Raw genomic sequence first — 115343 nt, 5'->3', positions numbered from 1 at the left:
GGACTTTTTCACCTGGGACATATCAAACAACGCGTAGAGAATCAAATAGACAGCGCGCTTTATTTTTATTCACAGGCCATTAATAATCAGAAAGACTATGTAGAAGCGTATCACAACAGAGGTATGTGCTACGAGTTGAAAGGCAATATTACAAGTGCGAAGCAGGAATACCTGGAAGCCTTGAAATACGATGAAGAGTTTCAGCTTTCCATTGACGCGTTTAATCGATTAAACCGTTAGTATCATCCGGCTACACATGCAGGAAAGACAGCTATACATCCAGATCTTTTCCAATTTACTCATTCCCGTCTTAGGGTTTTGGTTATGGGGCTGGAGCCTGTATTTCATTGTGTTATTCTACATCCTGGACATTCTGTCTTCTGAAGTCGTTGTGTACCTCAAATCAAAAAAGATCAGGGAAGCCGGGAAAAAAGAAACGGTGAAAAGTCCTGTGAACACCTACAAAATCATCTCCGGGTTATTTCTCGTGGCAACAATTGCATTTATTCAACTGGGAATTATGCTGATTCATCCCGAAATACGTCTGCAGGATGAAATCCGATCGTTTTTAACGTATAAAGAAATGGGCATTCAACAAGGGTTTTTACTGATTCCACTTGTTGTTCTGATGGCTTTTTCTTCCTATAAAATAGAATTTCTTGTTCCGAAAGTATACCTGCGTGAGGAGCAAAGAAGCTTGTGGAAATTTCACCTGAAAGAACGGTTTTTACTGATCACATTTTGTGCGATTCTTACTTTTATCGCCACCGGATTTCAATTTCAGGAATGGGTTATCCTGACAGTCATTCTGGCGGTTACCAGCGGATATACGTATCTTCAGGGAAAGGAGCGTATCAGGCAATTTACTGCATGAACGCACAATTATTCGGATTCCCTAAACGGAACGTCAATGTGACTCCGAAAAACGCATACCAGTCTTTTGTAGCGGCTGTTCCCCGTTTTCCATAACGGGAACCATCCAGGCTTCTGTTGGAAAGTGTAGCGGCCAACGGTCCGCTTGTAGCTGCCAGTTCAACGGGATCTACGTACGCATCTGCCCCGACATCATCCAGGTAATCCGTAAATGTTTTTCGAATACCGTATTCCAATCCGATCGAAGCGCGTTTTCCCAAGGACAATTTCACACCTAACCCCAATGGAATTGCTACCTGGAATAAGTTGTAATGGCCTCTTGTTCCCAAAGCTGTCCCTTGCCCTTCCGTACCCAATGGCTGAAGAAAAATCCATTCTCCGTTGTGCTGCGTTTTAGGGTTCATCCGGAAAACGGCAAGTTCTGCCAGGAAATAAGCAGTTCCTCTGTATTTTTTACTCCCCAGTTGAAACGGCATGTAGTGAAATTCAACACCTGCCCCCAATTCAAAAATATCGGATTTAAAGTTCAGATTCCGGTTGGAAAGCAACGGATCTTTTGACCATTTGTCATCTCCGACTACATTTCCATATGAAAAATTAACCCTGAATGACAGTCGGGAATGAATATTGTACCGGTAAAACAAACTTCCTGCGGGTTGGGTTCCCTTAAAATGACCAAACCGGTTCAAATCGCCGATGTAGTAGGAACCTCCAAGCATCACACCGATTTCAGACCGCGACAATGCCGTGTGAAACTGAGCATTCAATCCCAGCGATGCACCGATAAAAACGAGTAATAAAAAGGTGTTTTTTAACTTCATTTCCTGAAAAAGAACGGAAAAATAGGGAAAATATTTCACACAACCTGAATGATTGCAGAATATAGGTTTAGTTGTAAAGGATGGTCGGTATGATTTTCTTCCCGTTCACTTTGAGAACGGGAGGAAAATCTGAATTACAATGAATATGTTCCGTCCGCAATCAGTTTCTGAGCAATCAATTGACGGTTTTCTTTCGGGTTAATGTTTTCCAACTTGGTAAAGCGTTTTAATCCCATCAGCATCATTTTTAACTCATCTCCTTCTGCAAAAGAATTCAGCACGTCTTTGGCCAGCTTATTGATTTTATCCGCCGCATCGTAGAAGTATGTTTTTACAATAGCAATCTGGATCGCTGCTGCATCCTCTCCTTTTGCTTCAATGAGTTTCTGAACACGCAACAACGCCGATTCCGCTTCGTATACAATAATCGCAATGTCTGCAATTCCCATCAATACTTCCTGTTCTTTTGACAGGGTATTCATCAGTTTCTGAACAGCCGAACCTGCCGCCATCAGGATCACTTTTTTAAATCCTTTCAATGCTGCTTGTTCTGCACCCAATGTCCCTTGTGGTGCTTCTTCGAATTCAGGAATGCTCATCAATTCGTTGGCAACCGCCATTGCAGGTCCCATTAAATCCAGTTCACCCTTCATTGCACGGCGCAGCACCATTTCTACAATCAACATCCGGTTGATTTCATTTGTTCCTTCAAAAATACGGTTGATGCGGGAATCCCGGTAAGCACGTTCTACACTTGATTCGGCAGAATATCCCATTCCTCCGAAGATTTGAACTGCTTCGTCCACCACATAATCCAGTGTTTCTGAGCCTGCCACCTTTAAAATGGCACATTCAGGAGCAAATAACTCAATTCCTTTCAATGTTGCTGTTCCTTTGTCCAACCCTTCCGCAACGTATGCTTCAATTGCATCATCAATGTTTTGTCCCGCACGGTACAATGCAGATTCTGTTACAAATGTACGGATTGCCTGTTCTGCAATTTTATAGCGGATTGCTCCATATTTTGAGATCGGTCTTCCGAATTGCTCCCGCTCATTGGCATAACGAATGGAGTCCCCGATCGCATCTTTCGCACCACCGACAACACCTGCTCCCAGCTTGATACGTCCGATGTTGAGAATGTTCAATGCGATTTTAAATCCGTTTTCACGCTCAGAGAGCATGTTTTCTACAGGAACTTTTACATTGTTAAAAAACACCTGACGTGTCGAAGAGCCTTTGATCCCCATTTTCTTTTCTTCCGGGTTCAGTGAAATCCCCTCGGAATCTGCCTCCACCAAAAAGGCTGTCAGCTTCGCATCATCGTCGATTTTAGCAAAAACGGTAAACAAATTGGCAAAACCACCGTTGGTAATCCACATTTTCTGGCCGTTGAGAATGTAATATTTCCCGTCCTCGCTCAATACAGCTTTTGTTTTCCCCGAATTGGCATCCGAACCGGATCCCGGCTCTGTCAAACAGTAAGCAGCTTTCCATTCCCCTGTTGCCAGCTTCCCACTGTATTTCGCCTTTTGTTCTTCTGTTCCGTAGTACAGTAAAGGTAACGAACCAATACCAGTATGTGCTCCGTAAGCTACCGAAAAGGAATACCCTTTCCCCAGGTGCTCCGTCGCCAGCAATGATGTTTTGAAGTCAACTCCCATTCCGTTGTACTGCTCAGGAACAGAAAGTCCCAACAATCCCAGTTCTCCTGCCTTTTCAAGCAAAGAAACCATCAGACCCTCTTCCATTTTGTCCACACGATCCAACACAGGTGTTACTTCCTGCGCAATGAAATCATCACACATCTGCGCGATCATTCGTTGCTCTTCCGTCCATTCTTCGGGAGTGAAAATTTCATGTGGCAGCGTGTCTTTAATGATAAACTCACCACCTTTAATTGCATTTTTTGTTGACATATATTTAGAATTTGTAATTATCGTTTGGATAAAGATAAAAAAATATTTTAACTATTATGCATGCATATCAATTTTTTATGAATTAATTTACTTTTATATTCCATGTATGTTCTTTGTCATTGATATACGGACAACTCAACGGGGATACAGTTGAACAGAATGGAAACGGATGATTGCAAAAACAGTATGGTAACTTGTTTCTGATAAAAAGTGTGTAAATGAAGTGGAAAAAGAGATGTTGTTTTTAATACGACGTTGCCAGCGACAGCAAATAAAAAAACCATCAAAAAAGCAGTAGTAAGTTAACTTGATTGATGGTTCTTAGACTGTAAGTATATGTTGCTGTTCACTACCTACATGATATAAAATCATAGCGATAATACAAAATTAAACGAAAACATACCTCAAAAAACGCAACTGATTGATTTTAACTCATTAAAAATCGCAACTCAAAATCAAACAAACAAAAACAACCTTAAAACCAGTAATTTAATAAAAAATATTTTTGATAAAAAAACAATAAATACCGTTGAAAATGGTCGTATGATCGACAAAAAGAGATGCATTCAATTTTAAAATTGCGATAATCACAACTAATCATTTTTATTTACTACCTGTTGACCATCAGTGTGTTTGATTTTCACTTTCAAAAACGACTTTTTTCCGGTAACGTTCAATCATCTGCATGATCTCTGTAAAGTAACGATCCCGCGTCTTGCTGTTTGTAAGGCTGATTTTTGAAGAGGCAGAGATCATCTGCCCCAGTAGCTTATATGTGTCTTTGACATAATACTGATTGGTCGTATGGATGGGGTTCAGGAAGTTTTGTGTGAGAAACAATCCTTCTCCTTTTTCCGTTGTGTAATAAAACATTGCCGTAGCATTCAGTATTTCGTTGTAATAAACTTCCAGTTGGTTTTCTTCCGAAGGCACCGGCTTTTTTCCATACTCATACTTGATCCCATTTCTGGCTTGTTCCTTCAGGTGTTTGACCAGGTGAATCATGTCGTTGTATAATTCCACCGCAACACTGTTGTCTATTTCATTGGATGTATAATAGTAGTAGATTTCCCGTACGAATCCTTTTAACATATCCGGGTCGTACAATTCTTTTGAGGGTACTTTATGGTACAGTTTGAGAATTTCATAGCTTGTTTGCATCAGGCGCATTGAAAAATAAAAATCTTCATAGTTTACATTCTTCAATGCATCCAATCGCATTTGTTTTTTGATCCAGAAAAACAGTTTTGCTTTCAGCAGATTGGGGAAATTGAATATCGGGAAAAACGGCGTATTGTTGACCGTCAGAATCATTCTCGGCGTCCCTTGCTTATGCAGCAGTTCCAGGTTTTGGCGGATACGGTCAAAGTAGGCTTCCAGGCTGAACCCTTCTTCCATGATCGGATTGTAATAAAACAAGGCAGCAGGCTCTTCTTTTCCCAGCAATGCGTCTATTGATATCCCCAACTGTTCTTTGATCTTGTGCAAATCATCCAGGGTCACATCCGTTTCCATACGGTATCTCCGATAAACGGCATCTTTACTGATTCCCAAAACCTCGGGCATAACACTTCCGATTGTCTGTCCTTTTCGCTCAAGTTCTTGCTGGATTTTTTGAAATAGTTTATGTTGTAATTCTCGTTTCTTCGACATTCGTTAGAGTTAATTCCTTGGCTAAAATACAAATCTTACTCCTACGGTTTTTTTACGTTTTTACACGTTTTTTTACCACATATGACAAAAATGCTGTTGTTTTTAATCGTTCGGTAAATCACACGCTGCTTTATTTACAACTGTTGGCGGAACAATTTTTTATATGAATCTTCGAATGAAGATGTATAATCGTAGTATAAAAAGCCACCGTGTATCATCAACCGGTTCGGAAATGAATTGTAATGTACCCTGATTGATTTTACAGGACTAAAATCTGTTTTCGACAGCTCTGTAACATACAAATGTCCATTGACCGAAAAGGTCGTGTAAAATGTTTCTGTGGCACCGTCATACAACAGCTCTTTTCTCCACCCCTGCTGTTTGTGATAGGAAATCGGCTGTGTGACAGGTTTGTCCAATGCATTTGAATTAAAATGAACCAGCAGGTCATTGTAATGATCAAAAATACAGACTTCATTTTCCCGTGTAAATAGCGGAATATAGTCCGGTCTGGAAATGACAAATGTATAAAACATCAGGTCCTGAAACTTATCCCTGCTTGCGGAGAGTTGCACAGTATTTATTTCCTGCATCTGGGCATTGAAGCTATACCCGTCCTGTTGGATTTGTTTCCTCCAGTCATCAGCAACCAGCACCTGGATGGAGTCTTCTGCACGGTAAACAATTGTTGGCGAATGATTTTGTTTATCAATCGCATTAAAGATGACGGTTTGATTGGAATTGGAAAAGAACTTGTAAAACAAGTGATTTTTTGTTTCTCCCAGACAATTCGCATAATAATCATAAAAGAAGGAAATCGGATTGGGTTCATAAACACCGATTCCATCTGCATGTTCATCTACCCTGTATATGCTGTCTGCTGATATAATTTGTAAATCACCCAGACAATCCCGGTGTAACCGTTCAGGTTTAAACGACAGCAAAACGGTCGATTCCATTTCTAATGCTTCATCCAGTCGCGAAAGAAAATATTTCTTTTGTCCTTTTAACAGTAAAAACGTTCCTTTTTCGTCAACATGAAAATCCAGTAAATGAATATTGGGCTGTTTAAAAACAGTCTGCCCCGTCGCATTGATGGTGACTTCCGGAATGTATCTGATTTCTTTTAAAAACGTAGAATCTTCCTGTGTAAAGGTATAATTCGTCAGCAAGCAGACGACAATAGTAATAGTAAATCGGTTCATAGGCATTGACTTTCATTGAAAGATACGATTTTAAATGATAATCATGAAACTATTATTTAAACTGCCGGATAAATTGATTGTCTGGTCTGTTTTTTGTTTCTTACTGCTTTTGATAACATTTTTGTGTTCGTTTCGTTAAATACTGTATATGCGCATTCTTTCATTTTTATTCGGATTTATCGGTTTGTCTTTTTCGGTTTCGGGACAAATGGTATTCAACACGCTCAAGCATAACTTCGGAGAACTGGAGAGTTATGACAACCGGTTTGTAGATATTACCATCACAAATCAAGGAGTCAGGGACGGGTATATTCTCAGCGTGCGGAAACCCAGTGAAGTAATTTACATTCAAAACCGTGCTTTTGTACAAAAAGACAGTTCCCTTACACTCCGTTTCCAGGTCAATCCGCAGGAAAAAGGAAAATTCTCCTATACTGTTGATATCTATACCAGCGACAAAGGGGATCCTCATAAACTGGTATTGAGCGGCAACTTACTGGAGATGGAAACAACCAGTCGCAGCAATTTAACCGCCTGCCCTGATTTTAACACGCATCCGGCCGGAAGAAAACCAAATCAATTTGATCTGACCGTTATTACAATTGATGCTTCTACGCGGGAAGAACTGGGGAAAAGTAAAGTCAGTATGATCCAGGACGGATTTGCAGTCTGGACGGATGTAACGGACAAGAGCGGACGCATCAAAAAACAGGGAACAATTGGTTTAGCATACTTTTATGCCCGGCATGACGGGTATCTGCCCGAAGAAAAAGGTGCATTTGTCAACAATGAACGCAATAAAGTGGTCATTGAATTGCAGAAAGATCCTTCCAATGTAATTGTACCTGAACCGGAAATCGTGCAACAGCCACCTGCACCCGAAATTGAAATTGATGTAACGGAAACAACACCACCTGTTGTGACGGAAACAACTCCTGTTCCCCCGTCTGATACGGAGACCGTTGTTTCTATAGAAGAACTGGACAATGACAACTTTGATCCTTCGTTCTTCGCACCGGTAAACCTGGTATTTGTCCTGGACATTTCTTCATCCATGAACCAGGGTGATAAAATGGAACTCATGAAGTACTCGCTGAATCAACTTTCTGAAATGATCCGCCAGCAAGATCACATTGCGATTGTAACCTATGCTTCCAGGGCAAATGTATTACTCGCACCGACTTCGGGACAGGATAAAGCAGCTGTACGGGAGCAGGTAAAAGGACTGAGACCTTCCGGTATGACTGCCGGAGGGGATGGGATCAAACTGGGGTTTGAACAAGCAGAAGCCGGGTTTATAACCGGTGGGATCAACCACGTTTTTGTCATCACGGACGGTGCATTCAATCACAATAACTATGATTACAAAAAACTCATCAAAAAGTACGCGAAGAAGAACATTCAGCTTTCTGTTGTCGGTGTACTCAACGACGCAAAATCGGAAGTATCAATGCGTGAAGTAGCCCAATTGGGAGAAGGTCAGTACATTCCTGTATTCAAATTGCTGGATGCCGAACAGAACATTCGACAGGCGGTACGAAAAATGGCATTTAAGAAATAAAACTACCGTTCGGTCACGGACATAAAAAAATCCCGTAAATTGTTCGTTTACGGGACTTAGCTATTAATCGAAAATAAACAAGAGTACCCCTACTCCTGCAAAATCTTAGTTCAATTTTGACTGCCGAAGCATTTTCTACTTGCAAATGTGTAGTTAAATCCTGAATTTTATAAACTAAAATAAAAAATCATTACGATATCCAATTTAATTTCATTGGCATAAATTTTGAATTTAACCGCTGGTTATCAATATTTTTTGTAAAACAAAAATACAATGTCCAAATCATCATCCGACCATTTAATTGAGCTGATTCACTCCCTTTCCAAGGCTGAAAAGCGCAATTTTAAGTTGTATGCAAAGCGCAATTCGTCCCAGGAAGACCTCAAATTTATTTTGTTGTTTGACTACATTGACAAGAGTTCCTGTTATTCTGACGCCGAAGCACTGGCTAAAATCCCGGAAATCAAAAAGGAACAGCTCTCCAATATAAAGGCACATTTGTACAAGCAACTTCTTGCCGGTCTGCGAATTTTGAATACCACCAAGTATACACAGATAGAAATCCGAGAATACATTGATTACGCGGTAATCCTGCTCAACAAAGGATTCTATCATCAGGCATTGAAACAATTAGAAAAAGCCGGTCAGCTGGCAAAAAACGGGGGGTACAACATCCTGGCATTGGAGGTCGTCGAGCTGGAAAAAATCATTGAATCTCAGTTTATCACCAAAACCCTCAGTCAACGGGCTGATTACCTGACCAATCAAAGTTCTTCCAAGGAAGAGCAGGTTTCATACTCGGTTTTTTTTTCCAACTTATCCCTGCAACTGCATGCACTGTACCTGAAAGTCGGGTTTGTTCGCGATGAAAAGGAAAACCTGTTTGTCCAGCAATTTTTCCAATCCAAGATGATTGCGTTTAAAATACAAGACCTGGGTTTTGAGGGAAGAATTTACTATTACAATGCAATGGTGAGTTACAATCATATCATACAGGATTTTGTAATGTGTTATAAATATGCCCGTCAATGGGTTGATTTGTTTTATGAAAATCCTGAATACATTGATTCCCGAAAAGAAATTTTCCTCCGGGCACAGCACAACCTGTTAGGTGCATTGTTTCATTTGAGGGATTACAAACGCTTCAAAGAGGTTTTTGCAAAATACGATTCTGAAAAGGACATCATGAAGGGGAAAGAAAACATCGAACAGGTGTATTTGCTGTACCTGCACATGAACCGTATCAACCAGTATTATTTCGAGGGAAATTTTGACGAAGGTATAAAAATCGTTCCGGAAATACTCTCATTCATTGAACGTTATCAATCTAAGATGGATGAGCACCAGATTGTTGTTCTCAATTACAAAATTGCATGTCTTTACTTCGGATCGGGCGATAATAAAACAACGATTCGCTACCTGAACAAGGTCATACAGTTCAAAGATTCCAGCTTGCGGGAGGATATTCAATGTTTTGCACGGATTCTCAATTTGATTTCACATTTTGAGCTGGGAAATAATGAGTTGGTGGAATACCAGGTAAAAAGCGTTTACCGGTTCCTGATCAAGATGGGAGAGCTGCACGGGGTGCAAAAAGAAATCTTTTTCTTCCTGCGTCAACTTCCGTTTTCTTCGCTCACGGATGTACGTAAAGCCTTTAAGGTATTGCATCGAAAATTGGTAAAACTGGCGCAGGATCCGTATGAAAAGCGTGCGTTTCTCTACCTGGATATCATTTCCTGGCTGGAGTGTAAATTAGGAAACCGAACGGTTCAGGAAGTGATTCGCGAAAAGTTTGAGAAAGAGATACAAACGGGAAGCAAGTTGTATTTCCCGAAAGAAGAAGGGGTCTGATTTCCGGTTACAGTTTTAAATTGGCCGACACACCGGCATAATTTACGATGGCTGTTTTCACTTCCTTCGATGCTTTACTTTGATTGGCCTTGATAAACGCCGCATCTTCTTTAATATTGGCTGTATATTTCAATATTTTCGGGGCGTTTTCCTGGATCATTAGTCGCAAAAAGCGGTACTCAACGTTAGCAGAATTGGACTGAATTGCTGCTTCCAGCAATGTTTTTCCTTCTTTAAATTTCTTCAGTTTATCTCCGGCTGTCTTTTGATACTCGGCACTCTTCATCATAATTGTTCCATAATAAGCCTGCTGATCTTCACTCGCCGTTGCCGCGGCTATTTTTTTCTCCAACGCAACGATGTTGGCCTGCTCTCCCGCTTCCAGTGTCTTGAAAAATTCCGCCTTGGAAAATGTTGTTGCCACAAGTGCCAGCAGTGATAAAAAGTGTATCATTTTTAATTGTTTAAATGGATAACAAACTACACGCCCAAATTTAATCTTCAAAAATCAGCTGAAACAATTGTTTTCGCTGCTCTTTCATCTCCAAAATTACTTCTTTCTTGTTCATCAACAGGAAAATATAGTTCAATTTGTAGGAAATATGTTGCATGTATTTGCTGAAACTGTATGCAAAGAATCCCAGAACCGGCATCAAAACACAATACACGACCAGCAGCCAGAGTTCCGGTTGAAACAGTTGATAGAACAGTATGGCAAAAAAAGCATAATTAAGCGGGTAAATAATCAAGCCGATAAGGATCGCAAGTGGTGCGTAAAACTCCTTGCTTTTGGTAATTTTCGGGATAATAAAGTCCGTGAATTTGAAAGGAAGTATGTTGTGAATCAATCCGAACAGGTACACTGGAAACCCGATAATCAACCCGATAAAGGAGGTAATGATTTGCCGGATAAACATCGAAGAACGCAATCCCCTGTCAAGAAAATCATTTTTTATTTCCAGTTTTTGTGTCTTCCAGTTCAGATTCCAGAGCAATTGTTGAATCTGCTCTACTTTTTTAGGCTTTTCAAGGGTAAGTACTTCGATTCTGTCACGGATTTTCTTCATGAAGCCGACTTCCGATTCCACATCAGAAGCATTGTGTAAATACCTGGACTTCAAAGCATCGCTCAATGCCGTAACCAGTGCTTCCTGTTCCTTATTTTGTGTTGTAACGAGTACTCCTTCCAGCAATTTTCGAAATTCCTCGGTTAATTTTCGTGCTGCAGAAGACTGATTTTCCCTGAACTCTTCCAGGTAGTGAGTAACTCCGATTCCGTTTCCGAAATTTACCATAATGGAACTTCTGAATTTTTCTCCCTGGGTGTACATGAGCCCCACGGGTACAACCTTCAGGTTTAATGTTCCGTTTCCTCTGAGTTCGGACTCCAGAGCAATTCTGGCAGCTCCTGATTTCAATTGTCTTAGCAATAACTCCATCTGGCTGTTTCCTTCCGGGAAAATAACCAGGGTTTTCCCTTCCGCCAATAAGCGGTAACACTCTTCCAGGGTGGAAGAATTATCAACGCCTTGCGTTTTAGCCTCCGTAGCGCGGTTAACAGGAATCATGTTCAACGATCTGAGAATCCGCATTTTTAACTTATTGTTGAAAAATGTGGCTTTTGTCATGTAATAGATCGGACGGGGAGAAATAATTCCGATCAACAGTGCATCCACAAGAGTATTGGGATGATTGGCAATGATAATCATCGGCCCCGTATGCTCCAGGTAGCGCTCATTCCTTACCTTAATCTCTGAGTAATAAAGATTAATCCCAATGCGCATTAATACTTTAAGAATGCGGTAAAGCATAGTGTTTTTTTAATTTCTTCAAAATTTTCCCGCTATCGCAATTTTATCTGCCCCGTTCTGTTCCCCAGGGAGTCAATCAAATAGCCTTGTGGTTCAATGTTATTATTTTTCCAGTACGATTCAATGATCTGTTTTTTATCCGGGGAAGTAATGATGAACTTCCCTTCGCGTTTTCCTTTTACCCAGGTACCTTCTGACAACTGTCCGTCTTTCATATAAAATCGTCCCTTTCCTTCGATGGTATCATTTATCCAGGTTCCCTCAAATTTCGAGCCATTTGCATACACATAGGTTCCTTCTCCTTGTTTCAAACCTTGCTCATAGTTTCCGAAATACCCATAATCCCTATGATACTTGTACAACCATGACCCGTCCTGTGTCTTTACTTTGTTTCCTTTTGCATCAACGGCATCTCTCGATCCCAACGAGTAGAGGAGTTCAAAACGATCTGGTTCTTTTACAAGCAACGGGTGCAGGTATTTTCCGGTTTGGCTGAACCCGAGTTGTTCAAAAACCACATGTGTTACTTTGTTTTCTTCAAAATCCTTTTTAAGCACATCCAAATCTTCCGTGTAGGGAAACGTTTTCGTTTTTGTATCGGCAATAAAATAAAATAACTCCGGTTTTCTGGTGACAACAACATCCGTACGCTTCAGTTTTTCCTTTGCCCATTCTGCCACAGATAAGAAATTCGTCCAGTTCGGTGCGTGCTTTGCTTCCGCTTTCTGGTGCAACAATTTAATCGTCGGGTAATTAAACAACAGGTACGGAATAACCAATAGCGGGTAGATCTTCCCGGATTGCACAAATTCGTTTTTCAGCATCATTCCCAGCAATCCCTTCATTCCAACAAAAAAGACGATTAAAATAAGGGGAGCAAGCGGAAGGATAAACCGAATTCCAAACCAGACATCGGGCCATAAAAGAAAGATTAAAAAATTGGCTCCGAAAAACGATAACAGCAACCATTTGTATTTTTTTATCTGCCAGATTCCCAATACAGAAAATGCAATGACAAAGATTCCCAGAAACCATTGTAATCCGCTTGCAGGAAGCGGATCTCCTGTTTTCGGGTCATTATAAGCAGTCGGTTTAACTGGAAACAAAAGACTTGGTATTTCTTTGGAGATATAACGCACGGTATTGTTCTTGATCCGCGTTCCCCAATCAGCCAGTTTCATATCTTCTCCGTCTGCTTCGTACGGGTTCACTTTAAAGAGTTGCTTCACATAAGAACTTCCCCCTAGCGAGGAACTTCTGATCTGCCAGGGAAGGTATCCCAGTATGAAACACAGTGTTAAAATCCCTGCAACCTTGTATTGTTTATTGATCAACAGGTAAAAAGCAAATGCTCCCAGTACAGCAATTCCCTGTGTACGAATATATACCACCGCAATTACCCCGAAAACCGTCAGGAGAAAAGACCATGATTTGAGCCGGTAACCGGTATCTGCAAATTTCACAAATGCAAGCAATGTCAACAAAAGAAAAAACACAAATGGCACTTCTGACATGGTGATACTGGCGTATTCCAGCAAATGCATATTCAACAACACAGCGAGTGCAACCAATCCCGAGAAAATGCGATTCTCTGTAAATCGAAATGAAAGAAGAAATGTAATGATTACACTTCCTAACAAAAACAGGCCACTCACAATTTTCAACCCCTTCAAGGATGTTACCCCCAGCTTAATTGCTACAGCAAGAATGAACGGATATCCCGGAGGATAGTGATTGGTTGGAAGCGGAATAGGACTGTTGGATGACACGTATTCAAACCCGGAAGCGATTCCCTGTGCAAGCGAGTAGTATGTGGCGTTATCTCCTCCTAAAAACAACTTTGCATTAAAAACGTATGGATAAACAAGAATAAAAATAAATGACAGTGCCAGAAAGTAGAACCAGTTGTATTTCAACATAACAGTAGAATTTATTTTACAGAGGTGTAATTGCATAAAAATCAACCTCACTTTGAGCAAAAATACTTAAAAATTAATTTTGAAAGGCTACCTTTGAATAAATTATAAGTCTTAGTTATACTAAGGTCTATGATAAAACGTTAAGGTTATTGATTGTGTTGAAAAAGCGAAACATACGACAGCTATTAATAGTACTTGTGATTTTTCTTTCAGGAGTTCACGCGAAAGCCTCTCACATTATGGGAGGAAGCATTAGCTATGAATGTTTAGGAAACGGAGATTATGTTTTTCAGCTGGTGTTTTACCGCGATTGCAATGGTGCCCAGGTAAATACAAATTCCCAGACAATCCGGGTATGGAATCACACTTCACTCACTTCCATTACGGTTCCCTATGTATCTACCGAAGATATTTCTCCACAGGGGATGCAGGTTGCCGGTGTTCAGTGTTTCAATTGTACCTCTCCCAACGGAAATATCGGAATCGGTTCGATTGAACGGATTACCTACCGGAGCAACCCGGTCAATATCTCCGGTATTCCACCTGCGCAGGGTTGGGTCTTTACCTTTGATGATTTTTCACGCAACGGAAACATCACAAACCTGCAAAATCCACTGAATTACGGTATCACACTAACAGCAAAAATCTTCAATGTCAACGCAGCCAATAATACCTGTCATGACAATTCTCCTCAATTTCTCCAAAATCCACATTTTGTAAGTTGTGTAGGGAAACCGTTTAAACTGAATCTGAACCCGGTAGATCCGGATCTGGATTCCATGTCTATTTCGTTTGACCAACCATTAAATAACCTCAATAATGCTCCTTATTCAGAAGGAGTAAATCCTTCAGCAGTTCCGTTTGTTGCAGGGTTTTCAGCTACAAGCCCTACACCCTCTGTCACCATGGCACCGGGAAGCCAAAGTGCACAAATCAATCCTGTATCCGGAGAAATTACATTTTTAAGTACCATCAGCGGGAATTTTAATGTGAAGATAAAAGTTACTTCTTTCCGTGGAGGGCAACGCATTTCCGAAGTTGTACATGAAATGCAGCTGGTTGTTACAACCTGTACCGGGACGAATAATCCACCCGTCGTAACACCTCCCTTTTCAGGTTCATTTGAAACAACAGTGATGGCCGGAGACCTTGTGAATTTCAATCTCCAGTCGACCGATGTAGAAATGCTGCAGGACGGAACACCCCAAACAAATTCTATTCTGCCAACCGGATTATTATTTGGGCCTAATCCTACGGTAAATACGGGGTGTCTGATTCCTCCCTGCCCGACAGTAAGTGCGCCCCCTCCCATAACAGGAACACATGGCGCCAATACGACTTTCAACTGGCAGACGGCTTGTGCTCATCTGGTGGATGCAAACGGGAATGAACTGGACATGGTTCCCTACCAGTTTGTTTTCCGCGTACAGGATAATTATTGCCCGATTCCGGAGGTTATTTATGAAACAGTCACAATTAATGTGGTAAATCCGGGTGTAATTCAAGCTCCCGATATCACATGTATACAAGGAAGCGGAACAGGAGATTTTACCATTAACTGGACGCCTGTTGCCGATCCGAATGGCACGTTTATCGAATACCAGGTGCATACCGTTCAAAACGGGTTAATTGCTTCCATTCCTGCTATTGGGACAACAAGTTATACACATACGGGAGTAACCACAGATCTGGACTACTTCATCCGTGTTGTTTCCGGGTGTAATGGTCTCGCTGTCAGGAATTCGGACACTGTTTCCAATATTTATCTCAATCTGAGCAACCTCAATCCGGGAATTGCAGTATTGGACTGGAACGCGCCGACAACTCCGGCTCAACCGTCCATGGGCAGCTATTTTTACATTCACCGGGAATATCCTGCAGGTGTATGGACCATCATTGATTCTGTCCCTTATAACACAACCTATTACGAACAGGTGATTGACATCTGCAATGCATTCCTGAATTACCAGGTTTCGTTGAACAACACTCCGTGTAATTATACATCGCAGCTCAACGGAGCTGTTTTTACAGACCAGACTCCTCCGGACATTCCGGTCATTGTGAACGTCACCATCGATACGCTGACCAATGAAACAAGTATTACCTGGAACCAGGTTCCGCAACCGGATACGTATGGATACATTGTCTACATGCAGGATCCGCAAACAGGTTTTTTAATTGAACTGGACACCATTTACGGGCAGAGCAATACAACATACACCTACCTGGAACCGTATATGGATGGTTCAGTTACGTATACCGTTGCAGCATTTGATTCCTGTCCGTCTCCGACAGGCGCTCCGTTTAACCTGTCAGCGCGGGATCCCAATTTCCATACAACGATCTTCCTGGAAAGCCAGCTTTCCGTTTGTGACGGAAACGTACAGTTGAGCTGGAATCCTTACGGAGGATGGGCAACTACATCGTATGACATTTTTGTAAAAACCGGTACTTCTGGCTGGCAACTTCTTCAATCGACAGGGGGGACTTCTTATTCGTTTATCGGAAACGATCTGCAAAATTACATGGTTGCAATACGTGCCAATAAGGGAGATGGAATTGTCTCTTTTTCCAACGTAGACTCCTTTATTGTTCGCCGGACGTTGCAGCCGGCATTCAGCTATGTTCGCTTTGCAACTGTTCAGTCGGACGATCAGGCGGTGCAGGTTGAATACATCTATGACATGACTGTATCCGTAACAAAAATTGCACTTCAACGATTAAAAAACGGTGTTTTTGAAACCATTGAAGAGGTTGTTTCTCCTACATCCCCGCACCTGTTTGTGGATGAAAATGTGTATGTGGATGATCTCAGTTATACGTATCGTGTTATTTATTATGACAGCTGTGGAAACGAAGGTACTACTTCCAACATCGGGAAGACGATCTTACTGACGACACAGATTGACAATACGGAGTTGATCTCTTACCTGAACTGGACGCCTTACACTCAATTTAACGGAAGTGTATTGGGGTATAACCTGTATCGCTCGATAGATGATATGAACAACTTCACCTACATCACAACACTGGCTCCCGACATTCTCAGTTATGAAGACAATGTATATGATGTTCTTACAGAAGGGAAAATCTGCTACCGCGTTGAAGCGCTGGAAGCACCAAATATTTTCAACAACCCGCTGTCCAGTTACTCCAACACTTCCTGTGTGCTGGTTGAACCATTGATTTATATTCCGAATGCATTCTATCCTGCCGGAATTAATTCCATTTTTATTCCTGTATTGCGGAATTATGATGTAGCATCATACCGGATGACTGTTTTCGATCGTTGGGGAGAAGTCGTTTTTCAAACGTCCAATCCACTTGAAGGATGGAACGGTAGGATCGGAAATGTAGGTGCCGAAGCGGAAACAGCAACGTACGTCTACATGGTTGAATTCAACAACGGCTTCGGCGAACAGGTCAGAACCAGGGGACATGTTACACTGTTGCGATAATTTTATTCCCGCAGATGCATTTAGGATTTGCAAAAATTGGAGATTAAAGCGAAAAACAGCAACTTTGTCTCCAATCATTTTTTAAACACACTATTGTGGCAGAAGCAACCATTCAACTATCGGGAACAAAAGCCGAACAATACGAGCAGCTTTTACCAATCATTCAGTCGTTAGCAGACGGCGAGGAAGACGTAATTGCCAACCTGGCAAATGTATCCGCAGCCTTAAAACAGGGCTTTGGTTTTTTTTGGGTCGGTTTTTATCTTGTAAAAGCGGATGAACTGGTGCTGGGACCATTCCAGGGGCCAATTGCCTGTACACGCATCAAAAAAGGTAGAGGTGTCTGTGGAACTGCCTGGCAGGAAAAAAGCGCTATTCTTGTTCCGAATGTGGACGAATTCCCGGGACACATTGCGTGTAGCTCTGCCTCAAAAAGTGAAATTGTTGTCCCGTTGATAAAAAACAATACGGTGATTGGTGTATTGGATGTCGATAGTGACCGGCTCAATGATTTTGATGAAACAGACATGCTGTTTTTAACCCAATTATGCACATGGTTATCCGGTATTTTATAGGCTTATTATTGCTCGCTTCCTGTGCACAGGTGCAAACACTATCCGGCGGACCGGAAGATGGAAACGCACCTGTTCCGTTGGGTATTGTTCCCGCCAATGAAACCGTGAATTTCTCCGGTAGAGCAATTGCGATTTCATTCGATGAATATGTCAAGCTGAACAATCCGAACCAGACAATCAGCATGATTCCCAATGACGCAAAGATCACAGCTGAGCTAAAAGATAAAACACTGTTGTTGTATTGGGAGGAGCAATTGCGTGAAAACACCACGTATTCTATTTTTCTGAACAAAACGGTGCGGGATATTACCGAATCCAATGATTCAATTATGCAGCTGGTATTCTCCACAGGACCTTATATTGATTCACTGAGTTACACTACGTATGTAGTCGATGCAAAAGACGGACTACCGAAAAAGAACATGGTTGTCGGTTTGTTTGATCATCCGGACTCACTGAAACCCATCTATTTTGCGCAAACAGATCATACGGGAAAGGCAAAATTAAATTATCTGAAGGAGGGTTCCTATTATCTGAGGGCTTTTGAAGATGGTTCGAAACAAGGAAAAATAGGAAAAACGGATGCGGTTGCGTTCAAAGAAGCAGTTGTACAACCGGATACCAATTTTGTAGATACGTTGCCGATGCGCATGTTCTCTCCGTTACCAAAACCCGATGTGACCACCTTCAAATATGAAGCTCCGGGAACCTTTGTTGTGGGTGCCAACCGCTCATTGAAAAATGCGGAAATCAAACTAAACGGGAATGAAATTCCGCAAAATCAAATTAAATACATCGAAAAAGATAGTTTATTACTCGTCATTCGTCCGGGAGAAGAGAACCCGGTTGTGCTGTCTGTTACCACCGATGAATGGACGGATACTGTCCGCACCCGCATCCCGCCGATCCGAACAAAAGTGCAGCGAATTACACATGCAAAAGCTGATTATTTTCCGGGCCAACCAATTGTGTTTACCGTGCAGGATTTGATTGACGGGGTGGATACATCCGGAATAACGGTGGTAAATCTGAAAGATTCTTCTGAACTGACCAATTATACATATCAAGTAGTTTCTTCTAACGAATTGCATTTATTCATTCCCGACTTTGATGGCGAAAAGTTGAAAATAAGTATGCAACCGGGGACTGTAAAAGCATCCGAAGACTGGACCTTTTCACCGTATGAGCAGGTTTTCACGAAGCGAACCAGTAAGGAATTTGGCATTCTGAATGTTAAAATAGACGGTTATTCCGAACCGGTTGTCGTAGAGATGTTATTTAAAAACGCTGTTTTGAACAGAAAAATAGTAACTGAAAGTACCACGTTACGCTTTGAACAATTGGAACCCGGAGAATATACTTTCCGGATCATTGCAGACAGCAATGGGAATGGTCAATGGGATACGGGAAATTTTGAAGAAAAAATACAACCGGAAGAAATTCACCTGTTTTCAACACCAACGAAAGTACGCGCAAACTGGGAAATAGAAGTAGAATTGGTCCCGTTGAGCACTGCTGGGAAATAAGCCGAAGCCGGTTTATTCGCAAATTCTGCCTTTGCTTTTTCCTTCTGCATGTTGGTGATCCAGTTCTTCCAACTCTTTTAACAACTCCGTACTGACCGGTCTCCCCCTCAGTTTTTCCAGGTCCGGCTGACCTGCATCCACCCATGCGGTGTACCAGATGGATCCGACAGAAATGATCGCCTTTCTCATACGGCGTTCCACCATACCATTCATTCGCGCATGATAGGCCTGAGAAAACTCATAGGAGTATACTTTCGTGGTAACGCGTCCCCGTTGTTCGTAGCTGTATTTTTTGTCTGAATCGAATGTCTGCGTCAACTCCCGTTCGATGCTTAAAACCGAATCCAGTGCCCGGTGTGATTCCATGACAGCATCCCATGCAAAATCCAACGGCTTTTCTATATATTTCGCTTTGCCGATAAAGTAGTCATAGCTATCTGCATTGATTTCCACCAACCGGCTTTCCCACAAGCCGTGAATTCCTTTCTGATTGGTCATCTGTCCGTTGTAATTTTCGGTGGTATGCAGCGGAACATGTGCGTCTCCGACATAGTGACCGATATCTGCACTGTACAACAAGATTTTGTCAATATCTCCTGCTTCAAAGGCTTTTTGAAGACGGTATTTCATCACCACAATATGCCAGGGAACAATTCCATATGCTTGCAAGGTGTCTTCGGTATATTTTGCAATCGCATCGTCCCATTTTTTGGGCATGGCTTCATCGGGGTCTTCTCCGGGTTTGTAGTAATGATCCAGGTCGATGTAATGCCGCTGCGCTTCTCCTTCAACGGCATATCTTCTTTTGTCAGGATTGACAGCATTTTCCGTTACATATTCAATGTGTTCTTTGTAGAACCCGAACATTTGGGGGGGCAGTGTAAATACCGCCATCCGGTTGATGCGTTTATGCCCGTAAAATCCCCAATTAGAGGTACCTACTTTCTCTGCTTTGTTGTTTGAAAGAGAAAGCATCAATAACGAAGTTACAGCAATCAGGTAATATTTATAGTTTAACCAGTTTACCATCTTTTAAAATCGGAATCACATCTGTCTGATTGGGTGTAAGACAGTACTTGACATCTTCATTCAAATTTAAGTTTTTTAACCGTCGTCTGTGCGAGCTCGACTTCAAATATCCGAAATAATTGTCTTTTGCGGATAAGTATAGGTATTTTGCAGCCACGGACGAATCTTCTTCGGATGTAAAATTGCCGGTAGCCAATAAGTAGTCTGAGATCGCTCCGGCACAGATTGTGTCTTCCAGGTTAAATTTATCCTGCCACCCGGAACACAGACACAATACATTTTTATCTTGTTCAGCCAAAAACCTGCACAACGCATCCAGATTAAGGAAGGAGCCAACGACAACCATTTCCGCATCCTTAGCAATATCAAGTGCTTTGGTTCCATTGGTAGTAGAAAGCACAACCTCCTGGTTTTTAAAATCTTCCCGCATATAGGAGAACGGAGAATTGCCAAAATCAAATCCCTCTACGATTTGTCCTTTTCGCTCTGCACCTGCCAGGTATCCTTTTTTCTTGTATTCCATTGCTTCTTCTACCGTCGGAACGGGAATAATGGAACGGATTCCATTGTCAAAAGCAGCACAGATAGCAGAAGTAGCACGCAACACGTCAATGACAACTACAATTTCATATCCGGGTTGAAAATAATTATACTCGCCCGGAGTATAGCAAACCTCAACGTGTTTCCGAGTATCACTCATTCAATTTAATTTTAGTTTCAAATCGCTAATGTACAATTTTTACAAAACTAAATGGTATGGTTCGGAGTCGTTTTACCGCGAAAGAGACAAATTACTTTCTGAAAGAAATCCTGTTTGCATACATTAACAGGCCCATAAAAAATCCGAACATGGTGACTCCTAATTGTGTTTCCAGTGTATCTTCAATGAGAAATGACCCGCAGATTACCATTAAAAAAATCAAGGAAAGCAAATCTTTATTTTTCCAGGCATAGTGAAATGCAACTCCCAGAATTACAAGAAATAACAAAATACCCAACACTCCGTAGCTCACCGCATATGCCAGGTACATGTTGTGGCTTCGCAACCTGTTTTCCGGGTTAAGCGGGCTGTTGAGTTGGTCGTACGCCCAATCAAATGCCTGTTGGTTTCCACCTGTCCCCACACCAGTTGCCCATTCATGCTGAATAATGAAGGTTGCTGCTTTCCAATGCTCGAGCCGTTGCAGCAGTGAATGCCCGTTGGGAAATTGATTGTTGAGAATCTGGTATTTTAGTCCATAGATTCGCGGAACGATCATGTCTGTTCGCTCGTTAGGATAGCTATAACCATCCTCTATGTTTTTAATGTCTTTTGGGGTAAGTTGTTTGATTCCTTCTGCATCTTTTGTCAGTCCCATTGCCGTCATGTACCGGGCAGCCGTCATCCGCAATAATTCTCCTTTTTTGTCCAACCCCATGAAGTCCATATCCGACACTTTTCTCCATTCTAAAAATAACTCTACTTCCGAATAATACGCCAGGATCGCTTTTCCGTTTATTTCTGAAAAAATGGTGCAATTGTGGTTATACAACTGCCCGTTGGCTGTATATTTCGGTAATTTATTACAATCAATTTTTTCATGTGTGGGGTTCAACAGGTACGACAAAATACATCCGGCCATAATGACCAGTAATCCCAGGGAAGCAAATGCCAGCATCTTTTTCCATTTGTAGAGCAGGTAAAAAACAATGGTAAAAGCAACCGATATGAGTGCCAATGTCCCTGATAATACCTGGGAATATATGGTATAAAATGCCAGCCATGCCGCAAGCAGAAAGTAAACAGGGATTATTTTTTTGTTTTGCAGCTGAAACCAGACGCAGATTCCAAAACCGAGCGCAATGAGTAATCCGTAACGAATGTGCGAAGCAAAACGCGACAGTCCGCGGATGTCCCCGGCAGACAACGTATCCACATTAAAATGAAAATAGAGAACATTAAAGAGGGAAGTCACAAAGAGAGTTGCCAGAAAAAGTTGGAGCAAACGGTGTACCTGTTTTACATCCATCGGAGTTTTTCCTGTAGCCATAATGAGTGGCAGGAACAGCATCGGAAGCCGGGATTTGATGTCTTTTAATCCTTGTACTGCGTCCCAGGACCAGGTCAGCCCGATAATCAACAGCAGGTAGAATACAATCAACAGTTGCAGAAGGCGATTGGAGCGGATCGTGTTCCATTTTTCTGAAAAACCACCTTCCAGCACCCAGTTAGCAATGGCAAAAACCAATCCGAATGACATCAATACTTTAGTACTGGGCATTCCGATTGCAATCAGCGCAAAAGAGAAAAATTGAATATTCGTGTGCGTTTGCCGGGGAAGGACACCGTTACCCATTCTTTACTGTTTAAGCAATTAAACGGTTATTTTTTTAAAATCGTATTATACTCCTGTGCATTTTTTAAAATTTCGATCCCTTTTGTCAGAATATCGTCGTGATTGAATGAATTCAGCACACGTCCCTTTTGATAATAGTAACGGGACACGATTTCGTTTTCCAGGAGCATCTTCACTTCGTCCTGGTATTTATCCAAATCTCTTTCTTTGGAAGGAGTTACCTTCGCCATTAGTGCATCGTATTCCGCTTTTGAGTCTTCATCCAATTTTTCCCGCTCAATGGTTGCCTTCATTTTCTTCAGTAATTCCTCTGAAGCCGTCGAATATGTAAAATCATCTTCCAGCACCTGTTTTTTGAACAATGCATAATCTTCATCTGATAATTTATATGCTCTCGCTTCTGCAATTTCAGGATGTGTCTTAACATAATCCGTTGCGAAATTAAACAGTAAATTATTGGCATAAATTGTTGCTGTCAATCGCGATAAGTCCGGAATTTCTACGGAAATATCCGGAACAATTCCCCTTCCGTCAATTACTTCTCTTCCGTTTTTCGTTTTAAAAGTGTGCAGCAATGAATCGGGAATATCTTCCGGCTTGGTGTCTTCATTTTTATCAAAATATTCCAGTCGCTGTACGCATCGTCCAGATGGTGTATAGTATTTGGAAATGGTCAGTTTCATTTTTGTTCCGTATTTCAGGTCAAAGGTCCGTTGTACCAATCCTTTTCCGAATGATGTTTCCCCGACAATGACAGCTCTGTCCAGATCTTGTAAGCTCCCGGCAACGATCTCACTGGCAGACGCAGAAGTACCGTCAATCAGCACAACGAGCGGTATGTTCAAGTCCAGCGGTTCATTCATGGTTTTGTACTCCCGGTTTTCCTCTACAATCCGTCCTTTTGTTTCCACCACTGTTTGTCCTTTCGGTACAAACATATTGACAATGTGAACGGCTTCAATGAGCAATCCTCCACCATTTCCACGCAAATCCAGCACAAACTTATTCATTCCTTTCTCTTTCAGTTCAAGGAAATTTTTCCGTACTTCCGCACTGGCGGTCGGGGTAAAACTTGTTAATTTTACGTATCCGACCTCGTTGTCCAGCATTCCGGCGTACGGAATATCCGGCAATTTAATTTCATCACGCGTAACCTGCACTGTTTCCTGTTTACCATTCGGTCGCTCAATTTTAATGGAAATGGTTGTTCCTTTCGGTCCTTTTAAATTGGTTGAAACGTCTTCCGTATTTTTATTTTCCATGCTTCTTCCGTCGATGGAAAGAATTTTATCTCCCGCACGCAAACCGGCATTGGAAGCTGGGCTGTTCTCGTAAGGTTCTGCAATGTATACATTCGCATCCATTTTCCGGATCATCGCACCGATTCCTCCGTATTGCCCGGTGGTCATCAAGCGGTAATCCTCGATGTCAGATTCAGGATAAAAAACGGTATACGGATCCAGGTCTTCCAGCATGGCATTGATTCCGGCAACAGACATACTTCCCGGTTTCGGATTTTCAACATAGTACTTATCCAGATGCTCATAAATGGCATCAATGAGTTCTAAATTCTTAATGACTTCAAAGCGATTGGATTGTCCAAATGAAAATTGAATTCCGATCAGTAAAACAGTTGTTGTACAAATACTGCGTATTGCTTTGTTATTTCTCATGCTTTTCAATTGATGTTGTCAATGTTAACAATAATTTTGACATTTTGCGCATTATTGTGTCGTAATCCAGTTCTTCGTTGAACCGGTACACCAAAAATAACGCCATTTGTCCGTTTTTGTTTGATTCTCCTTCCAAAAAATCTTCCAAGATGTATTTGTTCTTACGCAGGCACTCTTTCATCAATCGCTTGATGCGATTCCGGTCGTGCGCACGTTTAAAGTTTTTCTTCGGCACGGAAATGACAACCTGAAAAGGGATGGATTCATTGGGTAACGCTTCGTATCCATACGTCAACCCAAAAGGAAATGAATTCAGCCGTTTGCCTTCTTTGAACAACCGTTCGATTATTTTTTTGCTGCACAGTTTATATTCCTTTCCAAAACGCTGATCCATCGGGCAAAGATAGCTTATAATATTGATCTACAATAATCCATTGTATCTTCCGTTTCGGGAATGACTGCTTCATTTTTTATCATGGCGGAACGCCGTAATCAACATGAAATCAACCTTGAACAACTGAACATTGGCTCGTCCGGTTATTATGATGATGAAACGATCCTTCAGTCCGACCGTTCGTTGAATATGAGTCTGGTCTATAAATACTACTTTAATTTCATGAAACGGAAGACATCGGGGAGGATTCCTGCTGTCGGAAAGTGAAACATTACCATATTGAAAAAATGGGATTAGGTGTTAAATTTTAATGTACGCTGCTAAAAATTTCCGGCAATGTATTTTATCTCTAAAAATTTAGATTATTTTTACTCCGGTTATCAGTTACTGATAAACAAATTACCCTTTCTTTTATAGCTACTCTACAGTTGGTTGCTTAAACAGACGGGTCTTAAACAACCTAAAAAATGTGTTTATGAACAAACGATTTTTCCTACTACTTGTGTTAACATTGTTAACGACGCGATTATTTTCTCAGAATGAATACCTCAATTACAAGTATTCTATTTCTACCAATGCCCTTTTCAGATACAATTACAACAGCAATCCGTTTCTATTCAACCCGATACTTCCCCCGTTACCCCGAATCACTGCATCCCTTTTCGTGATGGACGGGGGACTCAATCAGCATGAGCTCAGTATAGAACAATTTAAATTTTCCGTATTACCTGACCAGTGGGGTAAGAATATCAGTCGTTTAAATCGCAGTGCTGCTGTCAGCATCGGTTATAAGTACCATTTTAATTTTATAAAAAAGAAAAATTCCCGGTGGATTCCATCCGTTGGAATCGGTGCGCACCTGGTATATAGGGGGAGTCATTCACAATCCATCAGCAATTGGCGCGACTCTGACCTATCAAACAGTCTCGGATTGGAACATTATGTCCAACCTGCGTTAACCTTTCACGCCAACAGACGATTGTATGTCAATTTAGCTCTTCCGTTTAATGTGTTTTCAACGACTTTTCAATTCAGCAAACGCAATGGGTCATCTTACAATCCGGGTGATTTGTCCAACTCTGCTAATTTCCGTTCCGGAACCGGTTTGAATTACTTCCAGGCGAAAATCGGAATCGGAATCAAGTTGTAGTATTTGTCCTCTTCTTTACGAAAGAAATATGGCTTCTTTTGTATTCAACTTTAACTGTTGACGTCTACATGGACCAGTTCAAAGTTCTTGACGTAAAACAGATAAGCTTCTACCCGGGGATAATTCATTTCCTGTAAAACAGAACAATATTGTTCTACCTGCTTTCGATGCTTTTTCAGCGGTTGCCCTGTTTTATAATCTAAAATGATGGTGCTATCAGATTTTAGGATGATCTTATCCGGTCGGATTTGTTCGTTCCGGGAAATGATGTAACGCTGTTCACTCAAAATTTCAATTGCATTCTCAAATAAACGGTTGTACGCAGACGTTTCAAACAATTGAATGAGGTCCGTTTTAAGTTGTTCTTCGAATGCCTGTTCCACCACCCCCGTCTGGACTAACTGATGAATGGTTTTTTCGATTTCGTTCTTACTGTGAATCGACGAAATGGCCAGGTGAAACTGGTTTCCGTAGCGTTGTTCTTCCGAAAGGAATGCTTCTGATGTCAGCTCTTCCGAATCCTGCAATGCAATATCGGGAAACCATAAGTTGTCTGTACTGGATTCAGGCAGAAAAAATCCTTGTGTTACCTTATCGGTAGTTTCATATCGTACTTCTTTTTTTCCGCGAACAAAGGAAAGTGACTCTCCTTCTCCGATTGCGTCCGGAAGCTGTTGTAATACCTGATGAATATCTGCACTCAAGCCGTTTTTTGCATAATCATTCTTAACATACAGGCGATCAACGGGACGTGTGTAGGCCACGTAATAGAGGTTCAATGTGTCGAGAAACAATTTTTGCTGCTCTTCCTCATTGGCTTCACGAATTTCCCGTACAGGTGATTCTTTCCCAAGTGTGTTGCGCAATAAATACGCATCTGTTTCGACAAAAAACTCTCCTTTTACCCGCACATCCATGTCATTGATCACAATCACAACGGGAAACTCCAATCCCTTTGATTTATGAATGGTCATTACTTTCAATGCGTCATCGCTTTCCGGAACCTGGAGTGCTTTTGCATCTTTGGGCATGGTATCGTAATCCTGTAAAAACTGGTTCAGATCGGGACCGTTTTTTGTTTCAAACAGGTGTACCAAATCAGCCAGGTGATGCAGGTACGGATTTTTCAATTCGTGCAGTCCGAACAGTCGAAATGTCTTTTGAATAAGGTCATATAAGGTTTCAAACGGCTCAAAAAAATGATTGGTATAATTTGGATTTTTCTGTAAAAATAAATCGATTGTTGCGATTTTAATTGTTTTTTGATCTTCTATCTCCATTGTTGTAAACAGAGAATTGTAATAATCCAACGGGTGTCTGAACAATTCACAATACAGGTAGGCGAACTGCCGGATGGTATTTTGATTGACCGGATTCAGCCGCAATTTAAAATAGCTGATTACAAAGCGAACGGTCAGCTCTGAATCAATGTTTAACGAATCTGCTGAAACGACGGTATAACCTTTGTGTGTGAGTGACGTCGCAATGAAGTTACAGAATTTATTTCCCCTGCCCAGCACACAGATATCACCTGGTCTGAACCCATCATTGAGCGCATCCTGCACGGATTGAAGAATAAAATTGAGCTGTTCTTCTTGTTTCTCCTGCTTATTTTCCCGACCGGCCGGTTTACTTTCAATGTACACATATCCTGCTTTATCCGATCGGGGTGTTTGCTGCACGGATGCGTAGAAATCCTTTTGTGTATCTGGTAATTGATGCCTGAGTGTTCCGAACAGCTCATTGTTGAATGCAACGATTCCTGATCCGGACCGCCAGTTGTCTTCCAGCACTTCAACGTGTCCCATTTCCCTGAAATAATCAGAAACTTCTGCAATTTTTGCATCTTTTTCAGGATTATAAACTCCCGGAAGCTCTACAAACTGCTCTGCCACCCCGTTTTTAAACCGGTAGATGGCTTGTTTCGGATCACCTACTATGAAGTTTTGCCGTCCATGTCCAAGTGATTCCCGGACGAGTGGAATCAGGTTCAACCATTGTAACCGGGATGTATCCTGGAATTCATCCAACATAAAATGGCGAAAACGCGTTCCCAGCTTTTCATAGATATACAGCGTATCTTCCTGCAATAATTCAGCAATCTTCGTATTGAATTCCGAAATACGGATCAGCCGTTCCTGTTTGTTAAGAGTCAGCAACGCCTTGTTCATGTATTTCAACAGTGCCATATTGAAGTAATTCTTCAGGTAAATCAACAGAATTCCCGCGTACTCATGATTGGACGTGTGCCATGCCACAAACCGTGTAACTGCTTCATTGAATCCTGCTGCCTGTCCGTTTGTTTCTGCTGCTTTCTCTATGTTCGCCAGGTTCGTTGGTGAAAACGGGAGTTTGTCTGTCAATTTTAGCGCTCCGTTGTTCAATTTAGCAATGGCATTCACAACATCTTTTCCCCGTGAAACATCTTTTTCGGTCAACCCCGATGCGGTAAACAAGCTGACCAGTTCCATTGATTTTAAGCGGTACTCTTCATTCATCTGTTTCAATTCCGTCTTATGTGCCTTGAAATCATCTGATGAAAAATCCATGTTCATCAACCGGTCTACGTACGGCAAATCTTGTTCGGAAGAGAGTACTTTTCCAAAATCAATCAATGACTGTCGCAGGTTCCAGGATTTTTCGTCTTCAATATTCGCATTGGCGTACTGCAACAAAATCGCAGAGAGTTCCTTGTCTTTCCCGATTTCCTCCAACAGGCCGTCCACTACCTGCTCAATGACGGGTGTTTCATTCAACACCACTTCAAAATCAGGAGGTAAATCCAGGTCTCTGCTGAATGAACGAATCAAGCGAAGGTTAAATTTATCGATCGTCATCACGTGAAAATCCTCATAGTGATGGAGGATTCCACTCAAAAAACGACCTGCTTTTTCCCGAATCAGTTCTTTTTTCAAACCGGTATCTGAAGCAATGATTTCCAGGTAACCGTACCCGTGAAGATCAGGATATGCCAGTTCATCCAATGCTTTTATGATCCGGGTTTTCATCTCCAGGGCTGCTTTGTTGGTAAACGTCATTGCCAGGATTTCCGCATACCTGCTGTCGGAACCGTCCTCGTTGTCCTGCAGCAACAGCTTGATATACGTTTTAACCAACGAATAGGTTTTACCACTTCCCGCAGAAGCGTTTACAATCTGAAGATATGACTGTGAATGGGACATTGCGTGTAAATTTAACTGAAAAAAGTTATCCTTCATAGCTGCAGGCAATTGTTTCCTTTCCGAAATCCATGATAAAACCCAACGTTTCTTCCTTGTATTTCGTTTTTTTCGTAACTTTAGTACTTGTTTTTGAATCTTTTTTCCAAAACGGACATGCGCATGAAACGTGTAGTAAATTATTTAGCAATAATCGGGCTGGGACTCACCATCGGGGCTTGTCGGGATAAAGACGAAGAAAACGAAGAGGAAACAGTAAAACCACAGGTAGAAATCACCATGGATCCGATGTATGATCAACAGTTTCTCTCTTCGGAAAATGTCATTTTCACCACAGAGGAAGGATACCGGGTGAAACTGCGGGAAATGAAGGTTATTCTCACCGATCTCCGGAACGGAAACCACCTGCTTTCCCCTGCGGCCATCTATGATTCGAAAAAGGGCCGAACACTGTTAAAAGTAAACGGTACTTCTTCTGATTTCGGAAGTCTGAGTTTCAACATCGGGGTAGATTCAGTTTTAAATCATTCTGATCCTGCCGCTTTCCCTAACGATCATGCGCTGAATATTGTTAATGCGAGCGACATGCACTGGAGCTGGAACCCGGGATATATTTTCTTTAAGGTTGAACTGATTGCAGATACACTGGATGACGGTATTGATAATTTTAATCATCCTGTAACGTATCACGTAGGAATGGACGAAACGTTCCGATCAACACAATTCACAGGGTTAAACTGGAACAATGCCGGCAATTCCGTTGAGCAACTCCGCCTGAAGGTAGACCTCAAACGCTTGTTGCAAAACGGCAATTCAACGGTGGATATTAAAACGGAGTTCATGACACATTCAGCACCAGCGCAACTTCCGTTAAGCATTAAACTGGCAGAGAATTTTAAAGCGGCTTTAACTTCTTACTGAAATGAAACTATTACCGGGATTTATTGGTGTGATTGTTCTTATCTCCGCCTGCAAGAAAGAGCCGAAGATTTATGAACCTACACCCTATTCGTTGGATATTCCTTCTCATTTCCCGGATATGCCGATTCCTGCGGACAACCCAATGACTGTAGAAGGCGTTGCACTCGGACGCAAGCTGTTTTATGAAACACGGTTGAGTCTTGACAACACCATTGCATGTGCAAGCTGTCATGCTCCTTCCAAAGGATTCTCCGATGACAGAACATTCTCGGTGGGTGTGAATGGCACGGTGGGCAGGCGACAATCCATGGCACTGGTCAACCTGGGATGGCAGCAATTTTTCTTCTGGGACGGGCGGGCAAAAACACTTGAAGAGCAGATTTTACAGCCTGTTCCCGACCCGACAGAGATGCATTTGCAATGGAAAGAAGCGCAAAAAAGACTGGAGAACGACCTGGAATACAAACGCTTATTTGTGAAAGCATTCGGAACACAGTTCATTGATTCCACATACGTCGCAAAGGCAATTGCCCAGTTTTTGCGCACCATGATTTCTGCGAATTCCAAGTATGATGTGATGTACAAGTATGCCAACAACATGCAACTGACTCCTTCAGAATACCAAATTTATCAAACCGTGAGCATCCAGGAATGGGCTGGTTACGACTTGTTCCAAAGTTTGAACGGAGCAGATTGTTTTCACTGTCACAACGGAGCATTGATGCAGGTTCAACGTTACAGCAACAACGGGCTGGACGCAACATTTTCTGATTTGGGGCGCGGTGCGGTAACAGGAAATACTTCCGACAACGGAACGTTTAAAATTCCTTCCCTGCGAAATATCGAATTTACTGCTCCATATATGCACGATGGTCGTTTTAGCACGCTCGATGAAGTCATCAATCATTATTCACACCAGATAAAAATCAGTCCGACAATTGACCCGATGATTGAATTTGCGTTCCAGGGAGGTGTACAACTGGATGCGAATGAAAAATCACTATTAAAAGCATTTTTACTAACCATGACGGATCATTCTTTTTTTACGAATCCGGCATTTTCTGACCCGAATTAAGCATCATGCCACACATCAAAAACACTTTATTTCGTCACCGAATTATTGACAAATGCCTGCGAAATCCCTACAAACCATTTCCTTCGAAGCAGGAGTTGAGAGTTGCATGTGAAGAAGGTTTGTTCGGAAGCGAAGACGGCAGTAATATCTGTGACTCGACGATTGAGAAAGACTTGTTTGCAATGCGGCAGGAGTATGATGCCCCCATCAGATACAGCAAACTCAACAAAGGGTATTACTATGAAGATCCGGAATTTACGATCAATGACGTTCCGTTGAATGAATCGGATTTAGATGCTGTGCGTTTTGCAGCGAACACGCTTTTACAGTTCAAGGATGTGGAATTGTTCCGTGAATTTGGAAATGCCATTGACAAAATCGTTGACCGGGTTGCCTTGTCAACACAAGCAAAGCAGCAACCGGAACTGAATGAGTTCGTACAGTTTGAAACAGCTGTTTCAATTGGCGGAGGCGAATTCCTTCCCGATCTGTTAAGTGCCATTCAAAAAAGCGTAGCTGTATATTTTGACTATGAGAACTTCAATTCCAAAACGGTTAAACCCCGAAAGGTATGCCCGTTGTTGTTGAAAGAATACCGCAACCGCTGGTACCTCATTTCTTATGACCTGGTAAAAGACAGAATCACAACGTATGCATTGGAACGCATGCGAAAACTGGAACTATCGGAGGAAAAAGTTGTTAAACCGCACACCTTCAATCCCACTGATTTTTTTCGTTATTCCGTGGGAATTTCTACCAGCGAATCTGCTCCGGAGATTGTTGAATTTACTGCATCGGAGATTGCATCAAAGTATTTAGAAACACAACCGTTGCATCATTCTCAGCAGGTAGTGAAATCAACACAAAAAGGGACGGTATTTCAACTGGAAGTTTTTGTTTCAGAAGAATTGATCCGTTCGATTTTATCGTTCGGAGGGGAGATTACGGTTCACCAACCACCTTCACTGGCAGAAGAAATCAAGACGCGTTTGGGAGAAATGGTGCGGAATTACAGGATGAAGCAATAAAATTCATAGCCCGCAGCTATCAGTTTGCGGGCTATGAGAGAAAATCACACCTAAACAATGATGAGTTTTCATTCATTTTCTTTTTCAGACACCTTTACTGTTTAACAAACTCTACTCTTCGGTTATTTGCTTTTCCGGTTGGTGAAGCATTGGAATCAACCGGTTCGGATTCCCCTTTTCCATCGGTTTCCATTCTGTCAGGGGAGATGTTGAATTCTTTTGTAAGTATGTGCTTCACTGCCAATGCACGCTTCTTGGATAATTCAAGGTTTAGCTTATCATCTCCGTCCGCATCTGTGTGACCAATAATTTTCACATTCACATCGGGCAATTCGTTCAGTGTTTTGGCAATATCCTGCAGTGCTCCGTACGATTCCGGTTTAATCTGATCCGAATTGACATCAAACAAGATTCCACGGATGACAATTTTCCCTTCTGTTACCAGTTTATTTCTGGTATCAGGTGCTCCTTCCGCCCAACGCAAATTGGAGACATATGCTTTTCCTTCCCATATATTGGCTCCGAAGAGCATGGAATAAACGATCGTTGGCTGAAATGCCCGTGGAATGTCCCACACTTTTCGTTCGTTCACATACACCCGCAATCGTGTTTTTTGCCGCCAAACCGAGATTCTGTTTACCTGCCCCGTTTTCCAGATCGTGTTCAGAGATGATTCATTGGACATGACTTTTTCATTGGATGTATCGTACACCCAGATACGGCTTCCTCCTCCTTGTCCATGCGGATGAACATCAATACCAACCTGCGGGCAAGTTGAAAAATGATAGTCAAACTGCAAATTGCGGGATTTCAGTTCCGGGAAGAACAGTACCAAACCACTTTGCATTTCGCTGAAGTCCTCCGAAACGACCATGTCCATTTCCATGGTGAAATTTTCAGGTAATCCATTGACAAATTCGGGATAGCAGATTCCTGAATTCGCAATGTTCATCCAGTGCCCTTCAACCGGAGCCAATGAAACAACTTCTCCCCCGGAATTGGTATTCCATTTTGCCGGGAAATCACCAATAGCATCCCGGGAGAAATCTTCATAAGCAATGACCTTTTCTCCTGCTACAAAATCAAACATTGAGTAAGCTTTGAATGGTGTTGAAGATACATTTGGAGAAGAAGTAACACCCTCATCTGTTCCGATTGTTTCTGAACCTGTTTGTTGCTTCTTCTCTTTTCCTTTCTGCTCTCCTTTTACAGAATTTTCGATTCCTTCTTCTGCTTTATCCAGTCCTTTATCAATTTGCTGTTCCACCCGATTTTCGGCACGCTGCTTAATTTTTTCTCTTGTTTTTTCAGCCTGACGCTCCAGCAACGTTTGTCCGAAAGAAAAAGAAGTACATAAGCAGGAGAAAACAATTATTTTCAATTTCATTGTATTGTTTGAGATGAATGATTTAAACCGATACTTTCGTTTTTGAACCACATAGATTATTAAGTATATAGCGTTGTGTGATGGCGTGGTACATCATGATTGAATGTTACTTTTTCAATCCGCAATTGTTTCCTCCAACTTGTACAAACCCTACAGACACTTTTCCTTCACATTGTTTTTTAGCACTTCTCTTTGTTTGATTCTTAATCGTATAAGAGGTGTAGTCATCAGAAGAGTAACCTCCACATTCACAGGTCCAATCTTTCTTGCAGGAGGCAAACAATACCGCTACACATGCAGCAACCATTACTTTTTTCATAATTCTCTGTTTTTTAACTATTATTACTTATTGTTTTATTCTACGATCAGTTTTACCGGTAATCCGGGAGTATTGTTGACTTCAACGGTGAGAAAGTAAATTCCCGAGCTGAACGTCGATAAGCCGTTCACAACAATTTGTTGTTGATTCAGTTGTGTGAAAGGCAGCCGGACACTATTTCCCGATGTGCTATAAAGAGAAACGCCGGTTATTTGTTCCGCACCTGAACCACAGGTAATTGTTACTTTATCGCTGCATGGATTGGGAAAAGCTGATAATTGAGTTCGTACTGTTTCGTCCAGTCCCAATGGTTGAGTATTCTGATTACACACCGTATAGATTTCTTCTCCTGCAGTTCCGTCATCACCGCGAACAAGCAGGCATTCATTAACCAGCCACAACGGTTGATTATTATTTGCGTTGAATGTTTGCGCCGTCAATAGTGTCATTTGATTCGGGTTTTCTGTTGTCCTGAAAACTCCTGCGTTAAAGTCTGTTTCAGACACTACGGCCGTAAAATACAGATAGTTGGTTGTTGCCAATAAATTCATGGGGTATGAGTAGATAGCATCCGGAGTATCGGGTAAAAAGTTTGTTCCGGCTGCCGTTCCGTCCGTATACCAGATATTGCTTCCCTGACCATTGTCCGCACTAAAAAACAATTTTCCTTTAAACGAAACAAAAGCATCTCCGGGAGCCGTAATCGGACCTCCGTTATCCGGTTGTCTGATTGCATTCGTCCCGGCAGCAGTTCCATTGGATTTATAAAGGGTATAGTTTTGATCCGGGTAGTAGGCTGAGAAATAAAGAGATCCGTTGTGTTCCATCAGGTTTGTCGGACTTCCGTCTCCTGCTGCAAGGTCTTTTACGAGCACTGTTCCTGCCGAAGTTCCGTCTGTCTTCCACAACTCTCTACCGTCTACAGGACGATATGCTGAAAAATAGACGGCATTGTTGTAGGTACAGAAATACGCAGGATTACTTCCCATTTGTGCAATTTGCGGAGTTGACGGATCTATGTTGGCAACCATTGTTGTCCCGGCCTCTGTTCCATCCGTTCTCCAAAGTTCGGCTCCGTTGACAGGTTCGGCTGCTCCGAAATAGATGTATCCGTTTAACTCAGTAAAAAATTGATTTTTTTCAGCTGTAAAAAGAATAGAAGATTCTATTCCCGGGTTGATGTCTTTTACCAGGTAAGTTCCGGCTGCTGTTCCGTCCGTTCGCCACAACTCATACCCCGTGTTCCCTTCCGCTCCATAAAAGTAGAGTACATTATCCATCACAATGTGCATCGGATAGGCAATTAAAAAGTCATTATTCTGATTGTAATCGATTACAAACTCTCCTGCTCCCGGATCTCCGGTTGTTTTGTACAAAGCCGGTTGTTCGCCGCTAAACGCATTTCCGGCGATGTATAGAATTTCATCTCCTAAAACACCCAGAATCATAGAAATGTACGCATTGCTCCCTCCTTCGAGCAAGATTGTGTTTCCCGTTGTACCATCCGTTTTATACAGGCCGGAAGATGTGGCATCCGATTGTGCAACGAAATAGATATCCCCGCCTTTTTGAACGGCATTATCGAAACCCGGTTCACTTCCGTCCAGGCCCGGACGAATATCAGACAACAAGGTTTGTGAATAACCACTGAAAAACTGATTGATTGTCAGCAGGCTTAGTAAAAGAATCTTTTTCATAACAATTAATTTTGAGCAAAGTTCAGCAAGTACTCAACATCAATTGTTGGGGAAAACCCTAATTCTGCTTCTTTAACTGTAAAATCCTAATAGAATTGCTTTTTTGACCAGTCCGGAAACATTTTTCACATCAAACTTAACAAACAGACTGGCTCTGTAATGTTCCACTGTTTTTTCAGACACAAAGATGGATTCGGCAATTTCTTTGGTCGATTTTTCGTCTAAAACTCCCTTTAACACTTCTTTTTCGCGTTCAGAAAGTCGTACTTCCGGTAAATAGTCATTTCTCCCCAGCAAGATTGTTTGTACTTCTTTACTCAAGTAGATTTTCCCGGACTGAATGGCATCGATGGCTTCCAGAATCGAGTTTGTCGGTTCCGATTTAATCACATATCCGTGGACATCGATCGCCAGTACCGATTGAATCGTTGCCTGATCATCCAGACTTGTGAGGGCTAAAATTTTAAGATCAGGGTGGTGTTCACGAATTGTTGGAATGAGTGTCCGGGCATCCGTTTTACCAAACCGAATATCCTGGATGAGGATGTCTGCAGAATGGCCTCTCAGCAGTTGACCTAACGACTCTGCATCCGGTGCGTGTAGAATGGAGTGCCCCTGTGACTCCAGTAATGTTTTCAATCCGTCTACAATCAAATGATGGTCTTCAGCTATGATGATTTTCATAGGACAATTTTAAATTTTGGTAACGAAAGGTCTATCTTAAATCCACCCAACGGATTTTCCGGAAACGCGATTGTTCCTTCAATGGCTGCCAATCGGGTACAAATGGATTGCCAACCGTTTCCTTTTTCCAGTTCTGCCTGTGTGGTTCCTTTTCCGTTATCCGAGTACTGGATATATATCCGGTTGTCTTCTTCGGTCATCATCAATTCACATTCAGAAGCATTGGCATGCTTAAGGGTATTCTGGATCAATTCCTGGAGGATCCGGTAAACAACGATTCCGCGTTGGTTATTCAATTGTGACTCATTAAAGTCTGCTATGAAAAACACTGTAAAAACAGGTGACTGAACGGTTTCAATAAAACGTTGAAAGGAAGTTTTCCAGCCTTCTTCTTTCAAATTAAACGGCAGAATATTTTTAGAAATTAACCGGACTTCATTTCTTGCTGCTTGCAGGTTTTGTATCACTGTTTCCAGTTCTTCTAATGATTTCAGTTGTTGCATCTGCAGAGACAGACCCGTCAACGTGCCCGCAATACCATCGTGAATATCTGCTGCCAAACGTTCGCGCTCCCGCTCTTCTCCTTCCACGAATGCACGTAGTTGGTTGCGTTCCGATTCCAGCTGAATGGTTTTTAACCGGTTACTGGTACGTTTTCTCAACCAGAGAATACCTACTATCAACAGCGCTAAAATGAATGCCAATACCAAAATCCAGATAATGGCACGTGAAAGCTCTAATTCCTTTTGCGATAAATCCTTCTCTCTTTTTTCCGCTTCATACCTGGCAAGCAGTTCCTGGATTATTTTCTTGTTTTCCACACTGCTGTATTCCCGGTACATCACATTTGCTTTCCGCAGGTACAGAAACGCCTTTTCATTCTTGCCAACCGCATTATAAGCTTCCGACAACTGTTGATAGACCGTATAATCCGCAAAATGCATGTTCAACCGGTCGTTGAGTTCAAGAACTTGTTCTCCCTCCTCAATCGCGCTGTCAAACAATTGTAAAGCCACATTGCAGGACAGCAAGCCAATCCTTCCGTATATCTCGTACTGAACCAATCTTAATTGTTCTGAACGTGTTACGACTTCCGCATAGTAATTCCTGGCTTTTTCCCATTCCTTTTTCTGGGAATGGATATCACCCAGGGCATATTTTCCAATGATAACAGCAAGTGGTACCCGGTATTTAGTGCCGTCAGAAATGGCTAATTCCGCATGTTTCTCCGCTGAATCAAGTTGATTGGTTTTGGCTTCAGAAATAGCAAGAATCGCAGCTATTTGTGGATAATAGACGGTATCGTTTAACCGGTACACTTCTTCAAATGACGCTTTTGCATAACCATAAGCGGATTCAAAGTCATTGAGGTTAAAAAAGATATTGGCAATATTGTTTTTAACGTATGCGGCATCTCTTTTCATACCATAGGCATCGTATTTACGCAACGCCGTTCGATAGCTGTTGATTGCCTGGTCAAATTCTTTCCGAACAGCATAAATACTTCCTTCCAAACTGTAAAAATAACTCTGAAGCTGCGGATGTTCTTTGAATTTTATTTTCCCTGCGGCGACCCATTTTGACGCTTCATCGGGATTTCCTCTTCTCAATTCATACTTTGCCCGCAACACCCAGATAGCAGAAAGCGTGGGTAGCTTCTGTTTATTTTTTTGCTCGATCTGTTCAACTTTGTCGAGGTAATAACTGCTCTTGTCTGCATACATCAAAGCACTATCCAGTAATTGAGCTGTTTTCAGCGAGTCTGATTGCGAGAACATACAGGTTCCGGACAACAGAAAAAGAAGCAGAATATGGTAGCGATTGGCTGGCATACCTGCAAAAATAGAAAAACGTGCGAGACAAGTTGTTCTTTATCAACAAAAAAGAGGATCCGTAATGATCCTCTTTCATTTATTTTATGCTCTGCTGTGTACCAACTAATCTTTTACTTTGTTCAACCCCATTGCTCCGAGCATCCATTTCGGGAGGTGTTTTTCCGGGTTGCGTTTTTTCAGGTTGATGTACCAGCCTAATTTTTTCATGACCGGAACTTTGTGTGTTTCCACAAATTCAATCCATGTTCCGTCCGGGTCTTCAATGTAGGAGAAACGCCCTCCTGCTTCACCCATGTCAAAGGTTTCACCACTATCTACTGTGAACGGGAATCCTGCTGCTTCGCATTCTTTTTTCAATCCCTCCATGTTGTTGATATCAAAGCACAAGTGAATGAATCCCCAGTCTCCCCAGAATCGGTTTTCAAAAATCTGGCGGCAATCTGTTCTGTCCAGTGATTGTACCAACTCAATTTCTGTCGGTCCCAACAACGGCGCAAACGGTCCTTTCCGATCATTTTTATGCGTCAGCAATACCCGTCGGAATTTTCCTGTTCCTCCCGGAAGTTGTGCAAAGTCTTCAAATTCTCCTGTCACATCGTATTCTACAGTCGAATATTCCAGCACATCCCGGTACAATGGCAATGCCTTCTCCATGTCGCTCACTCCGATGATCGTTCCCCCAACACCACCACATTTGCTCGGGTGACCGGTATTCTTAAACCATCCGCGTCCGTCTGCAATTGTGAAAATGTTTCCGTTCGGATCCTGAACAAAAAATGATTTCTTTCCATTCGGACGTGTCGTAACGGGTCCTAAAACGGTTGCTCCTTTGCTTTTCTGGTAATTGTACGTTGCTTCAACATCTCTTGATTTGATAAAGCAGGAATACAATCCATAGTCACCCAATTGGATATCAAATGTTGCTTTTTCGGTATTGCGGGATTTGTACTGCCAGATTTCAAATCCACCTCCTCCGTCCATACTCAAGGCGAGTGTGGCGGTACGGTTTTGGACTTTTCCTCCTGTATATCTTGTCATCAAAGGAGCTTCGGCTGCATCCTCAAAAATTTTAACGTTCACACCAAAGAATGTACGGTACCATTTCCAGATTTCGGGAACATTCGGAACTCCGATTCCCATTTGCTGAATTCCACTGATGATTTTTGCCATATTGTTTAGTTTGAATAAAACGATTGGGAGCAAATATAAAGATTTATTAATTGAATTGGCAGGTGTGGGGAACAGAAGGTCATTTCTGTTTGTTTGTTCAAAGAATTGGAAAACTGAAGTTATTGATACACCTCACTCCTTCCCCGGAAGAGGAGGTGAAAATAACAAAGCCCGACGTTAATATCGGGCTTGTTTCAGTAGTAGCAGTTAGTTGCGTAGTTTACGCAATGAATTGAAAATCTTTCAACCAATTATTACTGATGCTTCACAAATTTCACATGTTCTCTTCCTGTTTTGGACTGAATAAAATATACTCCGGGAGCAAAGTTGTTTACATCGATGATATTGTGACCTGTTTTCAGTTGTTCTACTGTCACAACTTTACCTGATACATCCGTTATCTGTATCATTTCTGCCCGTTCAGTCGTCACATTGAGTTGCTCACTTACCGGATTCGGATATACGTTCCAGTTATTCTGATCCAGCTTCTCAATGCCGACGGTAGTTACAAGGATACAGTCTGATGTTTCAGTACAACCATTGCGTGTGATTACCACGGCGTATGTTCCATTCACTGCCGGGGTGAAGGTTTGCGCAGTTGCGCCGGAAATTGGTGCATTACCATTCCCGCAATCAATCCATTGATAGGTTGCTCCTGTTTGAACAGCTGTCAGTGTATTTCCGGAAACAGTAACAGTACCATCAACCGAAATGACCTCCATCACAATTCCGTTGCTGACTACCGTCGCCGGCACAACGCATCCGAGCGAAGAAGTCATCAGGCATGTAACTGTTGCTCCATCCGTCAGTACGGAACTTGTAAACGTATTACTATTGGTTCCCACGTTCGAACCGTTAACCTGCCACTGATAATCCGGTGTTCCGCCATTTGTTGGGACAGCTGTAAAAACAACTGCTGTTCCTGAACAGATATTCGTAGCAGACGAACTGACGAAAACGCTTGAAGATACTCCCGGAGTAACAGTCATTGTAATGATATTACTAGTTGCCGTAAGTGTCGTCGGGCAAAGTGCGTTGCTGGTCAGAACGCAACTTACTACATCATTATCTGTTAATGTTGAATTGGTATAAACAGCACTGTTCGTTCCCACCGGCGCACCGTTGAGCATCCACTGGTAAACCGGCAAAGAACCCCCGTTGGTTGATGTAGCTGTAAATGTCACATTTGTTCCATTACAAATACTGTTGCCTTCACTGGAAATGATGGATACCGTTGGTGTAGAACTGCTGTTTACAGTCATCACAATACTATTGCTCGTTGCCACTGCCGGACTTGGACAAGTAAGACTGCTGATCATTTCACAGGTTACCACATCACCATTGTTCAGTGAAGAAATGGTATAATTGCTGCTATTTGTTCCCACCGGAGAACCGTTTCGTTTCCATTGGTAAACAGGTGTTCCACCATTCGTCGGAACAGCAGTGAACGTTACGCTGGTACCTGCACAGATCGTTGACCCTGAATCACTGCTGATATTTACCGAAGTTGTAACAACCGGATTCACTTCGATCGTAATGTTGTTACTGACAACCGAAGAAGTGGTAACACAATTCAGCGAAGAAGTGAGTGTACAAGAAACAATATCTCCGTTGTTGAGTGTTGTTGAACTGAATGTGTTGCTGTTCGTTCCGGCATTGCTTCCATTTACTCTCCACTGATAAGTTGGTGTCGTACCTTCATTCGTTGCCGTTGCTGAGAATGTTATTGCTGTTCCTGCGCAGATTGTTGTTGCAGAAGCAATGACAGAAACTGCAGGAGTTACATGATTCGAAACATTCATCGTGATCGTATTGCTTGTAGCCACAGCCCCATTCACACAAGGTGAATTGCTGGTGATTAAACAACTTATCATATTGCCATTGGTCAAACTTGCATTACTATACGTCGGGCTGTTTGTTCCTACCGGAGAACCATTGAGCATCCACTGATAGACCGGAGTTGATCCTCCATTGGTTACCGAAGCAGTGAAAATGACGCTTGTTGCTTCACAAATAGTACTTCCCTGGTCTGCAACAATAGAAGCCGTTGGTGCGGCACCGTTGTTTACTGTCATTGTGATACTGTTACTATTTGCAACAGCCGGAACAGGACATGTCAAACTACTCGTCATATTGCACGTTACAATATCTCCATTGTTCAGCGTTGATGTACTGTACGTTGAATTATTTGTACCTACCGCTGAACCATTGAGCATCCATTGATAAACAGGAGTACCACCATTGACCGGAACAGCTGTGAAATCAACACTTGTTCCTGAACAGATTGTTGATCCTGCACTGCTTGTAATGGTTACCGCTGTTGAAACGGTTGGACTTACTGTCATCGTGATACTGTTGCTCGTAGCATTAATAGCAGTGACACAGTTGAGTGACGAAGTAAGTTCACAGGTTACCACATCTCCATCGTTCAACGTTGCGGAACTAAAGACATTCGCATTGGTTCCAACATTGTTTCCGTTTATTTTCCACTGATAGACAGGTGCGTTACCACCACCATTGGAATTGGCCGTAAATGTGATGGTTGAGCCAGCACAAACTGCTGTTGAAGAAGTTGCTATAGAAATCGTCGGTGTTATAATGGTTGAAACATTCATGGTAATTCCCGTGCTTGCTACAACAGCAGGAACGGCACACGTTTCATTACTGGTTAGTTCGCACAGAACAACATCTCCGTTTTGTAAAGCAGATGACGCATAAGCAGGGTTGTTTGATCCAACCACACTGCCGTTTACTTTCCACACATATACAGGCGAGCTGCCACCATTTGTAATACCTGCGTTGAAGGTCACAGGTGTTCCTAAGCAAATCGGTCCTGAAGGAGAAGCTGTAATACTTACTGTCGGAACAACTGAAGGTGTCAATGAAACGGTAAGGCTATTGCTGGTAACACTGGTCGTTCCTGCACACGTTGAATTACTGACAAGATCGCAGGTTAAAATATCCCCGTTTACCAGTGTTGAAGAAGTGAAAACCGGGGAATTCGGTCCGGTAGCCGTTCCATTTACCTTCCACGTATATGTCGGTGCCGTTCCTCCGTTGACTACCGTAGCTGTATACTGAACCGGTGTTCCGGAACAGCTATTCGTTCCGCCTGGTGCAATTGTTACTGTAGGAACAGTAGGTGAAGAACATTCTACAAAAACTGTTTGTTTAAACAACGGACTCCAGCTGCCATCTACTCCCCGGACACGTACTGCGAACGAATGCGGTCCTAAACTTAGTGCAGAAAGATCGATGTTATTTTTCATCAGGTTTTCCAGTACGGAGTCGAAATTTCCATCTGTTGCCAGTAATGGAGTCGCATTTCCCTGACCGGGATCACTGTCCCAGAAATATTCACCTTGTGTGATACGAAACGGGCGGGTGATCGTAATCAATGGACCATCAATGTAAATTGTTTGACGGAAATCATTGCTCCAGGTGCCGTCTGAGCCTTTAACACGGACACTGAAACTATGCACTCCCAAACTGAGAGAAGAAACATCAATACCGGTTTGAAATAACTGCTCCAGCACCTGATTGAAATTACCATCAGTAGCTAACAATGCTGTTCCGTTTCCCTGACCGGGATCACCATCCCAGAAGTACTCTCCTTGGGTGATACGAAACGGACGGGTAATTGCAACCAACGGACCGTCAATGTAAATCGTTTGTCGGAAATCATTGCTCCAGGTACCATCTGAGCCTTTGATGCGGACACTGAAACTATGCGCTCCCAAACTAAGGGAAGAAACATCAATACCCGTTTGAAACAGGTGTTCCAATACCTGATTAAAGTTACCGTCAGCAGCTAACAATGCTGTTCCGTTTCCCTGACCGGGGTCACCATCCCAGAAGTACTCTCCTTGGGTGATATTGAACGGACGGGTGATTGCGACCAACGGACCGTCAATATAAATGGTTTGCCGGAAGGTATTACTCCAGGTACCATCTGAACCTTTGATGCGAACACTGAAACTGTGCGCTCCCTGACTAAGAGAGGAAACATCGATTCCGGTTTGAAACAGGTGCTCCAACGTCTGATTGAAATTACCATCAGCAGCTAACAATACTGTTCCGTTTCCCTGACCGGGATCACCATCCCAGAAATATTCTCCTTGCGTGATACTGAATGGGCGGGTGAGGGCAACCAGCGGACCATCAATGTGAATCGTTTGACGGAAGGTATTGCTCCAATTTCCGTCTGAACCTTTGATGCGAACACTAAAACTGTGTGCTCCCTGGCTAAGAGAGGAAACATCGATTCCGGTTTGAAACAACCGCTCCAACGCTTGATCGAAATTACCATCGGTAGCTAACAGTGCTGTTCCGTTTCCCTGACCAGGATCACCATCCCAAAAGTACTCCCCTTGTATTACTCTACTCTGCGCAGATCCCAAAAGAGTTACGACACAGAATACAAGCAAACACATTATTCTTTGTAACATCATATTTGTGATATTAACACGTAAATTACTTATCGTATCCGATCGCCTGAACGCTCATGGTCGTTCCCTGGTTTACAATACGCGGTGTATTCACGTAGATCACGCGTGAACTTTCTGTATTATTCATAAACGGCATGAAGTTGTTGAACGAATAGGATCCTCCATACACGCCAATATCATTACGTGTCAGGTCCAGATCGAGGAATGTATTCATCGGACTGCCGGCATTTACATAACCTGTCCAGCTGTTAATCGGAAGACCTGTTAAAGTGTTAATATTGTCCCTTTCAACATCACCTGTGAAAATATTACCTTGCACGGAATTCAAAGAAAAACAACCTGTTCCCGCACTGTAATACAAATTGTACGTGAAGTTCGTCAGTGTTCCACCGTTATTTGCTTGTCTGACTCCGCAAGCACCCGGATTACTTTGTACGAAATTTCCACACAGCATTGAATTGTCAACGTTCAGGTTTCCTGAAGATTGCCCGATATAGAGCGCACAACCACCAGAAGTGGCACTGGTTGTCAATACACAATTTGTAATTGCGCTTGTAGACGCACCGGATTTCAATGCTGTTATTAAAACACCGTAGTAACTTCCGTGCACCAGGTTGTTACTGAAATTCAGATAGTGTGATGTTGTGTTTATTTCAAAGCCATTGGTTGGAACATATCCAACCGTACCTACCCGGTTCCCTATGATAAGGGTTACATCCTCAGAAGCATTTGCATCGGTATTACACACTGCAGAATTAAGTTCATTACCAATGATCTTTCCGTATGAAAACGTTACAATACCTGCTTTCGAAGACCCTAAAAAAAGATCTACCCCGGAAACCATTGTGATATTCCCTACTATTTCAGAATACGTAATATTCAGTTTGGTTCGGTTAACAGGTACAGCACCGGTTTTTGTAATATGACCCAGCGGTGCCATATTTTTCATTCCTACAATTGTGATAACACGTCCTTCTGCTGTAACAATACTGATCGTACCATCCAGCAACCATTGAACGTTGTCGACTGCAGAAACAAATGTCAGGGTTTTATTAATGGTCAGATTCTCTGTCCATGGAAGCGCATCCGTACGGTTGTTAATCACAATATTGTCACCATCCGCAGCAGCAGTAATTGCAGCAGAAATGGAACCATAAGTACCTGCCGGACCATTGTGCTGTACGATACGGTCAGCAGCAAACAGGTTGGCGCTTGAAAGGATCAGGCAAATCAGAGAGAGTAAACGAGTTGTTCTCATGTTTAGTAATTTTAGTTGATACATCTTAATTTAGGCGACAAAACTAAAAATGATTGATTATACTCCTGCTACAAATAATATGGACAAAAGGATGGCATTTTTTCATTCATTTGAAAATCAAACCATTTTATGTAATGCACCCCAGTAATTTATCAAAGCGATAAAGGCGTCTCGGCAATTTATTTAATTTTGCTGGCATGAAATATCCCATACTTGTCATTGCTGCTCTACTCACATTTACGTGTTTCTGCCAAACATCTTTTGATGAATCCGAAGAGCTGTTCAACAACTATCTGACAACAGACAGTACAAAAGCAAAGGCACAACTGGAATACCAGCGAACGCATTCCCGTTCTCACAAGGAAAAAATTCGGTATGATCTCAATCAGGCCATTTATTACAGTTATCACAATCAATTTAAGCTTTCTGAAATAGTTCTTGCAAAGGCGGAACAAAAGTTGCAGCAAAAAAAGGATGTCGAACTGAAAGGTGAACTTGTACGGATCCGTTCACTGATTTATTACAAGACCAATCGCTTTGATGAATCCAATAAGTTAATCAACGACTTTTTAAATAATCATCCGAGGCTTTCAGATCAACTATTGGTCAACCTGTATATGAACCTGAGTTCAAACGACATTGCACAAGGAAATTATGCGCAGGCAAAGCAAAAGGCAATGACCGCATACAACATCTTTCTTAAAAGACCCGCTTCCTTATCCGATAAACTAACAGTTAAAGTACTCAACGGACTTTATAACGCCTATCATTACCAGGCCCAATATGATTCTGCTCTTTATTACCTCTATAAACAAGAACCATACTTAGAAGACGGTACCGTTCTGAAAGGTGGATTTTATGACCGGGTTGGCATTATCTACACCACTGTGGGAAAATATGACAAAGCGATCATGTACCATCAAAAAAGTATTGCGATTCTTGAAAAATTACATTCACCTGCCGTGTTGTCACATGCATTGTACAACCTGGGAACCGCCACTAAAGCGATGGATATTAATAAGGCCATTCCCTTTTTTGAAAGAGCACTGAAAACGGCACGTGACGCCAATTATGAACAGATTATCGGTTACGCCTCACAGGAACTGGGTGATATTTACCTGACCAAAAAAGAGTATTCGCGTGCCGACAAATACAATCGTGAGGCCCTGAAAATTTTGCGAAACGCAGGAATAGAACACGGGGTTATCAATGTGTTGTTGAATCTGGGGCGTCAAGATTATGAAACAGGAAACTACAAAGAAGCTCTGAGCTACCTGGAAGAAGCTTTGGATATGGCGAAAAGCAACGAAGATATCATCAGCCAGGAATATTGCTATGAATACTTATACAGTACATACGAACGGATGGGTGATTACCGGAATGCCTATCATTATCATCAACTTTTCGCACAGAAACAGCGTGAGATTCTCAAACTGGATCTTCAGAACAATATTGAACAACTAAATCTTTCCTACGAGGTTCGCATGGAAAAAATGACCAACAAATTACTGAAAAAAGAAGTAACGTTGAAAAACAAAAAGATCAGGGCTGAACAAGAGGTTAAATGGCTATTCGGAGTCTTGCTTCTGATGGTCTTGATAGCGGGGTGGTTTCTCAGAAGATTGTTTGTACAGCGCGCACGTTTGAAAGAAATCGAACTAAAACTGGCTCAATCTGAAGTGAAGGAGTTGGAACGGGAAAAAAACCGCACCATCAAAGAGCTGAATATTGTAAAAGATCAGTTGATTAACAAAAATGCCATGATCGGGGAATTAAATAATTTGTTGCGGGAAAACGAACAAAACCTGATTTCAAAAGAACAGTTTGGTAGTTTGGTGTCTACAGATACCGACTGGATTCAGTTTCTTGCAAAGTTACAATTGCTTTACCCTGATTTTGCAGATAATCTGAAACGGAAACATCCCAATCTTTCGAACAATGAATTCCGTCTTTCAGCACTGGTTCGTTTGAATCTTTCCGATAAAGAAATTTCGGAGTTACTTATTATTGAAGTTTCCAGTGTTAAGAAAGCAAAAAACCGCCTGAAGCAAAAATTAGGGTTAGATACCAATGACAAGCTCGATTCGTATTTGGGACAGTTGTGATTCCATTATTTATGGAAAATAATTCATTGACTTTGTAGAACACATCTCCCTCCTCATTCCTCCCCCAAGGGAGGAAGTAGAAACAACAAAGCCCGACTTTGCAGTCAGGCTTTTATTTCTGTGGCGGAGAGAGGGATTAGCTGCGCTGGTCTTCGCTTACGCTACGGCACGAACCCGATGGTTCTCATCCCTCTGGTAAAACAGTATTGAAAGTTTCAGGGTATAAAAAAAGGACTTGCTGTGATGCAAATCCTTTGCGGAGAGAAGGATTATTACATGATCCCAAATGGGGGAGGTTTCACAGAAACGAAAGCGATTCACTTCGTTCATGCTCTTTATTGGTTTTAGGATTTTATTCAACAACTTGTTTATAAAAGTCCCAAAAAACAACAAAGCCCGGCTTTGCAGCCAGGCTTTCGTTTCTGTGGCGGAGAGAGAGGGATTCGAACCCTCGATACAGTTGCCCGTATACTACCTTTCCAGGGTAGCTCCTTCAACCACTCGGACACCTCTCCGTGAACTTTTTCAGTCTATTATTTTGGTTAGTGGGTGGCAAAGGTAAACAATTTTTGTTAGTATCAAATTTTTCGTGCAGTGTATTTGATTATCACTGTTTAATTTTTTGATTCACACATGCATTTGGTTTTCTCTACATTCCTTTTACAATGCTTCCGAGCAACTTCAGTTTACTTTCTAACTGTTCTGTCCACCGTTGTCCGTAGGTCAGGCGCATACAGTTGTTGAACTGATCCTGCAGTGAGAACATTCTTCCGGGTGCAATGCTGATTTTCTGACGAATTGCCCGTTCGTAAAGCTCTGCTGTATCAATGCGTTCATCCAGTTCCACCCACAACATAAACCCTCCCTGCGGACGACTGACTTTTGTCCCTTCGGGGAAATATTCGGCAATCGCGCGGATATAATGTAAACTGTTGGCATGCAATTCACGTCGGAGGTTGCGCAAATGGTGTTCGTACCGGCCGTTTTCCAGGAAGTTGGCCACCGTTTCCTGTGTAATTGTGGTGGAGGAAACCGTATGAATGAGTTTTTGATGAATGATCTTTTCTTTAAATCGTCCCGGCGCAACCCATCCGACGCGGTATCCCGGTGCCAGGGTTTTGGAAACGGAACCACACCACAACACCAATCCTTCTTCATCAAAGGCTTTGCAGGGTTTAGGCCGACTTTTACCAAAATACACATCGCCGTACAAATCATCTTCAATTAATGGGATATTGTGGGTTGCCAGGAGTTTCACGACTTCTTTTTTGTGGGTTTCCGGCATACAACTTCCCAACGGATTGTTGAAATTACTCACCAACAAACACAGTTTTATTTTTGGAAGTGCTTTCTTTAACGCATCGATTTCTATTCCGGTCACCGGGTGGGTTGGCAATTCAATGACATTTAATCCCAGGCTTTTTGCCAATTGCAGGATTCCAAAATACACCGGACTTTCCACCGCAATCGTATCACCCCGCTGGGTTAACGCCATCAATCCAATGGATAAGGCATTCATTGCACCGGCAGTCGTTACAATGTCTTCTTCGTTGAGATTTCCGTTCCAGGTATAGGTCAAACGGGCAATGTCTCTTCTCAGTTTCAGGTTTCCCTGAATTTCTTCGTATTCCGTTCCGCTTCCTTTCAATCCGCGCATTGCAGAGACGAGTTCTTTGTTCAGGCGGGCAATGGGAAGCAATTCATTTTCCGGTACACCCAGCGAAAGACGTGTAACACTTTTATCGTTCAGGGAGTGAAATACATTCGCGATCAGGTTTTCCACGCATTTTTCATCCGCTTTTGCAACCGGCTGACTGGTTGCAGGTACCGACAAATGTACCGGCTTGTAGTTGACATAAAATCCCGATTGCGGGCGGGAAACAATCAATCCCTTTGCCTCCAGTTCAATGTAAGCTTGTGTCGCTGTGTTCATGCTGATTCCATATTCCCGGCAAACCGTACGGAGCGATGGTAGTTTGTCCCCTGTTTTCAATGTCCCCTGTCGAATCTGACTGCCCATTGTCATGGCAATTTTCTGGTATAGAATTTCTTTCATAGCTACGCAAACTGTACTCAACAAAATTAATAAAATTGTATCTGTAACCATGTGTTTTTTTATACTTCTTTTGTAGTATTCTAAATTCAGTAGAAACTATGTCTGATCGTTCATTATGGGGTGCTTATATTGCATTAGGAATTGTATGTGTGGTTTGGGGAACAACGTATTATGCGTTATTGATCGGGGTGGAGACCTTTCCGCCGTTCCTATTTTCCGCAATCCGACAGTTAACCGCCGGCCTCGTTTTGCTGATCGCATTGAAGTTATTCGGAAAATTAAAGTTTACCGCATCTGATTTCATTCACCAGTCCATTCCCGGAATCCTGATGATTACACTTGGAAACGGGGTGATCGGTTGGGCAGAACGCTACATCCCGAGCGGGTTAGCCGCTTTGATCGTTTCCATTCTTCCGGTCTACATCGTGGGAATCAATTTTTTGATTGGTGCAGATAAACGCAGACCCAATCAGTTTATTCTATTCGGATTATTCCTGGGCTGTACCGGTATTTTCCTGATGTTCCGAGACAATCTGAAGGACCTCATCAATCCGCAGTACCTGATCGGGATGCTGGTGGCTTTTACAGCATGCCTGGCGTGGGCATTCGGAAGTATTTATGCAAAATCCAGACCTTCTTCTGCCAACGTGCTAACAAACGCAGCCATCCAGATGTTCAGCGGAGGAGTCGGCTTGTTCGTTCTGAGCTTGTTCATGGACGACTATTCGGAACTGCAATCTGTTACAACGGAAAGCATCTGGGCGCTGGTCTACCTCACGGTGTTTGGCTCGATTCTTACTTATACGTGTTTTGTATACGCGCTTGACAAGTTGCCTCTCGGCATCGCATCGTTATACGCTTACGTCAATCCGTTTATCGCATTGATTCTCGGTTATTTGTTCCTCGGGGAATCGATTACCTGGATTACAGGACTGGCACTCATCGTAACGCTGGGAGGTGTCTATTACATCAACCGGGGGTATCAATTGCAAAAAGTGTAATTTAACTAAATTCCTGTGGCATTTTCAGAAGAAGGACTGTTATTCATTCCATTTCTACAATTATTTGCTTACAGGGAATTCTAACATCGAGTGCTGTTTTCTGACCACGGATGCACGGATTTGATAGAAGTATCAGGATGATTGAACGCTGCAATTGTTTAGATGGTGAATCGATACATTCAGGATTTTTTAACCAATAATAATCCGATTCTTTCTTTTGAATCAGATCAAAAACTGCTACATTCGATACGGATAACCGTACAAACGAACACTTTTCAACATGCATGCATCCAACAAAACATCCATTGCTTCTATTCTACTTATCTCGCTTCATGTATTACTTGGTATCGGCGCCCTGTTCGGTGGTGGCGGGATGATTATCGACCCCACGGGAGCACTCATTCAACTTCCCTTTTCGCTTCTGAACGAAACGCCGTTTACCTCGTTCCTGATCCCGGGAATCATCTTATTTGTTCTCCTTGGTATCCTTCCGCTGATTACCGCTTTCGGACTGATTACCAAACGACCGTGGAAGCTCACAGAAACATTGAATGTATTTCCGAATCAACACTGGTCGTATAGTTTCTCGCTGTACATCGGTTTTCTGCTCATCGGCTGGATCACGATTCAGATGTACCTGATCAATGGGATTGGGTTATTGCACGTGATTTATATTTTCTGGGGACTGTTGATTGTGTGGGTGACGGTGGTGGTGGGGAATAGAAAACATGGTATTACCAGATAACACTCCCTCTCAATCAATTACTTCCGTTCAAGCTTAATCCAATCATGATACGTTCCTTCACCACCAAGTCCTTGAGCATATAGTTTTCCTCTTTTCTCTTTGAGAAAGAACATCGGACTCTCCGTCTCGCAAAATTCTTCGTCGCCGGTATAATACAGCTCCAGGATGTTCTCTTTTTCTACTGCCGTGTATTTCCCGTTGCATCGAATCGGTTCATGGTATGTGTTTGTTTCCAATTGAACATATTCATTGGTAATGGTAAATGTGTATTCAATGCTTGCCATTCCCGTAGTGGTCGCTTCCGTTTCAACTCCTACGGAAAATGTTCCGATGTATTTTTCTGCAATCGGATGTGTTACCTTCTCCTTTGTGTCCGGTTCAACATTGCCTTCTATCGGTTGTTCAGACTGGTCATGAATAACTTTTATTTGTTCAGAAAAGGATCGTTCCGACGGGTCACAGGCTGTCAGAAATAACAGAAGACTCATTAGTACTACAATTCGGGGCATCATTGTGATTTGAGATGTTAGTAATTCAAAATTAACAAAAGATAAACGCCCACGGTATCGCGGGCGTTTCTTTAAATTAAGCATCAATCAATTCCGGATCGGCAATTACGCGAATGCGGGCTTTACAACCGGAGCAGATTTCAAAATATTCGTTGTTTAAAGGGATTGGGATCAGCCACAAAACGGACACGATCTTTTTTTCCGTTACATGCATTTTGGTAGTTTCCTGCTTGCAAACACGGCATCGGGACGCTTTATCGCCTTGTCTGCGGTTTACAGTCTTGTATCTGACCGACCACATCTTACTTCCCGTAAAAATCCCTGAATTCTTTTGCCACGGCCTTTGGATTCACCACGCAAGCATAAAAATCGAATCGGCTGCGGATAAGGCGCACATTGTTTTTAACGAAAAGACCTGAAATCACAAACGTATTGAACGATGCTATTTCGTGCACATATTTTTCGTTGTTTTCCAGCAAATCGGTGAGTGATTCTTCCAATTGCTGAACAGATTCCGCGCTGTTGATCAATTTCATTGTTCCTTCCAATATCGAAACACCTTCAAAGAAACGGTGGTTCTTAAACGTCTGAAGCAATGGAAAAAACCCGACAGTCTGGGTTGGGATGTAAAAAAGGTAATTCTTTGTGCCCACACAAATTCCTTTAGTAATGCTCGTAGGCGCTTTTGCATTCATGAAACTTGCATTTTCACAGATAACAAAATCAATATTTTTATTCAACATGTTAAAACAATTTATTTTGGTGGCAAAACTAATCAAATTCACGTATCTGCACTTCTCCACACAATCATTTGCAGTTTGTTATTATATATTCGTAGCTATTTGTTTGAAATCCGTAGTTTAATCTTCCCTGCTGGCTGTGCTTTCTGCTTTTGTCAGGGTGTAAAATTCGGTCCAAAGACGCTCTTCTTAACTGATTTTTGATAAACATCTAATTTTTCGAAATCGAACGTGAATAGTAGAATTAAGATTTCTATTTAAGACTGGAAATACTTGCGCGATTTAAAAGAGGTTCAATAAGTTATGTTTTTAGAAAATGGTTTCTTTAGAGTGAGTGTGAGAGAAGAGAGCAAAAAAAGAAGGAGAGTATGTACTCTCCCTCTTTTTTAGTGCCCAAGACTGGACTCGAACCAGCACACCTTGCGGCGCCGCCACCTGAAGACGGTGCGTCTACCAATTTCGCCACTTGGGCAGCCTCTTGCGATTAGCAGACTGCAAAGATGAATATTTTTTCAGAGCTGACAAGCAATTTTTGTAAAAAAATTCATCCGAAAGCATTCGTAGCAAATTGCATGGTACCTTTGTAATAGTTAAAAACAGACAAGCATGCATCCACTCAACTGGACCATCCGGCATTTTTCTTCGCTCACCGTCAATGAACTGTATGAGCTACTACAGCTACGTTCCGATGTATTTGTGATCGAACAGCAGTGTATATACCGCGATCCGGATGACAAAGACCAGCACTGTTATCACCTGATGGGACGCATTCCGGAAACCGGAGAACTGGCAGCCTATGCACGCATTGTTCCGCCGGGAATTTCCTACGAAGAACCATCCATCGGGCGGGTGTTGACAGCATTGAAACACCGCCGAAGCCAGTTCGGGAAAGCACTCATGCAACGCAGTATTGAAGCAGTGCAGACATACTATCCGGATCAACCGATACGGATTGGGGCACAGACCTATCTGCTGGCATTTTACAATTCCTGTGGGTTTGTGGAAACAGGTGAGCCGTACGATGAGGACGGGATTGAGCACATTGAGATGGTGAGGGGAAATACCGGACCTGATTAGACACAAACTCTTCTTAATTTTCCCGAAATCAATGAAACATCCATTTTTTTGTCTAAATTAGGCTTACATTCCCGATTTACAGCATATATTTCGGGAGGTTATCAACTAAAAAAAAAAACAAGTATGTTTTACCTCTACATTCCCATCGGACTCACAGCACTGTTGCTTATTTATGTGCTATATTTGGCTTTCAGTAAGCAATTGAAAAGAAAATTCCGAACAACTGTACTTCCGGGATTATTTTTTATTGGTATTTGGGGAACAATCTATTTTTTTATAGTACGTTAAACAATGAGCGAAGAACACAATTACATAGCGATCAATCGTCAGTCCTGGAATAAAAAGACGGACATTCACCTGGAATCAGCCTTCTACGACATGGAAGGTTTTCGAAAGGGAAATACATCCCTCAACGAAATTGAACTGGAACTGTTTGGCGATCTCAACGGTAAATCCGTGCTGCACCTGCAATGTCATTTTGGCCAGGATACTATTTCCCTCAGCCAGTTGGGAGCAAAAGCCGTTGGCGTGGATTTGTCAGACAATGCGATTGACAACGCCCGAAAAATTGCAGCGGAAATGAATGTCGACACGAAATTTATCTGCTGCGATGTGTATGAGCTTCCCGAGCACCTGGACCAACAATTTGATCTGGTGTTTACCAGTTACGGAACCATTGGTTGGTTACCCGATCTGGACAAATGGGCACAAGTGGTTGCCCGTTTTCTGAAACCGGGAGGAACATTTGTATTTGTCGAATTTCATCCGGTAGTCTGGATGTTTGATGATGATTTTGATAAAATTGGTTACAATTATTTTAATTCAGGAGCAATCGTTGAATCTTATGAAGGAACGTATGCTGACAGGGATGCCGATTTACATGCTGAATACGTTATGTGGAATCACGGTATCAGTGAAGTAGTCAATAACCTGATCAAAAACGGGTTGGAGATCAACTCCCTGGATGAGTTTGATTATTCTCCTTACAACTGCTTCCGAAAAACGGTTGAAATTGCACCGAAAAAATACCGGATCGCTCACCTGGACAACAAGATTCCGATGGTGTATTCCATTAAGGCAACCCGAAAAGAATAATATGGAAAAGGTAAACATCGCTGAAAAATTATCCTTGTTTTCCGAGCACTGGTCTCCGAAGATTGTGGGTGAACTCAACGGACAGCAGGTCAAACTGGCAAAACTGAAAGGGGAATTTGTGTGGCACAAGCACGACCACGAAGATGAATTGTTTTATGTAGTGGAAGGAACGTTAACCATTCTGTTCCGCGATAGAACCGTAACACTGCATCCACATGAATTTCTGATTGTTCCCAGAGGTGTTGAACACAAACCCGTAGCGGAAGAAGAAGTATCGGTTATGTTGTTTGAACCGGCAACAACACTAAATACAGGAGATGCAGAAAGTGAACTAACCAAACGAACGTTGGAAAAACTATAACAGTATCGTTTTATACCTAAAAAGGAGGAGTCACAAATCATGTACACTCCCCCACGTATTTTTCATTTATTCCGCCCGTTCCCGTTCTTCTTCGTTTCCGAAACTTTTTTCCGTTGTTTTCAGCTTGTTGTTTCCAAACTGGTAACTCAACGAGATTCTGAAGCCACGGGTGTCATCATAACTGCGGAAATTGGTTTCCACTCCGTTAGAAGAATAGGAAATCAATGGTCGCTGTCCGTTGACCACATCCTGTACAGTCAATGTCACCGCGAGTTTTTTGTTGAGTAGTAAGTACTTGACTGACACATCTAGCTGGTGCATCGTAGAGATGTAAAAAATCTGGTAACGCCCCGGTAACTGCAATCCGTAATTGACACTCACAAACAACGTTTTAGAAGTGTTGAGTGTAAAGTCGTTATTGGAATACAGGTATGCATTGTATCCGTCTATAGAAGCAATGGCTGCTGTTCGAGAACGTACGTTTTGATAGTTGACATTGAACCCGGAAAAGCTGTTCCACCACGACCACTTGCTAAGATTGTAGTACATGGAAATTCCAACCTGGTAAGTATTGGCATAATTCAGCGGTGTGCTTCGTGTGACATTCGTTTGCGCATCCAGAATGGACAATTGCTGTGAAAAATCCGATACCTGTGAATAATATACGGAAGACACCCATTTTTGACGGTACGTATAGGAAAACTCTACATTATCGATCATGGATGGTTGCAAAAACGGGTTTCCTTCCGAATAATAGTAAGGACTTGTACGAATAATAAACGGATTGAGGTAATCAAAACCCGGTCGCCGGATCCGGCGGCTATAATTCAATGACAATGAATGGTTATCATTGGGTGTATAGGTCAGGTAAGCCGTTGGAAACAACTTGATGTAGTTATTCCGGTTGGTCTGGTCGAGGTTTCGGGAATATCCTTCTGTCTGTGTGGCTTCTGCACGCAAACCGGTTTGTGCTTCCCATCGTTCACCTATTTTCTTGTTCAGCGATGCATGAATTGCCTCATTGTATTCCCGGTAACGAAAGACATTGGACTGATCCGTATTCAGTATCGGCGTTCCCGTTTCATAATCTGTCACTGTCAGATTGTTGTTGGTTTGTGTATACGAAAATTTTGCTCCGACGCTCAGCGACGCCCATTTCATTGGTTTTTCAACATCCATTTTTCCAGAAATATTATCAATCCGATTCCTATTGGTGGTGTTGGATGAAAAATAAGTAGAAGGAAAAACATGTTGGTGCACATCCAGCTCATTTCCTTCAAAAAATCGTTCATCGCGCTTGTGGTAGCTGAAGTAATCCACATCTGTTGTAATGCGGGTTCCGGTCGAATCCGGGGTAATCGCATTGAACCAGTTAACAGAATACATCTCAGGACGATTACTTGCCTTTACATCAGAGCGAATAAAGCCGTTTGCACTCCCTGACAACAGGTTTATTCTGCTTGTGAATGGTTGGTTCACACTTGTTTCTCCCGTATAATTCCCCATGTACTTGAAACCGGTTGTCCATTTTTCATTCGCTTTATAGTCTACTCCTCCCCCAACGCTGAATCCACGTGTTTCAGAACGGTCTTTCACTTCCGATCGCCAGTGTTCATTCGGATACAAAATCCTGCTTTCGGAGGTTGTCAGATAATCCTGTTTTCCCCCGTTCAGCGCAACATTTACTGCCCATTTTTTATGGTTGTAATGGAATGTTCCCATCACTGTCCCCCCTGCATAGGTCTTTTGCCGGTAGGTTGCTCCGATCGTTGCATTCCACGCATTTTCCTTTGCTGTTTTCAGGCGAATGTTGATCAATCCGCCATTACCTTCCGCATCGTACCCGGCAGGAGGTGTGGTAATGACTTCAATGCTACGAATGTTTTCCGAAGGAATGGACTGAAGCAATACCGCCAGTTCATCCGAAGACATGCGTTGCAGGCGGTTGTCAATCATTACCAATACCTCCCCTTTTCCGACAATGGACACCACATCGTTCTGTACGCGTACCAATGGTGTCGATTTCAAGACATCCAGGGCATTTCCACCCGAAGCGGCAGTTGAATTTTCGACATTGTATACCAAACGATCTGCTTTTCGTTCAATAATTTTTTTTCCGGCTGTGACAACCAATCCTTCCAATTCGGAAGATTCGTTGACAATTACGCTTCCAAGATCCATCGTGCGGGTTAACAAGAGTTGTTGCTCATACAATTCCTCACCTAGCAACTGAACACAAAGCAGATAAGTTCCCGCTTCTACCTCCAACTGAAACCTTCCCAAGCTGTCTGTCAATGCCCGACTTTGCACAGTGCTGTCGCTACGAAGTAGTTGAATCGTTGCAAACTCTACAGGTATACTGTCCTGGTTGATTAAGTTCCCCGAAAGACGGAGTGTTTGTGCGGATCCGTTTGTACTGAAGAAGATTCCCAACATCAAAACGATGATCGAATGAAGATGATTCATGGTGTGTTTTTGCGTTATTTATGAGTTATCAAAGGTTGGAATGCTATTCACCCCCTTTGATAATTGATAATTAAACCATTGATAATTAAGTTATTTGTTTCTATTTCAAATAGTCAAAGACATTGACCAGTTTGTATTTTGGGCTGCGCTTGATCCATTCGTTGAAAAAAGCCGTATGTGTTGCTCCCATCAAGATAAACACGCGGTCGTCTTTTTTCAGTTCAATCTGATTGAAGTTGGAGAACATTACCAGGTTGCGGTGGTAAAATTTCGTCGCCTGCTCTGCTCCTTCCGCTTTTCCTTTTGTAGACACGTACGTGAGCATGTCTGCATTTACGTTGATCAGGTAATCCAGATAGTCCGGGTGATTGGTCACCTTCAATAATTCCAGTACCGAAGCGTTTTCCTCATCAATCTGAGCCTCATTGGCATCCATCATTTCTCCGTACCGCGGGTAAGTCGTGCTGTCGACTTTATATTTCAGCTGGTAATAAATAGAATAATTATATCCTTCCTTGTAATCGATTCCATAGATGCGTTTGGTTTCACTCAATCGCCCGATTTCATAGGCCAGTAGTTCCACCTCATCAGGATGTTGAAAAGTCATCTTCGGATTTTTAAGATATTCCTGGTACAATGCCTCCAGTTTTTCTTGATATTCGGGCGTTGTTTCTACAATAATGACAGTCGGTTTGAAGGCAGCCATTGCTTTGGCGATTTCATGAATCTGGCGTACATTTTCTTTGTCATGCTCATCAAATTCTGTTTTATTGGCATCGTTGGTATAACCCATGTGAAAGGTTCCTAAATTCAATACAGGAACAGCATCATCAAATTTTGTTTTGAATTGAATGTCTTGTGCGGAAGCTGTAAAAATAGCTATTGCTACAGCCAGTGATAAACTTAAATTTTTCATTTGTTTCATTTTTTGTACAAAAATTGTGTGCTTTGCCCGGGTGAAGAAACTTTATCTGCAAATCCCTCCGGTTTATCTGCAAACCCTGATTTGGGTTCGTAACGATATTCCTACTTTTACAAAAAGTTTTATGTGATGTATAAAAGCACCTTATCCGTAAAGAAAGAAATCGCGCTACACCTCTTGTTCTGGGTGATCTGGGTTTATTTTACACTGGCAGTAGTTGATGCCAACGGAATTCACTTTGCGGAAATGGACTTGTTTTCCTCCACCTGGTGCATTACCTATGTTGTGACGTTTTATGTGAATTATTTGTTCGTTTTACCGAAAGTGTTCCATCCGTTTAAATGGATCAAAGCCATCGCGGGGCTCGTCGTGATTTTCCTTTTCTTTGCTGCTCTTCGTTATTTTCTTGAACAATTTCTAACCGTACAGCTATTTAATGTGCAGAATTACAATCCCGGAACAGGGATTCTTTATTACATTTATGACAATACATTTTATGCGGCACGTCCCATCATTCTGAGCAGTGCATTCTGGCTCATTGTTTTGTTAGTAAGGCTACTGGATTACAATAAGTACATCATTGAAGAGCAAAAGAATACGGAAATTAAATTCCTCAAAGCGCAAATCAACCCGCATTTTGTATTCAATACACTGAACAATATTTATTCGATGGTCCATTTTCAGTCACCCAACGCACTCCCTGCGATTGAGAAACTCAGCAGTATTATGCGGTTTACCACGTATGAAGCACCGCGTAATTTCATCCGGCTGGGAGAAGAATTGAATTACATCCATGCGTATCTTGAACTGGAGGAACTGCGTCATTATGACAAGTCGTTTGTCAGTTGGGAAACTACAGTACAGAGTGATAACCATGAAATTCCTCCCTATCTGCTTTCTCCATTGGTTGAAAATGCCTTGAAACATGGTTCGTATACGGCTGAAATACCCATCATTATTCGGCTTTCCTGCAATGATCAGCAACTGGATTTTGAGGTAATTAATCGAATCGGAAACCAAAAAAAAGATAAGCTGGGTGGAATTGGAATTGATAACCTGAAGAACCGGCTTGAAATTCTTTACCCGGAAAAACATACACTTCAGACAACTGAACAAGAAGGTCTTTTCAGTGCTCACCTTGTTATTTATTTCCAATGAAACAACTCATTCACTGCGTCATTATCGACGATGAACCATTAGCCGTGCAACTCGTTGAAGATTACGCGAAGAAAATCACGTCTCTGAAGGTGTTGTATGCCGGAAGCAATGTGTATGAAGCCATTCAGATTGTCAATACCCATCCGGTTGATTTGATCTTCCTGGACATCCAGATGCCGGAACTAACAGGAATTGAAGTCATGCAGTTGTTCAACCGGGAACACAATTTTATCATTACATCTGCTTATCCGGAGTATGCACTGGACGCCTTCCAGTTTCACGTTGTTGATTTTATATTGAAACCCATTACGTTCAATCGTTTTTACCAGAGTGTGGAGAAGTTTACCCGGTGGCAGGAAACATTCCGTGTGTCATCACAACCCGATCATTTATTTGTTCGCGCCGACCGCAAGCATTATAAAATTGCGTTTGAAGACATTCTATACATTGAGGGATTGAGGGATTACATCCGGATTCATACCAAAAACGAAAAAATCATGGTGTTGGACAACATGAAAGACATCCTGGGAAAATTACCTTCCGATCAATTTATCCGCATTCATCGTTCGTACATCATTCCAACGGATAAAATCAAACTGATTGAAGGCAACCAGATTCAATTGCACAACCAGGAATTTGTTCCGATCGGGGAAACGTATCGGAAAGTGGTGAGTGAGTGGCTGGAAGGAAAGTAATTAAAAAAGCGATAACCCTTTTACCTGTCACTGCTCAGTATGATCATGTGTGTCAATTACGTTCTATGTGGTTAGAGTTTTTTTGAACCACATAGGACACATAGAGGCATAGCCCCATTACATGCAGTAAATGTAGTGACACATAGCAGCCAACTTCGTTAGCTTTTGATAGTAGTCATCTTTGTATTGTTTGCTTGTTATCCTAATCAATGTGTTGAGTTCTTTAATTCATGTTAATGAATAACTATGTGTCACTAATTGAACCTAACAATTCTATGCTTTCTATGTCTCTATGTGGTTAAAGTCTTTTTGAATCACATAGGACACATAGAGGCATAGCCCCATTACATGCAGTAAATGTAGTGACACATAGCAGCTAACTTTGTCAGCTTTTGATATTAGTTATGTTTTATTGCTTGCCGTTTATTCTGATCAATGTGTTTACCTGTTTTATTTATGCCAATGAATTAACCATGTGTCACTAGTTGAATCTAACAACTCTATGTTTTCTATGTCTCTAAATCACATAGTTTCTATAACTCTGGTAAAAATTGATTACCAATCTTTTAGTTGATGTTATTATTCTGTTGCCTTATTGCTCAATAAACGGTTACTCCATTCCGGGAAACGGAAGAAGCCTGTTGCCCAGATCAGTACCTGGATCGTGATTACTGTTGCCAATGGCTGATGATTGATAAAATGTACAGCGATAGCACCACCCATGTAGGCGATCATCAATAACAATCCGACGAATGCTGTTTTCGGAATCAGAAATACCACAACAATCAGTAGTTCTAAAATTCCCAGAATCATGACGTTGGTCGTTCCACCAACACCCAGCGCTATTTCAGCAGCGGCTTCTCCACCCGCCAGTTTTGCCAATCCGCTTGCTGCGAACACAATTGTTACCAATGCTGTAAGTACCCAGCCGATTATTTTTCCTGTCTTATTGTTCATCTTTTTAAAATTTAGAGCACAAAAATAAATGTGATAACTATATATTTGTAACCTGTTACATAAAGGATAGTAGTTACAAAAAGAATAGCAATATGGAAGAATTAATGACCCGGCATACGGAAACCTCTTGTAAAAAAGCACGACTGGCCATCCAGGATACACTGGATGTTGTAGGTGGAAAATGGAAACTGGTATTGATTTCTGTATTGAGAAACGGGAAACGAAAGTTCAACGAATTGTCCAAAGAAGTTGGAATAAGTCCCCGGATTTTATCGAAAGAACTTCAGGAACTGGAAGCGAACGGGCTCGTGAGCAGAACGGTGTGTGATACGAAGCCGGTAACGGTAGAATATGCCCTGACGGAGTACAGCGAAACCTTGTCAGAGGTTATTATAGCTATGCACAAGTGGGGAATGGCACATCGAGAAAGAGTAATCGGGGAAATGAATACCCCAAACTAATTCTTTCTTTGAAATGATGTCCAACGATACAAAACGTCTTTCCCGACTCACAGCGATTCTGACGCAATTACAGGCCAAACAACTGGTTACAGCAAGTGAACTGGCAGCAAAATTCACAGTCAGTATCCGGACCATTTACCGGGATATCCGCGCATTGGAGGAAGCCGGTATTCCTGTTGTAACAGAAGAAGGAAAAGGATATACACTGATGGAAGGGTACCGTATCCCTCCGGTGATGTTTACCGAACAACAAGCCAACGCGTTGATTCTCGCGCAGCAATTGGTATTAAAAAGTAAAGACGCTTCTTTTGTAAATGATTATTCCGAAGCAATCGAAAAAATCCAGTCGGTATTGCGGAATACCCTCAAAGACAAAACCAATCTTCTGGCTGAACGAACACGGTTTGATTTCAATACTTACCGGGAACGAACCAGTAACCTCCTCTCGGATCTGCAGGCTGCCATTACTAATTTTTACATCATCAACATGCGCTACATTGACGAGGCAGGTGATTTATCGGAACGATTGGTGGAGCCATTTGCATTACTCAGCACCCAGGAGGACAACTGGTTATTAATTGCCTGGTGTCGCCTTCGGGGGGCATTCCGGTATTTCCGGGTTGACAGGATCGAACGCATGTCGGTGCTTTCTGAGCATTTTATTCCTCACAAAATGACTTTGCAGGAATTTTTTGATAACTATTATTGATGACTGTTAACCCCTGACATAGGGTTGTCACTCTCTTGCCGTAGCTTTGTTGAAAATTCATTAATTTCAATGCAACATGAGTATCGACGAAAACCGTATTATTTACCCGAAAAGCAAACAGGAATGGCGGAATTGGCTGATGGAAAATCACCTGCAGGAGGAATCCGTATGGGTTATTTTTTACAAACAAAAAGCAAAGCAACCGACCATTACGTGGAGTGAGTCCGTCGATCAGGCCTTGTGTTTCGGGTGGATTGACAGTACCAAGAAAACATTGGATGAAGAACGGTCTATTCAATTTTTCAGTAAACGAAAACCCGGTAGTACGTGGTCGAAAATCAATAAACAAAAGGTAGAGGTGTTGATTGCTGAAGGGCTGATGATGGAAGCCGGCTATGCGAGCATTGAGCGGGCAAAGCAAAATGGTTCGTGGACGATTCTGGATGAAGTGGAGGAGTTGATTGTTCCCGAAGATTTAGCAGCGGCTTTTCAATTGTACCCGGGATCGGAAGTTTATTTTTCAGGATTGAGCAAGTCCGCTAAAAAGATATTGTTGCAATGGATTGTATTGGCGAAACGCCCTGAAACAAGAAAGAAGCGGGTGGATGAAATTGCACTGAGTGCAGCACAACAGCAGCAACCACATCCATTTCGATAATCGATTGTTATTTTTTCTCGCAGAGGCGCAAAGGTTGTTGGCGAAGGATGAATTTGTGAAAAGAGATAAGTAGCATTTAATGTTTGATAAGTAGAAATGGGAATGTGGAGTGGTGTTTGTTGTCTCGCGAAGGCGCGAAGACGCAAAGGTTGTTGGTGGAGGATGAATTCATAAAAAATTAGTTGGATTGTCGGTTGAACTTTCGCGAAGGCGCAAAGAAAGGTGTTAGCATATTGGTGTCTGAGTAAATATAAAAAAGGAGTTAAAAAAGATGAAAACAATTAAAACAGAACCGTTCTGTGTGATCGGTATTTCGGTACGAACGACAAATGAGAACGGGCAGGGTGCCATAGATATCGGCGGACTTTGGGGACGATTTTTCGGTGAACAGGTGCTGGAAACTATTCCGAATAAAGTAGACGACACCATCTATTCCATTTATACGGAATATGAACGTGACCATACACGTCCTTACACCACAATTATCGGTTGCAAAGTCGTACATCTGAACGAAATTCCCGATGGAATGAAAGGTATACGAATTGAAGGAGGAACGTACGTACAATTGTCCGCACGGGGAGATATGCAACAGGGATTTGTTGGCAGCAAATGGTACGAAATCTGGAATTCAGACCTCAACCGGTCATATACCGCCGATTATGAAGTGTATGGAGAGAAAGCACACAATCCGGCAGATGCAGAAGTTGATTTTCTGATTGCAATCAAATAATTGTTACTTCAGTTTTTCAGCAAATGCGATGATGTGTCCGTCCGGATCAGCAAAATAACAGGCTTTATCTCCCCAGTTCCGGGCTTTCAACGGGCTGATAAGTATCGCCCCACTCTGTCCGGCATGTTCAAATTCCTGTTCAACATTTTCCACATACAAGTACAATTCACAGCGTGGAATACCATTTCCCTGGTCCGGGTGTGGTGTTTTATCTGAAAGGATTTTTGCAATTCCGGAATTGGGCATCAATCCCAGTTTACAATTTTCGGCCAATTTGAATTCGGTCATTCCGGGAACATTCAGATCGGGTTGCTGACGGAATAATTTCGTATAAAAATCTGTACTGAGCTGTTGGTCTTTCACATACAGGATTGTTTCTATAAGGTGAATGTGTCGCATTACAAAGGTGTTTTTTCGTTTCGTAAACGAACTGTTACAGACAAACTTAGTAAAAAACAACTATCTCTCCTCTATCTCCCGTAAGATCTTTTTATCAATGTAAAATGTTCCGAAAGGAATAAAGCAAGCCACGATTACTTTCCAGGTTGTTTTGCTGAACTTCCAGTTTTGAGCAACACCGACACTCATTGCATTGAAAATAAACAGCAGGAATAATGCTCCGTGAACAGGTCCGAGGAATGTTACAAAAGCCGGGGCCTGTTGCCAGTATTTCAACGGAACAGCAATAAATACAAGTGCCAACAGTGAAATTCCTTCTAAAAATCCGATGATGCGCAGGCGACCGGTTTGTGTTTTGAATAAATGAATCATAATTATCTGAAATAAGGTCTGTTTGCCAAAGGCGAGAACGGCCAGGGAATAGCAATAAGGAGGATGATCAACGCAATGGAAAACCAGTACAACATGGTTTTGAACTTTTCACGATCTGTTGTCTTTCGTTTTGCCAGGGCGGAGCCAAACGTAATGACAATGATTGCAACCAGCATCAGCAGACTGTGAATCATTCCGAAGAACGTGAATTCCATCGAAGTTATCGCGATGCGGAAATGCTTCAGAAAATAGTCAACAAGCGGACTCTGGAAATACAGAATCATCCCGATCATCAGCTGAATATGGGAACTGGTCGCTGTCCAGTGGCGAAATGCATTATCCGTCCGGGAGAATACAGCTCCGGTCGTCATTCCTTTCCAGGCTCTGTAAATGGAAATCAGCAACGTGACCAGTACCAACCAGCGAAACAAAGAATGCAGAGTAATCAATGTCGAATACATCACAGTACTGTTTTAGGTGTTTTTGTGAATACGGTATAGATTGAAGGTGCTCCGAAGAAAAACCAGATGGCCAGGATCGGATCACACACGGCACAACCGGCAGAGGAAGATGGGTCCATCGGGATGATCGGTTGTCCGTAAAAGTGGTGCAGCACATCGTACACGGTATGTACCAGCCACCCTATAGCAATGTAAGTGTAATCTGTCAATCCTTTGTACGCCAGAAAGAGCATGATAATTCCCAACGGGAATTCGTAAAAACCCAATCCGTTACTCCAGTAAATGGTTCCCGCTGCCGCAATCGCGAGTGCATTGATTGTTTGACGATGCGGTTCCTTCACCAATGACATGACAGCGATAAAAACAAGTGCTATCGCTACTGCTGCCAGTGCATTTATGTATGTAAAATGTGTGTCCATTTGTACGCATTTTAATGAGATGCGACAAAGGTAAAGCAAAACATACTAATTAGTATGTTTTTAGAGAAAAAAATTATTTCAGACTGTTGAGATAAGATTTAAGCTGTTGCAAATAAGCGACATAAACAGATGTGTTATTGACCAGTTTTCCCATGTTTCGCACCCCCCAATATCCTGACATAACAAAAACAGCCACTTGTTCACCAGCTACGTCCTGTCGCACATAACCATTTTGCTTCCCCCGCTCTACAGAATCGGCGATTGCTTGTTTCCATTGATTGGAAAGCTCATTCAAGGCGGCAGTAAAATCCACATTCCAGGGGGCCATTTCCTGTGTGAAATTAGATGCGGGGCAACCATGTTCTACTTTCATGACGTCATTTTCCATGAGAATCGCATACATCATTTCGTAAAGCATCACCAACGGATCTCCGGTCAGATTTTGTAGTGGTTCCAGAAAGTTGATTTTGAAAGTTGGTTTCAGCAGTTCATTAATGATGGCAATCCCCATTTCGTCTTTGTTTTTGAAATGGTAATAGAACGCTCCTTTTGTCACCTGTGTGGTGGCCAGGATTTCATCGATACTGGTTGTCTGGTATCCTTTCACATAGACCAGTTCAAATGCTTTTTGAAGAATGTTCAATCGCGTTGCTGCTGCTTTTTTCATGCACTGTTGTTGCCGGACAAAGAACGGTATTCCCGGTTAGTTCTGCAAATTAAACTACGAACAGAGACAACAAGTCGGTTGTTGTCTTTTTTTTCAGATCAATCACATCAAAACGTTTTGCCGAAGAGAACGAACCCACGTCTTTATCGCTGTTGATCAGTACGGCACCCATCAGAAGAATGTACCGGCAGTTGTAATTCGTTGCGGCAATGAGTTCATGTATCCGTTGGTCAATTGCTTCATAGATGACCTCTGTTGCTTCATAAATAGGGAGTTCAGCTCTTAAAATTCTATCCTTTTGTTTGTATAGAATTTGTTCGATGGTGTTCATCTGGTAATCCATTTCGGTGATCTTACCCGGTTCAATGGCATTGTTTTGTAATTTCCCCAAAGCTCCTTTCGCTGCTCCGCAACAACTGGAAGTATCGTGCTGACCAAAGCGGTGAATTTCCCCGATTATTCCTTCTTTTGAGATTCCGATATGCGGGCCGTAATAGATGTAGACCGCTCCATTGTCGGGAACATGACTGGCAAACGCTCCCATTCCTGTGACTCCGGTAAATGGAAACCCGTCCAACCCGCCCATTTTGAATGGTCCCAGAAATTCCTGTGAACGCACCGGGTATTGAATACTGTTTACATCGTCACTGCAAATACTGTCTGCCATCATCACCTGCGTCGGGTCCAGTTCCAGATCGTCCTCTACCAGGTCAATCACCCGGTTGACGGTATCGATGGTTGTCATTGCATTGGGATAATAGTTGCGGATAATTGCCAGCTTTTCCTTTTTTAACATGGTTGTGTCGGTTTAAAGATCACTCGAATGTATTCATTTTTATTATTTGTGCACCTGTTTTAACACAAATTTTTCCGTGTATCACGTGCTATTTTTATACCCACATTCTCATTTAAATCAACCTATTTTTATTGATTCACTGTTATTCTTTCAACTAATGTATGATTTGTTTTAAAAGCTGGAAAGCAGCTGTTACAATAATGACTCCCAGTACAATATACCTGAATGCTTTTTCAGATGTCTTTTTGAGAATCAATTTCCCTGCATAGCTTCCCAAAACACTTACCACAATGAGGGCGGGAATCAGAAAGAGATAGCTTTTTGTCAAATAGCCACTGCTCAGGTAAACTACCGCCCTGCTGGCATCTACTCCTAAGTCAATCAATGCGGAAGTGGCAATAAAAACAGCTTTCGGAAGTCCGAAAGAAGACAATACGATTCCTCGTATGGCTCCTCCGGTTCCTGCAATACCGGCTATGAAGCCGGAAGCGGTTCCTCCGAGATACAGGTTGGCATTTGTTTGTTTCAGTGTCTTGTTGAAATTAATCAGCAGGTACACAGCCAGCGCAACCAGTATGAGGTTCATTGCCAGTTCAATTTTCTTCGTTGGCAAGTAGGTGGTAAGGTATGCACCGACAATCACAAAAAAGACTGCGGGGATTCCAAGCTTCAAAACAATATCTTTCCGGACTCCTTTGCGAAACAACGCGATTTTAGACAGGTTGCTGAATACATGAAATACGGCCGTAATTCCAAGGACTGTCTTAAAATCAAAAAAGACGGATGCGACCGGAACGAATAGTATAGAAGAACCGAACCCGGATACTGTTCCCAAAATTTCAGAAACAAACGCCAGGGCAATAAAAATGAAATAATTCTCACTCATTTTTCTTTCTGCGAACCCCGTTAATTCTGGTCTTCACTAACAAATCCCGGTCTTATCTCGGTATGGCGGATTTCTCCTCCTGTCGTACCTGTTTGTTTCGCAAAAAACAGGACAATCGCCGCGAACACAAGTGTGATAACAGCAAAGAATCCTGAAAGTGATTGCTTCTTAAAACTTATCCAGAGTCCAACCAGTGATACGGCACCAAGTACATATGTAAGTACCGCAAACAATTCTGCCGCCTCCTCATGCCGCTCAATGTATCTTTCAGAAATTCCACTGATTGATTCTACCACCTCTTCCGCTTCTTCTCCACTTGCCATTGCCATCATCGCTGTGACAGCACCCAATACGAAAAGCATATAGGCTACGCGTTTAACCACCTCCGACCTGGCAATTATACCGGTCAGCAGGATAAGTATACCGACCAGTGGTAAAATGATCGGAAAATGATTGACGATTAAATGAAAATGTGCTCCGTTCATATGTGTTGATTTATAGGTTTACAAATTGCAGTCAAACTGTTGATTAAGGTTCCGTTGATCCTATTCATTCAACAGTTATCCGATTGGCTTTCAGCAAAAATCCGGTTCATTGATCCGGGCTGTCACCTGACGAAAACGTTTACTACCAAAGATACTATTTTCTGTCATCAATTTCTAAGAGTCAATTTTTATTTTAAATTAATCCGTTACTTGCGCAAGAACTTGTCGAATAAATTCCAGATCCGGTTGAAATTTTTGATGATCAAGTTGTTCAAGCAGTTCAACAGCATGTTTTCCTAATTCAATGGAAAATTCTCTGAATGAGTTGAATGCAATCATCAGGTCCTCAACAAAATCTCCGCTAATGCATACATTGCCATCAATTAATTCTAATGCCACCTGGCCTTGATATTCGAAGTACTCATAGCTTGCTGAAGTTTCTCTTAATAAGATGAGGACCGACCGGAGGAAAAAATTGGCGATCAGTACCGGTAGTTCGTCTTCAATCTCCCATGTACCGGCAGCGTGATGAAGTTGTAGCGTACAGCTTAAATTGTATCGCTCTATCAACGATTGCTGGTAGGTAGAAGAAGTTTGGATCACATCTTTAGACGTTACCGAAGTGTCATTGTTTAATCGAAATGTAATCGTGAATGTCATGACGTTAACGGATCTTCTGCAAGAAATGAATAAGATCCGTTTTAAACCGTTCCGGCTGTTCATAATGCATGGCATGTCCGGATTCCGGGTAGTGCAGTAATGTAATGTGTTCAGGGTGCATTTTCTACAATTCTTCATACTGATCAGACAACGCGAAGAATCCATCTTTATCGTCACCCTGCGGATCAATGATCAATGCTACATTGGATGCATGTGTATAATCAACCTGGCCCAGGCAAGTGACTGAGCAGATCAATTGTGCGACCAGTAAAACGAAAAATTGTTTCATTGTACTTATTCTTTTAAATTAATGAGTGCTTCCCACCACTTTTCCCAGCTCTTATCCAGTTGATCCAGGTTTACTTTTTCTCCTATCTTCGGCGTTGTAACGGATTTGTTCTCTTTTTCTGCTGCATTCGTTACTCGTTGCAACGGCTCATACCACGGGTGGTTCGACAACTTGAACTTGGAATGATGTACCGGTATAAAATGACGGGTATTCAGGTCTGTTGCTTCAATCAGTAAATCTTCCGGGAACGAGTGAATGTAAGGCCATTGTGAATTGTACTGACCGCACTCCAACACGGCCAGGTCAAACGGTCCGAATTGTTCTCCGATAGCTTTAAAATGCGGGCTGTATCCGCTGTCTCCCCCCAAAAATAGCTTCTTTGTCGGGGTTTTGAGTACAAAAGAAGTCCACAACGATGCATTTCGTTTAAACAGGCGACCGGAAAAATGACGGGCGGGTGTCAGCGTTACTGAAAAACCGGCTCCCAGATCTACGTGTTCGTACCAGTTTTTTTCAATTAATTTATCCTGCTTCCAACCCCAATATTCAAAATGACGGGCAACACCCAGGGCACAAATAACGCTACCTATTTTATTTTTCAACTGTTGAATGGTGGGATAATCCAGGTGATCCCAATGATCATGTGAAATGAGCAAGACATCTATATCCGGCAGATCTTCTACTTTGTAGTCATCTGCTCCGGGAAATGCTTTTACTGACCCGGGAACCGGAGATGCATTCCCGCTAAAAACGGGATCAATCAGAAAACGACGACCGTCTGCCTGGATAAAATAGGAGCTGTGTCCGAACCAGACCAACACATTTTCAGCCGAATCCAGGTTTTTCAAATCTGTAACAATATGTGGGATGGGTTGTTGCGGAGCTGTGTCGGGTTGTTTTCGGAAAAATTTCCAGAGAATCTTCAACATATTTACTCCTTCCGCCAATGGTGGCGTGGGGATGGGATTCTGAAACTTATGCTGTCGGTAATTGGAAAGAGTTTGAAAATGTGTCTCCCGTTTTGCATCAGGATACTTCCCGAATTTTTTTACAAACCCCATTTATTTGTGTTTTAATTTTTCTTCTTCCAGGTCAATCTTGTGCAGAAATTTACGAATAATCTCTTCATCAATGCGTTTTTCATCTTTGTTCTTTTTGATGAGAATCTGTCGCTGCTGTTCCAGAATAGTGATGTAGAGTTGCTTGGTTTCCCGGGAAAGAATCCGATCTTCTTCCGAATGTACATGATGTTCCCAGCGATGGGCCATTTTTTGAATGTAGACATTCTTCTCCAGTTGATCCGGATGATGCATTTTCAGGTACTCCAATGATCCTTTCGCCAGTTCTTCGCGCAACAAGATTTCCGTTTCTTCTTCCGGCAAATGGTCATTGAAATCTGCGATCTTTATTTTTTTAATCAAAAGGGGAAGCGTCAATCCCTGCACCACCAGTGTCACCAGGATGACAATAAAGGTAATGTAGAGAATCATGTTGCGCTGCGGGAAAGGTGTTCCGTCCTCCAATGCGACAGGGATCGACAAGGCCGCTGCCAGTGAAACGACACCGCGCATACCTGTCCAACCAAGAACCAGTGGTGCTTTCATCCCCGGATTACTGTCGGCAACGGTGATGAAATAACTTGCAATTTTTGTAGCGATCAATGCCCCGTAAGCCGCCAGCATTCTCCCGACAACCAACACAAGCGTAATGAGGAGTCCGTATCCTGTAGCCTGGTAAATATCAATCCCTTCTTCGTGCAAACCGGCCACAATTTCAGGTAGATCCAGTCCGATGAGCATAAATACCAAACCATTCAACAGAAATACAAAGCTTTGCCAGACATTTTCCGCGCGCAGACGGGACGAACTTGTGAGAAATTTGTGCCGGTGATACGATACAAACAACCCGCCGCTAACAACTGCCAGGACACCAGAAGCATGCATTTCTTCTGCCAGCATGTACATCACATACGGAGCTACAAGCGTGAGAATGATATCCATGTTTACATCCGTTGGTAGTCGCTTGTGTGCTTTGATGAAAATAAATCCTGTTACCAAACCAATGATCACACCACCTGCAACCATCCACAGGAAAGTCAGGGAAGCCTCGTACCAGACAAACTGACCGGTAGCTACTGCAAGCATCGCGAAGCGGAAAATAATCAGTGAAGAAGCATCATTGAGTAAGCTTTCACCTTCCAGAATAGAAGACATCCGTTTGGGAACTTTCACGAAGCGAAGAATGGCAGCAGCACTCACGGCATCCGGTGGAGAAACAATTCCGCCGAGCAAAAAACCCAGGGCAAGCGAAAATCCGGGGATAAACGAATTGGCAACCAATGCAACGGAAATTGCCGTCAGGAATACCACGACAAAGGCAAAACTGCTGATAATCCTTCTCCAGTGCCAGAGTTCTTTCCAGGAATTGGACCAGGCTGCTTCATACAGCAATGGCGGCAGGAAAATAATAAAGATTAGTTCCGGGTCAATTTTTAACGCGGGTGTTCCGGGTATCAGGCAGATGACCAGTCCTCCGAGCACCAGTAAAACAGGATACGCTACTTTGATCTTGTTGGCCAGCATAATCAGCAGGACAATCACAATGATCAGGGACAAATAAAAGGGGAAATGTTCAAGCATGGGTGTAAAAAATGGTTATAACACAATGTTATTTTTCGGTGTAATCGGTTCCGGAAGATCTGTTTCATTCAGCATGTCCCGCAGATCAATTTCAATGGTGCGGCTGATCTGGGTAATGGGAATGTCGTTCGCGCTCCCCTCAAACGGGTTGACGGAACTCTCTCCAACGCTGTCAAGGACATGAAAAGCCCAGGATACCAGCACAGAAAACGGGATGTTTAACCAAATACTGTATCCTTCCAGAAACGTGTCTTCTCCCAGTTTGCTGTATTCGCGCAGGAGTCCGAACGGGAGCAGGATAATGAATAAAAACATCAGGTAAGTAGTAACCGAAGCAAAGTTCCGCGGGTACGGAAAGTTTTTAATGCGTTCGGCTTTTCCCTGATCGTCTGTAAATTTGATAATTCCGTCTTGCAATTCCTTCCATTGAAAGTCATTGATGATTCCATCTTTCCGCAAGGTTGCCAACGTTTCCGACTGCAATGCTGTTAATTGTGTCGCCTTGTTCTTTTTGGAAAGGATGTAATTCAACTCTTCTTCTGAAAGGTACTTGCGGAGTTCATCTTCCAGTTTTGTTTCCCATTCAGCAACATGGTACCTTCCTTTCAAAAATTCCAGATTGCTTGTTCGTTGCATATTTTCCCAGCTCCGGGGCTCCCGCAATTGAAACCGTAAGGCTGTGAGCCAGGCAAAATGACGGTAAAATAGCTTCCGTGTAGTCTCCGTATGCTGTTCTCCCAATGCATCCCGAAGGGTATAGCCAAAGCTTCTGCTGTCGTTGATGATGGCCCCGTAAATCTGGCGCGCTTCCCAGATCCGTCCGTAACTGGCATTGTTTTTAAATCCGACAATAAATGCCAACGCTGTACCCAGCACTGCTACAGGCTGCCAGGGCAGTGCAACAAATTCACATCCTGCTGCAAACAACACGGTAGGGACAATAGAGATCAACAGCAGCCAGAGCGTATCCCTCATGGTCCATTTAAAAAATTCAAGCGGGGTGTATCGTCTTCCAGTGTGCATGTTTTTGTTGCTATTATCCGGCTAATTTATTAAATAATAGCTGAGAGGGAATAGGTTGTCTTAAAAATTGATGTGTTGGGTTATTCTTTTTCATCCGGGATTCTTATCAACTGGTAATCACCTGCTTCTTCATTATACCGCCAGTATGGACTCTCTCCCTCCCACACAGTCATTTCACCTGGTTCCGCATCTGTCCGATCAATGAAAAACATGTACTTTCGCGCTTCTTCAAGCCCAAGCGGTGGAATTCCAAAATGGGTAAAAGCATGTGCTTTTATTTCTGCAAAATCCGCTCCGAAAAGAGCCGTATGTTCAATCGATTGTGTGGGATAGCCTGAATCCGCACAGTAAATAATCTCTTGCTGGTTGAATCGCTTAGCAATAAGTCGGTTTAGGATAAGTATATTCTTTGCGGTATCCGGGTTTCGGAGGTTACTGTACTTGTGATTCCGGTGTGTAATCAGTAGTGTTTTTCTATAAATAGCCAATGTGCCGAATGTACAATCAATTACACTATCAACGTTCATTAATTTACTCGTTGACGTTTGATCCATTTCCGGGCTTTCGAAAGAACGCCAGATCAATTCCAACTGTTCTTCATCCATGTAACCATCCCATTTTGCCTGACTATACGAATCACCGCTATAGGAAGCAAAAAAACGATGCACCTCTTCCCACTGATCAATTTGTCCGGGCAACGCCAGAATTTCTTCTTTCGAAAGAGAATGACCAATAATTCCTGTTAAATCTACTCCCATTGTGTCTTGTTTCGACTATTGCGTTCATTCATTCTATCACAACCGTGCCAGTTTTGCAATATCGCGGACTTCAAGCGTCGGTTTTTCATATCCTTTTTCGGATACATGGATCATGGCTTTGGCCAATTCTTCGAGCTTCAGGAAATAGGTGTTACTAAACAACCGGAAGAGTGGAAAGAGTACATTGATTACTTTGTAGATCCCTTTTATATTGCGTGCACCTTTGGTCGGTTTCAGTGCTGCCGGACGAAAATTATACACGGCTTTGAAAGGGAGTTTCAGCAAATCATTCTCTGTTTTTCCTTTTACCCGCGCCCACATCTGTCGCCCTTTTTCCGTACTGTCTGTTCCGATTCCTGAAACGTAACAAAATGTTAATTGCGGGTTGCTTTCCGCCAGTGTTTTCGCAAAATCCAAGGTCAGGTCATAGGTTACGTTCGTGTAATCCGGTTCATTCATCCCGATCGAGGAAACCCCCAGACAAAAATAACAGGCATCACATCCTGAGAGCTGCGTTGCTATGGGCGTTATATCATGGAAATTGCCGTGTAGTATTTCTTCCACTTTGGGGTGAGTATAACCACACGGCTTCCGGTTGATGAGTACGATTTTTTCCACTTTCGGATTGGCGATGCATTCCTGTAAAACGCCTTCCCCCACCATTCCTGTTGCTCCGGTAATAATGACCTTCAATTTCATGTGTTGAAAGTACTGTTTTTACCGCAACCTACTTTTCATTGTTGAGAATAATTGTGGGTTACACTACGTCTGCACACTTACTTTTCTTTCTTCATTTCTATTTTAATTCCTCCCTGCTGAAAATGCATCGTATTTGTTTCCGGCACAAATTCAACCTTCACACCCGCTCTTTCGAATTGAAATTTGCGGTTGTCGTATGCTTCCATTGGAATTGCCGGCTGCCCTGTTCCCTGGAGGTACAGTTGTTCTTTTTGATGACTGACCGTAATTTTAATCGGCAACTCCGGAGAGCTGTATACACCAACGTATTGATCCAATTCCGCTGCTGATACCACTACCTGATTAAACTCCGGAAAATCAAACGGCTCTTCGTACATGCAACTCAATACCCCCAACAAGAATTGATTCCGGGTATACCGTTGTCCGTTAATTAAAAGCGCGATTGAAACACTGTCCTTTTCGTTGTAACCCAACAATGAGTGTGTCCCTTTTGTATCACCACCATGTCCGAGCAACAGTTGTGTTCTCATCGGAATCTGCATGAGTCCTCTTCCGAAATATTCATCTTGCTCAACCAATGGTTTCATCAATTCTACGGTTTCTTTTTTCAATAGTTGATAGTGAAATAATGCATTGATAAATTGCAGCATATCTTCCGGTGTTACCACGATGTCTCCCGCTCCTTTTGTATTGGGAAAATAGAAATCTTCCGTTTCCACCCATTTTCCTTCTCCGTTGTATTCAAAGGATTCATAAACATTCCCCGGGTTTGTCAACAAGGATGTGGTATTTTTCAATCCAAGCGGTTCGCAAATCTGTTTGCGGATGAGTGTTCCGTAATCCGTGTTGTACACCTGCTCCGAAATTTTTGCAAGTAAGTAGTAGGCTGAATTAGAGTATTCTTCTTTTTCTCCCGGTTTAGAAACGAGTCCCTGGCGTTTGATTTCCTTTAAAATTTGCTGCTCCGTTACTTTTTTGTGGAGCCAGTCCGGGTTACTTTTTTTCCATGTATAATCACCCAACCCGCTTGTGTGGTTCAGCATCTGACGGATGGTAATTTCCTTGGCACCCGGCATTTCCGGAAAGAACTTCCCCAGTTTATCATCCAGCGACAAACGACCATTTTCTACCAGTTGAAAGATCAAAACAGCGGTATAGGTTTTTGTAATCGATCCTATTTTATACTTGGTCTGCTGATCGTGTTGCTGTTCCGGAATTTTATCCTGGCCAAAATCCCGGTTGTACACTTCCTCTCCGTTTTTCCAGATAACCAGCGAGCCGACACTTCTGTTATTCTCCTCGATGAGGCTAACAAGGCTATCTACTTTAGCAATGTGAAGATCTTGTGCCGATGCGGTGAATATGGTCAGAGAAAAGCAGATTAATGAACCAATACGTGTAAATTTCATAATCAATGATTTTAAATAAATGCGGCATGATTGCCTGAACGATGTTGCAAAGTAAACCCGGTTACAGCAATGGATTTTTGCTTTTTTGACGTACCGGCGGAATCCGGGGACCAACAATTTTCAGAGCAACCGAATCACATTCGTCCCTGATTTTAGTATGTTGGTGTAAAAAAACGGGAGCGCGCACAAGAATCACTAACTTTACGATTCCAATCCGGTTTAGCATGAAAGCGATAAGCAGCTATCACCTGGTAAGGCTTTTTTTGAATGTGCTTTATCTGGGTTTAATTTTCTGGGCAGCGATTACCAACAATCACGGCAGCGAGGTTGCCATCGGGCATGTTTTGCTGTATAACACCTTGCTGTTTGTTCCCGGTTGGATCAATAATTTCGGATTATTACCCCGTTTGCGCCGGAATAAAAAGGCCGGAATCTACGTCGGTTCGATTGTGGTTGTTTTCCTGATCTCCTTGCTTATTTTAGGACAGTACCTGCATTGGTTGCAAATCCGTTATGCCACACAAGAACTCACCGAATTCACTCCGCTGGGGATTACTTCTTCGGCTCCTTCAGCATTGACAAATTATCAGTACTATTTTGATGCACTTCCTGCCATGATCATTATTCTGATAACCCTGTTGGTCGGTTATGTCATCCAGGAGTTTTTAGTAAAACTGAAAACTGAAAAATACATTCAGAACGAACAGGCGATTGCTGAACTCAACCTGTTGAAATCACAGATCAGTCCGCATTTTTTATTCAATGTGTTGAATAGTTTATACGCGCTATCGCTCAGTAAATCCGACAAAACTCCGGATGTGATTTTACAATTATCTGATATTTTGCGTTATTCGTTGTATGAAGCGCAGGAACGAGAAGTCCCGGTTCCGGAAGAGGTAGCTATCATTGAGACCTACATCGCCATTGAAAAAATAAGGATTCCCGATACGACTGATATTTCTTTCCGGCACAGTGGCATTGCTGATGCAAAGATGGCTCCGATGCTGCTACTGCCGCTGATTGAAAATGCATTCAAACACGGGGTGGATTCAACAATTGATCATTCCTACATCCACGCATCACTTCACAAAGAAGAAAATCGGCTTATTTTTACCTGTGAAAACACGTTCAAAGTAGCCAAAACGTCAAAAGTGGGTGGGATCGGAATTCAAAACATCCGGAAACGACTGGAATTACTCTACCCTTCGCGTCATCAACTGAATATAAAACAACAAGAAGGAATCCATCAAGTGACCCTGTTAATTGAACTCTGAGATGAATAAAAAAATAAGATGCCTGGTTGTTGACGATGAGAAACTTGCTCAGGAAGTCCTGCTCCACCACATTGCAAAGTTTGATGTGCTGGAATTAGCGGGGGTGTGCAACAATGTATTTGAACTCATCAGTTTTCTCAACAAAGACAAAACCATTGACCTCATCTTCCTGGATATCAAAATGCCTGAAATCAGCGGAACAGATTTTGTCAATATGTTTCATCATCCTCCGGCAATCATCTACACAACGGCTTATCATCAATACGCACTGGATGCGTTTGACCAGAGTGCACTGGATTATTTGCTGAAACCTATATCATTGGAACGTTTCTCAAAAGCCATACAGAAAGCACAACAGTTTTTGATGGTTCATGAACAACCTGTGCAAGCCGTTGAAGAACAGCAGGACAAGAGTTTTTTTGTAAAAAGTGACAAGAAACTTATTAAAATTGATCCCGATAACGTTTTGTACATCGAAGGAATGCGCAATTATATTTGCCTGTACACGGAAACCGAACGCATCATCGTACACGGCACATTGAACGGAATGGAAGAAAGCCTGCGACACATCGATCAGATTATCCGGGTACACAAATCCTTTTTTATCAACCTGCGCAAGATCAAGTACCTGGAACACCATCTGATCACACTCACCAACGGTAAAAGTATCCCGATCGGGCTCAATTACCGGGAACATGTGTATGAAAAACTGAAGGTAATTTAAACAGAATGTCCGGACGCATATATCAACTGCACAACTCCTGACCGGAACACATTTGTGCCGACCAGTTTTAAGGAAATACGATTTTTCAGGTTTTCAAACAAAGGTTTGCCACTCCCCAAAACAGTAGGATGTACAGAAATCCGGTAGGTATCAATCAACCCTTCCTGAATAAAAGTGGTAATGAGACCTGCTCCTCCATAGAGCCAGATATCTTTTCCGGGTTGCTGTTTTAATTCATTAACCGTACTGACGAGTTCTGAAGAAATAAACGTCACATCGTTTTCCCGCCGGTTTTGACGGGAAAAAACATATTTCTTTTTGGAGTGAATCGCATTCCAAAATGCCTGTTCTTCAGGTGTTGCATCCGAATCGGGACGAAATTTCCCCCATGCTTCATAGCTCACTCTTCCATAGAAAATGGTATCAATTCCGGCCAAAAAGCCTTCAAAATCCATGTCATCATCCAGGATGCACCAATCAATTTCTCCGTTTGGTCCTTCAATGAACCCATCCAGGGTTACTGCCAGATCTAAAATTACTTTTTTCACGCTGTTTTTTGTGTCTATTTAGGCTCAAAAGTCTTCGCAAGTGCTGTTTCCAATGCAGTCATTTTTTCATTCCAATACTCTTGAACTTCTTCCCTTTGCTGTTCATTCAACAGCTTTTCGTGGTGAAAACTGATGGTTGTCTTTTCCCCGTTATTCAAAACCCGCACCTGAACGGTTGATATATTCTCCCATCCGTTCTTCTTCCAACTCATCCGAACATGCGAATACGGCGTCAGGAGGCGGATCATGCCTTCCACACCTTCGTTGGTTTTGAACGGTTTTTTGATTTCCAACTCCTCCTCCAATGCTCCCAACCAGTGTTTTAATCCTTCTGCTGAAAACAGGAAATCCCACACCGCTTCCAGCGAATACGGAACCGTTTTTCGCAATCCGAACTGCCACCCGGCATCTTTTGTCAATCCGACAGGTTTATCAGGTATTTTCATGGCTTTTTTATGGTCTAAAATACAAAAAAGCTGTATTCTTTATTTATTTGCGGGATTGATTCAGTAAGTCCTCCAGGTTTTGCAGTCCCATTGTGAATCCTTCTTTGAATCCCATTTCGATCATCAATTCCAGGTCGGCAAGGCTGTCGTGTTTCAGTGTTATACTGACGGTCGTTATGCCGGTATCTTCCGTGAATTGATTCTCCCACACAGAGCGGGGTTTACCAGGGCTTTCCACTCCGTTTTCATCACAGAATGCATCCACCCAGGAAATGGATTGATTCGGTTGAATTGCCGTATAATCCGCTTTTGCCCAATGTTTTTCATTTTCAGGACTGACCATTGCATACAACCAGGTTCCACCTACCCGGAAATCCAACGATTTGGTTTCAGCCCGGTACGGTTTCGGTGCCCACCATTGATCGAGGATTTCTGCTTTGGTCCAGGCGTCCCACACCAATTGGAGACCGGCATTGAACGCACGTTTCACGTAAATCGTATTGTTTTCCTTATCGACGGAAAACGAAAATAACAGACTTGATTTCATTGTATTTGGTTTTTAGTTTTTATTCTTTTGAATGTTTGCCAGGTACCTATCCAGGTTCTCAAAACGATCTTCCCATAGTTTGCGGAACGGTTCCAACCACTGATCAATTTCTTTGATCTTGTCGATTTTGAGCTGGTAATAAATCTCTCTGCCGTTCTGTTGCTGATCAATTAATTCACATTCAGAAAGAATCCGCAGGTGTTTGGAAACCGCCTGCCGGGTTGTATCAAAATGTGCTGCAATCGCATTGGGTGTCATTGCCTGCATGGCGATGAGTGCAATGATTGCTCTTCTCGTCGGATCTGCTATGGCTTGAAAAATATCTCTTCTCATGTTTGTCAACAATTAAAATGTGAATCCGTTTGATTGCAAATATATGCGCAACTTTTCGGTTTCGCAAATTTTTCTCCTATTTTTTTATCCCTTTACATCATTCTAATTGTTTTGTAAAAGGCCCTCGTAATCAATGTCATGCTGTCCCTTTTTTCTACCGGATCATTTTAAAACGGAATAACAGCCGGTAATCACTCCTCCGGGGACTTCAGCTTTACTTATTTGTATGAGATTTAAAAATGGGAAATTCTCTGACCCCACAGTGGTTCTTGTCTTACCGCTTCTGAAAACTGCAAAACACAAAATTTTGCGTCGTATTAAATGGTGTAGAGTGGTCTGTTGTGATGCATGTTATTTTCTGAAAGTAGCTGCTAAACAGCCTGGTCATCGTCGTTTCAGAATATTGCCGGATGTCAATTCCGCTACATTTTTTAGGTCCTTGCTCCGAAAAGGAGCCTATGATCATTACTCCATCTGGCGTGATTGCCGTTGAAGCTGTCTGGATGTATTTTTCAACCTCAGCATCTTTGGTCAGAAAGTGAAATGCTGCGCGGTCGTGCCAACAATCGTAAGTTATTTCCGGTTGAAAATCAGCAACATCGGAAACGATCCATTTTACATCCTTTGCTCTTTCTCCCAATCGCTGTTTGGCCCGTTCAATGGCTGTTTCAGAAATATCGAGCACCGAAACATTCCGGTATCCCAGTTCGAGCAGGTGGTCGACTAAAAAGCTATCTCCTCCTCCAATATCAATGATTTTTGCCGTCAGTGGAATCTCCAGTTGCTGAAAAAAATCCAATGACGTCACAGGGGTTGGCTGGTACCAACTCACCTCACTTAATGCTTTCGTTTGGTAGATTGTTTCCCAGTGCTTTTTTCGTTCGATGTGTTCCATTTCCTGATCTGTTTTTCTTAAAAATTATTTACCGGACAATACTTTTTCAAATGCCTTGCGTGCACTGCCGCGAAAATACACTTCACCACAATAGGTATAGCCCAGCCGATCAATGATTTTCAACATCGGAACATTGTCAAAGTTGGTATCTATTTTGATGCTGAACACATTATTTTGTACACACAGATCTTCTATTATTTGAAAGAATTGTGTTGCAATTCCCTTTCCTTTCGCAAGCGGTGAAGCAGCTACCCGGTGCAGCACCATGTAATCTCCTTCAGTCAGCCATTTTCCTTCAATGTTCTCATACGCCGGTTCTTTGTCGAATATAACCGCGGCGTAGAGCAAAATGGTACCATTATCTTCCAGTACATAAGCAGATCCATTGTATATGTCGTTACGAATACTGTTTTCATTGGGGTATCCATCCTGCCATTGCTGACTGCCGTCTGCTTTTCGCTGCGCAATGGCATACTGAAGAATTTCCCAGATTACCGGGACTTCCGTTATTGTTGCTTTTCTTAACTGCATCTTTTATTATACAATGTCCGATAAAAATAACAATCCTTTTCCGTCTCACCTGCATTGTTACCTTGTTTATTTCCTGTTTTACCGGGGAATAACCTCCATCAACAGAAGGGTTCCTCCTTTGTCAACATACGTACAAGTCATTTCATCCATACACACCAGCCATTTTTCAACACCAGCATTTGCTGCGTCCCTACAAAATGTCGGATAGTCTGTTTTTCCCTGCTGGTGTGCTTTGAGATCATTGGTGAATTGGTTCATGTCCGACATTTCCGCAATATTCAATGCTGCATATTTCGCCGGGGCAATTGCTGTATATCCCTTTTCTCCGAAATAGTCCGTATGTCCGTCCGTTACATATGTTTCATAACGGGTCACACCCAATGTTTTGAATTCCTGGATGTATGCAGGGAAATCTGCTCCTGATTTTACCTTGCTATGGGCCTCCTGTATTTGTTCGATGGTAAACATGATTCCGTTGATTTTTAGTGTCAAACGATCCGGTAAAGATACATCTGAGAAATCAATTTATGCATGTGTATCCACTCATTTTTTCCCTTAATGGTTACTTTCTAACCCATTGTTTGTTCCATGTCAACAATAGCAGGACAAAGAGGATCACACACATCAATGCGGCAAGATTGATCTGGATGATAAATGCATGAATCGTCGCGGCAACGAGGATTGATTTTGTCCGGAAAACAGCCAGTGTCAGTAAAAAGGAAAAAACAATGCAGAACGCGAAGAAAATCCAGAAGCCTCCGTACTGATCAAAATTGTTGAACACCAGAAGGTGCCAGACGCTCCAGAAAACTCCTGAAAGAATGCTTTTAAAAACAACGTTCAGCTTTCCCAGGCTATCAATCAGGTAACCTCTCCATGCGTACTCTTCCATGATATTGTAAACAAGGGCGAAAGCACAAAACAATAATGCCCACAGGTGGCGGTTTACTTCATAATCGTTGCCCATTCCGTATATGCCATAGCACACAAACAAGACAGCCGGAAACAAAAGACTTTTTATTCCTTTGTCACCTAACAGTGTAATGGACTGTTTCACACCGCTGAATTGATAAAACAGCAACGCCACAATTAATGTGACTAATCCGTGGTTGAAATTAAATGAAAACGGATGTCGGTAATCTTTTCTAACAGCAGATTTAACACGTTGGGAAGTTTTCGGGCTAAAAAAGTTCCTCCGAGCACGATTCCATAAAACAAAACGATTCTCAACCAATTTATTTCCTTTACCTGTTTCGTTAGATTCATAATTGTATCCTGTTAGCGAGTTTAATTTCCTGGTTTTTATCACTTGCCGGTTTTTTACCGAAAAATGATTCCTGCAGTTGTGTGCTAAGATATAAAAACATTGAATAAAAAAAGTCTTTTGCATGAAACGGCATGGCAACAATATCATTGGCAGGCAATCAATACCCCTTCCTTATTCTTGCTACATTTTTATTCATCTTATGCCGTACAATATTTCTGAACATCCATTTCTTCAACGGGCTGAGTTCTTGTTGATGTTGTGCATAGAATGCATCCGGCGTATCAAATACACCAAAATCCTGATTGATTCCTTTGTCCTGGATAAATGTGTTGTTCATATTCCAGTCTACAGGTGGATTTTTAAAGTTGTCCGTATACACCCCATAACCGCAAAATGTGGTCTTACATTCGTTGTTTCTATCCTGCAAGCGAGTCAGATACGCGCTGTCAAGAATCACTCCTTCCAGAAAGTACCATTGATCGTTTACCAGCACTTCTACCCAGCTGTGCAGGATGTTTTTTGGAGAAAGCAAGTACCAGATCCCGGTAATCGCTCCTTTCTGCAATTCCTTGTTAATTGTAAATCCATGAATTCGGTTGGGAACTCCCGCCGCTCTTAAAAGTGCCATGAGCAATGTTGCTTTTGTATTGCATTGTCCATAGCCGTCTTTCAGCACTTCGGATGCAGAAATATCATCCGCACGATTATAACCGAATTGAATTTCATCGCGGACAAAATTATACACCGCTTTTATGCGGTCAACCGGTGCGGGAAGGTTCCATTGTCGTTCATGTACAAGTTGTTGAATCAATGGATTTGAATAATCCAGTATCCGTGTTTCTTTCAGGTACTTGTTCATTTTATAATGTGTTATTATTTGGAACAAAGATGAGTAGTACTGTGGTAGCAAACTTGTATAAACCGGCTATTTTAGGCTTGTAAGAATTTTTGGGGAAAGCCCGAAGGTTTCTGTAAATGTTCGTGTATAATGAGAACTATCCGTGAAACCAAATTGATGGGCTGTTTCCGTGATGGAATGTTCTTTCAGATACGAAAGTGATTTTACCAACCGGTTCCACAGCTGATAACGTCTGAAATTTAACCGGGTTTTCTCTTTGAACAAATGTAGAAACCTGGTTTGTGAAAGGTGGCAAACATCAGCTATTTCCTCTAACGATACAACGCGGTCAAAATTGTCTTCGAGGTACTGAACGGACTTGTAAATCCGATCGTCTCCAAAGTGAATTGCCGATTCGCAGTCGCATTGATACCCCTGAAGATAGGATTTTAACCTCCGAACAAATACTGTGAATGCATCCTGTGACAAAAGGTAATCATCAAATGCCTGGTGCAGAGTGTTATTCAGCTCTTTTTTCAGGCAAGTGATCTCCGTTGTTCCATAGTCATTCAACAAATGGTGACCAATCATGCTTGCTGGGTTAATAAGCACAATAAGAGTTGGTTTTTCGCAGTAAAACCGATGTGGTACATTGCTGTTAATCCAACTGGAAACATACGTGTTTTCGGTGCCTGTGGCGTCTGTTATCAACAGGGATGATTCAGAAGCAACACTGATTTGCAGTGCATAATGTTTGTGCAACTTGTTATCATTCAGTTGCCCGACAAACACTCCCCAATTGTTTTCGATGTACAGTTTATTGTGAAACATATAATTGATTGCCCGGTAAAATGATCCGAATAAGACCTGTTGACGAAAATAGAACATTTTATGACACCTAAACAAACTGTATTCATCAAAAAGGAAAAATCTGCATCTGTTTCCGTTCGGTATTTTTTCCGTTCTTTGTAAGAACAGCCCCCAACATCCGGGCTAAGCTCTGAAGAGATTGCTGAAAAACAGTCGTAGGATTGTTAAACACGTTAAAACCAATTAGTATGGAAGATTACCTCGAAAGTGTAAAAAAACAATTCCTGTACTACAAGATGCTGGGAGAAAAAGCCATGGACCAGCTACAGGAAGAACAATTATTCTGGCAATACAACAGTGAAAGCAACAGCATTGCGATCCTGGTTAACCACATTACCGGCAATATGCTGTCCCGGTTCACTGATTTCCTGACAACGGACGGTGAAAAGCCCTGGCGCAACCGGGATGCAGAATTTGTGAACCCGTTCCACAACAAGGGTGAATTAATGGAGCGTTGGAACACAGGATGGAGTTGCCTGATGAACGCATTGAATCAATTGAAAAAAGAAGACCTGGAACAAATTGTCTATATCCGCAACGACGGACATACCGTTACAGAGGCAATTAACCGTCAACTGGCACATTATCCCTATCACATTGGTCAGTTGGTACTCATTGCCAAAATGTTGCAGAATGAGCACTGGAAAACCTTGTCCATTGCCCGGAATCAATCAGCTGATTACAACAATCGGAAATTTTCACAGGACAAAGACAGAAGACATTTCACGGAGGATTTATAATACTTGGTCGTATGCTCATTCATCACCGCTTCGCTCATCGTCTGCTTTCTAAAACGGCACGCATTGTACTTGTGGGAACGTTCAATCCTGAAACTCCGGAAAATACAGCGGACTTCTTTTACGGAAGGGTACAAAACCACTTGTGGACATTACTTCCGGGAGCATTCGGGCATTCTTCGCTGAAAAAAAAGGGGAAAGAGGAAAAGGAACAGTTCATGCACCGGTACAAGATTGAGTTTACAGACGTTATCACAGCTGTAGAAGTAGAAAAACCGGATGATTACCGCGACGATTACATTGACGGGTGTGTTGTGGAATGGACCGATGTGATCGGGCAACTTCAGGAATTACCGGATCTGGAAAAGGTGTGTGTTACCCGGAAAAGCTTCTCCGGAATCCCGCACATCCGCAAGCGGTTACAGGAAATTGAGTCGTATTGCCACGAACATGGTATCTGTTTTCACTACCTCATCACTCCTGCACGGGGATATACTGCTGCAAAGCAGGTTGAATGGGATGCATTTTTTAACGGTTCATTGCATAAGTCCTCCCCCTTTATCCCCTCCAAAGGATAACACAATCAAAACAGCGACATCTGATCGCTTTCACTTTCTTCTCCCGGTTTTTGCGGAACGTGCAATGAAAGCCCCAGTTCGTTGTTCAAGCGCCGGATAAAATATGCTGCCAGTAAAGGAGACTCCAGTTCCACATTCTGGTGAACGAAAAAGTACAATTGCTGCAACCCCTGTTCCCGCCATTGTTTGATTCGTTCGACCCAGTCATCCAGTCGCTGTTTGTCGGATGGATGATTCGCTCCTACATAACGGATAAATGCTGTCGGGCTGGTCAACCGCATGTGCAACATGTCTCTTCTTCCAGCCGTATCGACAATGGTATTTGTCATCCCTTGTTCTTCCAACAGGGAGCAAAATTTTTGCAGTGTTTCCGGATCTGAAAACCAGACTTCATTCCGCACTTCTACCGTCAGGGGTATTGCTTTGGGGAAATTCTCCAGTACCCCCCGTAAGCGTTCAAAATCCTTCGGGTGAAAATTCTCATGTAGCTGCATGAATGCCATTCCCAGCTTTTCCTCAAAATTACTGACCGCATCACAAAAATTTTCTACCGGTTCCTGTACATTAATCAGGCGTCGGTAATGTGTAATGAGGTCGGTCACTTTCGGAAAAAACTTAAATCCTTCGGGGGTTTTATTTTTCCAGGTGATCACCTGTTTCCAATCCGGCATTTTGTAAAACGTGGCATTAAGTTCGATGCTGTTGAACTGGCGGGAATAGTAGGTCAATTCATCTTTAATTCCCTTCGGGTAAAACCCTTTGAGGTCGGTTTTATTCCACTTGGCACACCCCACATAGACTTCAAACGGTGCTTCATTCCGATAGTGGCTCAATACCCGTTTTGTCTCCGGGTTATCTGCAGGGAAGGTAAAATCTACTTCGCCAGGATTCTCAACTTTTCCGAATTTCATACTTTTTGCCTCCTATTACCTACAAAGAAAGTAAAAACTTCCCGAAATTGAAAGGCGGCTTTTTCTGTCACACCACATACTATTTGAATGATTTTAACGTTGTAGAAGAAGGTGATTTACACAACAACAGACTAAACAGTATTCATTTTCCAACAATTGAAAACACTACCATGCATTATTACCAGTTACACCAATTATTGAAGCATTCATTTGAACTTCCCGGAACGCAGAAAAACATTCCTGAACTAAACATTTCCATTACACATGCTGATTTTACTTCCGAAGATGCCAAGTACTTTCTTCCCGGAAGCAATTTGCTGTATTGCAAAGAACATCAGATCTATTTTGAAGAAGCCACCGTTAAAGGTAAAACACTCCTTGAAACATCTGATTTTAACATTGAATGCAACAAGCAGTTTCAATACCACATCGTTCAGGATATTTCTGTTGAACAAGCAACAGGTATAGTCATCATGTTTCACGGGTTGAATGAAAAAAAGTGGGACAAATACCTGCCCTGGGCGTGTGAAATAGCCCGGCAAACGAAAAAAGCGGTTGTGCTTTTCCCGATCGGATTTCACATGGACAGAGCTCCGGAAGTGTGGAGTCTCCGAAATGAAATGTATACCGTTGCCCAAAAACGAAAAAACGATTACATTGATAATTCCGACTGTTCATACGTGAATGCTGCCATCAGCTCCCGTCTGGAAGAAAACCCGCAACGGATCTTCTGGTCAGGTTTACAAACCTACTGCGATGTAATCCGTTTGGTTTATGCAATTCGAAAAGGGAACGTAGGCGGCATCTCCTCCCATGCTTCCTTTGACTTGTTCGGGTATTCCATCGGATCATTTTTGTCCATGATTTTACTGATGGCCAATCCGAAAGGAATTTTTTCCAATTCCAAATTATTTTGTTTTTGCGGAGGAATGACCATCGACAGAATGTATCCTATTTCCAGGTACATTATGGATTCCCGGGCAGCAATTGCCATGCAGAAGTCATTTACCGAACTATTGAGTACTGATTTTTCCAATGATGCACGTCTGGCGCATTACCAAAACAGTAGTGAACACAAAAACGAAAGTTGGTTTAAAACCATGCTGCGCTATAATTTCTACCAGGAAGACCGTGAAAACCGGATCAAAGAATTACAACATCAGATTAAATCGCTGGTGTTGAAGCAAGACCGGGTAACACCACCCATCGAAGCACTCAACACATTAAAAGGAGGATACCGGGACATCCTTGTCGATGTGCAGATTGAAGATTTTTCACATCCCTATTCACATATGGTTCCGTTTCCCCTCGCCACCAAACACGCTGTCGAAGTCGACCGGTCTTTTGCTGTATTTACACAATCTGTTTCGGTGTTTTTGAGTAAGTAAGAGCATGTCTCCTATCAACAATCAATAGGGGATAACATTGTTCCACCCGCTTTCAGGGCGTATCATTTCATTCTATTTTTGTGTATAAACAACACCATTTTATGAGATTGGACAAGACATATACCGTAAAAGAGATTGCCGGATTGATTAATTGCACCTTTTCGGGAGATGAAAATCACCCGGTGACCGGAATCAATGAAATTCACAAGGTTACACATGGCGACCTGGTATTTGTCGACCATCCGAAGTATTACGATAAAGCATTAAAAAGTGCAGCGACAACGATTCTGATCGATAAGGAAGTAGAATGTCCGGAAGGAAAGGCATTGATCATCTCTACTGCTCCGTTTGATGATTACAACCGCCTTACACGGCATTTTTGTCCTGTTATTGACCAATCTGAAACAGTTGGAATCAATACGGTGATCGACCCTTCTGCTGTAATTTATCCGAATGTATTTATCGGCAACAATGTACGTATCGGTAAGAACTCCCGTATTCTTCCGGGAGCTGTGATCATGGACCGTACAATTATTGGTGACCATGTGATCATCGGACCGAACACCACCATCGGCCACAATGCGTTTTATTACAAGCGAAAACCGGAAGGTTACGACAGAATGCATACCTGCGGATGGGTGGAAATTCACGATCGCGTGGAAATTGGCGCAAACTGTACCATTGATGCCGGTGTTTCGGGAAATACCGAGATTGGTGAAGGGACAAAAATCGACAACATTGTACACATTGGTCACGACACGGTGATCGGAAAAAACTGTCTGCTTGCTGCGAATGTTGGTTTAGCAGGATGTGTCACGGTGGAAGACCGTGTAATTCTTTGGGGGCAGGTGGGTTGTGCTTCGGACATTGTCATCGGCGAGGGAGCAATTGTATTGGCCCAATCGGGAATTGCAAAAAGCCTGGAGGGAGGAAAAACCTACTTTGGAAGTCCGTGTGGTGAAGTAAAATTAAAGTTCCGGGAATTGGCCGCATTGAGGCGATTACCTGAATTATTGGAACGCATGTAATGTACGACAAACGAATAAATGACCTGGAAATACAGTTGTTTCAGAAGGAGTTTAAGCTCAACTCCCTTCTTGAGATTACGACGGCCATTAATGCAAATTCCGGGGTAGACCGGCTGCGGGAGATTTATTCGTTTATCCTGAAAGAACAACTGGGGTTTTCCCGGTTTATCCTGTTTACGCGACAGGACGAAAATCAATGGGATTTACTGATCAAGAAAGGGGTGCGGGGAAAATTGCTGGACATTGATGTCCAGCAAGAACTGGCACGGTTCCGGGAAATTACCTTCATTGCATCCTCTTCTTCGGAAGTGCTCCGGACATTTGATATTGTTGTACCGGTTTTCCACAAAGAAATGCCCCTGGCGTACCTATTGCTGAAGGTCAACACACCCATTGATTTTTACCAGGAAGATACGCACAACAACCTTGGATTTATCCAAACGTTAACCAATATCATCGTCGTTGCTATTGAGAATAAACTAATGGCCAAGCAACGGGTAATCCAGGAGCGCATCAAAAAAGAGCTGGAAGTGGCGAGTGAAATGCAGAAACTGCTCTTCCCTTCCGATCTGCCCTCCAACAAGCAAATGGACATTTCCGCCAAGTATATTCCACGTCACGAAGTAGGAGGTGATTATTATGATTTTATACCACTTGGAAACAATGAATTCATCATGTGTATCGGTGATGTTTCCGGAAAAGGAATCGGGGCGGCAATGTTGATGGCGAATTTTCAGGCAACACTTCGAACCTTGTTCATATATCAACGGTATGACCTGGAGTTCCTGGTGACGGAATTGAACGAAAAAGTCATGGAAAGTGCCAAAGGAGAAAAATTTATTACCTTTTTTATCGCGCATTTCAATGCAGAAACGCGGTTATTGAAGTATGTCAATGCGGGACACAATCACCCGATTCTTACAACCGGGAAAGAGGTGACCATGCTCAAAGAGGGAACAATTGGTTTGGGAATGCTGGATGAATTGCCTTTTATTAATATCGGAGAAGTTACCTTAAAGCCCAATACAACCCTTATTTCCTATACAGACGGCGTTGTAGAGCTTGAAAACAGAGAGGAAACGCAATTCGGGCTGGAACGACTCATTAAAACAGTACATTCCTTTTATCCGCTAAGTATGGAAGACATGAACAACCTGATTTTCTCAAAACTGGATGAATGGCGGGGAGAATTACCGCTTGTTGATGACACGGCGGTATTTGCCTGCCGGTTTTTTTAATCATTTATTTCAACTGCAAGCCTGTTTTTGAACCACATAGGTTATATAGGTGCATAGAAAATGTTTGTAGTAGATTTAGTGACACATAGCAGCTAACTCCGTCAGCTGGGTTGATTGCTGATGATCTGGTTAAAGTGTTGTATTCCCTCTTTTATTTTCTATGTGGTTATAAAAAGAAAAACACTGACAGTTGCCAGTGTTTCCTTATCAATTATATCTTTCCAATTATCCGATTGAAATACCTAATTCTTTTAATTGATCCGGGTTAATCGGTGACGGTGCATCGATCATCACATCTCTTCCTGAATTGTTTTTAGGGAATGCAATGTAATCGCGAATCGAATCGGACCCGCCCATTGTCGCCACCAGGCGATCTAATCCGAATGCAAGTCCTCCGTGTGGCGGAGCTCCGTATTCAAACGCATTCATCAGGAATCCGAATTGGTTTTGTGCTTCTTCTTTTGTAAATCCTAATAAATCAAACATCTGAGACTGTAATTCTCTATCATGAATACGAATGGAGCCTCCTCCTAATTCCACTCCGTTCATTGCCAAATCGTATGCATTTGCACGAATTTTTCCGGGATTGGTAGTAATCAGGTGGAAATCTTCTTTCTTCGGAGATGTAAACGGGTGGTGCATTGCAAAATAACGTTGTGCATTCTCATCCCATTCCAACAACGGGAAATCCAATACCCACAGAGGTTTAAACACGTTCGGGTTTCTCAATCCCAGTTCATTCCCCATGTGCAGACGCAGTTCATTCATCTGCTTACGCACTTTGTCCGTTCCTCCGCAAAGAACGAGTAATAAATCACCTTTTTCTGCTCCGGCTAATTTTCCCCATTCGGCTAAATCCGCTTCCGAAAAGAATTTATCTACCGATGATTTAATTGTTCCGTCGCTATTGAATTTTACATAAATCAACCCGGTCGCTCCAATTTGAGGGCGCTTTACCCAATCCGTCAGTGCATCCAATTGCTTTCTGGTGTATTCTGAGCAGTCTTTGGCATTGATGGTCAAAATGGTTTCAGCATTATCAAACACCGGAAACCCTTTTCCTTTTGCAATACCTGACAAATCCACGAATTCCATTCCAAAACGAATATCCGGTTTGTCCGACCCGTATGTTTCCATTGCTTGTTCATACGTCATTCGAGGGAATTCCCCTTCAAATTCAACTCCACGAACGGTTTTGAATAAGTGTTTTACCAATCCTTCAAACGTGTTGAGAATGTCTTCCTGCTCTACGAATGACATCTCACAGTCGATTTGCGTAAATTCCGGTTGACGATCTGCGCGTAAATCTTCATCCCGGAAACACTTTACAATCTGGTAATACCGATCAATTCCCGATACCATCAACAATTGCTTAAATGTTTGCGGGGATTGTGGCAATGCATAAAACTGTCCTTCGTTCATGCGGCTCGGTACAACAAAGTCGCGGGCTCCTTCCGGAGTAGATTTAATCAAAACAGGTGTTTCCACATCCATGAACCCCTGGGCATCCAGGTATTTTCTGGTTTCCAGTGCAACCTTATTGCGCAATGTCAATTTCTGCAGCACCGGGTTTCTTCTGATGTCCAGGTAGCGGTATTGCATTCTCAGTTCATCACCACCGTCCGTCTCATCTTCGATGGTAAACGGAGGAAGTTTGGATGCATTCAACAGCGTTAATCCTGTTACTTTTAGCTCAACTTCTCCCGTAGGAATATTTTTGTTCTTACTTGCCCGTTCGATCACTTCTCCCGTCACCTGAATCACAAACTCACGTCCTAACTTGCGTGCTTGTGCTGTCAAATCCGCATTTTCAACTTCGTTGAATGCCAACTGTGTAATTCCGTAACGATCCCGCAAATCAACAAAGGTCATTCCTCCTAAATCTCTTGATTTTTGTACCCATCCGGAGAGGGTAACCGTTTGTCCAATGTGTTCGATGCGCAATTCGCCGCACGTATGTGTTCTGTACATGGTATTTTCTATTTGTTGCAAAGGTAAAAATAAGATTGAGAAGATTTAGCAATTGGAAAAGGATGGTTTAAAAAGCATTGTAAATAAGGGTTACTTCGAACAGGGTGTCGAACCATAGTATTTGATGCCATTGTTTTTGAAAAGACGCCTCTAATCGTAGTCTTTTTTTCTCATTTCTTCAGCACCGGTTTTATTGCCTGATAAAAAGGCTTTACCAAGTGTACTCGATTTTCAACCAACCGATAAAAAGAGGGGGGTCGGTTATTTAAACCGTGTATTAACTGTTTATTTTTGCGCCCTGTAATGTAAGATGAAACACATCGCATTGGTGTTTTCACCTGATTAAAATAGGCTTTCCTTTGTAAAGCGGGAAGTATAATTTTACTGTTAATTAAACAATAGACATATGAATCACTATTACCAAAACGTTTTCACAAAATTCTCAAGTAGAATGGATGTTTCAACATGGGCAATCAATCCTACTTCAGCGTTGTGAAACACTAAATTTTATCTATCAATTATTTAATTTCTTTATGAACAAAATTATTTTTATCGTTGCGAGTTGCATCGCCTTATTGTCTAAGGCCCATGCGCAGTATCAAACGCATTGGGGGAAATCCATCACTTCTTCGGATGATTTTAGGGTAACGGATATGTGTGTAGACAATTCCGGAAATGTCTACACCATTGGTACATTTGATGGTATAATGGACTTGGATCCGGGGCCAGGTGTATATAATGTAACTGGACCATTTAATATTAGTCGTTCTCACGCGTTTCTTCAAAAACTGGATGCCTCCGGAAATTTTGTGTGGGGAAAATTAATTCCGATGAATGACGCTCCTTCTTTCCGAATGAATATTGCTGTGGACAATCAGCAAAACGTTTACTGTTCGGGAAATTTCGCAGGAACAGTCGATTTTGATTTAGGCCCGGGTGTTCATTACCTGACACAACGTTCCAATTACCGGGATCAGTTTTTGTTGAAACTAAATGCAACCGGGGACTTCGTGTGGGTAAAACAATGGGGTGCTACCGGAGTTTTTGGTGCCTATGGTAGTCAGCTGACCGTTGATAACAATGGAAACATTCAATTACTGGGTCAATTTGTAGGAACCATTGATCTTGATCCGGGAGCGGGCGTAAGCAATTTTACATCTACAAGCCTTAACCATTCCTCCATCGTGAGCCTCAATTCGAACGGAGACTTTTTATGGGCACGTTACTTGCCTGCGTTTGCAAAATCGATCGCACATACCTCTACGAATGAACTACTGATAACAGGCTATTTTACAGACACTGTGGATTTTGATTTGGGGGCAGGTGTTCACAATATGACAGCCGGTGGTACACAAGACGGATATGTATTAAAATTAACCAACAGCGGAGATTTTGTATCGGTTGGAGCCTTTGTCGGCAATATTTATCCCCGTGAAATCGCTGTAGATATAAATGATAACATCCTGATTTGTGGTTATTTTAATACTGCTGTAGACTTAGATCCAAGTTCAGCGGTTCATAACTTAACGACTACAGCAACAGCTGCATTTATTGTTAAATTAAATGCTTCCGGTGGATTTATGTGGGGTAAAAACCCGAACTCTCCTAATCCTTCCAATGGGTCGTTTGTGACCACAGATAACAACGGAAATGTATACATGGTTGGTGCAATAGGTGATTCTACGGCTTTCAATCCGGGCATTTCTCCTGCTATTTTCACAAATAGTGGTAGTTCAGATGCATACATTGTTAGTTTTCTTCCGGACGGAACAATTAATTCCGCAATAGGATTCGGAAGTATTACTGTTGACGCTTGTTTTGCAGTAGGTGTTCACAAAGCAACAGGAGATTTATATCTGAACGGAACGTTTACCAACAACATGAACATTGATTTTAGTGGTGGAAACATGCCGTTATTTACTTCCGAACGCGCCTGTTTTACGCTTAAAATTTCACCCGAATGTAATCCTGTAACAAGTACAGATATGCGCTCGGAATGCGCTCCTTTTGTCTGGATAGACGGCAACACATACAACACGAATAATATGACTGCTACGTATACCATTACAGGAGGTGCTGCCAATGGATGTGATAGTATCGTTACGCTGAACCTGACGATCAGACAACCTTCAGCTTCTTCAACAACAGTGACGGAATGTGAGCAATATACATGGACGGCAAACAACCAGACATATACCGCTTCCGGGACATACACACATGTCATTCCAAACATGGACAACTGTGATTCAACCATCACACTGAACCTGACGATCAAACAACCTTCTGCTTCTTCAACAACAGTGACGGAATGTGAGCAATATACATGGACGGCAAACAACCAGACATATACCGCTTCCGGAACATACACACATGTCATTCCAAACATGGACAACTGTGATTCAACCATCACACTTAACCTGACGATCAAACAACCTTCAGCTTCTTCAACAACAGTAACGGAATGTGAGCAATATACGTGGACGGCGAACAACCAGACATATACCGCTTCCGGAACATACACACATGTCATTCCAAACATGGACAACTGTGATTCAACCATCACACTGAACCTGACGATCAAACAACCTTCTGCTTCTTCAACAACAGTGACGGAATGTGAGCAATATACGTGGACGGCGAACAACCAGACATATACCGCTTCCGGAACATACACACATGTCATTCCAAACATGGATAACTGTGACTCAACCATCACATTGAACCTGACAATTCATTCGGTAAATGCAGTTATTATAGTAAGTGGAACTTCATTGACAGCCAATCAATCCGGTGCGACATACCAATGGATTGATTGTGATAACAGCAATTCCCCTGTTCCGGGAGCAACATCTCAATCGTTTACTCCAACAGCAAATGGAAATTATGCTGTCCGGGTCACATTCAATAATTGTACGGAAACCTCTGACTGTATCGCTGTAAGTTCCGTTGGAATTGAATCGCTGCAACAAGAGAACTGGAGTGTTTACCCCAATCCGTCTAACGGTCTATTTACGGTTTCTTCATCATTCGAATTGAATAACCATGTTATAGAAGTCTATTCTGCATTGGGAGAGCTGGTTTACAGTGAAATCCTTTCCGGAAAGAGTCTGCTCATTGATTTGAGAGAACAACCATCCGGTATGTACACAATACGTGTAAACAAGCACCAGCATTTCAGAATAGGTAAGTTTTAGGTAAAGTTTAACAACAGACAAAGCTGCTTTATACTATAGAGCAGCTTTTGTTTTTGGACAATTTCTATTATTTTTATGGCATGAAACGTCTGAACATTCTTATGTGTGCTGTTTTATCTTCCACTCTTCTTTTTGCGCAGGAGCATGATGAAAAAACACATGAAATCGGCTTGTTTGTATCACCGGGAACCTATTTTCTCACCGGACCGGCATTATTAGGTCCGATTAAATACAATTACAGCATTTCATTCGGTGCTTTTTACCAGCAACCACTTTCTAACCATTTTATGTGGCGATTGGGAGCAACCGGAACTTATGAAATATCCGGAAGTGATATACTGATTAACGGAAACCCAGGAAAATCAACATTTACAACGTTTATTCTTGAAATTCCCCTTCAATTTCAATACATCGTCAATCCACAAAATAACCTGCAATTTTACACCGGTCTGGGCATCGGAATTCGGAGAGAGTTTTACACCCGGAATAAGATCTCCCAGGACGAAAACACATCTATGGCTGAGTACAGAAACAATCAATTACGCTTAGAATACATGCCTGCATTTTTTGTAGGGTTAAACTACCGGACAAGCGATTACTTCTCTATCTATTTGCAACCGGAGTATCGCATTGCAGGTATCTCCTCCTTCAGTAACGCGATCCGGCACGGAATAAATGTACAATTGGGGCTTATCTATCGGTTATAGTTGGAAAAAGCAAGTATTTGGCTTATCTTTATGCCTTTTTACCGAAAAAATTTTTCTCCATTATGAAACACGTTGTAATCATTACCTACTGTTTATCGTTTATTTTTTCTACTACATGGGGACAAGAAAAACCAAAACAAACGAATGAGATCGGGGTTTATGGCGGAATCGGTTTTAACCGGATTACAGCCGACGGAGCGGTCGTCAATTTAGCTTACAAGGTTAATAATCAAAAAAACACTGTCGCTTCTTTTGGTCTTTTTTACGCACATTCTTTCCGTCCGTTTGCCAAATTGAGAGTCGGGGCCGCAGGAACATACATGTTTGGTAACGATTTCACGGAAACAAGTAAACACACTTCTTTTCACGTAGAAGTTCCCGTACAGTTTCAATACATCTTAAATCCCGAAAACAAAATTCAGGTATATTTTGGAATCGGGGTGAGCATAAACAGGTGGTTTTATACCACGATAAAAACCAACAATATTCCTGACAATACGAAAAGAAATGCAAAAGCAGGTCTGGAAGCGATTCCTGTTGTTTTACTGGGAATGAATGCACGTGTGAGCGAACATGTTTCCATCTTCCTGCAACCGGAATACCGTCCGATGGCAATTTCAGGGAAAAGCAATGTGCGGTTGAAGAATTTCATTGCACATGTAGGGGTTTCCTATCAGCTATAAAAAAGCCGGCTGGTTACCGGCTTCTCATTCGTTCTGTGTGATTATTCCACAATTGGTTTCAATCCTCTCAATCCCATATCTACCGGGTAATCTCCTGCTCCCGGCTCGTACAATCCATCCTGGTTATCATCGTACCATTCAAAGCTTTTGTTGGTAGAGAATGACATCGTCATTGTTATATCCTGTGTTTCATTCCCGGTAATTACAAGCGGTGTATTAAAATTTCCGGTAACAATACACGATCCCGGAGGAATCGGGCTGGTATTGTGAAGCGGGTTCACCACTGTTGTTCCGGCAGCTTGCCCGTTGATAACGATGCCAAAGTCTTCAAATGCCCAGTATCCCTGCAGTTTATTCGCATTGATCGTTTCACTCATGCTGCGAATGGTGTGTGTTTTAATGTATGTATTCCAACCGACAAATGATGCCAAACGTCCGGTTGATACAATGTTCTGGTACTTGTATTTCAGATCAAAATTCTGATACGTCACCGAAACACGGAGCCATTCATATGATCCGGCAGCAATATTCTTCAACGGGATTTTAGCAAATACTTCCCCGTTTCCTTTGATCACTGCGTTATCAAAATCCGCCGCCATTGATCCGCCGGCCGTCGTTTCTTTACCTCTGTAGATAATTTCACCGGTTTGAAGGGCAGTCCATTGATTCGGAGCCAATTCAATGTAGTGTGCACTCATGGAATGAAACTTCGGAGATTGGGCAGAATGGTTAGCGGGAATTGTAGCCGGTTGCCCGAAATTGTCCAGCCGTGGTTGCAGGGAGTCGAATTCCAGTTTTACAATCAGGTAAGGACCTGTTTCCGTTGGCTGGGCATACTCACAGGATCCGTCATCTTTTTTTGCTTTGCTATTGTAATTAAGAGCTGTTTCATCTGTACATCCTTCCTTCTTACACGAAAAGATCAATGCAGAAGTCATAACAGAGAGAAAAAATAAGTGTCTCATAAGTTTTTGTTTTAAGTTGCAACAAATATACTATCAATCTGTTAAACGAACAAAAGGATGAAAAATTTAACGAAAACCTTTTTTTATTTTTATTTTGTTTCTTTCCGAAAATGAAACTTCGGGATCTCACAAGTGAAGTTGTCAATTATTTTTTTTCTATTTTTGAACGGCTTACATAAAATCCCTGTGATTTTATTAATTGAAATACATCATGAAAAAAATTACTTTATCCTTATTTTTATTCCTTTCCGTTTCGGGAATCAATGCACAGTTTTCATATACAGAACCTGTAAAAAATGCCCCTGACAGTGATTATAAATTCACCAAAATTGCCCGTTTAGACGCAACGCCGGTTGAAAGTCAGGGACAGGCAGGTACTTGCTGGAGTTTTTCCGCTTTGTCCTTTTTTGAATCGGAATTAATGCGATTGGGAGTGAAAAACCCTGATTGGTTATCAGAAATGTATGTTGTCAGAAAAGCATACGAAAGCAAAGCAGAGAAATACATTCGAATGGATGGAAAAATCAATTTCTCACAAGGCGGGGCATTCCACGATATTCCGTTTGTAATCAAAAAATATGGTATTGTTCCACAAGAAATCTACAAAGGATTGAATTATGGTTCTGATACGCACAACCACACGGAATTTTTTAATGCATTGGAAGGAATCGTACAAGGTGTGTCGAAAAGAAGTGGAAACACACCGCTTTCTCCTGCATGGAAAACAGCCGTAAATGCCGTATTGGATGCTTATCTGGGACCTGACATCAAAGAGTTTGAATGGAAAGGAAAGAAATATACACCGAAGTCTTATGCAACTGCAATCGGGTTGAACATGGATGATTATGTTTCGCTGACTTCCTTTACCAATCACGAATTGAACAAAGTTTGTATGTTGGAAATCCAGGATAACTGGGCATGGGGAACTAGTTATAATGTTTCGCTGGATGATCTTTTCAGTGCAACGGAACAAGCGCTCAGAAACGGCTATACTGTAGCATGGGGAGCGGATGTTTCTGAAAAAGGATTCTCATTCAGCAATGGATTGGGAATTGTTCCGGAAGATCCTTCTACTATTCAGGTAAAAGGAAAAGATAACTCCAACTTTTCCGACGGAGGAGCAGAGCGTACCTCTAACGCCTTTAAAACACCTGTAAAAGAGTTGACGATAACTACAGAATTGCGACAAGAAGGATACGACAACAAAACAACAACCGATGACCACGGAATGCACATTGTCGGTTTGTTCAAAGATCAAAACGGAACAAAGTATTTCCTGGTGAAAAACTCGTGGGGAACCGGAAATTACCCGGAAGGATATTTATACGTTTCCGAAAGTTATTTCAAGTATAAAACGATCAACATTTACCTGCACAAAGATGGTTTATCAAAAGAATTAAAGAAAAAGTTGGCGATTAATTAATTCTTTTCCAACCTGTTTATAACTCAAACCGTTTTAAACAAAGAATTAATCGAAAATAATACCTAAACATGAAAAACAAGCTCCTTTTCCTTGGGTCTGTTGCACTATCAATGAGTGCAGTAGCTCAGAATGTGACGACACAGCGATGTGCAACGGTGGAATACATGAACTACCGTGAATCCAAACAACCCGGATACATTCAATCTACGGTGGATGTATTCAATGCGGCGAAAGCATCCAAAAGCGGAAACATTGCCAAATCGGATGAAATGTATACCATCCCTGTTGTCGTGCACGTTGTATACAATACGGCGAACCAAAACCTGCACGATTCAGTGATTCATGACCAGATTCGCATCTTAAATGAAGATTTTAACCGGCTAAATGCCGATTCTGTTAACATGCGCGCCGTTTTTCAACCGTATGTCGGATCCGGGAACATTCAATTTAAACTTGCGGAATTGGATCCGAATGGGAATCCTACTTCCGGAATTACCCGAACACAAACAACAGTAGGGTCGTTTATGGACGCCATGGGATTCTTCACAGGAGATATGTCATCCATGGAGAAAGTAAAATCAACTGCTGATGGCGGGATGAATCCATGGAATCAGTCGCGTTACCTGAATATCTGGATTTGCAATATGGCTGTTAGTTTTGGCGGAAGTGAGATTCCTATGTTGATGGGATATGCCACTCCTCCGGACGGACTTTCAAACTGGCCGGCAGGTTCTGTACAAGGGTTAAGTGACGGAGTTGTAATACAATACCAGGCATTCGGAAGCAACAACCCGAATCCGTTAGATGTACAGGGACAATCGTTTGTTGTAAAAGGACGAACGGTAACACACGAAGTAGGTCATTACCTGGGGCTTCGGCACATTTGGGGAGACGGAGACTGTACACAGGATGACGGGATTTCTGATACGCCAAACGCCAATGCGCAATCTGACCAGGATTGTAATACCACTAAAAATACGTGTGTGGATAATATCGGCGGGGTCGATTTACCGGATATGGTTGAAAACTACATGGATTATTCCGCAGAAGATTGCCAGAATTCATTTACTGTCCAACAAATGAACTTGATCCGCGCTGTACTCGAAAACGAGCGGTTTGACCTCATTAACAACAATAACGCTTTGGGCATCAAAGACAAGGGAACAATGATGGTAAGCTTATATCCTAACCCTGCCAACACAAGTGTTACATTAAAAAGTGATACATCAATGGATGGTGTCATCTTAATTACAGATATCAATGGGAAAGTTGTTCAAACAACCACCCCCAACGGCCTGGAAACAACAATTGATATAAGTAAGTTGCAAAACGGTGTCTACCAGGTTGCTATAGAAAGCAATACTGCAGGAAAAACCGTCATCAGAATGGTGAAAATCTAATTGAGGTAACATAAAATACGATCAAAAGGAGGGTGAAAAAAGATTCACCCTCCTTTTTTAATGTTTTCATTTTTCACTGAACAACTCCATAATGTTTTTCATTCCTTCTGCTGCTCCTGTTTTAAGTACTGTGAAGTGTTGGGGAACGTTGAGTTCCGCTGCATTCGGGTCAATCAAAAAACACCGGCAATCAGGCGATGTGTAATGAATCAAACCGGCTGCAGGATATACGTTTAACGATGTGCCGATAACAACAAAAACAGTTGCTTTCTGAATGATTGCACGCGCCTTTTCATAATTCGGAACCTCCTCTCCGAACCAAACCACATGAGGGCGAAGCGGATAACCCTCCTCACACACATCTTTTTTAAGGTCCAGACTCCCGCTTACAGGATAGTACTTTTCTTCCTGCCGGGGTCCGCTACTCTTCGCCTGCATAATATTTCCGTGCAGGTGAATTACCTGTTTACTCCCTGCACGTTCGTGCAAATCATCAATATTTTGAGTAATAACAATTAATGCATGGTCCGATTCCCACATTGCGATTGCGAGATGTGCCTCATTCGGCATCGATTTTCTGATATTTTCACGTCTCAGGTTGTAAAAATGCTGAACTTTATCCGGATTAGCTTTCCAAGCATCAGGAGTTGCAACCTCTTCTATTTTGTAGTTTTCCCAAAGCCCCCCGGAGTCTCTAAACGTAGCTATCCCGCTTTCTGCGCTTATTCCAGCTCCACTGAAAACAACAATCTGCTGTTTGTTTTTCATGTATTCCTGTTAAATAGTAATCCAAATTTAACACCATTTTTTCAAATACATTTTGTTATTGATTTGTTAAAAAATCACTAATTTCAGACCTATTAAATGTTAAAACTATGAAAAAACAATTACTTATTCTCTCCTCGCTAGCAATAGCCGGAAACTCGTTCTCACAAGTTCTGTTGAACGAGGCATTTGAATCAGGTCTTCCGGGAACCTGGTCTAAAACGACCCTCGCCACCGATGGTGGATGGAAGAATGGAGCCGCAGCTGCATTGTCAAGTTCTAATTATGCATTTAGTACAACAAACGCAACTAAATTTATGGGAACAAACGATGATGCCTGCAACTGTAATAAAAGTGCGGATCGGCTGATTTCCCCCTCTATGGACTTTACAAGTCCCGGAAATTACCGATTGAGCGCCGACCTTTATTTCCAAAAAGGTACGTACCAGGGAAAAACAGAAGTGGGAACAATCGAAATTTCTACAGATGGCGGAGCTACCTGGACCGTATTAAGAAATCTTACAGCAGTTGAAGACTGGCGCGTGGAATCCGTCGACTTATCCACGTATGCCGGAAACAGTGATGTAAAGATCTCCTTTCTGTACAACGACGGAACAGGCTGGTTGTTTGGAATGGGGGTTGATAACGTAACTGTTTTCATTCCGCAACCAGATGATGCGAAATTAGTTTCGACATCTGTGAATCGCTATTCGTTGATCAATAACAATAACACATTGTCTTTGAATGTAAACAACAACGGTTCAAATGCAATTACTTCGTTGGAAGTTTCCTGGAATGACGGAACGGCTCATACAGCTACCATTCCGGTAAATATTGCTGCGGGAGCATCAGCGAATGTTAACCACACTACTCCGGTTAATTATCCGACGGCTAACACATACGATATTGATGTTGTAATATCACAGGTAAACGGAAATGCGGATTCCAATCCAAGCGATAATACGGGAAGCACAATCATTACAACATTATCTCAATCACCTGTAAAAAAGGTAATCATTGAAGAAGGTACGGGAACATGGTGTGGATGGTGTCCGCGCGGTGCCGTTGCAATGGACTACATGGAAGCAACATACCCGGATCGATTCATTGGAATTGCGGTTCACAACGGAGACCCGATGACCGTTTCTGCTTATGACAACGGGGCAAGTTTTGGCGGATATCCTTCTGCAAATGTTGACCGGTCAATGTTGGATGTAGGAGTTTCACAAGCCAGCTTTGTTTCTTATTACAATGCAAGAAAAGATTTAGTGGTTCCTGTTGCCGTTGCCGGTACAGCTACTGCTTCCGGATCTGCTGTTACTGTAGATGTAAATGCAACGTTCTATTCCAACTTCCCTTCTGCTAATTACAGATTAGGAGTTATTGTTGTGGAAGATGGTGTTACCGGAACAGGAAGCGGTTACAACCAGGTAAACTATTATGCTAATAATGCAAATGGTGCAATGGGTGGTTACGAAAGCCTTCCAAGCCCTGTACCTGCTGCTCAAATGGTATACAACCACGTGGGAAGAGCTTTGTTGGGCGGATACAACGGACAATCCGGATCTGTTCCTACATCAATTACGGACGGGCAAGTAGTAAATTATTCATTTACATACAACGTTCCGTCAACATCTAACATTAACAACATGCATGGTGTTGCTGTTGTAATTGACAATGCAACAGGAGAAATCATCAATGCGAATAAAATTGATTTCCCTGCAGGTAATAGTGGTTTAAGTGTTAAGGATGTTGAAACAATCGATATGACTGTCTTCCCGAACCCTGCGTCTGAGAAATTGAATGTTGGATTTGAAGCAAAAGGAGGAAATTACACCATTGAAATCACGGATCTTCAGGGAAGAATTGTTGTTTCTGAAGCGTTTACAAATTTATCCGGTGCTCAGTCAATTGAATTGAACACAAGCGCTTTGAAAACAGGAAATTATTTAATCAGTGTTGCTCAGGAAGGAGCTTCATTTACAAAAATGATTGCTATCAAATAAAAAAACAACAGCCTATTTTTTATAACGGGAGGCGGGTCAATAGGCTCGCCTCTTGCTTTTTTACCCGTTAAAAAACAATAAATGATTATCTTTGTAGCTTGAATTATTCCAATTAATTAAATGAGCAAAAAATACCAGGAATACAAGGGGTTAAATTTGCCCAATGTAGCAAAAACCGTAATGGAAAAGTGGGATACCCAACAGGTGTTCGAACAATCCGTAACTTCACGTGAAGGAAAAAAACCGTATGTTTTCTTTGAAGGACCTCCTTCGGCAAATGGTCTTCCGGGAATTCATCACGTCATGGCCCGCTCTATTAAGGATATTTTCTGCCGTTACCAAACCTTGAAAGGCTTCCAGGTAAAACGAAAAGCCGGCTGGGATACACATGGTTTACCGGTTGAATTAGGTGTGGAAAAAGAATTGGGGATTACCAAAGAAGACATCGGTACAAAAATTTCTGTCGAAGATTACAACACGGCGTGTAAAAATGCCGTCATGCGCTATACTGATATCTGGAATAACCTGACGAAAAAAATGGGTTACTGGGTAGACATGGATCACCCTTACATTACCTATGAACCAAAATACATGGAGTCTGTATGGTGGTTGTTGGGTGAGTTATACAAGAAAAATTTACTGTACAAAGGATATACCATCCAACCCTATTCACCAAAAGCCGGAACAGGATTGTCTTCTCATGAGTTGAATCAGCCAGGGTGCTACCGGGATGTAACCGATACAACAGTTGTTGCTCAATTCAAGGTTGTCGGGGGAACTGTTTCCCCGTTTGGAGGAGGAACGTTCCGGGAAGACACTTATTTCCTTGCCTGGACAACAACACCATGGACGCTACCGTCAAATACCGCTTTGACCGTAGGTCCGAAAATTGACTATGTTTTGATCAAGACGTTCAACCAATACACTTTTCGTGAAATACATGTGATTCTTGCGAAAAATCTGGTGAATTATCAATTCGGAGGAAAATATACCATTGCTGAAACAGAAGAAGAATTAACAGCTTATTCGAAAGAGGACAAGAAAATTCCTTACCTCATCGTGGGTGAATGTACCGGAGCGGATCTGGTAGGGATCCGTTACGAGCAATTATTACCATATGCATTACCGTATGAAAACGCTGAAAACGCATTTCAGGTAATTCCGGGAGATTTTGTTACAACAGAAGACGGTACGGGAATCGTTCACACAGCCCCTACATTCGGTGCAGATGACGCGAAAGTGGCTGCAGATGCCGGCGTACCGGGAATGCTGGTACTGGATGAGCATGAAAAAGCTGTTCCATTGGTTGATTTACAGGGAAGATTCCGTCCTGAGATGGGAGAATTTGCCGATATGTATGTCAAAAATGACTACTACAATGACGGTGAAGCTCCTGAAAAGTCTGCAGATGTACAACTTGCCATTAAACTAAAGGAAGAAAACAAGGCCTTTAAGGTTGAAAAATATGTACACAGCTATCCGCATTGCTGGAGAACCAATAAACCGGTTCTTTATTATCCGCTGGACTCCTGGTTTATTCGTGTGACCAATGTCAAGGAACGTATGATCGCATTGAACAACACCATCAACTGGAAACCGGAATCTACGGGTTCAGGGCGCTTTGGAAAATGGCTGGAAAATGCAAATGACTGGAATTTATCCCGTTCCCGTTACTGGGGAATTCCTATTCCTATCTGGAGAACGGAGGATGGTTCGGAAGAGGTTTGTATTTCATCTGTTGAACAGCTAAAAAACGAATGTGACAAAGCTGTTCAGGCAGGTATCATGTCTTCGAATCCACTGGCTGATTTTGAAGCAGGAAACATGGCAGATGAAAACTATGCGAAAATAGATCTTCACAAGAACTACGTTGATAGCATTGTACTGGTAAGCGAATCCGGGAAACCGATGAAACGGGAAGCGGATTTGTGTGACGTTTGGTTTGACTCCGGATCAATGCCGTATGCACAGTGGCACTACCCGTTTGAAAACAAAGAATTAATTGACAATAGTTTAAGTTTTCCTGCTGATTTCATTGCTGAAGGTGTTGACCAGACGCGTGGGTGGTTCTATACCCTGCACGCGATTGCAACAATGGTTTTTGATTCTGTAGCGTATAAAAACGTTGTTTCCAACGGATTGGTACTGGATAAAAACGGACAAAAAATGTCGAAAAGTGTAGGAAATACGGTGGACCCGTTTGAAACCCTTTCGACATACGGACCGGACGCCACACGCTGGTACATGATTACCAATGCACAACCGTGGGATAACCTGAAGTTTGATACAGAAGGAATCACAGAAGTACAACGCAAATTCTTTGGTACACTCTACAATACCTATTCGTTTTTTACATTGTATGCCAATATCGATGGGTTTAACTACCGGGAAGCGGACATTACATTGGAAAAAAGACCGGAGATCGACCGTTGGATTTTATCCAAATTGAACACATTGATCAACGAAGTCGACGAATCATTCGGAACGTATGAACCAACACGTGCAGGACGTTTGATCCAGGAATTCGTAACCGATCAGTTGTCTAACTGGTATGTACGTTTGGGTCGTCGTCGCTTCTGGAAAAGTGAAGATTCACAAGATAAAATTTCTGCTTATCAAACGTTGTACACCTGTCTGGAAACCGTCGCAATCCTTGGTTCCCCGATTGCGCCATTCTTCATGGATCAGTTGTTCAGTGACCTGAATGCCGTAACCAATCGCCATTCAGTTGTCTCTGTTCACCTGGCTGATTTTCCGAAAGTGGACAAAGCAGTCATCAACGAGCGATTAGAAGCTCAAATGGACATCGCTCAGCGCATTTCTTCGCTTGTTCTTGGCATCCGCAAGAAAGAGCGTCTGAAAGTGCGTCAGCCGCTTCAAAAAATCATTGTTCCGGTTTTGAACAAGACATTTGCTTCCGACCTGGAGCACGTGAAAGATTTGATTTTATCGGAAGTAAACATAAAAGAACTGGATTTACTGGAAGAAGGAAACGGGATGTTTGTGAAACAAATCAAACCGAACTTCAAAACCATCGGACCGAAGTACGGAAAACAAATGAAGGCCATTGCAACAATGGTGGGACAATTCTCCCAGGATGATATTGCTGCCGTAGAAGGAAATAAAGGGTGGACAGGAGTGATTGAAGGAGTGGAAATCAACCTTGATCTGAACGATTTCGAAATCGTTGCTCAGGACATTCCCGGATGGCTGGTAAGTTCAGAAGACGGAATCACCGTAGCCCTGGACAGCACCATTACCGAGGAGTTAAAGCAGGAGGGAATTGCGCGGGAATTAATCAACCGGGTACAGAACCTGCGTAAAGATTCCGGGCTGGAGGTAACGGATAAAATTGTTTTAAAAATCGATACGTCTGAAACCATTCAACGTGCATTGAATGTCAACAAAGTATACATCTGCAATGAAGTACTCGCCGTTGATATTCAATTTGAAGCATTGAACGGAGAAGCATTGAGCATCGACCTGGAGCAAGAGGCAGACACCAGAATTACACTTACAAAAAGTTAGACAAACAGGACGTGATCGTTGAAATCTATACCGACGGAGCAGCAAAAGGAAACCCCGGAAACGGTGGTTACGGTGCCATTCTACGGTTTGGAAACAAAGAAAAGGAATTGTCTCAGGGGTTCAGGAGAACAACAAACAACCGGATGGAATTGCTGGCAGTGATTGTTGCCCTGGAAAATTTGAAATCCAACACTTATCCTGTCGTTGTCTATTCCGATTCCAAATACGTTGTGGATGCCGTAACTAAAAATTGGCTGTTTGGTTGGGTTAAAAAAGATTTCAAAGGTAAAAAAAACAAAGATTTATGGCTTCGTTACCTCCGGGCAGCGAAGCCTTTTCAGATTCGTTTTGAATGGGTTCGTGGTCACAACGGACATCCGGAAAACGAGCGCTGCGATCGCCTGGCTGTTGCTGCAGCTGAAAGTCCCGGTTTACTTATTGATGAAGAATTTGAACGTGCAGAAGCGGCCGGTTTTAATGACTAAACCTGCTGTTAATAGAGCTTATCTACCGATTTTTCACTCACGGCCATACATGCCTTGATAAAGGTATAGACGAGCGGATGGGGCAATTCCCGGGTGGATGAAATTTGCGGACAATAACCACAGGCTACAAAAAAAGGATGATTTTTAAGGCTGATAATCTCCGGATCTTCAAATTGGTTATATGCTTCTATATCTATTGACTCCTGTACCAGCTGTTCTATTACCTGCGGATAAATACTGTACCTGGATGACGATAACTCAAATGTCGTATGATTCTCCAGTAGTTTTATAAACGCCTTTGAATGAGGGACAATTGTTACTTTTTCAAATGTATTTCCCTCTACCAGGTTATCTGAGATTAATTTTTCCTTCCCTGAGTTCAACTGGTCGTTATTGATCAATACCTCAACAAAAGATTTAAAACTCTCTCCGGTAAGTAAGGTCGGTATTTTCAATTGACTCAAGCTCTTAATAATTCCATGCAGAAAAAATGGATTACTTACCGGTCCGGGTGCGATCCACACACCGTCATACTGTTCCAGTCGGCTGGTTTTCAGCAATACTGCTTCATTCAGTTTCAACCAATAATAACTGACATCAACCTCTAAAAACAAACCGGAATGATCCAGCGACAGATTTGTTGCCTGGTGTGAATAATAGGTAAAATTGTAATCACCTATAATTGCTATTTTCAGCGCATGACTCATGGAGCATGAAAAAAAGCCGCTCAAAAAGAACGGCTCTGATTTTTATCTTTTATACCAACCTGTATATACTGCATCTGTAACTGTCATCGTATTTGTAACATTTACCTGCAGTACCGGATCGTAATACGTATAAGAAACCTCCGTGTCAAAATTAACTTTAAACTTCGCGTAATCTCCGGAACTGTCTGATTCGATGGCCATCGAAGAATAAGCAACATTACCCAATGTGCCCGATTTCCATTCTCTTCCCGCCCCGTCTGTGTATGTGAAAACAAAACCGGACAGACCGTTTGTACTGAAAACAGGAGTTTGGTTTAACCCGGATGTATAAAAACTTTCAAATGCGTTCAATGTAGGACGCTCGGATGCATTCCAGTCAAAAACAATACTTCCGTGTCCGATATTTACTTTCTGTGATGTTTGTGTTGATTCAAAAATAGAGTGGTATACTGCACTGTCCAGCGTACTTGCATTGATAATTAAGTCAACACCCGATGTGCCCGAAAACCCGTTCACGTTCTGTGTTAGTTCAAGATCCGACCCGTTAATTTTTGCATAAAAATGATTTTTTAAATCAACCTTGGGTTCCGGAGCCGGGATAATTTCACGTTTGTTGCAGGAAAAAATCAACACACCCAAAGCTGCTATAGTAAAAAGTCGCATACAGTATTTCATCGTTCTAGTTTTTTAGTATTATAAGGGCATTACCACTCATAAAGAGGCAACTCCGCGAACTAAAAGTACGAAATAATTTTATATTAGTTACAAACAAATGAATATTATTAGGCTCTGATTAATTTTTTCAAGCTTCCGAATGAAAGAAAAGACAAGTCCACCTGTTGATTTTCCAGCTGTTCAGCATCCAAAACAGTTTGAAAATAATCATTTCCTAAATATTCTTCATTGAACAAGTCTGAAACAGAAATATCGGGATTCTGGCGTTGCAATTGGTTCAATAGCGTATTCAATTCCGTAAAAGATATAAACATTTCACTCATATATGACAAATGTCCCTTGAATGTTTCGCCTTTAATTAATACTTTCGTATCTGCATTATCAAAGATAATAGACGCTATTCTTATTGTTGCCGGCTGTGTGTTCATACTGTTGTTTTTAATGATTACAGTACAAAGTTCCACCACCACAACGTAAGTTTATTACGTTCTGAAAATTTAGCTGAATTTATAAATAAAAAAGTTATGAAATACCACCGTATCAATAAGGATTTGTTTATTAACAACCGGAAGCGTTACACCGAACAAATGGAGTCAAATGCCCTTGCAATTTTTAATTCGAATGATATTTATCCAATCAGTGCAGACAGTACGATGCCGTTTCAGCAACACCGTGATATCTTTCATTTGTCGGGTGTAGATCAGGAAGAAAGCGTATTGGTTTTATTCCCGGATTGCAAAAATGAAGCACATCGTGAAATTTTGTTTTTACGTGAAACCAACGAGCACATCGCTGTTTGGGAAGGTGAAAAACTGACAAAAGACGCTGCTTTCGAGGTCTCGGGGATTAAAACAGTTTACTGGTTGTCACAAATGGACAACATCCTGAACACATTATTGGCAGAGGCAGACAAAATCTACATCAATACGAATGAACACTTACGTGCAAACACAGAAGTGGAAACACGCGAAGATCGTTTTACAAAGAAATTACTGGCAAAATACCCTGCTCATCAGGTTCGTAAAAGTGCTCCGATCATGCACAGAATCCGCTCCATCAAACATCCGGTTGAGCTGGAATTGATGCAAACAGCCTGCAACATTACGGAAAAAGGATTCCGAAGATTACTTTCCTTTATCCAACCGGGAGTTTGGGAATATGAAATTGAAGCGGAATTATTGCACGAATTTATCCGCAACCGTTCCAAAGGATTTGCCTATACTCCCATTGTTGCTTCAGGACCGAATGCGAATGTACTTCACTACATTGAAAACAACCAGGAGTGTAAAGCAGGAGATGTAATTTTACTGGATGTTGCAGCGGAATATGCCAATTACGCATCTGACTTGTCCCGTTCTGTTCCTGTCAGCGGACGATTCACGGCACGTCAGCGCCAGGTGTATGACGCAGTGCTTCACGTGAAAAAAGAAGCAGAAAAGCTATTGGTTCCCGGAACGATGATGGCCGATTACCACAAGGAGGTGGGATTGATCATGCAGGATCAGTTGGTACAACTCGGATTGATTGATCAGACAGACATTAAAAACCAGGATCCGGCATGGCCTGCTTACAAGAAATATTTCATGCACGGAACATCTCACTTCATCGGGTTGGATACACACGATGTTGGTTTGTGGAACGAACCGATCAAAGCAGGAATGGTATTTACATGTGAACCGGGAATCTACATTCCGCAGGAAGGCTTGGGAATTCGTCTGGAAGACAACCTGGTTGTTCAGGAAAACGGAGCTCCGTTCAACCTGATGAAAAACATTCCGATCGAAGCAGAGGAAATTGAAACATTGATGAATGCATAATTCTCAATTGTTTCACAAATGGGTCCCCAACAAAGGAAGCATTGAAAATCCGTTGGTATTGATTCATGGTTTTCTGGAAAGCCATACAATTTGGTATCAGCTGCCATTAAGTAAATTAAACCGACCGGTACTTCTTCTTGATGTGCCGGGTTTCGGTAAAAGTGATTTATTAGACGACAACCATCCATCCATTGCTTATTTTGCACAGGAAATTGACGCTTTATTAACAGATTATAAGGTAAATACTTGTCAGATTATCGGGCATTCAATGGGAGGATATATTGGTTTGGAGCTGTTGGAAAAAACAACACGTGTTCGAAAAGTAACGCTACTCAACTCCAATTTCTGGACCGATTCCGATCAGAAAAAGAAAGACCGTACACGTGTTGCGGATATTCTTCTGAAATCAAAAAATTTGTTTGTTTCTGAGGCTATTCCCAATTTGTTTTTAAATCCTGAACAGCACAAGGAAACGATTGATGCCTTGATCCAGGAGGCAAAAACAGGAACCGCGGAATGGTATGCGTATGCTTCACTTGCCATGCGGGAACGACGCGATTTCACTTCATTTTTGAGAGAACATCCGGAAAAAGTTGAAATTATCCAGGGAGACCAGGATGCTTTAATTCCTTTGTCTGCAATGGAAGAACGCTGTTTCGGATGGAAAACGATTCACGTGGTAAAAAATTCAGGTCATATGTCTTTATTTGAGCAACCCGGAGAAGTACTATCACTTCTCAACACAATCCTTTAAACCAACCGGCACCTGTTTCCCGGCACAGAAGCAATTAAACCGTTCATTTCCAATTGAAACAACAAAACGCTTAACGCAGAGGAAGGTACATTCAGTTGCATCGCCATAGTATCAATGTTCATTTGCCCCTGGGTTTCCAATAACCGGACAATGTGCAGCTCTTCTTGTGTTAAAGACGGAAAAACGGACCGCTGAACAGGATGTTTAACTTCCAGATCCCAACCCATTTTTTTCAGAAAATCGGCCCCGGATCGAATGAGGTGTGCTTTGTTTGTTGAAATAAGGACATTGCAACCTTCTGAGTTTTCATCAAATATATTTCCCGGATAAGCAAACACATCACGGTTGTAATCGTTTGCTAACTCAGCCGTGATCAGAGATCCTCCTTTTACCTTACTTTCCACAACGATCGTTGCATCACACATTCCTGCAACAATCCGGTTCCGCATCGGAAAATTTTCCCGATCCGGCTTGGTAGTAGGCGGGTATTCGGAAATTAAACCTCCTTTTTCCAACATTTTCATGGCTGTTGAACGGTGCAACTGAGGATAAATAATTTCCAATCCATGTGCCATCACACCTATCGTTTCTACTCCGTATTGCAGACAGAGCTGATGAATGGTGATATCAATTCCGTACGCCATGCCACTGACAACTACAATATTCGTTCCCGCAAATTGTTGGATCAACTCTGAACAGATGCGCTTTCCGTATTCACTCGCATCCCGGGTTCCCACAATTGCCACAAAACGCGTATTATTCAAATCAATGTTTCCTTTTGTATAAAGCATTAACGGAGCATCTTCGCATTGTTTTAATCTTCTCGGGTATCGCGGATCGGTGTAAAAGATGAACTCAATCTTATGTTGTTCCAATAAATCCAGCAGTTTCCCGGATTCCTGTATCGCTTCTTCCCGTTTCATTTTCTTCAGCACATTGAGTGAAAAACCTGTTTGTTGCGCAAGGTTTTTTAATGGAAGATTAAAAATAGCTGCCTCATTTTCTACTGATTGAAGCAATTGTTTTGTCTTGATGGAACCGAATCCATGCAATTGGGTCAGTGCAATTTGATAGTGTGGTTTCGTGTAAATCAAAATTTTGTATACTTTAGGCACCTTGAATATAATCATTATTACCAAAATATGAAACAACTCTCTTTATTATTTTTCTTAAGTCCGTTTGTTTTATTTTCACAGGTAACTGGCTCTGTAAAAGACAAAACGACGAGAGAATCCCTTATTGGAGCCAAGGTTTTTGCTTCCAACAATCAGCAGTCGATAAGTGATGTAGACGGTAAATTTGTGATTCAGACAACTCTTCCGGATTTTCCGTTAACGGTGGTGACAACGATGGTTGGTTATGAAAATGACACGTTGGTTGTTCAACAGGCAGGAGACATTATTATCTATCTTTCGGAACCATCAAAAACAATCGAAACCATTGTCGTTACAGCAGGAAGAAGGGGGCAAAAAATAGAAGAAGTAACGATTTCAATGGATGTTTTAAAACCGGAATTAATTGACAATAAAGGGTTCCGGGATTTAGAAGATGCGATCGGTCAGACTCCGGGCGTACACACCATGGACGGACAGGTCAGCATTCGTGGCGGATCGGGATTTGCGTACGGTGCGGGAAGCCGTGTCATGTTGCTGTGGAATGGAATGCCCTTATTAACAGCTGATGCCGGTGACGCAAAGTTTAATTCCGTACCAATGGAATCCGCATCTCAAATAGAAGTGATCAAAGGAGCTTCCTCTGTGCTATATGGAAGTGGTGCATTGAACGGCATCATTTCACTCAGTGAGCGGGAACCAACAACAAAAGGAGAAACACGGGTAAAAATTCAACATGGAATTTACGACAACCCCAAGCGGGCATCTCTGAAATGGTGGAGCTCAAACCCGACATTTCACATGGCGGAGATCTACCATGGAAAAATGTACAAGAAGTTCGGTTTTACTGTCTCTGCTAACGGAGTAAGTGCCGACGGATACAGACAAGGAGAGGATGAGGACCGCGGACGCATTACCGGAACATTGTTTTTTCTTCCGCAAAAAGTGCGTGGATTAAAGGCCGGAATCGGATTCAATGCTCAATTGCAACGCAACACGAATTTCATTATCTGGCAGAGTGACTCACTGGGTTATCAGCCAAGCGGAGGTGCTGTTCCGGGAGATTCCGCCTCCACACTGGGTCATTTCCGGGGAATCCGCATCAATGTTGATCCATATGTGCGCTATGTCGACAAATACAACAACACACATTCCCTGAAGACACGGATGTATTATGTACAAAATAAAAACATTTACAACCCGGGGCAAACATCTTCTTCCGTTGTTTCATACGCTGACTACCAGTTTCAACGTAAATATGCTTTTGGCATGACGCTGACGACCGGTTTAACAGGAGTATACAACTGGGTCAATTCCAACCTGTACGGTCAGCACAATTCCATTAACAGTGCCTTGTACCTTCAATTGGAACAAAAACTCTGGGAAAAACTCGACCTGACGGCCGGTGTGCGTGCTGAATATTTTGAACAGGACGGAAGACAGGGTGATTCCCATTTTTATTTCAAAGATTCTACAGCCAAGCTTCCTGTTTACCCGATTTTCAGAGCTGGCATTCATTACGAGCCCGTCAAAGGAACCCATCTCCGTACTTCTTATGGACAGGGAATTCGCTACCCATCTGTAGCAGAACGTTATACCGTAACCAATGTAGGGGCTTTGAATATTTTTCCGAATGCCAACCTGACACCGGAAAAAGGATGGGCGGCAGAGATCGGAATCAAACAAATCATTCCGATTGGAAGGAACTGGAAAGGAATTATTGACGTAGCAGGATTCATCAATCATTATGAAAACATGATGGAGTTTGAATTCGGTATCTATAATCCGGACACCATTCCGTTGAGCATCAATCCCAGTGATCCGGGATTTCTGGGAAAATGGATCGGGTTTCGGGCTGCCAACAATGAATCCGCACGGATCACAGGGCTCGAAACTTCATTTTCTTCTATCGGAACCATCGGAAACGTAGAAATTGCTTCGTTGATCGGGTATACCTACATGGATCCTGTTTCTTTGAACCGGGATTCTTCGTATGTTACCAGTTTATCAAGCTATGAGATTGCTGAGGACGGAACACCAACCTGGGACAATACACTGAAGTACCGTTTCCGTCATCTGTTCCGCGGCGACATTGAAGTTACCTGGAAAGGAATCGGCTTAGGTTTCTCTGCTCGCTACAATAGCCGGGTCGTAAATATCGACCGGGTGTTTGAAGAAAGCATCGTGGGTACCGAAATTCTACCGGGTCTGAAAGAATACCGTAAAAATTACGACAACGGGGCTCTGGCATTTGACGCACGTGTAGCCTATAAGTTTTTGCAACACTACCGGTTTTCGTTTATTGTCAACAACTTCTTAAATGCCGAATACACTACACGGCCGGGAGACATTCAGGCTCCCCGCAGTTTTATGATTCAATTTCAAGCAACGTTTTAACCAATGAAAGCAGTAGGTATTATCCCGTCCCGTTATGCATCTTCCCGGTTTCCGGGCAAACCCCTTATCGACCTGAAAGGAAAATCAATGATTCAGCGGGTATATGAAAATGCATCCAAAGCAACGTTATTGGATGAGGTAATTGTTGCAACAGACGACCAGCGGATTTATGATCACGTACTCGGATTCGGGGGAAAAGTACGCATGACAGCGGAGCACCATCCCAGCGGTACAGACAGGTGTGGTGAAGTTGCCAGGGAAATCGAAGCCGATATCATTATCAATATCCAGGGAGACGAACCGCTGGTTAATCCCAACCAATTAGATGCCCTTTTAAGCGCGTTTAACGATCCCGCGGTACACATTGCAACACTTGGCTCCCCGAACATCTCTTCCGACGATTTAACCAATCCCAACCGCATTAAAATCGTAACCAATGCATTTGGTAATGCGCTTTACTTTTCCCGCAGCGCTGTTCCGAACGATTTTCATTTTAAAGGAAACGCACAAACCTTTTATCCGTTTTTAAAACACATCGGGCTATATGCCTATCGAAAGTCCTGCCTGTTGGAATTAGTTCTCCTGGAGCCATCCAAGCTGGAACAGGTTGAATCGCTGGAGCAACTTCGCTGGTTGTATTACGGTTATTCCATTCGTGTGATAGAGACCTCTATTGAAACGCCCAATATTGACGTTCCGGAAGATGTAGAAAAGGTATTGAATCTCCTTTAAAACTTGTTTTTGAATGAGCTGTGTATTTAAACCACATAGCGCACATAGTACATAGAGAAAGTCTGTAGGAGAAAATAGTGACACATAGTAGCTAACTTCGTCAGCTAAGAGAAGATCATTTTTTTCTATGGCTCTACGTGGTTAAAAAATGGGCCAACCAAAGATTGTACATAATAGAACTTGTGACACAAGCCCCTAATTTCGTGGGCTGGATAGATGTTTAGAATGGTTCAATATTACAAAATAGCACAATAAGTTTGTTGTTGATTCCGTTACAATAGAACCATCGCTAAAACATTCATCATGAAAGTCTTATCTTTTATGCTTGCGCTTTTACTCGGAGTGCATTGTCAGAATTCCTATGCACAGGAATTACCTATCAAAACCAATCAAGGAGGTTTATTTTCTATTGGTCTTCGTTCTACCACCAGTATTTTTGAACACAAGGATTTCGGAATTAATGGCTTCGGTTATGGTGGTCAATTGAGACTACAGTTTGCCAATCGCCTGAATACAGAATGGTTTGCCGATTATATGCGGGGTAATATCAATAACCTGGCTAGCCGCACGGATTATCACATCGGATGGAGTGTCATGTATTACTTTACCGATAAAGTGGCGCCACCCGTAAAACCTTATATCATTGCCGGACATTGCTTTGACAAAACGGAATTGGTGGATAATTCTGACAGAAGTAACCGAAT

Annotated in this window: 105 protein-coding genes and 2 tRNA genes (2 of these 107 running past the window's edge); 44 read left to right on the top strand and 63 right to left on the bottom strand. The window is 42.2% G+C overall.

Going from position 1 to position 115343, the window contains the following annotated elements; translation table 11 throughout:
* Both H9Y05_RS06705 and H9Y05_RS06700 read left to right on the top strand, forming a co-directional pair.
* Positions 1-240, top strand: partial view of a tetratricopeptide repeat protein gene (locus tag H9Y05_RS06705; protein WP_163490082.1) — the 3' end only. The gene continues 768 nt to the left of window position 1, outside the view; the window shows 240 of its 1008 coding nt (coding positions 769-1008); its start codon lies beyond the left edge, outside the window; its stop codon occupies positions 238-240.
* A 16-nt stretch (positions 241-256) separates the two neighbouring features.
* Complete coding sequence (locus H9Y05_RS06700) at positions 257-874, top strand: hypothetical protein (protein WP_216713844.1); 618 nt, start codon at positions 257-259, stop codon at positions 872-874.
* Here the strand turns inward: H9Y05_RS06700 and porG are convergent.
* The 4 genes from porG to H9Y05_RS06680 form a co-directional block, all read right to left on the bottom strand.
* Positions 864-1694 (bottom strand): type IX secretion system protein PorG, encoded by an 831-nt coding sequence (gene porG, locus H9Y05_RS06695; RefSeq protein ID WP_163490084.1) that lies wholly within the window; start codon positions 1692-1694, stop codon positions 864-866. The genes H9Y05_RS06700 and porG overlap by 11 nt on opposite strands.
* 134 nt (positions 1695-1828) lie before the next feature.
* Positions 1829-3613 carry an acyl-CoA dehydrogenase family protein gene (locus H9Y05_RS06690; protein ID WP_216713843.1) on the bottom strand — a complete coding sequence of 595 codons (1785 nt, stop codon included), beginning with the start codon at positions 3611-3613 and terminating at the stop codon, positions 1829-1831.
* Positions 3614-4237: 624 nt separating this feature from the next.
* Positions 4238-5266 (bottom strand): hypothetical protein, encoded by a 1029-nt coding sequence (locus tag H9Y05_RS06685; RefSeq protein ID WP_163490086.1) that lies wholly within the window; start codon positions 5264-5266, stop codon positions 4238-4240.
* A gap of 134 nt (positions 5267-5400) precedes the next feature.
* Positions 5401-6471 carry a hypothetical protein gene (locus H9Y05_RS06680; protein ID WP_216713842.1) on the bottom strand — a complete coding sequence of 357 codons (1071 nt, stop codon included), beginning with the start codon at positions 6469-6471 and terminating at the stop codon, positions 5401-5403.
* Positions 6472-6619: 148 nt separating this feature from the next.
* On the opposite strand from H9Y05_RS06680, the gene H9Y05_RS06675 reads away from it, so the two are divergent.
* Positions 6620-8032, top strand: coding sequence for a VWA domain-containing protein (locus H9Y05_RS06675; protein WP_216713841.1), 1413 nt, complete (start codon positions 6620-6622; stop codon positions 8030-8032).
* 273 nt (positions 8033-8305) lie between these two features.
* The gene (locus H9Y05_RS06670) at positions 8306-9886 is read left to right on the top strand and encodes a hypothetical protein (protein ID WP_216713840.1); all 1581 of its coding nucleotides are present in this window, start codon (positions 8306-8308) and stop codon (positions 9884-9886) included.
* Positions 9887-9893: 7 nt separating this feature from the next.
* On the opposite strand, the gene H9Y05_RS06665 is transcribed toward H9Y05_RS06670, so the two are convergent.
* Genes H9Y05_RS06665 through H9Y05_RS06655 form a run of 3 tightly spaced genes read right to left on the bottom strand, consistent with a single transcriptional unit; the run spans position 9894 to position 13616 of the window.
* Positions 9894-10340: a hypothetical protein gene (locus H9Y05_RS06665; protein ID WP_163490090.1), complete on the bottom strand. Its 447-nt coding sequence runs from the start codon at positions 10338-10340 to the stop codon at positions 9894-9896.
* Positions 10341-10380: 40 nt separating this feature from the next.
* The gene (locus H9Y05_RS06660) at positions 10381-11697 is read right to left on the bottom strand and encodes a lysophospholipid acyltransferase family protein (protein ID WP_216713839.1); all 1317 of its coding nucleotides are present in this window, start codon (positions 11695-11697) and stop codon (positions 10381-10383) included.
* 32 nt (positions 11698-11729) lie between these two features.
* Entirely contained in the window at positions 11730-13616 is a 1887-nt protein-coding gene (locus H9Y05_RS06655) for a phospholipid carrier-dependent glycosyltransferase (protein ID WP_216713838.1), read from the bottom strand.
* A 239-nt stretch (positions 13617-13855) separates the two neighbouring features.
* On the opposite strand from H9Y05_RS06655, the gene H9Y05_RS06650 reads away from it, so the two are divergent.
* From H9Y05_RS06650 to H9Y05_RS06640, 3 genes are all read left to right on the top strand, one after another.
* The gene (locus H9Y05_RS06650) at positions 13856-17074 is read left to right on the top strand and encodes a T9SS type B sorting domain-containing protein (protein ID WP_216713837.1); all 3219 of its coding nucleotides are present in this window, start codon (positions 13856-13858) and stop codon (positions 17072-17074) included.
* Between the two features lie 95 nt (positions 17075-17169).
* Positions 17170-17649, top strand: a complete 480-nt coding sequence (locus H9Y05_RS06645; protein WP_317170282.1) for a GAF domain-containing protein — start codon at positions 17170-17172, stop codon at positions 17647-17649.
* Positions 17622-19175 (top strand): Ig-like domain-containing protein, encoded by a 1554-nt coding sequence (locus H9Y05_RS06640; protein ID WP_163490095.1) that lies wholly within the window; start codon positions 17622-17624, stop codon positions 19173-19175. The genes H9Y05_RS06645 and H9Y05_RS06640 overlap by 28 nt, the downstream gene beginning before the upstream one ends.
* A gap of 12 nt (positions 19176-19187) precedes the next feature.
* Here H9Y05_RS06640 and H9Y05_RS06635 read toward each other — a convergent pair whose 3' ends face one another.
* From H9Y05_RS06635 to rnpA, 5 genes are all read right to left on the bottom strand, one after another.
* The gene (locus H9Y05_RS06635; protein ID WP_216713836.1) at positions 19188-20204 is read right to left on the bottom strand and encodes a zinc dependent phospholipase C family protein; all 1017 of its coding nucleotides are present in this window, start codon (positions 20202-20204) and stop codon (positions 19188-19190) included.
* Complete coding sequence (locus H9Y05_RS06630) at positions 20182-20904, bottom strand: 2-phosphosulfolactate phosphatase (RefSeq protein ID WP_163490096.1); 723 nt, start codon at positions 20902-20904, stop codon at positions 20182-20184. Before H9Y05_RS06630 ends, H9Y05_RS06635 begins: the two co-directional genes overlap by 23 nt.
* 91 nt (positions 20905-20995) lie before the next feature.
* A complete protein-coding gene (locus H9Y05_RS06625) occupies positions 20996-22540 on the bottom strand; it encodes an O-antigen ligase family protein (protein WP_216713835.1) in 1545 nt (514 codons plus the stop codon).
* A gap of 26 nt (positions 22541-22566) precedes the next feature.
* Positions 22567-24213: a S41 family peptidase gene (locus H9Y05_RS06620; protein WP_163490098.1), complete on the bottom strand. Its 1647-nt coding sequence runs from the start codon at positions 24211-24213 to the stop codon at positions 22567-22569.
* Complete coding sequence (gene rnpA, locus H9Y05_RS06615) at positions 24203-24607, bottom strand: ribonuclease P protein component (RefSeq protein ID WP_163490099.1); 405 nt, start codon at positions 24605-24607, stop codon at positions 24203-24205. Before rnpA ends, H9Y05_RS06620 begins: the two co-directional genes overlap by 11 nt.
* Positions 24608-24667: 60 nt before the next feature.
* Here rnpA and H9Y05_RS06610 point away from each other — a divergent pair, with 60 nt between their 5' ends.
* Together H9Y05_RS06610 and H9Y05_RS06605 are read left to right on the top strand one after the other, a co-directional pair.
* A complete protein-coding gene (locus H9Y05_RS06610; RefSeq protein ID WP_216713834.1) occupies positions 24668-24874 on the top strand; it encodes a hypothetical protein in 207 nt (68 codons plus the stop codon).
* A gap of 208 nt (positions 24875-25082) precedes the next feature.
* Positions 25083-25757 (top strand): hypothetical protein, encoded by a 675-nt coding sequence (locus H9Y05_RS06605; RefSeq protein ID WP_216713833.1) that lies wholly within the window; start codon positions 25083-25085, stop codon positions 25755-25757.
* 50 nt (positions 25758-25807) lie between these two features.
* Here the strand turns inward: H9Y05_RS06605 and H9Y05_RS06600 are convergent, their stop codons facing one another.
* Positions 25808-28939 (bottom strand): UvrD-helicase domain-containing protein, encoded by a 3132-nt coding sequence (locus tag H9Y05_RS06600; protein WP_216713832.1) that lies wholly within the window; start codon positions 28937-28939, stop codon positions 25808-25810.
* 159 nt (positions 28940-29098) lie between these two features.
* Here H9Y05_RS06600 and H9Y05_RS06595 point away from each other — a divergent pair, with 159 nt between their 5' ends.
* Genes H9Y05_RS06595 through H9Y05_RS06585 form a run of 3 tightly spaced genes read left to right on the top strand, consistent with a single transcriptional unit; the run spans position 29099 to position 31960 of the window.
* The gene (locus tag H9Y05_RS06595) at positions 29099-29857 is read left to right on the top strand and encodes an MbnP family protein (protein WP_163490103.1); all 759 of its coding nucleotides are present in this window, start codon (positions 29099-29101) and stop codon (positions 29855-29857) included.
* Between the two features lies 1 nt (position 29858).
* Positions 29859-30932, top strand: coding sequence for a cytochrome-c peroxidase (locus tag H9Y05_RS06590; protein ID WP_216713831.1), 1074 nt, complete (start codon positions 29859-29861; stop codon positions 30930-30932).
* A gap of 5 nt (positions 30933-30937) precedes the next feature.
* Positions 30938-31960 carry a helix-turn-helix transcriptional regulator gene (locus H9Y05_RS06585; RefSeq protein WP_216713830.1) on the top strand — a complete coding sequence of 341 codons (1023 nt, stop codon included), beginning with the start codon at positions 30938-30940 and terminating at the stop codon, positions 31958-31960.
* Between the two features lie 94 nt (positions 31961-32054).
* Here H9Y05_RS06585 and H9Y05_RS06580 read toward each other — a convergent pair whose 3' ends face one another.
* The 8 genes from H9Y05_RS06580 to H9Y05_RS06545 all read right to left on the bottom strand — a co-directional run bounded on the left by H9Y05_RS06580 (position 32055) and on the right by H9Y05_RS06545 (position 44758).
* Positions 32055-33347, bottom strand: a complete 1293-nt coding sequence (locus tag H9Y05_RS06580) for an OmpA family protein (protein WP_216713829.1) — start codon at positions 33345-33347, stop codon at positions 32055-32057.
* A gap of 106 nt (positions 33348-33453) precedes the next feature.
* Complete coding sequence (locus tag H9Y05_RS06575; RefSeq protein WP_163490107.1) at positions 33454-33666, bottom strand: hypothetical protein; 213 nt, start codon at positions 33664-33666, stop codon at positions 33454-33456.
* A 35-nt stretch (positions 33667-33701) separates the two neighbouring features.
* A complete protein-coding gene (locus H9Y05_RS06570; RefSeq protein ID WP_216713828.1) occupies positions 33702-35363 on the bottom strand; it encodes a T9SS type A sorting domain-containing protein in 1662 nt (553 codons plus the stop codon).
* Positions 35364-35435: 72 nt separating this feature from the next.
* Positions 35436-36047: a response regulator gene (locus H9Y05_RS06565; RefSeq protein WP_216713827.1), complete on the bottom strand. Its 612-nt coding sequence runs from the start codon at positions 36045-36047 to the stop codon at positions 35436-35438.
* Positions 36044-37879, bottom strand: coding sequence for a tetratricopeptide repeat-containing sensor histidine kinase (locus H9Y05_RS06560; protein WP_216713826.1), 1836 nt, complete (start codon positions 37877-37879; stop codon positions 36044-36046). The genes H9Y05_RS06565 and H9Y05_RS06560 overlap by 4 nt, the downstream gene beginning before the upstream one ends.
* 105 nt (positions 37880-37984) lie before the next feature.
* Positions 37985-39052 (bottom strand): VOC family protein, encoded by a 1068-nt coding sequence (locus H9Y05_RS06555; protein ID WP_163490111.1) that lies wholly within the window; start codon positions 39050-39052, stop codon positions 37985-37987.
* Positions 39053-39306: 254 nt separating this feature from the next.
* The gene (locus H9Y05_RS06550) at positions 39307-43485 is read right to left on the bottom strand and encodes a T9SS type A sorting domain-containing protein (protein WP_216713825.1); all 4179 of its coding nucleotides are present in this window, start codon (positions 43483-43485) and stop codon (positions 39307-39309) included.
* A gap of 40 nt (positions 43486-43525) precedes the next feature.
* The gene (locus H9Y05_RS06545; protein ID WP_216713824.1) at positions 43526-44758 is read right to left on the bottom strand and encodes a hypothetical protein; all 1233 of its coding nucleotides are present in this window, start codon (positions 44756-44758) and stop codon (positions 43526-43528) included.
* Positions 44759-44955: 197 nt separating this feature from the next.
* Here H9Y05_RS06545 and H9Y05_RS06540 point away from each other — a divergent pair, with 197 nt between their 5' ends.
* Complete coding sequence (locus H9Y05_RS06540) at positions 44956-46863, top strand: tetratricopeptide repeat protein (RefSeq protein ID WP_216713823.1); 1908 nt, start codon at positions 44956-44958, stop codon at positions 46861-46863.
* A gap of 425 nt (positions 46864-47288) precedes the next feature.
* Here the strand turns inward: H9Y05_RS06540 and H9Y05_RS06535 are convergent.
* Both H9Y05_RS06535 and H9Y05_RS06530 read right to left on the bottom strand, forming a co-directional pair.
* Positions 47289-47378: transfer RNA gene (locus tag H9Y05_RS06535), tRNA-Ser, on the bottom strand.
* A 134-nt stretch (positions 47379-47512) separates the two neighbouring features.
* Positions 47513-48919 carry an aminotransferase-like domain-containing protein gene (locus H9Y05_RS06530; protein WP_216713822.1) on the bottom strand — a complete coding sequence of 469 codons (1407 nt, stop codon included), beginning with the start codon at positions 48917-48919 and terminating at the stop codon, positions 47513-47515.
* Positions 48920-49017: 98 nt separating this feature from the next.
* On the opposite strand from H9Y05_RS06530, the gene H9Y05_RS06525 reads away from it, so the two are divergent.
* Complete coding sequence (locus H9Y05_RS06525; protein WP_216713821.1) at positions 49018-49920, top strand: EamA family transporter; 903 nt, start codon at positions 49018-49020, stop codon at positions 49918-49920.
* 280 nt (positions 49921-50200) lie between these two features.
* Positions 50201-50665, top strand: coding sequence for a hypothetical protein (locus tag H9Y05_RS06520; RefSeq protein ID WP_216713820.1), 465 nt, complete (start codon positions 50201-50203; stop codon positions 50663-50665).
* A 17-nt stretch (positions 50666-50682) separates the two neighbouring features.
* Here H9Y05_RS06520 and H9Y05_RS06515 read toward each other — a convergent pair whose 3' ends face one another.
* The 3 genes from H9Y05_RS06515 to H9Y05_RS06505 all read right to left on the bottom strand — a co-directional run bounded on the left by H9Y05_RS06515 (position 50683) and on the right by H9Y05_RS06505 (position 52386).
* Positions 50683-51153, bottom strand: coding sequence for a hypothetical protein (locus H9Y05_RS06515; RefSeq protein WP_216713819.1), 471 nt, complete (start codon positions 51151-51153; stop codon positions 50683-50685).
* Positions 51154-51476: 323 nt separating this feature from the next.
* Complete coding sequence (locus H9Y05_RS06510; protein ID WP_163490123.1) at positions 51477-51917, bottom strand: hypothetical protein; 441 nt, start codon at positions 51915-51917, stop codon at positions 51477-51479.
* Positions 51918-52304: 387 nt separating this feature from the next.
* Positions 52305-52386 (bottom strand) — tRNA-Leu (locus tag H9Y05_RS06505).
* Positions 52387-52520: 134 nt separating this feature from the next.
* Between H9Y05_RS06505 and H9Y05_RS06500 the strand changes: the two genes are divergently transcribed.
* From H9Y05_RS06500 to H9Y05_RS06490, 3 genes are all read left to right on the top strand, one after another.
* Positions 52521-52991: a GNAT family N-acetyltransferase gene (locus H9Y05_RS06500; protein ID WP_216713818.1), complete on the top strand. Its 471-nt coding sequence runs from the start codon at positions 52521-52523 to the stop codon at positions 52989-52991.
* A 291-nt stretch (positions 52992-53282) separates the two neighbouring features.
* Complete coding sequence (locus tag H9Y05_RS06495; protein WP_163490125.1) at positions 53283-54086, top strand: class I SAM-dependent methyltransferase; 804 nt, start codon at positions 53283-53285, stop codon at positions 54084-54086.
* A 1-nt stretch (position 54087) separates the two neighbouring features.
* Positions 54088-54447 (top strand): cupin domain-containing protein, encoded by a 360-nt coding sequence (locus H9Y05_RS06490; RefSeq protein ID WP_163490126.1) that lies wholly within the window; start codon positions 54088-54090, stop codon positions 54445-54447.
* A 66-nt stretch (positions 54448-54513) separates the two neighbouring features.
* On the opposite strand, the gene H9Y05_RS06485 is transcribed toward H9Y05_RS06490, so the two are convergent.
* Together H9Y05_RS06485 and H9Y05_RS06480 are read right to left on the bottom strand one after the other, a co-directional pair.
* A complete protein-coding gene (locus H9Y05_RS06485; RefSeq protein ID WP_235992146.1) occupies positions 54514-56913 on the bottom strand; it encodes a TonB-dependent receptor in 2400 nt (799 codons plus the stop codon).
* 100 nt (positions 56914-57013) lie between these two features.
* Entirely contained in the window at positions 57014-57829 is an 816-nt protein-coding gene (locus H9Y05_RS06480) for a DUF5694 domain-containing protein (RefSeq protein WP_216713817.1), read from the bottom strand.
* A 135-nt stretch (positions 57830-57964) separates the two neighbouring features.
* Here H9Y05_RS06480 and H9Y05_RS06475 point away from each other — a divergent pair, with 135 nt between their 5' ends.
* A complete protein-coding gene (locus H9Y05_RS06475) occupies positions 57965-58993 on the top strand; it encodes a sensor histidine kinase (RefSeq protein ID WP_216713816.1) in 1029 nt (342 codons plus the stop codon).
* Positions 58990-59688: a LytR/AlgR family response regulator transcription factor gene (locus H9Y05_RS06470; RefSeq protein WP_216713815.1), complete on the top strand. Its 699-nt coding sequence runs from the start codon at positions 58990-58992 to the stop codon at positions 59686-59688. Before H9Y05_RS06475 ends, H9Y05_RS06470 begins: the two co-directional genes overlap by 4 nt.
* A 579-nt stretch (positions 59689-60267) precedes the next feature.
* On the opposite strand, the gene H9Y05_RS06465 is transcribed toward H9Y05_RS06470, so the two are convergent.
* Entirely contained in the window at positions 60268-60645 is a 378-nt protein-coding gene (locus tag H9Y05_RS06465; RefSeq protein WP_163490130.1) for a DoxX family protein, read from the bottom strand.
* A gap of 92 nt (positions 60646-60737) precedes the next feature.
* On the opposite strand from H9Y05_RS06465, the gene H9Y05_RS06460 reads away from it, so the two are divergent.
* The 4 genes from H9Y05_RS06460 to H9Y05_RS06445 all read left to right on the top strand — a co-directional run bounded on the left by H9Y05_RS06460 (position 60738) and on the right by H9Y05_RS06445 (position 63203).
* Positions 60738-61106: a winged helix-turn-helix transcriptional regulator gene (locus tag H9Y05_RS06460; RefSeq protein ID WP_205729523.1), complete on the top strand. Its 369-nt coding sequence runs from the start codon at positions 60738-60740 to the stop codon at positions 61104-61106.
* Positions 61107-61119: 13 nt separating this feature from the next.
* A complete protein-coding gene (locus H9Y05_RS06455) occupies positions 61120-61815 on the top strand; it encodes a helix-turn-helix transcriptional regulator (protein ID WP_163490131.1) in 696 nt (231 codons plus the stop codon).
* 76 nt (positions 61816-61891) lie between these two features.
* Complete coding sequence (locus H9Y05_RS06450) at positions 61892-62473, top strand: YdeI/OmpD-associated family protein (protein WP_216713814.1); 582 nt, start codon at positions 61892-61894, stop codon at positions 62471-62473.
* 271 nt (positions 62474-62744) lie between these two features.
* A complete protein-coding gene (locus H9Y05_RS06445) occupies positions 62745-63203 on the top strand; it encodes a GyrI-like domain-containing protein (protein WP_216713813.1) in 459 nt (152 codons plus the stop codon).
* Positions 63204-63206: 3 nt separating this feature from the next.
* Here the strand turns inward: H9Y05_RS06445 and H9Y05_RS06440 are convergent, their stop codons facing one another.
* The 16 genes from H9Y05_RS06440 to H9Y05_RS06365 form a co-directional block, all read right to left on the bottom strand.
* Positions 63207-63602 carry a VOC family protein gene (locus tag H9Y05_RS06440; RefSeq protein WP_216713812.1) on the bottom strand — a complete coding sequence of 132 codons (396 nt, stop codon included), beginning with the start codon at positions 63600-63602 and terminating at the stop codon, positions 63207-63209.
* 60 nt (positions 63603-63662) lie between these two features.
* Positions 63663-63974, bottom strand: a complete 312-nt coding sequence (locus H9Y05_RS06435) for a DUF3817 domain-containing protein (RefSeq protein WP_163490135.1) — start codon at positions 63972-63974, stop codon at positions 63663-63665.
* A 2-nt stretch (positions 63975-63976) separates the two neighbouring features.
* The gene (locus tag H9Y05_RS06430) at positions 63977-64435 is read right to left on the bottom strand and encodes a hypothetical protein (protein ID WP_216713811.1); all 459 of its coding nucleotides are present in this window, start codon (positions 64433-64435) and stop codon (positions 63977-63979) included.
* Positions 64435-64854, bottom strand: a complete 420-nt coding sequence (locus H9Y05_RS06425) for a DUF6010 family protein (protein ID WP_216713810.1) — start codon at positions 64852-64854, stop codon at positions 64435-64437. Before H9Y05_RS06425 ends, H9Y05_RS06430 begins: the two co-directional genes overlap by 1 nt.
* Positions 64855-64927: 73 nt before the next feature.
* Entirely contained in the window at positions 64928-65521 is a 594-nt protein-coding gene (locus tag H9Y05_RS06420) for a TetR/AcrR family transcriptional regulator (RefSeq protein WP_216713809.1), read from the bottom strand.
* Positions 65522-65570: 49 nt separating this feature from the next.
* Entirely contained in the window at positions 65571-66317 is a 747-nt protein-coding gene (locus H9Y05_RS06415; protein WP_216713808.1) for a hypothetical protein, read from the bottom strand.
* 154 nt (positions 66318-66471) lie between these two features.
* Complete coding sequence (locus H9Y05_RS06410; RefSeq protein ID WP_163490140.1) at positions 66472-67203, bottom strand: sulfite exporter TauE/SafE family protein; 732 nt, start codon at positions 67201-67203, stop codon at positions 66472-66474.
* Between the two features lie 20 nt (positions 67204-67223).
* Entirely contained in the window at positions 67224-67688 is a 465-nt protein-coding gene (locus tag H9Y05_RS06405; RefSeq protein WP_216713807.1) for a hypothetical protein, read from the bottom strand.
* Positions 67689-67886: 198 nt separating this feature from the next.
* Positions 67887-68348: a hypothetical protein gene (locus tag H9Y05_RS06400; protein ID WP_216713806.1), complete on the bottom strand. Its 462-nt coding sequence runs from the start codon at positions 68346-68348 to the stop codon at positions 67887-67889.
* Between the two features lie 124 nt (positions 68349-68472).
* A complete protein-coding gene (locus H9Y05_RS06395; RefSeq protein ID WP_216713805.1) occupies positions 68473-68637 on the bottom strand; it encodes a hypothetical protein in 165 nt (54 codons plus the stop codon).
* Between the two features lie 5 nt (positions 68638-68642).
* On the bottom strand, positions 68643-69698 hold the full coding sequence (locus H9Y05_RS06390) for an MBL fold metallo-hydrolase (RefSeq protein WP_216713804.1): 1056 nt from the start codon (positions 69696-69698) through the stop codon (positions 68643-68645).
* The gene (locus H9Y05_RS06385; protein ID WP_216713803.1) at positions 69699-71276 is read right to left on the bottom strand and encodes a Na+/H+ antiporter; all 1578 of its coding nucleotides are present in this window, start codon (positions 71274-71276) and stop codon (positions 69699-69701) included.
* 15 nt (positions 71277-71291) lie between these two features.
* A complete protein-coding gene (locus H9Y05_RS06380) occupies positions 71292-72299 on the bottom strand; it encodes a bestrophin family protein (RefSeq protein WP_163490146.1) in 1008 nt (335 codons plus the stop codon).
* An 80-nt stretch (positions 72300-72379) separates the two neighbouring features.
* Positions 72380-73057 carry a hypothetical protein gene (locus H9Y05_RS06375; RefSeq protein WP_216713802.1) on the bottom strand — a complete coding sequence of 226 codons (678 nt, stop codon included), beginning with the start codon at positions 73055-73057 and terminating at the stop codon, positions 72380-72382.
* Between the two features lie 36 nt (positions 73058-73093).
* The gene (locus H9Y05_RS06370; protein ID WP_216713801.1) at positions 73094-73756 is read right to left on the bottom strand and encodes an NAD-dependent epimerase/dehydratase family protein; all 663 of its coding nucleotides are present in this window, start codon (positions 73754-73756) and stop codon (positions 73094-73096) included.
* 77 nt (positions 73757-73833) lie between these two features.
* Positions 73834-75165, bottom strand: coding sequence for a serine hydrolase domain-containing protein (locus tag H9Y05_RS06365; RefSeq protein ID WP_216713800.1), 1332 nt, complete (start codon positions 75163-75165; stop codon positions 73834-73836).
* A gap of 224 nt (positions 75166-75389) precedes the next feature.
* On the opposite strand from H9Y05_RS06365, the gene H9Y05_RS06360 reads away from it, so the two are divergent.
* Positions 75390-76439 carry a sensor histidine kinase gene (locus tag H9Y05_RS06360; RefSeq protein ID WP_216713799.1) on the top strand — a complete coding sequence of 350 codons (1050 nt, stop codon included), beginning with the start codon at positions 75390-75392 and terminating at the stop codon, positions 76437-76439.
* A gap of 1 nt (position 76440) precedes the next feature.
* Positions 76441-77163 carry a LytR/AlgR family response regulator transcription factor gene (locus tag H9Y05_RS06355; protein WP_216713798.1) on the top strand — a complete coding sequence of 241 codons (723 nt, stop codon included), beginning with the start codon at positions 76441-76443 and terminating at the stop codon, positions 77161-77163.
* Here the strand turns inward: H9Y05_RS06355 and H9Y05_RS06350 are convergent.
* The 10 genes from H9Y05_RS06350 to H9Y05_RS06305 all read right to left on the bottom strand — a co-directional run bounded on the left by H9Y05_RS06350 (position 77160) and on the right by H9Y05_RS06305 (position 83456).
* Complete coding sequence (locus tag H9Y05_RS06350) at positions 77160-77711, bottom strand: dihydrofolate reductase family protein (protein WP_216713797.1); 552 nt, start codon at positions 77709-77711, stop codon at positions 77160-77162. The genes H9Y05_RS06355 and H9Y05_RS06350 overlap by 4 nt on opposite strands.
* 14 nt (positions 77712-77725) lie before the next feature.
* The gene (locus H9Y05_RS06345) at positions 77726-78157 is read right to left on the bottom strand and encodes an SRPBCC domain-containing protein (RefSeq protein ID WP_216713796.1); all 432 of its coding nucleotides are present in this window, start codon (positions 78155-78157) and stop codon (positions 77726-77728) included.
* Positions 78158-78200: 43 nt separating this feature from the next.
* Entirely contained in the window at positions 78201-78704 is a 504-nt protein-coding gene (locus tag H9Y05_RS06340; RefSeq protein ID WP_216713795.1) for an SRPBCC family protein, read from the bottom strand.
* A gap of 12 nt (positions 78705-78716) precedes the next feature.
* A complete protein-coding gene (locus H9Y05_RS06335) occupies positions 78717-79037 on the bottom strand; it encodes an ArsR/SmtB family transcription factor (protein ID WP_216713794.1) in 321 nt (106 codons plus the stop codon).
* 274 nt (positions 79038-79311) lie between these two features.
* A complete protein-coding gene (locus H9Y05_RS06330; RefSeq protein WP_216713793.1) occupies positions 79312-79932 on the bottom strand; it encodes a class I SAM-dependent methyltransferase in 621 nt (206 codons plus the stop codon).
* A gap of 24 nt (positions 79933-79956) precedes the next feature.
* On the bottom strand, positions 79957-80463 hold the full coding sequence (locus H9Y05_RS06325) for a GNAT family N-acetyltransferase (protein WP_163490157.1): 507 nt from the start codon (positions 80461-80463) through the stop codon (positions 79957-79959).
* Positions 80464-80541: 78 nt separating this feature from the next.
* A complete protein-coding gene (locus tag H9Y05_RS06320; protein ID WP_163490158.1) occupies positions 80542-80931 on the bottom strand; it encodes a DUF1398 domain-containing protein in 390 nt (129 codons plus the stop codon).
* Positions 80932-81025: 94 nt separating this feature from the next.
* Positions 81026-81520 (bottom strand): CPBP family intramembrane glutamic endopeptidase, encoded by a 495-nt coding sequence (locus H9Y05_RS06315; protein WP_216713792.1) that lies wholly within the window; start codon positions 81518-81520, stop codon positions 81026-81028.
* 367 nt (positions 81521-81887) lie between these two features.
* A complete protein-coding gene (locus H9Y05_RS06310; RefSeq protein ID WP_163490160.1) occupies positions 81888-82589 on the bottom strand; it encodes a transglutaminase-like domain-containing protein in 702 nt (233 codons plus the stop codon).
* Between the two features lie 66 nt (positions 82590-82655).
* A complete protein-coding gene (locus H9Y05_RS06305) occupies positions 82656-83456 on the bottom strand; it encodes a helix-turn-helix domain-containing protein (protein ID WP_163490161.1) in 801 nt (266 codons plus the stop codon).
* 170 nt (positions 83457-83626) lie between these two features.
* Between H9Y05_RS06305 and H9Y05_RS06300 the strand changes: the two genes are divergently transcribed.
* Positions 83627-84178 (top strand): DUF1572 family protein, encoded by a 552-nt coding sequence (locus H9Y05_RS06300; RefSeq protein WP_163490162.1) that lies wholly within the window; start codon positions 83627-83629, stop codon positions 84176-84178.
* Between the two features lie 11 nt (positions 84179-84189).
* Positions 84190-84753 (top strand): uracil-DNA glycosylase family protein, encoded by a 564-nt coding sequence (locus H9Y05_RS06295; RefSeq protein ID WP_216713791.1) that lies wholly within the window; start codon positions 84190-84192, stop codon positions 84751-84753.
* Between the two features lie 5 nt (positions 84754-84758).
* On the opposite strand, the gene H9Y05_RS06290 is transcribed toward H9Y05_RS06295, so the two are convergent.
* Positions 84759-85664, bottom strand: a complete 906-nt coding sequence (locus H9Y05_RS06290) for a DUF72 domain-containing protein (protein ID WP_216713790.1) — start codon at positions 85662-85664, stop codon at positions 84759-84761.
* A gap of 170 nt (positions 85665-85834) precedes the next feature.
* On the opposite strand from H9Y05_RS06290, the gene H9Y05_RS06285 reads away from it, so the two are divergent.
* The 3 genes from H9Y05_RS06285 (at position 85835) to H9Y05_RS06275 (ending at position 89318) form a co-directional block, all read left to right on the top strand.
* Positions 85835-87052 carry a DUF6051 family protein gene (locus H9Y05_RS06285; protein ID WP_216713897.1) on the top strand — a complete coding sequence of 406 codons (1218 nt, stop codon included), beginning with the start codon at positions 85835-85837 and terminating at the stop codon, positions 87050-87052.
* Between the two features lie 101 nt (positions 87053-87153).
* The gene (locus H9Y05_RS06280; RefSeq protein WP_216713789.1) at positions 87154-88080 is read left to right on the top strand and encodes a UDP-3-O-(3-hydroxymyristoyl)glucosamine N-acyltransferase; all 927 of its coding nucleotides are present in this window, start codon (positions 87154-87156) and stop codon (positions 88078-88080) included.
* Entirely contained in the window at positions 88080-89318 is a 1239-nt protein-coding gene (locus tag H9Y05_RS06275) for a PP2C family protein-serine/threonine phosphatase (protein WP_216713788.1), read from the top strand. Before H9Y05_RS06280 ends, H9Y05_RS06275 begins: the two co-directional genes overlap by 1 nt.
* A 225-nt stretch (positions 89319-89543) precedes the next feature.
* Here H9Y05_RS06275 and aspS read toward each other — a convergent pair whose 3' ends face one another.
* Positions 89544-91289 (bottom strand): aspartate--tRNA ligase, encoded by a 1746-nt coding sequence (gene aspS / locus H9Y05_RS06270; protein ID WP_216713787.1) that lies wholly within the window; start codon positions 91287-91289, stop codon positions 89544-89546.
* A gap of 533 nt (positions 91290-91822) precedes the next feature.
* On the opposite strand from aspS, the gene H9Y05_RS06265 reads away from it, so the two are divergent.
* The 3 genes from H9Y05_RS06265 to H9Y05_RS06255 all read left to right on the top strand — a co-directional run bounded on the left by H9Y05_RS06265 (position 91823) and on the right by H9Y05_RS06255 (position 95873).
* Complete coding sequence (locus H9Y05_RS06265) at positions 91823-94483, top strand: T9SS type A sorting domain-containing protein (protein WP_216713786.1); 2661 nt, start codon at positions 91823-91825, stop codon at positions 94481-94483.
* A gap of 80 nt (positions 94484-94563) precedes the next feature.
* Positions 94564-95190, top strand: coding sequence for a hypothetical protein (locus H9Y05_RS06260; RefSeq protein ID WP_216713785.1), 627 nt, complete (start codon positions 94564-94566; stop codon positions 95188-95190).
* A gap of 62 nt (positions 95191-95252) precedes the next feature.
* Positions 95253-95873 carry an outer membrane beta-barrel protein gene (locus tag H9Y05_RS06255; RefSeq protein ID WP_163490169.1) on the top strand — a complete coding sequence of 207 codons (621 nt, stop codon included), beginning with the start codon at positions 95253-95255 and terminating at the stop codon, positions 95871-95873.
* Between the two features lie 41 nt (positions 95874-95914).
* On the opposite strand, the gene H9Y05_RS06250 is transcribed toward H9Y05_RS06255, so the two are convergent.
* The gene (locus H9Y05_RS06250; protein WP_163490170.1) at positions 95915-96838 is read right to left on the bottom strand and encodes a hypothetical protein; all 924 of its coding nucleotides are present in this window, start codon (positions 96836-96838) and stop codon (positions 95915-95917) included.
* Positions 96839-97049: 211 nt separating this feature from the next.
* Between H9Y05_RS06250 and H9Y05_RS06245 the strand changes: the two genes are divergently transcribed.
* Both H9Y05_RS06245 and H9Y05_RS06240 read left to right on the top strand, forming a co-directional pair.
* Positions 97050-98261: a C1 family peptidase gene (locus H9Y05_RS06245; RefSeq protein ID WP_216713784.1), complete on the top strand. Its 1212-nt coding sequence runs from the start codon at positions 97050-97052 to the stop codon at positions 98259-98261.
* A 68-nt stretch (positions 98262-98329) separates the two neighbouring features.
* Positions 98330-99661 (top strand): M43 family zinc metalloprotease, encoded by a 1332-nt coding sequence (locus H9Y05_RS06240; RefSeq protein ID WP_216713783.1) that lies wholly within the window; start codon positions 98330-98332, stop codon positions 99659-99661.
* A gap of 66 nt (positions 99662-99727) precedes the next feature.
* On the opposite strand, the gene H9Y05_RS06235 is transcribed toward H9Y05_RS06240, so the two are convergent.
* A complete protein-coding gene (locus H9Y05_RS06235; RefSeq protein ID WP_163490173.1) occupies positions 99728-100429 on the bottom strand; it encodes an SIR2 family NAD-dependent protein deacylase in 702 nt (233 codons plus the stop codon).
* Between the two features lie 107 nt (positions 100430-100536).
* On the opposite strand from H9Y05_RS06235, the gene H9Y05_RS06230 reads away from it, so the two are divergent.
* The 3 genes from H9Y05_RS06230 to rnhA all read left to right on the top strand — a co-directional run bounded on the left by H9Y05_RS06230 (position 100537) and on the right by rnhA (position 106445).
* Complete coding sequence (locus H9Y05_RS06230; RefSeq protein ID WP_216713782.1) at positions 100537-102432, top strand: T9SS type A sorting domain-containing protein; 1896 nt, start codon at positions 100537-100539, stop codon at positions 102430-102432.
* A gap of 120 nt (positions 102433-102552) precedes the next feature.
* Positions 102553-105960 (top strand): isoleucine--tRNA ligase, encoded by a 3408-nt coding sequence (gene ileS, locus H9Y05_RS06225; protein WP_216713781.1) that lies wholly within the window; start codon positions 102553-102555, stop codon positions 105958-105960.
* A gap of 11 nt (positions 105961-105971) precedes the next feature.
* Positions 105972-106445, top strand: coding sequence for a ribonuclease HI (gene rnhA / locus H9Y05_RS06220; RefSeq protein ID WP_216713780.1), 474 nt, complete (start codon positions 105972-105974; stop codon positions 106443-106445).
* Between the two features lie 8 nt (positions 106446-106453).
* Here the strand turns inward: rnhA and H9Y05_RS06215 are convergent, their stop codons facing one another.
* The 3 genes from H9Y05_RS06215 to H9Y05_RS06205 all read right to left on the bottom strand — a co-directional run bounded on the left by H9Y05_RS06215 (position 106454) and on the right by H9Y05_RS06205 (position 108255).
* Positions 106454-107152, bottom strand: a complete 699-nt coding sequence (locus H9Y05_RS06215) for a CTP synthase (RefSeq protein WP_163490176.1) — start codon at positions 107150-107152, stop codon at positions 106454-106456.
* A 42-nt stretch (positions 107153-107194) separates the two neighbouring features.
* Positions 107195-107827 (bottom strand): hypothetical protein, encoded by a 633-nt coding sequence (locus tag H9Y05_RS06210; RefSeq protein WP_163490177.1) that lies wholly within the window; start codon positions 107825-107827, stop codon positions 107195-107197.
* Positions 107828-107934: 107 nt separating this feature from the next.
* Entirely contained in the window at positions 107935-108255 is a 321-nt protein-coding gene (locus H9Y05_RS06205) for a hypothetical protein (protein WP_216713779.1), read from the bottom strand.
* Positions 108256-108351: 96 nt separating this feature from the next.
* Here H9Y05_RS06205 and H9Y05_RS06200 point away from each other — a divergent pair, with 96 nt between their 5' ends.
* Positions 108352-109644, top strand: a complete 1293-nt coding sequence (locus tag H9Y05_RS06200; protein WP_163490179.1) for an aminopeptidase P N-terminal domain-containing protein — start codon at positions 108352-108354, stop codon at positions 109642-109644.
* Entirely contained in the window at positions 109637-110398 is a 762-nt protein-coding gene (locus H9Y05_RS06195; protein WP_216713778.1) for an alpha/beta fold hydrolase, read from the top strand. The genes H9Y05_RS06200 and H9Y05_RS06195 overlap by 8 nt, the downstream gene beginning before the upstream one ends.
* On the opposite strand, the gene dprA is transcribed toward H9Y05_RS06195, so the two are convergent.
* Positions 110395-111528, bottom strand: coding sequence for a DNA-processing protein DprA (dprA, locus tag H9Y05_RS06190; RefSeq protein ID WP_216713777.1), 1134 nt, complete (start codon positions 111526-111528; stop codon positions 110395-110397). The two genes, H9Y05_RS06195 and dprA, sit on opposite strands and share 4 nt — an antisense overlap.
* Positions 111529-111540: 12 nt before the next feature.
* Here dprA and H9Y05_RS06185 point away from each other — a divergent pair, with 12 nt between their 5' ends.
* From H9Y05_RS06185 to H9Y05_RS06175, 3 genes are all read left to right on the top strand, one after another.
* Positions 111541-113907, top strand: coding sequence for a TonB-dependent receptor (locus H9Y05_RS06185; protein WP_216713776.1), 2367 nt, complete (start codon positions 111541-111543; stop codon positions 113905-113907).
* A 3-nt stretch (positions 113908-113910) separates the two neighbouring features.
* On the top strand, positions 113911-114639 hold the full coding sequence (kdsB, locus tag H9Y05_RS06180; protein ID WP_216713775.1) for a 3-deoxy-manno-octulosonate cytidylyltransferase: 729 nt from the start codon (positions 113911-113913) through the stop codon (positions 114637-114639).
* Positions 114640-114942: 303 nt separating this feature from the next.
* Positions 114943-115343, top strand: partial view of an outer membrane beta-barrel protein gene (locus tag H9Y05_RS06175; protein ID WP_163490184.1) — the 5' portion only. Its footprint extends 244 nt past the window's final position; only the first 401 of its 645 coding nucleotides appear in the window; the start codon lies at positions 114943-114945; its stop codon lies off the right edge, out of view.

This window comes from Taishania pollutisoli, assembly GCF_014518315.1.
GTDB classification, from domain to species: domain Bacteria; phylum Bacteroidota; class Bacteroidia; order Flavobacteriales_D; family Crocinitomicaceae; genus Taishania; species Taishania pollutisoli.
Note: the sequence above shows the minus strand (reverse complement) of the source record. Positions and strands in the feature narration are given on the sequence as shown.

Bases quoted from the DNA above. Each gene is read 5' to 3' on its own strand.
- H9Y05_RS06700 (WP_216713844.1), top strand. From the start codon at position 257: ATGCAGGAAAGACAGCTATACATCCAGATCTTTTCCAATTTACTCATT.
- porG (WP_163490084.1), bottom strand. From the start codon at position 1,694: ATGAAGTTAAAAAACACCTTTTTATTACTCGTTTTTATCGGTGCATCG.
- H9Y05_RS06690 (WP_216713843.1), bottom strand. From the start codon at position 3,613: ATGTCAACAAAAAATGCAATTAAAGGTGGTGAGTTTATCATTAAAGAC.
- H9Y05_RS06685 (WP_163490086.1), bottom strand. From the start codon at position 5,266: ATGTCGAAGAAACGAGAATTACAACATAAACTATTTCAAAAAATCCAG.
- H9Y05_RS06680 (WP_216713842.1), bottom strand. From the start codon at position 6,471: ATGAACCGATTTACTATTACTATTGTCGTCTGCTTGCTGACGAATTAT.
- H9Y05_RS06675 (WP_216713841.1), top strand. From the start codon at position 6,620: ATGCGCATTCTTTCATTTTTATTCGGATTTATCGGTTTGTCTTTTTCG.
- H9Y05_RS06670 (WP_216713840.1), top strand. From the start codon at position 8,306: ATGTCCAAATCATCATCCGACCATTTAATTGAGCTGATTCACTCCCTT.
- H9Y05_RS06665 (WP_163490090.1), bottom strand. From the start codon at position 10,340: ATGATACACTTTTTATCACTGCTGGCACTTGTGGCAACAACATTTTCC.
- H9Y05_RS06660 (WP_216713839.1), bottom strand. From the start codon at position 11,697: ATGCTTTACCGCATTCTTAAAGTATTAATGCGCATTGGGATTAATCTT.
- H9Y05_RS06655 (WP_216713838.1), bottom strand. From the start codon at position 13,616: ATGTTGAAATACAACTGGTTCTACTTTCTGGCACTGTCATTTATTTTT.
- H9Y05_RS06650 (WP_216713837.1), top strand. From the start codon at position 13,856: ATGGGAGGAAGCATTAGCTATGAATGTTTAGGAAACGGAGATTATGTT.
- H9Y05_RS06640 (WP_163490095.1), top strand. From the start codon at position 17,622: ATGCACATGGTTATCCGGTATTTTATAGGCTTATTATTGCTCGCTTCC.
- H9Y05_RS06635 (WP_216713836.1), bottom strand. From the start codon at position 20,204: ATGGTAAACTGGTTAAACTATAAATATTACCTGATTGCTGTAACTTCG.
- H9Y05_RS06630 (WP_163490096.1), bottom strand. From the start codon at position 20,904: ATGAGTGATACTCGGAAACACGTTGAGGTTTGCTATACTCCGGGCGAG.
- H9Y05_RS06625 (WP_216713835.1), bottom strand. From the start codon at position 22,540: ATGGGTAACGGTGTCCTTCCCCGGCAAACGCACACGAATATTCAATTT.
- H9Y05_RS06620 (WP_163490098.1), bottom strand. From the start codon at position 24,213: ATGAGAAATAACAAAGCAATACGCAGTATTTGTACAACAACTGTTTTA.
- rnpA (WP_163490099.1), bottom strand. From the start codon at position 24,607: ATGGATCAGCGTTTTGGAAAGGAATATAAACTGTGCAGCAAAAAAATA.
- H9Y05_RS06610 (WP_216713834.1), top strand. From the start codon at position 24,668: ATGACTGCTTCATTTTTTATCATGGCGGAACGCCGTAATCAACATGAA.
- H9Y05_RS06605 (WP_216713833.1), top strand. From the start codon at position 25,083: ATGAACAAACGATTTTTCCTACTACTTGTGTTAACATTGTTAACGACG.
- H9Y05_RS06600 (WP_216713832.1), bottom strand. From the start codon at position 28,939: ATGTCCCATTCACAGTCATATCTTCAGATTGTAAACGCTTCTGCGGGA.
- H9Y05_RS06595 (WP_163490103.1), top strand. From the start codon at position 29,099: ATGAAACGTGTAGTAAATTATTTAGCAATAATCGGGCTGGGACTCACC.
- H9Y05_RS06590 (WP_216713831.1), top strand. From the start codon at position 29,859: ATGAAACTATTACCGGGATTTATTGGTGTGATTGTTCTTATCTCCGCC.
- H9Y05_RS06585 (WP_216713830.1), top strand. From the start codon at position 30,938: ATGCCACACATCAAAAACACTTTATTTCGTCACCGAATTATTGACAAA.
- H9Y05_RS06580 (WP_216713829.1), bottom strand. From the start codon at position 33,347: ATGAAATTGAAAATAATTGTTTTCTCCTGCTTATGTACTTCTTTTTCT.
- H9Y05_RS06575 (WP_163490107.1), bottom strand. From the start codon at position 33,666: ATGAAAAAAGTAATGGTTGCTGCATGTGTAGCGGTATTGTTTGCCTCC.
- H9Y05_RS06570 (WP_216713828.1), bottom strand. From the start codon at position 35,363: ATGAAAAAGATTCTTTTACTAAGCCTGCTGACAATCAATCAGTTTTTC.
- H9Y05_RS06565 (WP_216713827.1), bottom strand. From the start codon at position 36,047: ATGAAAATCATCATAGCTGAAGACCATCATTTGATTGTAGACGGATTG.
- H9Y05_RS06560 (WP_216713826.1), bottom strand. From the start codon at position 37,879: ATGCCAGCCAATCGCTACCATATTCTGCTTCTTTTTCTGTTGTCCGGA.
- H9Y05_RS06555 (WP_163490111.1), bottom strand. From the start codon at position 39,052: ATGGCAAAAATCATCAGTGGAATTCAGCAAATGGGAATCGGAGTTCCG.
- H9Y05_RS06550 (WP_216713825.1), bottom strand. From the start codon at position 43,485: ATGTGTTTGCTTGTATTCTGTGTCGTAACTCTTTTGGGATCTGCGCAG.
- H9Y05_RS06545 (WP_216713824.1), bottom strand. From the start codon at position 44,758: ATGAGAACAACTCGTTTACTCTCTCTGATTTGCCTGATCCTTTCAAGC.
- H9Y05_RS06540 (WP_216713823.1), top strand. From the start codon at position 44,956: ATGAAATATCCCATACTTGTCATTGCTGCTCTACTCACATTTACGTGT.
- H9Y05_RS06530 (WP_216713822.1), bottom strand. From the start codon at position 48,919: ATGAAAGAAATTCTATACCAGAAAATTGCCATGACAATGGGCAGTCAG.
- H9Y05_RS06525 (WP_216713821.1), top strand. From the start codon at position 49,018: ATGTCTGATCGTTCATTATGGGGTGCTTATATTGCATTAGGAATTGTA.
- H9Y05_RS06520 (WP_216713820.1), top strand. From the start codon at position 50,201: ATGCATGCATCCAACAAAACATCCATTGCTTCTATTCTACTTATCTCG.
- H9Y05_RS06515 (WP_216713819.1), bottom strand. From the start codon at position 51,153: ATGAGTCTTCTGTTATTTCTGACAGCCTGTGACCCGTCGGAACGATCC.
- H9Y05_RS06510 (WP_163490123.1), bottom strand. From the start codon at position 51,917: ATGTTGAATAAAAATATTGATTTTGTTATCTGTGAAAATGCAAGTTTC.
- H9Y05_RS06500 (WP_216713818.1), top strand. From the start codon at position 52,521: ATGCATCCACTCAACTGGACCATCCGGCATTTTTCTTCGCTCACCGTC.
- H9Y05_RS06495 (WP_163490125.1), top strand. From the start codon at position 53,283: ATGAGCGAAGAACACAATTACATAGCGATCAATCGTCAGTCCTGGAAT.
- H9Y05_RS06490 (WP_163490126.1), top strand. From the start codon at position 54,088: ATGGAAAAGGTAAACATCGCTGAAAAATTATCCTTGTTTTCCGAGCAC.
- H9Y05_RS06485 (WP_235992146.1), bottom strand. From the start codon at position 56,913: ATGAATCATCTTCATTCGATCATCGTTTTGATGTTGGGAATCTTCTTC.
- H9Y05_RS06480 (WP_216713817.1), bottom strand. From the start codon at position 57,829: ATGAAAAATTTAAGTTTATCACTGGCTGTAGCAATAGCTATTTTTACA.
- H9Y05_RS06475 (WP_216713816.1), top strand. From the start codon at position 57,965: ATGTATAAAAGCACCTTATCCGTAAAGAAAGAAATCGCGCTACACCTC.
- H9Y05_RS06470 (WP_216713815.1), top strand. From the start codon at position 58,990: ATGAAACAACTCATTCACTGCGTCATTATCGACGATGAACCATTAGCC.
- H9Y05_RS06465 (WP_163490130.1), bottom strand. From the start codon at position 60,645: ATGAACAATAAGACAGGAAAAATAATCGGCTGGGTACTTACAGCATTG.
- H9Y05_RS06460 (WP_205729523.1), top strand. From the start codon at position 60,738: ATGGAAGAATTAATGACCCGGCATACGGAAACCTCTTGTAAAAAAGCA.
- H9Y05_RS06455 (WP_163490131.1), top strand. From the start codon at position 61,120: ATGATGTCCAACGATACAAAACGTCTTTCCCGACTCACAGCGATTCTG.
- H9Y05_RS06450 (WP_216713814.1), top strand. From the start codon at position 61,892: ATGAGTATCGACGAAAACCGTATTATTTACCCGAAAAGCAAACAGGAA.
- H9Y05_RS06445 (WP_216713813.1), top strand. From the start codon at position 62,745: ATGAAAACAATTAAAACAGAACCGTTCTGTGTGATCGGTATTTCGGTA.
- H9Y05_RS06440 (WP_216713812.1), bottom strand. From the start codon at position 63,602: ATGCGACACATTCACCTTATAGAAACAATCCTGTATGTGAAAGACCAA.
- H9Y05_RS06435 (WP_163490135.1), bottom strand. From the start codon at position 63,974: ATGATTCATTTATTCAAAACACAAACCGGTCGCCTGCGCATCATCGGA.
- H9Y05_RS06430 (WP_216713811.1), bottom strand. From the start codon at position 64,435: ATGTATTCGACATTGATTACTCTGCATTCTTTGTTTCGCTGGTTGGTA.
- H9Y05_RS06425 (WP_216713810.1), bottom strand. From the start codon at position 64,854: ATGGACACACATTTTACATACATAAATGCACTGGCAGCAGTAGCGATA.
- H9Y05_RS06420 (WP_216713809.1), bottom strand. From the start codon at position 65,521: ATGAAAAAAGCAGCAGCAACGCGATTGAACATTCTTCAAAAAGCATTT.
- H9Y05_RS06415 (WP_216713808.1), bottom strand. From the start codon at position 66,317: ATGTTAAAAAAGGAAAAGCTGGCAATTATCCGCAACTATTATCCCAAT.
- H9Y05_RS06410 (WP_163490140.1), bottom strand. From the start codon at position 67,203: ATGAGTGAGAATTATTTCATTTTTATTGCCCTGGCGTTTGTTTCTGAA.
- H9Y05_RS06405 (WP_216713807.1), bottom strand. From the start codon at position 67,688: ATGAACGGAGCACATTTTCATTTAATCGTCAATCATTTTCCGATCATT.
- H9Y05_RS06400 (WP_216713806.1), bottom strand. From the start codon at position 68,348: ATGACATTCACGATTACATTTCGATTAAACAATGACACTTCGGTAACG.
- H9Y05_RS06395 (WP_216713805.1), bottom strand. From the start codon at position 68,637: ATGAAACAATTTTTCGTTTTACTGGTCGCACAATTGATCTGCTCAGTC.
- H9Y05_RS06390 (WP_216713804.1), bottom strand. From the start codon at position 69,698: ATGGGGTTTGTAAAAAAATTCGGGAAGTATCCTGATGCAAAACGGGAG.
- H9Y05_RS06385 (WP_216713803.1), bottom strand. From the start codon at position 71,276: ATGCTTGAACATTTCCCCTTTTATTTGTCCCTGATCATTGTGATTGTC.
- H9Y05_RS06380 (WP_163490146.1), bottom strand. From the start codon at position 72,299: ATGCACACTGGAAGACGATACACCCCGCTTGAATTTTTTAAATGGACC.
- H9Y05_RS06375 (WP_216713802.1), bottom strand. From the start codon at position 73,057: ATGGGAGTAGATTTAACAGGAATTATTGGTCATTCTCTTTCGAAAGAA.
- H9Y05_RS06370 (WP_216713801.1), bottom strand. From the start codon at position 73,756: ATGAAATTGAAGGTCATTATTACCGGAGCAACAGGAATGGTGGGGGAA.
- H9Y05_RS06365 (WP_216713800.1), bottom strand. From the start codon at position 75,165: ATGAAATTTACACGTATTGGTTCATTAATCTGCTTTTCTCTGACCATA.
- H9Y05_RS06360 (WP_216713799.1), top strand. From the start codon at position 75,390: ATGAAAGCGATAAGCAGCTATCACCTGGTAAGGCTTTTTTTGAATGTG.
- H9Y05_RS06355 (WP_216713798.1), top strand. From the start codon at position 76,441: ATGAATAAAAAAATAAGATGCCTGGTTGTTGACGATGAGAAACTTGCT.
- H9Y05_RS06345 (WP_216713796.1), bottom strand. From the start codon at position 78,157: ATGAAAATACCTGATAAACCTGTCGGATTGACAAAAGATGCCGGGTGG.
- H9Y05_RS06340 (WP_216713795.1), bottom strand. From the start codon at position 78,704: ATGAAATCAAGTCTGTTATTTTCGTTTTCCGTCGATAAGGAAAACAAT.
- H9Y05_RS06335 (WP_216713794.1), bottom strand. From the start codon at position 79,037: ATGAGAAGAGATATTTTTCAAGCCATAGCAGATCCGACGAGAAGAGCA.
- H9Y05_RS06330 (WP_216713793.1), bottom strand. From the start codon at position 79,932: ATGGAACACATCGAACGAAAAAAGCACTGGGAAACAATCTACCAAACG.
- H9Y05_RS06325 (WP_163490157.1), bottom strand. From the start codon at position 80,463: ATGCAGTTAAGAAAAGCAACAATAACGGAAGTCCCGGTAATCTGGGAA.
- H9Y05_RS06320 (WP_163490158.1), bottom strand. From the start codon at position 80,931: ATGTTTACCATCGAACAAATACAGGAGGCCCATAGCAAGGTAAAATCA.
- H9Y05_RS06310 (WP_163490160.1), bottom strand. From the start codon at position 82,589: ATGAACAAGTACCTGAAAGAAACACGGATACTGGATTATTCAAATCCA.
- H9Y05_RS06305 (WP_163490161.1), bottom strand. From the start codon at position 83,456: ATGTTCTATTTTCGTCAACAGGTCTTATTCGGATCATTTTACCGGGCA.
- H9Y05_RS06300 (WP_163490162.1), top strand. From the start codon at position 83,627: ATGGAAGATTACCTCGAAAGTGTAAAAAAACAATTCCTGTACTACAAG.
- H9Y05_RS06295 (WP_216713791.1), top strand. From the start codon at position 84,190: ATGCTCATTCATCACCGCTTCGCTCATCGTCTGCTTTCTAAAACGGCA.
- H9Y05_RS06290 (WP_216713790.1), bottom strand. From the start codon at position 85,664: ATGAAATTCGGAAAAGTTGAGAATCCTGGCGAAGTAGATTTTACCTTC.
- H9Y05_RS06285 (WP_216713897.1), top strand. From the start codon at position 85,835: ATGCATTATTACCAGTTACACCAATTATTGAAGCATTCATTTGAACTT.
- H9Y05_RS06280 (WP_216713789.1), top strand. From the start codon at position 87,154: ATGAGATTGGACAAGACATATACCGTAAAAGAGATTGCCGGATTGATT.
- H9Y05_RS06275 (WP_216713788.1), top strand. From the start codon at position 88,080: ATGTACGACAAACGAATAAATGACCTGGAAATACAGTTGTTTCAGAAG.
- aspS (WP_216713787.1), bottom strand. From the start codon at position 91,289: ATGTACAGAACACATACGTGCGGCGAATTGCGCATCGAACACATTGGA.
- H9Y05_RS06265 (WP_216713786.1), top strand. From the start codon at position 91,823: ATGAACAAAATTATTTTTATCGTTGCGAGTTGCATCGCCTTATTGTCT.
- H9Y05_RS06260 (WP_216713785.1), top strand. From the start codon at position 94,564: ATGAAACGTCTGAACATTCTTATGTGTGCTGTTTTATCTTCCACTCTT.
- H9Y05_RS06255 (WP_163490169.1), top strand. From the start codon at position 95,253: ATGAAACACGTTGTAATCATTACCTACTGTTTATCGTTTATTTTTTCT.
- H9Y05_RS06250 (WP_163490170.1), bottom strand. From the start codon at position 96,838: ATGAGACACTTATTTTTTCTCTCTGTTATGACTTCTGCATTGATCTTT.
- H9Y05_RS06245 (WP_216713784.1), top strand. From the start codon at position 97,050: ATGAAAAAAATTACTTTATCCTTATTTTTATTCCTTTCCGTTTCGGGA.
- H9Y05_RS06240 (WP_216713783.1), top strand. From the start codon at position 98,330: ATGAAAAACAAGCTCCTTTTCCTTGGGTCTGTTGCACTATCAATGAGT.
- H9Y05_RS06235 (WP_163490173.1), bottom strand. From the start codon at position 100,429: ATGAAAAACAAACAGCAGATTGTTGTTTTCAGTGGAGCTGGAATAAGC.
- H9Y05_RS06230 (WP_216713782.1), top strand. From the start codon at position 100,537: ATGAAAAAACAATTACTTATTCTCTCCTCGCTAGCAATAGCCGGAAAC.
- ileS (WP_216713781.1), top strand. From the start codon at position 102,553: ATGAGCAAAAAATACCAGGAATACAAGGGGTTAAATTTGCCCAATGTA.
- H9Y05_RS06215 (WP_163490176.1), bottom strand. From the start codon at position 107,152: ATGAGTCATGCGCTGAAAATAGCAATTATAGGTGATTACAATTTTACC.
- H9Y05_RS06210 (WP_163490177.1), bottom strand. From the start codon at position 107,827: ATGAAATACTGTATGCGACTTTTTACTATAGCAGCTTTGGGTGTGTTG.
- H9Y05_RS06205 (WP_216713779.1), bottom strand. From the start codon at position 108,255: ATGAACACACAGCCGGCAACAATAAGAATAGCGTCTATTATCTTTGAT.
- H9Y05_RS06200 (WP_163490179.1), top strand. From the start codon at position 108,352: ATGAAATACCACCGTATCAATAAGGATTTGTTTATTAACAACCGGAAG.
- H9Y05_RS06195 (WP_216713778.1), top strand. From the start codon at position 109,637: ATGCATAATTCTCAATTGTTTCACAAATGGGTCCCCAACAAAGGAAGC.
- dprA (WP_216713777.1), bottom strand. From the start codon at position 111,528: ATGATTATATTCAAGGTGCCTAAAGTATACAAAATTTTGATTTACACG.
- H9Y05_RS06185 (WP_216713776.1), top strand. From the start codon at position 111,541: ATGAAACAACTCTCTTTATTATTTTTCTTAAGTCCGTTTGTTTTATTT.
- kdsB (WP_216713775.1), top strand. From the start codon at position 113,911: ATGAAAGCAGTAGGTATTATCCCGTCCCGTTATGCATCTTCCCGGTTT.